We start from the raw sequence: 96330 nt of genomic DNA, 5'->3' as shown, positions 1-96330 counted from the left end.
CCCCCCCCCCCCCCCCCCCCCCCCCCCCCCCCCCCCCCCCCCCCCCCCCCCCCCCCCCCCCCCCCCCCCCCCCCCCCCCCCCCCCCCCCCCACCCGCCGGCGCTGCGCCCCTCCCACCGCGGTGCCATCCTGGAGGGGAGACACGGAGGTCGGGCGCCATGGGCTTCTACACCGAACGCATCGTGCCGCGGATCGTCAACGCCGCCTGCGGGGTCAAGACGACGCACCCGCTACGCCGGCGTGTCTGCGAGGGCCTGCGCGGCGAGATCCTTGAGATCGGCTTCGGCTCCGGGCACAACGTTCCCTTCTACCCGCCGGCCGTGACCGGCGTCGCCGCGGTCGAGCCGTCCGACCTCGGCTGGAAACTCGCCGGCGAGCGCATCGCGGCGTCCAGCGTCCCGGTGCGCCGCGCCGCGCTGGACGGGCAGTCCCTGCCCTTCGACGCCGACAGCTTCGACGCGGCCCTGTCCACCTGGACGCTGTGCACCATCCCCGACGCCGACGCCGCCCTGCGCGAGGTCCGCCGCGTCCTCAAACCCGGCGGCACCCTGCACTTCATCGAACACGGGCTGGCGCCCGAAGAGGACGAAACCGTGCGCCGCTGGCAACGCCGCCTGGAGCCGATGGAGAAACGGCTCTTCGACGGCTGCCACCTCACCCGGCCGATCGCCGACCTGGTGACGGGCGCGGGCTTCACGATCACCGAACTCGACGTGTTCTACGAGAAGGGCGCCCCGAAGCCCATGGGAGCCGACTCCCTCGGCACAGCCGTGGCCCCCTAGCCCGCCCGGCCTTCCCGGCCGTCGGAGCCGTCAGAGAGTGACGATCTTCTCCGCGTCGGCGTAGTGGTCGCCGGCCGGCGTGACGATGCTCGCGACGACCTTGACGTCCTCGCCCTTACGGAAGGAAGCCCCCGGCGCCGGGCGCAGGACGAGCCGCTCGACGTGCCGGTCCGCGTCGCACACCAGCTTGCCGTTGGCGAGGGTGGCACTGGCGGTGGCGGGACGGGTGGCGTCCGGCGAGTCGAGGTTCGTCGCGGTGGTGGCCACGTGCACATCCGAACCCGGGTCGCAGGAGTAGGTGATGACGGCCTTGATGACGGGCGCGTGCCGCGTGTCGAGGGTGACCTTGCCCAGCGCCATGGAGTTGGCCTTGGCGGCGGCCGGGGAGGCCGCGGCGACGGCGCCCGTGGTGAGCAGGAGGGCGGCGACGGCGGTGCCGGTGACACGGTGGCTGAGGCGAGACGGCTTCACTGGTGGGTTCCTCTGTTCTGGCTGGTGGGTTTCGGTCGCCGCGCCGCGCTGGGTGCGCTGTACGGCGCCGCGCTTGTTTTGATCGCGCCGGGCGCCGTCGGGTTGCCTCGTGGAGGACATCTGTCCGATTCCTCACAGGCTTTGCCGATAACCGCCGGTCCGGACCGTCACCCCGCCGATCCTTCCCCAGGGCGGGGAGGCGGACGAACGGGCGGCCACGGCACCCGCCGTGACCGCCCGTTCGCCGGATCAGGCGCCCGGCGGCACCCGCGACGGCCGCCCGGACCCGCGGGTGAGGCGGTAGCCCCCGATGCCGGCGAGAGCCGCGAGGACTCCGCCCGCCGCGGTCCAGATCCAGCGGTCGGACCAACGGCCCGACGACCACCCGCCCTCCGGCTCGCTCAGGGCCGCGGACCGCGGGGCGGAGGCGCTCGCCGAGGGCTCCGGCGTCGCGGTGGCGACGCCGGGCACCAGGGGAGCGGCGAGCGCGCCGTCCACCGCGTGGGCGCCGCCCGCGTCCGCCGCCGAGACCTCGACCGCGGCACGGATCGGCAGCCCCAGGTCGTCCTGCGGCAGGTCGGCGACCGTCAGGCGCAGGTAGTAGCTGCCCGGCAGCGGATCGTTCGACCAGGGCTCCGCCCAGGCCCGGACCGTCCGCAGGGTGCAGGACAGTTCGACCGAGCCGGCGTCCTTGGCCGCGGCCTTGGTCTGCGCGCCGTACACGCACGGCTGACGGCGGCGCAGCCCGTCGTAGACGTCGAGCCGCCAGGTCGCCGCACCGTGCCGGGCGGCCTCGGGCAGCGTCACCTCGGCCTTGACCGTGGCGCGTTGCCCCGCGTCCACGGGCAGCACCCAGTAGAGGTAGTCGCCGGTGGAGGCGCTCGCCGTGGCCCGCTGGTCGGGCTTGATGGCGGTCGCCGTACGGAACGAGGTGCCGGCTTCCGTCGGAGCGGCCGCCTCACCCTCGCCCTCCGCGGCGCTCGCGCTCGCACTCGGGTCCGGTGAAGGGCTGTCGGCGAACGCCGTTCCCGCCGCCACGCCGAAGAGGCCGGCGCTCAGCACAAGAGCGGTCGTCACCGCGCTTACGATCCGCATCAGTTGGTCCTCCAGACGGTGACACGCCAACGGGAAATCCAGCCCCACAGCAGACCGGCGACCAGTCCCGCGAGGACCAGCGCGCCCAGCAGCCACCCACCGCGGCCCAGACCGAAGGACGCCGCGTCGGAGGCGTCGTCGGGCCCGTCCACGACGTCGATGGTCAGCTCGACGGGCAGGCCCGGGTCGGTCTTGACGGAAGCGGGCGCCGAGAAGGAGTTGCTGACCCGCAGGCAGACGGTCTCGGCCGCCGGCTTGGCGTCCCCGTCCTCAGACGCCAGTTGTGCCTTGGGGTAGCGCAGCCCCGAGGAGATGACGTCGGTACGGCCGTCGCCGGCCTCCGAGCCACGGACGATCTCCCGGCCGTGCACGGTGGAGGCTTGCAGCAGAACCCCGTAGTCGTCGTTCACCGCCCGGTCGGCGGCGACGCTCACCGACGCGCGCAGCTCCTGGCCCGGCATGACCTCCACCCGGTACCAGCGGTGCTCGGCGAACTTCTCCCGGTCGCTGTAGAGACCGGCCTTCAGTGTCGGGGCGCCGGCGCACTCCTGTGCTCCCTTGGTCGCCACCGGAGTGACGACGGGATGCGCGGCCCGGTCCACCAACTGGTGGACACGGTCGCGCAGTTCGGCGGTGTGCTGGATGGAGGTGTAGGTGCCGCCGGTCGCCTCGGCGATGCAACTGAGCTGGTTACGTGTCTTGGCGTCCGGCAGCAGCCCGAGGGTGTCGACGGTGAGGTGGATGCCCTTCGCGGCGATGTCGCGGGCCACCTGGCAGGGGTCGAGCGGGGCGCAGGTGTCCTCGCCGTCCGTGATGAGCACGATCCGGCTGGGCGCGTCGCCGCCTTCGAGGTCGCGGGCCGCGCCCAGCAGTGCGGGGCCGATGGGCGTCCAGCCGGTGGGGGCGAGGGTCGCCACCGCCGTCTTCGCCTCCGTGCGGTTCAGCGGCCCCACCGGGTAGAGCTGGCGGGTGTCCTTGCAGCCGACCTTCCGGTCCTCGCCGCGGTAGTTGGCGCCCAGCGTGCGGATGCCGAGCTGGACCTCGTCCGGCACGGCGTCCAAAACCTCGTTGAACGCCTGCTTCGCCGCGGCCATCCGGCTCTTGCCGTCGATGTCGCGGGCCCGCATCGAGCCGCTGACGTCGAGCGTCAACTCGACCTTGGGAGCGGACCCGGTCTCTGGTTCATCGGCGGCGACGGGTGTGGGGAGCAGCCCGACACTCAGTGCGGCAAGCAGCCCGCACACCCCGGCCGCCAGCCGTTTTCTTATGATCATCGCCGGATCGTATTGAGATTTCCCCCGCGCTCCAAACGGGCCGTCAGTATCTCCCCGCCGGCGGCCCGGCGAACTGGCCGCCGGCCCGCCGGAACGGTCTTACGCCCACACCGTCCAGGCCGGCGCGGAGCCCCGCTCCACCCCGCTCTTCGCGACAACTTCGCCCACTGTCGGCCAATTACCGACCGGCGCACAACCGAGCCCTGAACCCGCCCGTCCTACCGCATACACCTGTACTTCACGCTTATTCGGAGGTATGTCATGCGACGGTTGGGAACCGCGGCCGCGGTGCTGGTACTGGCGGGGACCGGCGTGGCGGGTACGGCCGGAGCGGCCGGGGCCGCTACCGGGACGGCGGGCAAGGCCGCCACCGCCGCGGCCTGCTCGACGGTCTGGGGCAGCGGCGACAAGTCCGCCACGGACGCCGGCGCCAAGCCGCTGAAGACCATCAAGACCAGCCGGAACGCCTGTTACGACCGGATGGTCTTCGAGGTCGGTGGCGCGACCCGCGACGTCGGCTACCACGTCGGTTACGTCAGCACGTTCCACCAGGACGGCTCCGGTGAGCGCATACCGGTCAAGGGTGGCGCGATCCTGCAGATCTACGTGTCGGCGCCGAGCTACGACCCGGCGACCGGGAAGGCGACCTACACCGCGAAGGCCGGACAGTCGCTGCCCGGCGTGCGCCTGGCCGGCTACAAGACGTTCAAGGACACCAAGTTCGGGGCGAGCTTCGAGGGCCAGACCCAGGTCGGCCTGGGCGTACGCGCCAAGCTGCCGTTCCGGGTGCTGCGGTCGGGCCACCAGCTCATCGTGGACGTCGCGCACGTCTGGTGAGGCGCGCCACCGGCGGGCGGCGCGGCGGGCCGGGCACGGGTGACCGCGCCCGGCCCGGCTCGTGCCCGGCCCCCGGAGGGACGCTCAGGCGTCGATGATGACGGGGATGATCAGCGGCTTGCGCCGGTGGGTGCGGAACGCCCAGGCCGCCACGGCGCGGGCGATGAGCTGTTCGAGCTGGTGCGCGTCGCCGACGCCTTCCTCGGCCGCCGTCGCCAGCGTCTTCTCGATCACCGGAATGACCGGCTCGAAGGTCGTGTCGTCGTGGACGAACCCGCGGGCCAGGAAGTCCGGGGCCTCGGCCAGCGCGCCGGTGTCGGCGTCAACGATGGCCACCACCGTGATCACGCCTTCCTCGGCGAGCGTGAGACGGTCCTTGAGGGACGCCTCGGTGGCGCCGCCGACCGTCATGCCGTCCACGTAGACGTAGCCGGCGGGCACCTTGCCGGTGACGGAGGCGCGGCCGTCCACGAGGTCGACGACGACGCCGTCCTCGGCGATGACCACCCGGTCGGGGTCGACGCCGGTGCGGATCGCGAGATCGCCGTTGGCCCGCAGATGCCGGAACTCGCCGTGCACGGGCATCACGTGTCGGGGCTTGACGATGTTGTAGCAGTAGACGAGCTCACCGGCGCTGGCGTGTCCGGAGACATGCACCTTGGCGTTGCCCTTGTGGACGACGTTGGCGCCCCACCGGGTCAGTCCGTTGATCACCCGGTAGATGGCGTTCTCGTTGCCCGGGATGAGCGAGCTGGCGAGCAGGACGGTGTCGCCCTTGCCGATGCGGATCATGTGGTCGCGGTTGGCCATGCGGGACAACGCCGCCATCGGCTCGCCCTGGGACCCGGTGCACACCAGGGTGATCTTGTGGTCGGGCAGCTTCTCCAGTTCCTTCATGCCGACCACGAGCCCCTGCGGGACCTTCAGATAGCCCAGTTCGCGGGCGATACCCATGTTGCGGACCATCGACCGGCCCACGAAGGCGACCTTGCGGCCGTGCTGGTGGGCCGCGTCCAGGACTTGCTGGATGCGGTGCACATGGCTGGCGAAGCTGGAGACGATGACGCGCCGCGGCGCGGTCCGCAGGACCTGCTCGATCGCGGGGTTCAGCTCGCGTTCGGAGGTGGTGAAGCCGGGCACCTCGGCGTTGGTGGAGTCGGTGAGGAACACATCGACGCCCTCCTCGCCGAGCCGGGCGAAGGCGCGCAGGTCGGTGATGCGGTCGTCGAGAGGGAACTGGTCCATCTTGAAGTCACCGGTGTGCAGCACCATCCCGGCGCTGGTGCGGATCGCGACCGCGAGGCTGTCCGGGATGGAGTGGTTGACCGCCACGAATTCGCAGTCGAACGGCCCGAACCCGCGCCGGTCGCCCTCGCGCACCCGTGCCGTACGCGGCTTGATGCCGTGCTCCTTGAGCTTGGCCTCCAGGAAAGCCAGCGTCAGCTTCGAGCCGACGACGGGGATGTCCGCCCGCTCGCGCAGCAGGTACGGCATGGCGCCGATGTGGTCCTCGTGGCCGTGCGTCAGCACCACGGCGACGATGTCGTCCAGGCGGTCCCGGATCGAGGTGAAGTCCGGCAGGATCACGTCCACGCCGGGCTGGGTCTCTTCGGGGAACAGCACGCCGCAGTCGACGATCAGCAGCTTGCCGGCGTGCTCGAAGACGGTCATGTTGCGGCCGATCTCACCCAGGCCGCCGAGGGCGACGATCCTCAGCCCTCCAGGGGGCAGAGGTGGGGCGGCTTTCAGTTCTGGGTGTGGGTGACTCATACCTTGACGCTACCGGAGAGTCGCAGGGGTGATCCATCAACCACGCGATTGGCAGCGCGACGGGCCGCCCGGTCGCGCTGCGTCACCCGCGCCAGGAAGGCTTCCGCCCCCCGTACCGCATCGCCCGAGGTGAGGCGCCTGTCCCGCTTTCACTCAACTCTCGGTTAAGTCGATACGCGACACTATCCGTAAATGGGCTGGTGCGGCCCGTTCGTCACATGACAGGATGAGCGCGGCGATTGCGGTTGCCTTAACTGTTCGTTGGGCTTGATCGATAGGGGACGGCGGGTATGAGCGCGGGGGACGACAGCCGGTCCAAGGGGGCGGGCGGCGCGCTCGCGGAGCGGCTGAACCACCTCTTCGCGCACATGCACCCGCCCGGATCCCCGTACACCAACGCCTTCGTCGCCGAGGAGATCAGCGGCGGGGCGCAGGAGTACGGCGGGGTCACGGTCACCGAGCAGTATCTGTCGATGCTGCGCAACGGACGGCGTACGAACCCCAGCCCGGAACTGCTGCGCGCCCTGGCCAAGTTCTTCGCCGTGCCCGTCGGTTACCTGCTGGGCGACCTCCCGCAGCCCCAGGCCGCGCGGGTGGAGGAAGAGGTCCGCTTCCTCGCCGCCATGCGGGACCAGCGGGTGCGCGCCATCGCGCTGCGCTCGGTGGGGCTGCCGCCGGAGGTGCAGGACAGTCTGACGACCATCATCTCCCAGTTCCGGCAGCAGATGAACCTGCCGGACGGACCGCCCGAGCCGGGCGGTGAGCGGCCCGGTGAGTGACGCCACACGGACCGCTGAACGCGACGAGATCTTCGTCTTCTGGAAGCGGACCGGGTACGAGGACGGGACGAGCATGCGAGTGGGGCAGATACGCAGGCGGTGCAAGCGCCTCATCAAGGAGCTGGCACTGCCCGAGGCAACCGACCTGCGCGGGATGTGCGCCATCGTCGCCACCCGCGTGGCACGGCCCGTCCATCTGGTGCCGATGAGCCTGGACGGCGTGATCTCGGGCATGACGGCCGTCACCGACGACGGCTACTGGATCTTCTACGAACTCAAGACCTCCCCCTGGCACCAGGCCCACATCGTGCTCCACGAAGTGAGCCATCTGCTGCTCGGGCACGGCCAGGACCCGGCCGTCACCGAGGAAGCGCTGAAGGTCTGGACGCCCACCGTCGACGTGGCCACCGCCATGCGGCGCATGGGCCTGACCATGGGCTTCGCCCGGCACCACGGCTACGACAACCTCGCCGAGCGGGAGACCGAAGTCCTCGGCACGCTGTTGATGGAGCGGGTGGCGCCGTCCGCCGCCGAGAGCGAACTGCCCCTCGAGGAGCAGGCGGCCCAGCTTGCCGCGGCACTCGGCCCCGCGCTGCGCCACATCCGGCGGGCGCGGGAGACCTCGGCCGACGGCGACCCGGTGGGCGCGACGGAGGACGGAGAGCGACGTGTTTGACCTCGTCTACCTGTGCTTCGCGGCCGCCGCCTGGACCATCGTCGGATACAAGGCGGTCGCCTGGTTCCGCGACCGCGGCAACGCCGACCTCGGGCTCGCCTGCGTGATGACCGGCGGTGTGGCGACGGTGTTCCTCTTCTCCGCGCCCAGCCTCTACCGCGCCTTCGACCGCCTCGTGGGCGTGGCCAACCTCGCCATGGTCTTCCTCTACTCCTCCGTCGTGGTGTTCGCCGCGGGCGCCCTGGTGCTGCTGCTGCGCTGGACGGCCGGCGAGGGCGCGGCCGCCCGGGCCCGCGCCCGGGCACGTGCGCGCGCCACGGTCGGCGCGGTCGCCGCCCTGTGGGCGGTCGCGGTCACCGGCTTCGCCGTCGGCCGGCCGGACACCGTCGAACACCCCCGCGACTTCAGCACCGCCTACACCGGCTCCCCCGGAGTGATGCTGTTCCTGGTGCTGTATCTGGCCATCTTCGGATCGAGCCTGGCGGGCCTGGGCACGCTTTGCCCGCGCTACGCCGCCCAGTTGGGCACCACCTACCTGGCGCGCGGTCTGCGCGTGCTCGCCGCGGGGTGCTGGCTCGGCCTGCTCTACTGCGCCTGCAAGGTGACCGGCTTCGTCCTGTCCTGGACCGGCCACCCGGCGCCGTGGCTGTCCAACGGCGTGGCACCGCTCAGCGCCTCGGTCGCGGCGATCCTGGTCCTCGCCGGCTTCGCCCTCCCCGCGGCCGGCCCCCGGGTCGCCGCCTGGCGCCGGCTGCGCCGCCTCTCCCCGCTCTGGCGGGCCGTCACCGCCCAGGCCCCGGAGGTGACCATGGAAACCTCGGCCTGGGCAGGGCGATGGCCGTTCGCCGACCTGGAATGGCGGGCCAACCGCCAGATGGCCGAGATCCGGGACGTACAGCGCGGCATCCGCCGCCACGTCGAGTCCGACGCCCTCGATGTCGCCCGGGAACGGGCCCGCGCCCTCTCCCTGGACGACCGGCAGATGGCGGCCGTGACGGAGGCCGCCGCGCTGCGCCGGGGCCTGGAGAACCGCGCGGTGGGCCATGTCCCCGCCCACGCCGCCGACAGCGTGGTCGTCACCACCGGCACCGAACCGGCCGAACTCGCCGCCGAATACGAACACCTGGCACTGGTCGCGGACGTCTACCACTCGCCGCTGACCGAGACCGTGCTCGCCGAACTGCGCCAGCGCAGTTCCCTGGCGCGCGGTTGAGCACGACCACACAGACGGGGTGGCCCGGCACGGGGGTCCGGGCCGCCCGCGGCAAGGAGGTGGCACCGGTCCGTTCGGGCCGGTGCCGCCTCCTTGTTCGTCACCGGATGACGGGGCCGGCCGGGAAGTCGCCGGACGGGGCCGGGCGACCGGCGCCGATGTCCGTGCCCTCTACAGTCGAAGCCATGCAGAACACCGCCGAGACCGGCCCCGACGCCACCGTCGACGTGACCCCCCTCCTCGACGATCCCCACGCCGCCTACGCCGCGCTGCGCGAAGCCGGCCCGGTGCACAAGATCACCGGCGCCGACGGGCAGCCCGCCTGGCTGGTCACCCGCTACGACGACGTCCGGCGCGCACTCGCCGACCCGCGGCTCGCGCTGGACAAACGCCATGCCACTCCCGGCAGTTACCGCGGCTTCGCGCTGCCGCCCGCGCTGGACGCCAATCTGCTGAACATGGATCCGCCGGACCACACCCGCGTCCGCCGCCTGGTGGTCAAGGCGTTCACCCCCGGCCGCGTCGACGCGCTGCGCGTGCCCGTACGGCGGGTCGCCGACGAGCTGCTGGACGCGATGGAGGAGCGCGGCCGGGCCGACCTCATCGCGGACTACGCCGGCCCGCTGCCCATCACCGTGATCTGCGATCTGCTCGGCATCCCCCACCACGACCGCCGCGACTTCCTGGCCTGGTCGGACGCGCTGATCACGCCGGATCCGAGCCGCCCCCAGGCGATGAAGCAGGCCGTCGGCGCGATGCTGGAGTTCTACACCGGTCTGATCGCGGCCAAGCGGGCCGCACCGGGCGACGACCTGCTCTCGGACCTGATCGCCGTACGCGATGACGCGGACGTGGAGGACGGCGGCGACCGGCTCACCGAGGACGAGCTGACCTCGCTGGCCTTCCTCATCCTCTTCGCCGGCTACGAGAACACCGTCCACCTCATCGGCAACGCCGTCCTCACCCTCCTCGACCACCCCGACCTGCTCGACCAGTTGCGCGGCGACCCCGCGCAACTGCCCGCCGCCGTCGAGGAGTTCCTCCGCCACGACGGGCCCGCCCCGCTGGCGATCCGCCGCTTCCCCACCGAGGACCTCGACATCGGCGGCGTCCGCGTCCCGGCCGGGGAGAGTGTGCTGCTGTCGATCGCCTCCGCCAACCGCGACCCCGCCCGCTTCCCCGCCCCCGACACGCTCGACCACGGCCGGGACCTCTCCGGGCACCTCGCCCTGGGCCACGGCATCCACTACTGCCTCGGCGCCCCGTTGGCCCGCATGGAAACCGTCACCGCCCTCGACGCGCTCCTGGGCCGCTTCCCCGGTCTGCGGCTCGACGGCCCCCGCGAGGCCGTGCGGCACCGCCGTTCCCTGCGGTCACGTGGCCTGATCTCGCTCCCCGTCACCTGGTAGCGGGCAAACGAACACGTTTTTGAGGCGCTCCGCCGCGACATGCGGTAGAAACGTCGTGGGACCTGCCCGGTGTGCATCCCCCGTCGCACCGGGCAGGTCTTCCTGCGCGCGGTGCCGGTGGCTCACGCCCCCACGCAGTCGACGAACCGCACCCGGCCGCCCCCGCCCGCGGCGAAGTCCTTCTGGGCGTGGTTGCGCAGCAGGCACATGTCGTAGCGGGCGCGGGTACCGGCACCGGAGTCGGAGGAGTCGCGCCGGTAGACGTGCCGGCCGGAGAGCTGGCAGGAGTCGTAACGCACCAGCGGGCCGCGGGAGCCGAGGTCGTAGCGGTGGGGGCTGCTGTTCTTCGCGAACGGCCTGAAGGCGTGAGCGGTGTCGTCGCAGTCGTTGAAATGGACCGTGCCGCTGTCCCAGGCGCAGTCGATCACGAGCGTGTCCGGGCCGCGCACCTCGAAGCGGATGTCCTCGGCGTGGAAGCGCTGTACGGAGTCGTGGTGCGGTCCGCGCGGGAAACGGAAGAACGTGCTCGTGCGCCCGTAGGGCGCGGAGTTCTGCGGGCGGCGACCGGTGATGATGTAGGAGCCGCCGCGGCAGGTGAGCGAGCCGCCGTAGGGGAACTCCAGGAAGTTGCCCCACTCGTACTCGACCTTCATGTCGTTGAACCAGTAGTTGAGGAACTGGTCCTGCTGCTGCGGGTTCGGCGACTTCTGCGAGAGCCCGGAGTACAGGAACGCCTTGCGGTAGGCCCCGCCCACCCGGCAGGCGTCCCAGCGCATCTCCGAGTTGGTGTTGCTGCCGTCGAGGGCGAGTCCGTAGGTCCACTCACCGGTCCACTCGCAGTCGCTGAAGCGGTAGTCCTGCGCCTGGCCGGTCGAGTACGAGTAGCAGAACGACGCGCCGGGGGTGCCGGAGCGGAAGCCGATCTGCTCGAACACGAGGTTCGCCCAACTGTCCTCGTTGCGGCACAGGTAGGCGTCCTCGGCCTTGCGGGGAGCGAACACGATCTGCGTCATCCGCTTGCCCGCCCCCCGGAAGCGCAGACCGTTGGCCTTGAGCTTGCCTCCCGGGGCGTTGATCAGCGCGTTGGGCTCACGGACGAGGTAGATCCCGGCCGGTACGTCGATCACCGTCCGGCCGACGTGGTCCCATACCCGGCCGGCCGCGTAGGCGTAGGCGCGGGCGAAGGCCCGGCTGTCGTCGGTGCGGCCGTCGCCCTTGGCGCCGAAATCCACCATCACGTCGACGACATCCTTGCCCTTGGGCCTGCGGCCCGTCACCAGCGGCGCCTTCGCGTCGTCCCGCGCGCCCGGGGAGGAAGCGGAATCCTGCGCGTCACACCCGGTGAGACCGGCCGCCAGCGCGGCGGCCGCACCCGCCAGCACCGTCCTGCGCGCGGCACCGCCGGTTGACGGGGACAGCCTGCCTGCCATGATGTTGCTCCTTCGGGGGGTCCAGTCATCAGGTGGGGGACATGAGCCAGTTCGGATACGCGATCAGAGAACTCTCCGCGGCCCAGAAAACGGCGAAGGGCGTGTCCCTGTATTCGCGGTACGTCAACCGGCCGGCCGGCCGGATACTCGCCGCGGCGGGTTACACCGCAAAACTGACGCCCAATCAGATCACCCTCCTGAGCGCGGCGTTCTCCCTCGTGGGCATCGTCATGATCGCGACGCTCCGTCCCTCGCCCGCCGTGGCGTGCGGCGTGTTCGCGGCGCTGGTGCTCGGCTTCGCACTCGACTCGGCCGACGGGCAACTGGCCCGGCTGACCGGCACCGGCAGCCCCGCGGGGGAGTGGCTCGACCACGTGGTGGACTGCGGGAAGATGCTGGCCCTCCACATGGCTGTCCTGGTCTCGTTCTACCGCCATTTCGGCCTCTCCGACCCCGTGTACCTGCTCGTCCCCGTCGCGTTCCAGTTCACCGCGGTGATGGTGTTCTTCGGCGGCATCCTCACCGAACAGCTCAAGCGCGCCGAACGCCTCCGGCAGACGGCTAGCGGTCCGGCGGCGCCCGCGGCCCCCGCCTCCACGCTGCGCTCCGTCGCGCTGCTGCCCGTCGACTACGGCGTCTTCTGCGCGCTGTTCCTGGTGTTCGGCAGCCGCGACCTCTTCCTGACGCTGTACTGCCTGCTGCTCGCCGCCCACGTCCTGTTCATGGTGGCGTTCTACGTCAAGTGGTACCGCGAACTGTCCGCCCCCGGACGCTGAGGCCGGGGGCGGACAGTCCGCCGGATCACGCGGAGGCCGCGAGCCCGTCGAGCACCTTGCGCAACAGGGTGCTGGAGGTGTGCACGGTGTACGGGAAATACATCACGTCCACCCCCACTGTCGCGAAATCCCGTTCGAGTTTGGCGCCCTTTTCCGTCCCCCGCCAGTCGTCGCCCTTGAACAGGACGTCGAACCGGACCTGCTGCCACGTCTCCAGCTTGTCGGGCACGGTCTCGACGAAGGCCGCGTCCACGAACCGCACACTGCGCACGATCTCCAGCCGCTCGGTGAGCGGAATGACCGGTGCCCTTCCCTTGGCCTGCAAAGCCATTTCGTCCGACACCACACCCGCCACCAAATAGTCGCACTGACTCTTCGCGTGCCGGAGGATGTTCAGGTGCCCGACGTGGAACAGGTCGTAGACCCCGGGCGCGTAACCTACTCGGTGCGTCATTTACCCCCCACTGGGTGCGGTCAGCTCTTGGCGGTCACGTAGACCGGGCCGTTGCGCCCGGAGACGTTGGTGCCGTCGGTGACCTCCAGCGAATAGCGGTGCTGCGAACCGGGCTCCACGGTGTCGGTGAAGCTCATGTCGGGCCGGTTCCAGTACCGCGAATCCTGGTTGAGCGACGTCAGGTAGACGCCGTCGCGGTAGATGCGGTACGTCAGGACGCCGTCGTCCCGGTCCCACGACGCCTTCCAGTTCAGCGTCACCTTGCCCCGGTAGGCGCTGGAGCCGCCGAGGAGCGGCACCTGCGGCGCCCCGGTGTCCGGCGCGGCCGCGAACCGGGTCAGGCCCTGCTGCGGCTTCTCGTTGACGGTGGTGAACTCCCCGCCCGCCCACAGGATGCCGTCCGCCATGGTCAGCGCCCGCGGGCCGATCTGCTCGCCGATGCCGTCGTTGGTGTCCGGGAACCACGGCAGGATCGTCTTGTCGGAGATCGACTGCGCCAGGAAGTGCTGGCGGTTGCCGATATCGGGGAAGCCACCCGGGGTGGAGGAGCAGTTGTGCGCGTGCGAGCCGCTGTAGAGCACGCCCTTGTACGGCAGCACGGCCTGGGTGGCGCCCAGACAGGTGTCCTTCCAGACCTGGGCGCCGTCGGACAGCCGGCCCGTGGCGCGGCCGTCGAAGACCCCGCCGCCGGTGCCCTCCGCGCCGAGATAGAAATTGGTGCCGTCGTTGACCAGCGACTTGACCGCGGACCGGTTGGGAATCCAGCCGGTGAAGGAGTTGACGACCTTCCCCGTGGTCGCGTCCAGCCCGGCCAGCGCGTGCACGGTGAACAGACTCCCGTTCACCGACGTGAACCGGCCCCCGATGATGACCTTGTTGAGCTGGGGCGCGACCGTGATCGCGTTGACCGCGGGCGTCGGGTCGTTGGAGACCGACGAGCCGCGGATCGTGGCCTTGAACGGCAGCAGCGTGCCGTTCGGGCGCAGCGCGGCGATCCGCTCGCGGGTCTGCCCCTGGACCGTGCCGAAGCCGCCGCCCACGTAGACCGTGTCGGCGGTCACGTCGATGGCCCGCACGGTGGAGCTGACCGTCGGCTGCCAGGCCGAACCGATCGTGCAGTCGGCGGTGTTGAGGCTGGCGGTGTTGGACCGTCCGACCGGGCCGGCCTTGCCGAACGACCCGCCGATGTAGAGGAGCGAGCCGTCGGGCGAGGGCTTCATCGCCCGGATGGTGCCGGTGCCCCCCGTGAACGCCGGGGCGCACGGCAGGGGTTGGCCGGTCGCCGCGTCGAACGCCGCGAAGTTGGTGCGGGCCAGCTCACCGGTGCCGGGCGCCGCCCCGGGCGGCCGGATGTGATCGAAGGTGCCTCCCACGTAGACGACGCCCTTGGCGTAGGCCATGGCCCACACGACGCCGTCGGTCTGCCAGGTGCTCAGCGGATCGGCGGTCAGTGTGGGTTCTCCGGCGGCCTGAGCCGGGCCGGCGGCGAGCACCGTGGAAGCGGTACCGAGTACCGCGGCGGCGACGATGAGATTGACGTGTCTGCTTCTTTTGCGCACAGGTCCCCCCTGGAAGCACAGCGCGAGCGGAATTGTCGGGACGGGCAGCGGAACCGCGACGATTTCTGTGCGGAAATGGGCTCAGCGTTCATCGCGAGTTTCCCGAACTGCGCTTGCGCAGTGCTCCGAAGAACTCCCCGACCCCCAGCGGCAAACGATAGCGCCACACGGCGGCACCGAAAGCCATAATGGCCAAAACAATTCCCAAGAACGCACCGGGTGAAGTGTCCCCGAAAATCATCCGCATAGCGGACACCGGTGGCACCACTACCACCACGCCGACCAGCACCGCACACACATAACCGCGGTCGACGGTACGAAAGCCCAGGCGGTAGCGGGCCAGCAGGGCCGAGGCGACGTTGTCCACGACGATCGCCGCGCCCCACGACAGCGCCGCACCCAGCACCCCGTAGCGCGGCACCAGCCACACACCGGTGCCCAGTTGCACGACGAACGCCGCGCCCGCGACCGCCAGATTCCAGACACTCCGCCCCGCCATCAGGATCACGGTCTGCGCGTTGCCGACACCGACATTGATCACGCACGCCGCGCACAGGGCCACCAGCCCCGCCGCCCCGCCGCCGAACCCGGGCCCGAACAGCGACAGCACCGTACGGGGGAAGGCGGCCAGCACCACGAACACGGGCCAGGAGAACAGCGCGATCCACCGCGTCGAGACCCGGTGCAGGTGCTCGGCCCCGGACTTGTCGCCGCCCGCGAGCAGCCGGCTGATCTGCGGCGCGACCGCCAGCCTGAGCGCGAGTTGGAGAAGCGTCCCGGCGGTGACCAGACGGCCGATCGCGGTGTAGACACCGGCCTCGGCGCTCGTGCCCAGCACCGACAGCAAGATCACGCCGATCCACACGGCGGTGATGTCGAAGACCGAGGAGACCGCCCGCGGCCCGGCGAACGCCCAGAACTCCCGGGCCTGGGACGGCGGCCGCCGCCCGCCGGGACACACCCGGCGGGAGGTGCGCAACGACAGGCAGGCGGCGACCGCTCCCAGCACCGAGGGCGCCAGCCACGCCGCGGAGAGCCCGGCCACGCTCGGCGCGAGCAGCACCAGCGGCACGGCGAGCAGGACGCGGAGCACCGGCTTGCCGATCTGCTCCACCCCGACGAAGGGCACCACCGAGCCGTAGCCCCGGGTCGCGCCGAGCAGCACCAGCGAGACGGTGGCCACCGGCAGGAACACCGCGAACAGCCGCATCAGCAGCGTGGCCTGACTTGGCGCCAGGTCGGGAAGCAGCCATCCGGCGAGGCCGGGGGAGAAGAACATCACCGCCGCCCCCGCACCGCTCGCCAGCACCGTGGGAGGCACCGCCGTCCGCAGCAGCCCCGGCACCCCGGCGCCACCGGTCAGCTCCAGATCCCGGGAGACGAAGCGGACCAGGGCGGTGTCGGCCCCCAGCTTGAAGGCGTTGCTCAAGATGGTGAACGCCGCCACGCCCGTGAAGACCGCACCGGCCCCGCGCGCTCCGAGACCGTGGGTGACGACGGCCACCAGCGCGAACCCGAACAGGGCGTTCGCGGCCGACCCCGCGAAGCCGAACGCGCCCCCGCGCGCGGTCGTGCCGACCCCCCGCCGCCCGCCGTCCGCGGCGGGCACCGGTATGACCGGCCCGCCACCGTCCTCGCCGCTGCCGTGGGGGGCCGTCATCCGCGCAGCGAGGAGGCGTCGTCGACGGACGTGCCGTCCACCGGGGCACGGCCGGCCGGCGGCGCGTACGGGCCCGGAGCCGGCTGCGGCGTCGCGGGCGCCGCGGCCCGCGGGAGGCCCCGGCCGTGCTTGCGCTGCGTCGGGCCCCCGTCGGCGAGCCGCCGCAGCGGCCGCGGCCGACTGCCCTTGTCCAGCACCGCGCCCAGGACGTGGCCGCCGGCCCCGGTGATCAGCTCCCACACCCGGTCCAGGTCGTCCCGGCGCACCTCGTTGAGGTCGCAGACCACCACCACACCGGCCGCCCGCTTCGCGACGGCCAGACCGTCCGCGTGCGAGAGCAGCGGGCCGGTGACGACGAAGACGTATTCGTACGGGCCGGACGGCGCGCCCAGCAGCCGGGCGAAGCCGGGGGCGGACAGGGCGCGCGCCGGGTTCGGCACCTCCCGGCCGGGCAGCAGGTCGAAGCGCCCGTCGACGCCCGCGTCCACCGCCAGCCGCTCGCCGTCCGCCCAGCCGCCCGGCACCGGCCGGCCGTGGCCGGGGCGCAGCGGGAGCCGCCCGGCGAGTTCGGGTGTGCGCAGATTCGCCTCGACCAGCAGTATGTCGTTGCCGATCTCCGCGAACGCACCGGCCAGGTTGACGGCGACGGACACGGCTTCGGCGTTCTCGCGGGGGGAGACGATCAGCAGGCTGCCCCGCCCTGTGAAGCGCTGGTCGTGCACCAGCCGGAAGGCGATCGTCCGGTATGCCTCCGCCCGGTTGCCGCGACCGGCCCGCCCGACCTCCAGCAACTCCTCCCCGCCCCGCCGGCGCGGCAGGATGCCGAGCACCGGCGCGCGCAGGTTGTCCTGCACGTCCGCCACCGACCGCACACGCGGTTCCAGCACCGAGCGGATCCACGCCGCCAGCACGCCGAGAGCCAGGCCCACGACCGCGCCCGCGAGAAGGAGCACGGCGAGGCCCGGGCTGGAGGGGAAGGCCGGCGGGTCGCCCTTGCGCACCACGTCACCGGGCGTCGTGTCGAGGGACTTCAGGCTGGAGATCCGGCCCTGGAGATCCCCGATCTCCGAGATGATGTTGCTGCGTTCGGACTCGTCGGTGGCCTTGCTCAGCCCTCCGCCCGCGTTCGCGATCCGCCGGTCCAGCACCTTGCGCTGATCGAGCAGGGGCCGCAGTTCGTCGCGCAGCTTGCTGACGGTCGTGTCGATGCGCTGGGTCGCCGCGTTCTGCCGGTAGGCGAGATAGGAGTGCACGAAGGCGTTGACGAGCCGGGCCGCCCTCTCCGGGGAGTCCGCGCTGTACTCGAACATCAGCGTCTGGGTCTCGGGCGGGTTGCTCACCCGCAGATCCCGCTGGAGCGTGGCCGGCTCGGTGGTGACCTTGAGCGCCTTGGCGGCGCCGGCCGCGACCGACGCGCTCTGCGCGATCTGCCGTTCCGTGCCCATGCTGATCTGCTTGTCCACCGAGACGCCGCCCGCCTCGAAGGGAGCGGTGCTGATCGCGTGCACCACGACCTCGCCGGTCGCCGTGTAGGTCGCGCCGCCGAAGAAGAACACCGCGCCACCGCCCAGCACCCCCAGCAGCAGGCCGAGCAGCAGGAAGGCGCGGTAGCGGAAGAGCTGGCGCAGTTGGTCGCGGAGCTGGTCCGGCTCCTCCGTCGGCTCGTCGAAGACGCTCACGTACGGGCTCCTCCTGTGGGTGCGGGCAAAGCGTCGAGGCGTGCGTCGGCCGGGGCGGCGGCCGCGGCGGGCCGCTCCGGTGCGCGGGTGGTCCCGGGCTTGCGGGTGATCAGAAGCGGGATGAACAACAGGAGCGCGAGCGGGCCCACGATGGCCATGAGACTGCCGCGCAGCAGGACGAGTTGGTAGAAGCCGAACGCGGGCACGAGCAATGCCGCGAGTGTGCCACGCCGCCTGCGCAGCCGGTGCCGGATGTCGTCGATACGCCGGCCCACCGCGCCGATCAGCGCGAAGACGGCGATCACCGACGGGAATCCGGCCCACATGTACGTCTCGATCCACAGCGGCGCGGAGAGGTTCTCGAACCGGTACCCCGCGTGCCGCGCCAGCAGGATGCCCGCGTCGTCGGGCTTGGACGGCCACGCCGCGCGCGGCACGAAGAACAGCGGCGGGCCCAGGGCCGCGCTCGGGGTGAACCCGCGCGTGCGGACGTAGTCCATGCCCGTCTCGATCTGCTGGAAGGCGTCGTAGTCGCCGTTGGCGGTGAACTGCTCGGCGAGCGAGACGACCCGGACGGGCTCGCGCTTGTCGTAGCGGAAGTAGTCGCTGTAGGGGAAGACCACCAGCACCACGGCCGTCACGGCGGCCGCCCCGATCCGGAAGGCCCGCGGCCCCCTCAGCGCGGGGGCGCTGAAGACCAGCGCCAGCAGCACCGTCCCGGCCCAGAAACGCGGCTGGCTGATGGGGTTGTTGACCACCGCGTTCAGCGCGATGAGCAGCGGCAGCAGAATCCACCGCATGCCGCGCAGCGTACGGTCGCCCGCCTGGGAGCGGGGCACGTGCAGCAGCGCGACGAGCGCCCAGAACGCCGGCACCGAAAGCGCCCAGGCCGCCATCGCCCGGTCCGCCGACCCGGCCGGAGCCGCCTGCGCCGCCGCTTCGTTGGCCGCCTGCCGGCTGAGGAAGAACGCCGACAGCCCGCCCTGTCCGGGGACCAGCACGACCGCCAGCAGCAGCGCGAGCCCGCACAGCAGCAGTACCCGACCGGGCGCCGGCCGCCGGGCCAGAACCGGTTCGAGGAAGGTGGAGGCGCGGGCCGAGCGCCAGGAACCGATCGCCGAGCCCGCGCTGTAGGCGAGAAGCCCGGTCTCCACCACGACCGTCGACCAGAACGCGGTGGGCCCGTCCACCATGAAGCCCCGCGGATACGCGTCCGTGGCGAGCATGGCCAACGGGGCCAGGCCCAGCCACACGTAGGAGAACAGCCAGAAGCCCAGGGCGATCACCCGTCCCCGGACGTCGGTCAGCACCCGCGCCAGCGCCGTGCCCGTATGCGCCACCACCACACACTGCACGGCGAGCGCGGCCCCGAGACGGGTGTCGGTCGAATGCAGGATCAGCACCGGCAGCAGCGCCACGAACAGCAGCGTCCAGCAGCACAGCGCGGCGACGCCGCGTACGCGCGCGACACCGCGCGGCCCCCCTTCGGGCATGAGCGGCCACCCCCAACTCCCCACCAATATCCACAATCTAAGGGACGTCGGGTCACAAGGTCGTCTTCGGGACACAATCGCAATCCAATTCGCGACCGGCGCCGTCCACCGGCTCCTACGATGACCGCACAGCCGGAGGGGGCAGTCGTGGAAAACGCGTTAGCGGGCCGGTGCGTGCTGGTCGTCTCGACCAACTACGCACCCGAACACACGGGCATAGGCCCGTACTCGACACAGATCGCCGAGCACCTGGCCGCGGCCGGAGCCGACACGCACGTCCTGGCGGGCATGCCGCACTACCCGGCCTGGCGGGTGGCGGAGGGGTACGCCGGCCGGTGGCGGATGTGCGAGGTGCGCGGTGGGGTGACGGTGCACCGCCGGCGGCACACCGTGCCGCCGCGCCAAACGGCCGTGCGGCGGGCGCTGTTCGAGGCGAGCATCCTCGCCCACGGCACCCTGGCGCCGCCGCGCGTGCGTCCCGATGTGGTGCTCACCCAGATGCCCAGCCTGGCCGGGGGCGTGCTGGGCGGTCGGCTGGCGCGGCGGGCCGGCGTACCGCATGTCGTCGTCGTCCAGGATCTGATGGGCGCCGCCGCCGAGCAGAGCGGCATCCAGGGCGGCGGCAGGGTGGCCGCGCTGGCCGGGGGAGTGGAGGGCAGGGTGCTGCGGGGGGCCGCCGTCGTCGGGGTGGTGCACGAGTCGTTCGTGGACCGGGTCACCGCGATGGGCGTGCCGCGCGAACGCGTGCACGTGGTGCCCAACTGGGCGCACGTGAAGGGGCCGAGCGGCGACCGGGAGCTGACGCGGGCCCAACTGGGGTGGCCTGCGGGGGAGACGGTCGTGCTGCACGCCGGGAACATGGGCCTCAAGCAGGGTCTGGACGTCCTGGTCGAGACCGCCCGCCTCGCCGATCAGGAGGGCGCCGCCCTGCGCGTCGTGCTCATGGGGGACGGCAACCAGCGCGAGCGGCTCCAGCGGCTCGGCGCCGGCGTCCCCACCCTGTCGTTCCTGCCGCCGGCCGACGCCGACGACTTCCCCGAGGTGCTGGCCGCCGCTGACGTGCTCGCGGTGACCCAGAAGGCGTCCGTGCTGGACATGAGCCTTCCGTCCAAGCTGACGTCCTACTTTATGACGGGCCGGCCGGTGGTCGCGTCGGTGGCCGCCGAGGGGGGCACCGCCCAGGAGGTCCTGCGGTCGGGTGCCGGGGCGGTCGTCGCACCCGAGGACCCCAAGGCGCTGCTGGCGCGGATCCGTTCGCTGGCCGACGACCCGGCGGGCGCCGCCCGGCTGGGAGCCCGCGGCCCGGCGTACGCCGAGCGGTGCCTGAGCAGTGGGGCCGGCCTGGACCGGATCACCGAACTGCTGCACGTCGCGTGGCGCGGCCGCCGCACGGGCGACGCGTGAGGTGCCGGCGGCCGCGGGGCGAGCACCCGGCGGCCGCCGGCGGAACCGTCACCCGCGGGACCGGACGGCGAACCGGTACCACTCCTCCAACCGGTCGGCCACGGCCACCAGCGAGAACCGGGTGTCGACGGCGTCCCGGCCGGCGCGCGCGACGCGCCGGCGCAGCGGACGGTCCTCCAGCAGCCGCAGCACCGCGTCGGCCAGTCGCTCCGGTGATCCGTCGGTCACCAATGCCGCGTGCCGCCGCTGGAGTTCACCGGCGATGCCGCAGCTTTCGGTGCACACCACGGGCGTGCCCACCGCCAGCGCCTCCAGCACGCTCATCGGGAACGGCTCGTCGACGCTGGGCAGGACGTACACGGTGGCCCGGGCCGTCCGCTCCACCGCGGCGTCATGGTCCAGCGCGCCGCCGTACGTCACCACGTCGGCCAGGCCCTCGCTCGCGATCAGCCGCCGCACCTCGGCCAGCCGCCCCTCGTCCGACCCGTGCAGCGTGAACGAGGCATCGGGGCGTTTCGCGTGCACCAGCGCGGCCATCCGCACGAACGCCTCGGGGCGTTTGCGGGCCTGGAGCCGCGCGAGATAGAGCACGTCGGCCGGATCGCCCGCGCCGCTCTCCGGGCTTGCCGCGCCTTCCGGGCTGCTCGTGCCTTCCGGTCCTTGCGGGCTCTCCGGACGCGGGCGGACGCCGTTGGGCAGCCGCACCAGGCGCGGCCCGCGACCTCTCAGTACGCGCCGCAGTCCGGCCTCTTCCTCCTCCGTCAGCACCAGGACGGCGCGCGCCCGGCGCAGCAGCGGGACGTACACCCGGTCGAAGAGCGTGGCCACGGCCGACCGGCGGGGCTGGACCATGCCGTGCGTCTGCACCACGAAGGGCCGCCGCCGCAGTACGGCCACCGCGAGCGCCGTCAGCGACACCAGGTCACGTCCGGCGTGCAGGTGCCACACATCGGACCGGCCCGCCCGGCGCCACAGCGAGGTCAGCAGCGCGGGATGGAACAGGCCGAGGAACCCCTGCCCCGGAATCAGCGTGCGGGCCCGGTGGGCGCACAGCGGCACACCGTCCACCGCGCGCGGAGGTGCGGTCCGCCCGCGCCACAGCGAGACCAGCTCGACCTCGTGCCCGCGCGCGGCCAGTTCGCCCAGTTGCCCGGTGGCCACACTCACCGGCCCGCCGTACGCCCCGTCGTCGCTGACCAGCGTCACGACATGAGTGATCTTCACCCGCCACCTCCGGTGGTGAGGACCCGCCCGGCCGGCACGTCCTGATGCGCGACCGCTCCCGCGCCGACCACCGCGCCCGCCCCGACGGTGACACCGCGCAGGACCATGGCGCGCGCCGCGACCCAGGCACCGGCCTCCAGCCGGATCGGCGCGTTGTCGAACTCGAAGGTGGGCGAGCGCCGTTGGTGGCTGCCCGTGCACAGCACGGCGCCCTGGGAGACGCACACGTCCCCGGCGATGGTGATCGGTTCGAGGTTGATCAGCCAGGCGTCCTCGCCCACCCACACGTCGTCGCCGACGGTGAGCTTCCACGGCCACTGCACCCGCACCCGGTGGCGGATGAGCACCCGCTCCCCGACGCGGGCGCCGAAGGCGCGCAGCAGTGCGGGTCGCAGCCGCGGCGGGAACCACCACTTCACGAACAGCAGGTTCAGGGCGGCGAACCAGGCGGCCTGCGTCAGCAGACCGCGGCCCTTGTCGTAGCCGGCGCCGCTGAAGCCGCGCAGCCGACGGGCCGTTGCGGGAGTGGTCATCGGTCCACCCGCACCCGGTGACCGGCGAGTTCGTCCTCCAGCTCGCGCACATCCGACTCGACCATGATCCGGGCCAGCTCGTCGAACCGCACCTTCGCGGACCAGTCCAGCAGGCTCTTGGCCTTGGAGGCGTCGCCGATGAGCGCGTCCACCTCGGAGGGGCGCTCGTACTTCGGGTCGAAGCGCACACTGCGTTCCCAGTCCAGGCCGACCGCGTCGAACGCGGCCCCCAGGAAGTCCCGTACGGTCGCGGCCACTCCGGTCGCCACCACATAGTCGTCGGGCTCGTCACGCTGGAGCATCAGCCACATGGCCTCCACGTACTCCGGCGCGTACCCCCAGTCCCGGACGGCGTCGAGATTGCCGAGATACAGATGCTCCTGGAGCCCCGCCTGTATACGGGCCACCGCACGGGTGATCTTGCGGGTGACGAAGGTCTCGCCGCGCCGGGGGCTCTCGTGGTTGAAGAGGATGCCGTTGACGCCGTACAGCCCGTACGCCTCACGGTAGTTGACCGTCGACCAGTACGCCATGACCTTGGCGCAGCCGTACGGGCTGCGCGGGTGGAAGGGCGTCGACTCGTTCTGCGGCGGCGGGGTGGCCCCGAACATCTCCGAGGACGAGGCTTGGTAGAGCCGGGTCCGCACGCCGCTGGCCCGGATCGCCTCCAGCAGCCGCAGGGCGCCCAGCCCGGTCACGTCCCCGGTGTAGAGCGGGGCGTCGAAGGAGACCCGGACATGGGACTGCGCGCCGAGGTTGTAGACCTCGTCGGGCTGGACGTCGCGCAGGAGGTTGACCAGCGCGACCCCGTCGGAGAGATCGACGTGGTGCAGCACCAGCCGCCGGTCCGGGGTGTGCGGATCCTGGTAGATGTGGTCGATGCGCTCGGTGTTGAAACTGGACGAGCGTCTCATCAGCCCGTGCACGGTGTAGCCCTTACCCAGCAGAAATTCCGCGAGATACGAACCGTCCTGACCGGTGATACCGGTGATGACCGCGGTTTTTGACATGCGCTTCCCCCCACGAGAAGTGACGAGCCTTTGAACTGACGACGTACCGTGAAAACGGCGACGAGCCTTGGAATTGACGGGGCCGGTGAATTCCCCACCGGGTAAAGGGCTCGGGGCGTGGACGCTACCCGCTCGGTGCCCGGCGGTCGAGAGCGAACCGGGGCGGGAATTTCCTGAAATAGCCGGTGGGCGTATCGCGTTCACTGGCACAATCCGCCCCATGGATGACTTGCTGCCCACTCCCGCACGTGTTTTCGTCGCAGGCCACAGAGGGCTGGTGGGCTCCGCCGTGGCCCGGCGCCTGGCCCGCAGCGGCTACGACGTACTGACCCGCACCCGCGCCGAACTCGACCTGCGCGACGGCGAGGCCACCGCCGCCTACCTGCGGTCCGCCCGGCCCGACGCCGTCGTACTGGCCGCGGCGAAGGTCGGCGGCATCATGGCCAACAGCACCTCTCCGGTGCAGTTCCTGGAGGACAACCTGAGCATTCAGCTCAGCGTGATCGCCGGCGCCCACCACGCGGGAGTGCGCCGGCTGCTCTTCCTCGGATCGAGCTGCATCTATCCCAAGCACGCCGAACAGCCCATGACCGAGGACGCGTTGCTGAGCGGCCCGCTGGAGCCCACCAACGAGGCGTACGCCATCGCCAAGATCGCCGGCCTCGTCCAGATCCGCTCCTACCGCCGCCAGTACGGCGCCTCCTTCATCTCCGCCATGCCCACCAACCTCTACGGCCCCGGCGACAACTTCGACCTCGAAACCTCGCACGTCCTGCCGGCCCTCATCCGCCGATTCCACGAGGCGAAGGAGCAGAAGCAGGCCGAGCTCACGCTCTGGGGCACCGGAACACCCCGGCGTGAATTCCTGCACGTCGATGACCTGGCCGCGGCCTGCGAGCTGCTGCTGCGCCGCTACGACGGCGAGAGCACGGTCAACGTCGGATGCGGCGAGGACCTCACCATCGCCGAACTCGCCGCCCGCGTCGCCACCGCCGTGGGCTACGAGGGCCGCGTCTGCTTCGACCCCTCCCGCCCCGACGGCACCCCGCGCAAGCTCCTCGACATCAGCCGCATCCGCGAACTGGGCTGGTCCCCGACCATCCCGCTCGCCGAAGGCATCGCACAGACCTACCGCTCCTGGAGGTCGGAGCCGGCCCCGGTCTGACGCCGGGCCCGCGGCGTGCGGCCGGACTCCGCCCAGGGGCGGGGCGCCGGCCGCAGACCGCGGCCCACCGGACTCAGTACGCACCGCGCCCGTCCACCACGGCACGCAGGGTGCGCACCAGCACATCGATGTCGCGGGCGTAGGACCAGTTGTCGACGTAGCTCAGATCCAGGGAAACGGTCTCGTCCCACGACAGATCCGAGCGTCCGCTGACCTGCCACAGGCCGGTCATGCCGGGTTTGACGGCCAGCCTGCGGATCTCCGTCCGGTCGTACCGCTCCACTTCCTCGGGGAGCGGGGGCCGCGGGCCCACCAGCGACATATGGCCGATCAGGACGTTGTAGAGCTGCGGCAGCTCATCCAGGGAACAGCGGCGCAACAAGCGCCCCACCCCCGTCACCCGCGGATCCCGGCGCATTTTGAACATCGCCCCGTCGTGTTCGTTCGCCGCTTCCAGCGCGGGCCGCATCCGGTCGGCGGTGACGACCATGGTGCGGAACTTCCACATCCGGAACGGCATCCCGGCCCGGCCGACGCGCACCTGCCAGTAGAAGACCGGGCCGGCCGAGGAGAGCCGGATCGCCGCGGCCACCACGCCGAAGACGGGGGCGAGCAGCACCAGCAGGAGCAGCGCCCCCAACCGGTCGGTGACTTCCTTCAGCACCGCCGGCAGCCCCCGCCGCGCCGCCGGATCTATGTGCATCACCGTCAGGCCCGCCGCCTTGGCCAGTCTTATCCGGTGCTGCGAGACGTCGATCAGGCCGGGAAGAATGGCCAGATCCCGGCCCTCGTCATGCAACGCCCACGCCAGGCGACGGATCCGCTGTGCGGGGATCTGCCGCCCGGGCGCCACCAGGACCAGATCGGCGTCGAGTTCGGCCGCGCACCACAGGACGGTCTGCCCGTCCTCGGCCGCCTCCGGGGCGGCGCCGTCCCAGGCGAGCCGGGCCGGCACCGGCAGAGCCGAGTCCGTGGCGCCGTCCCCGACCAGGCAACTGCCGACGACGAGGTACTCATGGTCGGTGCGGTGCGCCAGCTCCGCGAGCACGGTGTCGACGGCGCCCGCCTCCCCGACGACGAGCACGCGGCGCAGCGCCTGCGCCTGGCGCCGTATGGCCAGCAGATACCGGTGCATGATCTTGCGGCGGACCGTGGTCACCGCCAGGCAGGGCAGCAGCGCGAGGACGCAGACCTCAGCGGCGGCCTCGACCCGTATCCCGACGCAGGCGACGGCGAAGACGCCCAGCATGGTGAGCCAGTCCCGCACGACCGGCAATACCGCACCGCTCTCCCCGAGTAAACCCCTGGCGTATCGATTCTTCGTAGCGGCTACGGCCAGCCATGCCGCGCCGGCCAGCGTGGCGGTGAGCAGCGTGTGCGGCTGACGCGTCGCACCGCAGAGCACGGCGACCGGCACCGAGGCCCCCAACGCGTCCACCGCCAGAGCCACCAGCAGCAACCCCGGAAACGCCGGCTTGTGCCCGCCCCTCTTCCTGTGTTCCCATACCCGATTCGGTTTCACTGTCCCGGCGGATGACTCGATCACCCGTGCCCCGGCAGCTTCGAACAACCCCATGGCCCCCCACTTGGTCGTCCCAGACTTCCGGTGCGGCCGCCGAAGAACCCCCACTGCGCGACCGCTCCGTACCGGCGTGAACGCTAGAGCACGACAGGCCGAACTGCTGCGGTTTACCTAATTTGAGTGTTCTTGTGTCCGGTTGTTTACATCTACGGCCAAACGTGATCCGGTCCGCGCAGCCGGCTCGACGGCGGTCGGCCCGGCCCGACGGCGGTCCCGGGCCTGCCGTGCCCGGCACGCGTCAGAGGCTCTCCACGCCGGTGCCCTCCGCCTTGAACCACGCGCCGGGTCCGTATACCGCGACCGTGCGCAGGCCCGGCGGGCGGGACGTTGTCTTGACCGCCTGGCACAGGACCGCGAGCGCACCGCCCGCACGCGTCTCGTAGGCGAACATCAGCGCGCCCTCGTCGTCGATCCGGGTGTCTTCCCAGGTCACGCCGGAGCGATGGCGGTCGGTGAACTCGATGACCACCGACATGGCTCTCACCTCACATGCGGGGACAACTCACGGTGATTGTTTTCCGGACCCCAGGTCTATCAGGACGCGGGCGCTCACGGCGTACGACGCCGCACAGGACGCCGAGAAGCCGGCGGGGCAATAGGGGGTTGCCCGCGGAAATTCCGGGCACATTCCCTGGCCCGAAGGCATCGACGGAAACGAGGTGAGCCCCTGTGATCAGCACAACGGTTCCGCGTACGCTTCTCCGGCCACCGGTTTGCGAAGTGGTTTTGGATTGCCGCCCCGAAGTGGCCGCGAAAGCGCGGGATATCGCCGGCGCATTCCTGGAGGGGATGACTCCGCGCCCGGACCGGGACGCGGCCGACGCGGTGGTGCTGGTCGTCTCGGAACTCGTGACGAACGCGGTCCGGCACGCGGGGGGTCCGTCCTGCTCGCTCACCCTGACGGCCCTGCCCGACGCCGTCGCCGTCGCGGTCGGCGATTCCAGCCCGGTCCCGCCCCGGCAGCGGGCACCGGACGCCGGCGGCGAGGGCGGTTTCGGCTGGCCCATGGTCTGCCGTCTCGCCACCACCACGTCCGTCACCGTGCGAGACGGGGGCAAGGTCGTGCGCGCACTCGTCGCCCGGCGCACCCCGGCGCTTATCCGGCCGTCCGGCCGAGACGGACGGCAAGCGCCAGAGTGTCGTCCGAATGCAGTATGACGGTGTGCATGTCCTCGGCGATGGCGCCGGGAATTTCGCCGACGGGGCGACGCATATGGCGTTGGGCGCTCTTGACGAGGCGGGCTTCTCCCTCGCGGGGATCTCTGCGGCTCTCCGTCAGGCCGTCGGTGTAGAGGATGAGCACGTCACCCTCCGCCAGCCGCGAACGCAGTACCTTTTCACTGCCCGGTAGCGGATAGCCGACGCCCCGGCCGCGCACTTCGAGATATTCGGGGGTGCCGTCCGCGCGCAGTACGAGCGCCGGCGGATGGCTGCCGTTGGCCAGTTCCAGCAAGCCGGTTTCCGGATGGAGCCGGGCCAGGAGCACCGTGGCCATCAACTCGGGGTCGAAGGGCGCGAGGATCTCGTGGGTGCGCCCGACGATGGAACGCAGCGGGTGGCCTTCGAGGGCGAGGGTGCGGACGGCATGCGTGACGTTCAGCGCGCTGCGCGTGCTGCGTACGCCGTGGCCCAGCGCGTCGACGACGGTGATGTGCGCGGTCCCGTCGGGCAGCAGGAACCAGTCGTAGAGGTCACCGCCGGTGGGCGCGTCGGTGCCCGCCGGGGCGTAGTGGACGGCGAGTTCCAGACCGTCGATGGCGATCGGCGGCGGGCGCAGGGCGTCTTCGAGCTCGCGCAGGATCTGGCCGTGTGCCGTGCGCAACCGCTCGTCGCGTTCTTCGAGCTGGACGTAGAGGGCGAGCACCCCGCTGTTGGTCTCGGCGAGTTCGTGCTTGAGGCGGCGGTGTTCCGCGGCGAGCGTGTCGACGCGCGCGAGCGCGGCCCGCAGCTCGTCCTCAAGGTGGTCACTCTCGCTCCCCGACGCCGCGACGAGCGGACGCTCACGCCCGTCGTCCCCGTCCCGCCGTGGCGGCTCCCTCAAGGCGCGGCCGGGAGCCTGCGCGGGTAGCGGTGGGTTCCGCCGCCCCGCGATGAGGTCTGCCGGTGCCGTGAAGGGGACGCGCCAGACGGTGGAGCCGTCGGGCGCGGTGTGGGCGGGCAGCGGCAGTTCGGCCGGGTTCGGCGGTGCCGGTGGCCGGGGTGTGCGCAGGGTGACGGCGAGGTGCGAGGCCCCCCGGTCCGCTCCGTGTTCCTGGGCGGCTTCCAGGGTGATGGGATGGCCGGCCCGGAACTGCCGGTCGGCCAGGGCGGTCACCGACAGCACGAGGCGGGCCCGGGTTTCCAGGGGCAGTCGGTGGGCGTCGCCGAGTCGGCGCACGGCGCGGCGCAGGGTGGGCAGCGTGTGGAAGGTACGGGGCGTCACGGGAGTCTCTTGTGGGGGGTGAGGGCGAGCACGGTCGCGTCGTCGCGGGTGAGCCGGTGGCTGTGGGCGAGGGCGACGGGGAGGAGGACGGGCGGCAGGCGCAGCAGGAAGGGGGTGGGCGCGTAGGCCCAGCGGTGGTCGATGCCGTCGGTGTGGAGGACGGCGGTGGAACCCGGTTCGAGGGGGAGGGTGCGGACCTGCGGCACCGGGATGTTCAGGCCCGCGACGCCGGGCTGGCCGGTGAGGCGGTGGTGGACGCCCTGGTGGGTGAGGGCGAGCGCGCGGACGTTGCCGATGCCGCAGTAGTCGGCGCGGTCGGGGTGCAGCCGCAGCAGGCCGACGGCTGCGCCGCGGGTGCGGCGCAGGGCGCGGTGAACGGTGTGCAGGAGATGGGGGAGCGGACCGTCCGGAGCGCGGTGGAAGGTCCGCAAGGCGCTCTGGGCGGCTTCGGCGGCCGGCGCCCCGTGGCCCAGGCCGTCGACGACGAGCGCGGTGCGGGTGGCGCCGGTGTCGAGGACGGCGCAGGCGTCACCGCTGGTCCGTTCCCGGTCGGCCGGCAGGCACAGCGCGCCGACGCCCCGCCCGCGGCCCGGCGGGGAGTGGGGCGGGCAGAGCCGCGCGCAGGCCAGTGTGCCGGTGGCGACCTCGCTGCGGAGGGTGAACTCCGTGGCCGTCCTGTCGACCGCGCCGAGGCCGGCACCGAGGGTGGCGGTGGTGGTGTAGCCGTCGGCGAGGCAGCGCCGGACGTCGCGCATACCCGGCCCGCGGTCGGCGGCGAGGATCTCCACACCGGATCCGAGGGGCAGCCGCTGGAGGAACAGGGCGCCGTCGGTGGCGTGCTTGGCGAGGTTGCCGGCCAGTTCGGAGGCGATGACCGCCGCCTGGTCCGGCAGGGCCGCGGGCAGGCCGCACCGCCGGGCGAGTGAGCGCGCCGCCCGCGCGGCCAGGTGCACCGCGCTGTAGTGGTCGATACGGATGTGGGTGGTCGGCGCGGTCAGGGGGGAGGTCACCGGCTCGCCCACCGGGTGGCGAGGACGGTGGTGCCCTCACCCGGGGCCGTACGCACCTCGAACTCGTCCATCAGCCGTCGGGCGCCGCCCAGGCCGTGCCCGAGCCCGGCGCCCGTGGTGAAGCCGTCGGTGAGCGCCGCCGCGACATCGGTGATGCCGGGCCCGTCGTCCTTGATGGTCAGCCGCAGTCCCTTGGCGCCCGACCGGACCAGGTGCTCGACGGTGAGGGTGCCGCCTCCGCCGTGGATGTAGGCGTTGCGCGCCAGTTCGCTGGCCGCGGTCACCACCCGCGTCTGGTCGACGATGCTGAATCCGGCCCGGAGGGTGGCCGCGCGGACGGCGTGGCGGACGGTCAGCAGGTCCTCCTCGGTGCGTACCGCGTGCAGGCTCAGGGCGAAGCCGGCCCGGTGGCGGCTCTCGGCGCCGCGGGCCAGGGCGGTTTCCAGTTCACCGGTGCGTGTCACGCGAGACCCCCTTCGGGCGGCCGCGGGCTCTGGTGCCAGCCCAGTGCCGCCAGGCCGTGTTCCGCGTTCAGTGCCGTTTCCACGCCGACGAGTTCCAGCCCGAGCTCGACCAGGGTGAGGGCCACGGGCGGCCGCATGCCGGCCACGATGACCCGGGCGCCTAAAAGACGCGCCGTCGTGGTGAGTTCCATCAGGGTGCGGGCGACGAAGGAATCGATGATGTCCAGCCGGGAGATGTCGATCAGTACGCCGCGCGCGCGATCGGCGCCGATGCGCGCGGTCAGCTCGTCGTTGAAGGCGAGCACCGACTTGTCGTCGAGCTCGTTGAGCAGCCCGGTCACCAGGACGTCCCCGAGGCGCAGGATCGGCACACAGGCCGAGGAGGAGCCGCTCATCGGCCCACCGGCTGCTGGGGGAGCGAGGGGACGGCGTCGGTGAGCTCGACGGCGGCCACCAGGGCGTCGGCGAGGGTGGCCCGGGTGAGGATGGTCGACAAATCGATGCCGAGCTGGGCGATGGTCTGGGCGATCGGCGGCCGGATCCCGCTGATGACACAGTCCGCGCCCATCAGCCGTACGGCGTTGACGGTCTGCATCAGGTGCTGGGCGACCGCGGTGTCCACGGTGGCCACGCCGGTGATGTCGATGATGGCGACCAGCGCCTCGTGGTCCTGGATCGCCTGGAGCAGGTTCTCCATCACCACCTGGGTGCGGGCGGTGTCCAGCGTGCCGATCAGAGGCACGGCCAGCACCTGGCGCCACAGGCGCACCACGGGCGTGGACAGCTCCAGCAGTTGGCGGCTCTGCCGGCGGATGATCTCCTCGCGCCCGTCGACGTACGTCTCGAAGGAGAGCGCGCCCGCGCTGTCCAGCAGCCGGTTGATCAGCACGGCCGAGCCGAACAGCGCGTCACTGTCGCGGGTCCGGCGCTGCACGGCCTCCAGCACGGCCTCCTTGAGCGACAGGATCGCGAGGGAGGTGTCCGTCGGGCTCGCGCCGCCGCGTGCCCGTCGCAGCGAGAAGTCGCAGACCGCGCGGTGCAGGTCGCGGTGGGCGCCGACGACGCGTTCCACCGGAACGCCGCTGTCGAGGCCGTTGAGCAGAGCGGCGATCAGCCCGTCGGCCTCCTCCCGCAGTTCGTTCTCGGCGATCCCCTCCCCCAAGGCCGCTCTCGCCGACTGCAACTGCACCCAGCGGTCCGCGATGTCATCAGCTTGTGCGCGCAGCACGCTGGTGACGCCCTCACGTGCGGCGGCCTCGGTCGAACTCAAACCCACAGTTCCTTCCTGGTCGGTGGCCGGCCGCGCCCCGGCGTCACGAGCCGTCGGGTGGGCGGCCTGCCGCGCCACGGACTTCTGTTGTCGCACGACAAATGTTAGCGAGCCGCGTCAAGGACCGGAAGCTTCCAACTCCGCGACGCCCTCCGCGGAGCCCCGCCCCCGTTTCCGTCGCGCGGGCTCAGCACCCCTGTCAACGCCGGGAGTTACCACCACACCGCCAGAATTCAGGCCGAACGCGTGGCAGTCCCGGGCGGCTCGTGCCGGGACGCGAGAGGGTCGGCCCGCACAGCAGTGCGGAAGCTCGTCAGCCCATCGGCGAGAGCCTGCCGCGCCGCCGGCGGCATCGCGGCGATGACCGACAGCAGGGCCTCCTCACGACGGGCGCGCAGACCGTGCAGATACGAGGCACCGGGCCCCGTCAGATGAAGTCGCAACTCCCGGCGGCTGGCGGGGCTGGGGACCCGGTCGAGGAATCCCAGCGCCTGGAGACGGTCGCACAGGCGGCTCACCGACGACGGCGCCGCGCCGAGTATCTCGCCCAGCGTACGGAGGTTGATGCCCTCATCGCGCTCCACCGCGTACAGCACACGCAACTGCGAAGCCGACACCGGCGCGGGGGAAACGGCATCCCTGCCACGCTCCCACAACACCTCCAGCAGCTCGATGACCTCGCACGCGGCAGACGCGGCGCCGTGAGATTCTCTGGGCAGGGCAAAGGGATTCACGTCCACCGGCAGCCCTCCCCATCCAAAACCTGTCAGGCCCGGATGCCTGACCGGTGCCTGCACTCCCGCATGCGTCCTTCGAGAAAGCGGTCCCAAAATGGCGGACAGAGCGGACAGTTTCGCGGCAGTGGAACGCGCCCTGCGGGGCGCGGCCCCGCACGAACTCCTCGATGCCGTCCGCACGGCGTTGACCGAACACTTCGCGGCGCTCACCGTCAACCTGTTGATGGCCGACTACGCCATGACCATACTGCAGCCCGTCGATATCCTTCCTTACACCGCCGAACCGGTCTCCGTCCACACCAGCGCGCCGGGAAGGGCGTTCGGCGCGCAGCAGCCCCAGCTCTCCCACGACTGCCCACCGGCCGTGACCGCACACCTGCCCGTCACCGTGCGCGGCGACCGTCTGGGAATCCTCTCCGTCACGCTCCCCGACGACCGGCTCACCCCGCAGGTCCTGGCCGTGTTGGCGGACGTCGCCGAGGTCCTCGGCCACGAGATCGTCGTCGCCGAACGCGACACCGACCTCTATCTCCAGGCGCGCCGCGCCGCCCGGCTGACCCTGGCTGCCGAAATGCAGTGGCAACTCCTGCCGGGCCGCGCGTGTTCCAGGCCCGAGTACGCGCTCGGCGGACAGTTGGAGCCCGCCTACGCCGTCCACGGCGACAACTTCGACTGGTCCGCGTCGGCCGACCACCTCACCCTCACCGCCACCAACGGCATGGGCGAAGGCATCGAGGCGGCCCTGCTCACCAACCTGGCCGTCAACGCCCTGCGCAACGCCCGCCGCGCCGGTCTCGGACTGGCGGACCAGGCATGCCTGGCCGACCAGGCCGTCTACGGCCAATACCGCGGCGCGGCACACCTGTCCACGCTCCTGCTGCGCTTCCATCTGACCGACGGGCAGGTGGACATCATCGACGCCGGCTCGCCCAAGATCTGGCGGCTGCGCGAAGGCGCGGTGGAGCCGATCGAACTGGAAGCCCAACTGCCGCTCGGCATGTTCGAGGACACCCTCTACACGGTGCAGCGGTTCCACGTCGTCCCCGGCGACCGGCTGCTGTTCGTCAGCGACGGCGTCTACGACGTCGCCTCGCCCGCCGGCGAACGCTACCGGGAGCGAGCCCTGGCCCGCGCCGTACGCGACACCCGGCTCCTGCCGCCCTCCCAGGTCCCCCGCGCGGTACTCCAGGCACTGGCGGGCCACCGCGGCCACTCACCCGTGGACGACGACGCCATGCTCATCTGCCTGGACTGGCACGGCCGCGCCCTCTGACCGTCCCGACACGCCCCGTATCTCCACCGCCGGCCTGGGAGGGCGGTTTGGCGACGTCGAATTCCGGTCAACGCAGGTGGGCTTTTACCGAGCTGGTCCGGGGGCGGCCGCGACAGGGCCATGACTCTTCGCAGAATTGTCGAGCCACTCGGGCCATTCCGCCGTCAGTCCCCGCACACGGAAATTTCCGCTGATGGGTGGAATGGAAAGGTAACCGATGTGTCGAGGTGAGGTAACGAATCGCGGACGTCGGAGCGAAAGGGGTGTGAAGTGGGTTTGGGTGAAGCGCTGCGGGCAAAGTTCCGGGCCATGAGTTATACCCCCGGCCGCATGGCGGAAAACGACCCATACAACGGCAATGCGTTCCCTCCGCACAATGCGGACCCACATGCTCCTTACGACTCCAACAGGCGCCCGGCGGGCGGTCGGCGGGGTGCCGGCGCGGACCGGACCGCCCTGGTCGTTCACACGCTGGCGGATATAGCCGCGGGTTTCCTCGGGCTGTGGATCGTGCTGTACCTGCTCGACGCGAATCAGGCGAACGTCTTCGTCGATTTCGTGCACGGCGTGGCCGGCTGGCTCGCCGGCTGGTCGCAGGACATTTTCACCATGGAGACGGAGGCGCTCCGCGTCCTCTTCAACTACGCGCTCCCCGCCGTGATCTACCTCGCGATCGGCCACGGCGCCGCCGCCTGGATACGCCGCCTCTGAACACCCCCCACCGGGCCGGGCCTTCCCTATGGGGACGGCCCGGCCCGGTGGCGTTGCCTGCCATCCCATGTAAAGGAACCTTGACACCATGTCGAGCATGCTTGACACTCCGGAGTGTCAAGCTTTCTTTACATGAGGAGCGCGAGTGGCAGTCGAAGAGAAACGCGCCTGGATCATGCTCCTGGTCGCGATCGCGTCGTACGCGGTCTACCTGGCCGTCGTTCTCGGGCGGCCCGGCGGAACGCCGCTCGATCAGGGGCCGTACGCCGCCGCCCTGCTCTGGACGGTCGGCGGCGCCATCGTGGCGTCCATCGTGCTCCACATCGCGGTCGCGGCCTTCTCGCCCGGGGACGCGAAGACCAAGGACCAGCGCGACCGGGAGATCCACCGCTTCGGCGAGTACATCGGGCACTCCTTCGTCGTCCTCGGCGGCGTGTCCGGGCTCGCCCTGGCGATGGCCGGTATCGACCAGTTCTGGATCGCCAACGCCATCTACCTGGCGTTCGTCCTGTCCTCCGTCCTGGGGAACACGGCGAAGATCGCCGCATACCGGCTGGGCTTCCACCCGTGGTGAGGCCGACCCGGGTCACCAACGCGATCCGCGCCCTGCGCTTCGCCCACGGCGAGATGACCCAGGCCGAACTCGCCCGCCGCATCGGCGTCACCCGCCAGACCGTCATCGCCATCGAGCAGGGCCGCTACTCGCCCTCCCTGGAGATGGCCTTCCAGATCGCCCGTGTGTTCGGCGTCCCGCTGGACGACGTGTTCCAGTACCCCGAAAACGACGGAGACGCCTCATGAAGGCCATCGTCCACGACACCTACGGCCCGCCCTCGGTGCTGCGACTCGAAGAGATCGACCGGCCGGTCCCGGGAAGCGGAGAGGTGCTCATACGGGTCCACGCGGCCGCCGTCGACCCGGGCGTGTGGCACCTCACGGCCGGCCGGCCGTACCTGATCCGCACGATGGGCTTCGGCCTCCGGGCACCCGGGACCCGCGTCCGGGGCCGGGACCTGGCCGGCCGCGTCGAAGCCGTCGGCGCGGACGTCACCCGCTTCCGGCCGGGCGACGAGGTGTACGGCGGCTGCGACGGGTCGTACGCCGAGTACGCCTGCGCCCGGCAGGACTCCCTCGCACACAAGCCGGGCAACCTCACCTTCGAGCAGGCGGCCGCCGTACCGGTTTCCGCGTGCACCGCCCTCCAGGCCCTGCGCGGCGGCGAACGCCTGCGGGGCGGCCGGAGCCTCCTCGTCATCGGCGCGGCGGGCGGTGTGGGCACCTTTGCCGTACAACTGGCCAAGTCCTTCGGAGCCCACGTCACCGGCGTCTGCGGCACCGCCGCGGCGGACCTCGTCCGCTCTCTCGGCGCGGACGAGGTCATCGACCACACACGCGAGGACCCCACCGACGGAACCCGCCGCTACGACCTCATCCTCGACCTGGCCGGCAACCGCCCCCTCTCCCGGCTCCGCCGTGCCCTGACCCCGCGCGGCACGCTCGTCATCGTCGGCGGCGAGGGCGGCGGCAAGTGGATCGGCGGCAGCGACCGGCAACTCCGGGCGGTCCTCCTCTCCCCGTTCGTCGGCCACCGGCTCCGCGGCCTCGCCGCCATGCACCAGCGGCACAGCGACCTCCGACTCCTCGCGGAGCTCATCGAGGCCGGCTCGGTCACTCCCGTCATCGACCGGACCTACCCGCTGGCCGAGGTCCCCGACGCCCTCCACCACCTGAAGGAGGGGCACCCGCGCGGCAAGATCGTGATCCGCGTGTGAGGGCCCGTCCGGACCGCCTATCACGCCCTCCCGAGCCGCTCGGGCCACCGAGTCACCCCGGCACCCCCCGGGCCACCGCACCGGCGAAGTTGGCGGCGAGGGTGCACATGTCCGGTTCCGACGGCCCCGTGCCGGTCCGGACGGCATGCACGAGGGCCTTTCCGAAGGACGTGGGCCACTGGACCACGCAGCCGGCGGCGTTCCCGCTGGCCGTCGCGGACGCTACGCCGGTCACCGATATCGGCGTCGGCTGCGGCGACACGGGCAGGTCGCCCCTCGCGTAGATGAGCCGGATCGTGGCGGACGCGACGGTCGAAGAGCCGGTCAGACTCCAACTGCACAACCGCAGCGGTGCCCCGCCGTTGTTCGAATACTGGGGCAGTCCCGTGCCCAGACCCCACTGCGCGGCCGTGGACGAGTCCAGCGCCGCGCACGGGTCGGACGCGGCCCCGGAATCAGTCGACCCGGTCGAGGTGGGATACGTCGCGGTCGGTGTCGGATAGGTCCCGGTCGGTGTGGGATACAGCCCGGTCGGCGTGCCGGACGGCGTGACGCCGTCCGACGCGCCCGGGTAATACGCGTCGTCGTCGCTGTCGTCGTGCGCCAACTGCCAGATACCGGTGCCCGCCCCGGCGGCTAACAGGACCACGGCGACCGCCACGATCAGCCAGCGTCTGCGCCGGCCCCCCGGCGGACCGTCCGGTCGCGAGGGTTCCGCCCAGTCCTGTCTGTCCTCGTCCCACTGCTCCACGTCCACTACCCCCGTACGCCTGATAATTGGGTGATCCGCCGCCCGACGGCCGTCGCCCAGCGGGGTTCCGTCGTTGTCACGACCGGTCACCCCCCTTTTCCAGCGTCGTCTCCGCCTGCTTCGCCGAAGCCCGCTCGCCCACCGCGACCGCGCTGCGGCTCATCTCCCCGATGAACACCCCGCCGCCGCTCACGTTGACGATGTACTGCTCGAAGTCGCCCGTCTCGTAGCCCTTCGTGCGCAACGCCTCCCTCACGCCGCTCGCGATCCGGTCCTGCAACGTCCGCACGTACCGGCTGATGTCCATCTCCTGGAGCAGGGAGACCTCCTTCGCACTCCCCAGTTCCCGCACCGACGCGGCCGGCCCGTCCGGCAGCGCGTACTGCGGGATCGTCAGCCAGGTACGGAAGACGGAGACGACCGTGCGCAGCAGGGAGACCCCGGCGGCGAAACCCGCCCCGGGGCTGGTGAGCAGGCCGCGCACGGCCTCGCGCAGGAGGCCGTCGTCGCCGCTCGCCGCGATCACGTCCACGGACTTGAACTCCGGGCGCACGGGCATCAGGACGTGCGGTACGACCTCCAGGACCAGCATCCCGCCCTGAGTGTGGACGCGGACCAGGAGGGACACCCCGATCTGCTCGTCCCAGGCGCCGACCCGGACGCGCAGGAAGTGCCGGCGTGCCTCGCCGCCCTCGTCGACGGCGCCGTCGAGGTGTTGCCGGACGATGGCGGGCTCGTACTTGACCTGGCCGCGCGCCAGTCCGACCGGCAGGTAGACCATTTCGTCGACCTGGAGGGAACGCAGGCGGTCGCGGCTGGTGGCCGCGGCCGACATGCGCAGGGCCTCCAGGCGGGGCTTGATCAGGTCGATGACCTCGCGCCCGGTGAGCGCACCGGTCTCCGCACCCGCCTCCGCACCCGCCTCCGGCCCGGCGTTCGCCTCGTCCTCCGGTCGCGGCAGCGGGTTGAGCCGCTTCCCCGGTTCCGGCCGCGTCAGGCGCTGCAACTCCATGACGAGCGACCACGGTTTGTACGGCTCGCCGGCGCCGACGAACGGCCTGAACGGATCGTAGATCGCCAGGCTCGCGTACTGTTCGCCGTCGATCGCCGCGCCGATACGCCGGTACGCGGCATTGTCCGGCAGAGTCTCACGGGGCGCCTTGGCGAAGGCGTCCCGGCTCAACCTCTGGCGCATGACGGAGACGACGTGCGCGCGGTACGCCCACACGGGCAGCACCAGCAGCGCCGGGAACACCACGGCGGACCAGGCGTCGCCGCCGCTGAACAGGACGAACAGCACCGCCGCCCAGTACGCGAACGCCACGGCGAACGGCAGGACCGGCAGCACCGCCTTCAGCCGGCCGCGCGTGGCCTCCTTCAGCACCGCGCGGCCGAGGGTGAAGACCGCGCCCCTGCCCCCGCGCACCGCCCAGGGCACGAGGCAGACCAGCCCGTACGCCATGAACCAGGGGATGGGTAACACCCTCTGCGCGTCGATCCCGGCCAGCTCGAACCCGATGAACGCCGCCCAGACGGCCAGCAGCCCGAGCGCGGTCTGCGCCTCCCGGCGGCGGGCGCGCAGCGCGTGCGCGAGGACCGGCAGCGCGTCGATGCCGAGCGACGGGGCGATCGGACGCTCCTCGTGCTCGACCAACTGCTCGATGACGCGGCGGCGGAACTCGCTGTCGAAGTAGACACCCGCGCACAGCAGCCGGGTGGCCTCGCTGCGGATGTGAGGTGGCGCGCCGCCGGGAGGCGACGCGGCAAGCTGCCCTGGCACGGTCATACATCCCCCGATGATCGAACTTTTCCCCGATGTACGGATGTGAGCGAGCTGCGATAGACGCAGTATGGTCGCCGACCCCCTGGCTCGGAAGGGAATGGGAAAACCGGCCCCAGCCATTCCTCTCGACCCTCCAGCTCCACACCGCAACGGTGGCCCGGTCCCGGATCAACGGGCAACCCCGGTACCAGCGCCGGGAACTGACCAGATGTCAGGAGCGACGATGTCGACGGACCGCCCCTGCGGATCAAGGATGTGGCCGAGCAGCTTCTCGTGCCGCAGGGTGACCACCCGCTCGGCGATGTCGAGGCTGGGGTGGGTGGTGACCAGGTGCGTTTCGAAGCGGAGGACGTCGGCGACCGAGTGCAGGCTCGCCTGGAGGACGAGGTTCTCCGTACCGCTGATCGCGGCACAGTTGCGGGTCTCGGGCAGGTGGATCAGGGCGTGGCCGATGTCGGGCAGATCGGGCGGCGGAACCCTGGCCCAGAAGGTGACAGCCACCGGCCAGCCGCCGAGCGGCCGCGCGAAGTCGCAGCGGAAGCGGAGCAGGCCGAGCCGGACGAGCTCGTCCGTGCGCCGCTTCACCGTGGACGCGCTGACGTCCAACGCCGCCGCCAGCGACTGGAAGGACGCTCTGCCCTCGCTCACCAGGTGGGCGAGGATCTCCCGGTCGGACGGGGTGATCTCCCGTGGGCCCCGCCCGCTCGGCGCGCGTTCGGTGTCCGCGGTGAGCCGGGCGCGTTGTCCGGGGGCGAGGGCGGCGATCCTCCAGCGCCCGCCCTCGGTGAACATGTGCGTCACGATCCGGGCCCGGACGGCGCTCACGCCCGGTACCGCCGGCAGGACGTCGAGGGTGTAGCGGGACATGGCGGGCAGGTCGCGGGTGGCCACCGTCGCGAGGAGGTCGTGGGCGCCGGCCGCGCGCTCGATGGTGAGCATGTGCGGGTGACGGCTCAGCGCGCGGGCCACCGCCGCCGGGTCGCCGAGCGCGCACTCGATCTCCAGGAACGCCGTGCAGACCTGCTCGAACAGCCGAGGGCCGGGCGAGAGACCCACCCACGCCGCACCGCGCGCGGAAAGCCGGCCCCAGCGCCTGGCCACGGTCACCGGGTCCACGCCGAGGGCGCGCCCGAGCTCCGTCCACGACGCCCGTGGGCGGAGCTGGAGGGCGTGGATGAGCGCCAGATCGTCCTCGCTCAGCTCCTTGACCGGATCCTGCATCTGGGTCTCTCTTCTGCGGGATTCCTGCAATCCGACGGCCGGTGCCGCCCGGTATCGCAACCTAGTCGGTGGGTACGCCGTGCCCCGCGGCGCCCGGTGAAGAGGAAGGAAGAGGTGTGCCGATGCGTCAGCCGTTCGGCTCCTATCAGGACGAGATATACCTCAACGGGCTCGGCGGTGTCGTACCGCGCTTCCCGATGACCTTCGCGGAGCTGGAGGCCCGAGCGGAGGCCGCGCTGCCCCCCTCCGTGTGGTCGTACGTGTGCGGTGGCGCCGGCGACGAGCGGACGCAGCGCGCCAACGTCGCCGCCTTCGACCGTTGGGGGATCGTCCCCCGGATGTGCGTCGGCGCCGCCGAACGGGACATGTCCGTCGAGCTGTTCGGGATGACGCTGCCCTCGCCGGTCCTCGCGGCGCCGATCGGCGTCATCGGCCTGTGCGCGCAGGACGGTCACGGCGATGTGGCCACCGCGCGGGCCGCCGCGCGCACCGGCGTGCCGATGGTCGCCTCCACGCTGTCCGCCGACCCGATGGAACAGGTCGCCGCCGAACTCGGCGATACCCCGGGCTTCTTCCAGCTCTACACCCCGACCGACCGGGAACTCGCGGCGAGCCTGGTGCGGCGGGCCGAGGAAGCCGGATTCAAGGGCATCGTGGTCACCCTGGACGCCTGGGTCACCGGCTGGCGCCCGCGCGACCTCTCGACCGGCAACTTCCCGCAACTGCGCGGCCACTGCCTGGCCAACTACACCTCGGACCCCGTCTTCCGGGCCGGCCTCACCCGCACACCGGAGGAAGACCCGCGAGCCGCCGTCCTGCGCTGGACCCAGATCTTCGGCAACCCGCTCACCTGGGCGGACCTGCCCTGGCTACGGTCCTTGACCGACCTGCCGCTGATCGTCAAGGGCATCTGCCACCCCGAGGACGTACGCCGGGCCAAGGACGGCGGCGTGGACGGCATCTACTGCTCCAACCACGGCGGCCGGCAGGCCAACGGCGGGCTGCCCGCGCTCGACACGCTGCCCGCGGTCGTCGAGGCCGCAGACGGGCTGCCCGTCCTGTTCGACTCCGGAATCCGCGGCGGAGCCGACATCCTGAAGGCCATCGCGCTGGGCGCCACCGCGGTAGGCATCGGCCGCCCCTACGCCTACGGTCTCGCCCTCGGCGGCACCGACGGCATCGTCCACGTACTCCGCTCACTCCTCGCCGAGGCGGACCTCATCATGGCCGTCGACGGATACCCCGCTCTCAGCCGGCTCACCCCCGAAGCGCTCCAGCGCGTCACCACCTGATCCGAGCCCGCTTCCCGTATACGCGCGCCTGTTCCGACTCCTCGGCGCGCGCCACGGGACTGCCCCGCCCTCGGCCCGGCCGGTGGCTCCCGGCCCCGCTCGGCCCGCCTCCGACGACCTCATCGAAGGAACCGCATGAACCGCTTGCCCTCCACCACCCCGAACACCACCGCCGGCACCGGCCCCCACACCACCTCGGACACCGCCGCGAACGTCCTCGCCATTGTCCCGCCCCACGTGGGCGGCCGCACCGCCGGAGCCGCGCTCGCCGCCGTCTTCCCCGAACGGGCCCGGGTCACGGTCGTGGAGACGGCCGACGAGGATCCCGCCGCCCTGCGCGCGGCCCACGTCATCATCACCGGCCTCGGACCCGTCACCGCCGACCACCTCGCGGCCGCCCCCGACGTGCGGCTCGTCCAGTGCGCCAGCCACGGATTCGAGTACGTCGACGTGGCCGCGGCCCGTGAACGGGGCGTCCTCGTCAGCACGATCGGCTCCAGCGGCGCGGAGCGGCAGAACGTCGCCGAACAGACCTTCGCCCTCATGCTCGCCCTCGCCAAACAGCTCATCCCGGCCCACACCGCCCTCGTCGACGCCGACTGGGCCCTGCCGCGCCTGCAGCAGTCCCTCACCGAACTGTCCGGCAAGACGCTGGGTGTGATCGGGCTCGGCCACATCGGCCTGGAAGTCGCCCGCCGCGCGATCGCCTTCGACATGAGCGTCGTCTACGCCGGGCCACGACCCGCGGGACCGGACACCGAAGCCCGTCTGGGCGGCGCCCGCCACCTGGAGCTCGATGATCTGCTGCGCACGTCCGACTACGTCACGCTCCACGCCCCGCTCACCGACGGCACCCGCCACCTCCTCGACGCCGAACGCCTGGCTCTCCTCAAGCCCACCGCCTTCGTCATCAACACCGCCCGGGGCGCCCTCATCGACCAAGAGGCCCTCGCGGACGCCCTGGAGTCGGGCGCACTCGCCGGCGCGGGCATCGACGTCTTCGACCCCGAGCCCCCCACCGCGTCCCTGCGCCTGCTCCGCGCGCCCAACGTCGTTCTCTCGCCGCACGTCGCGGGCGTCACCCGCGAAACGCTCGTCCGCATCGCACTGGCCGCCGTCCAGAACGCCGCGGACTTCCTCGACGGAAAGCCGCCGCGGGACGTCGTCTCGTAAACGAGGTCAGCAAAACGGCCAGGTCGCCCCGCCGCCGCACGGGCGGCAGGGCGACCTGGCCGGGAAGGTCACTGCTCCGGGACGATGTTCTCCGCCTGCGGGCCCTTCTGACCCTGCGTCACATCGAAGGACACCCGCTGGCCTTCCTGGAGCTCCCGGAAGCCCTGTGCGGCGATGTTGGAGTAGTGAGCGAAGACGTCGGGTCCGCCGCCATCCTGCGCGATGAAGCCGAAGCCCTTCTCACTGTTGAACCACTTCACCGTTCCGGTAGCCATATGGGCCTCCTGAAATCAAAGGGGGAGCGGGTACCGCACCGCGCGGCACCCGGAGATGATCGCCGGGCCCATCAAGAATCTGAACAGCGCGAACGCCCATGATCGCGATCACGGGCGAACAGTCTTCGGAACCACGACAGCTATGGCCCGACCGTACCCGGGCGGTAAGGGAGTCGCTACGCAGCGCGCCGTGGTCCGTACGGAACTGCCGGGAACCCACCCGGTCCGACCCCCTATAGTGCGAAGATCACGCAACGTGAAAAAGGGGGCCTGACCATGGCACTGTTCGGAAACGCGCACACCATAGACCCGGTGGCGGCCCAGCAGGACTACGCGCGCCTGCTGGGACAGGGGGAGCGGGTGCACGCCGCGTACCTGCTGATCCGCGACACCATGCTCTTCACCGACCGCCGGCTCATCCTCGTCGACAAGCAGGGGATCACCGGCAAGAAGGTCGAATACCACTCCATTCCGTATCGGAGCATCACGCACTTCGCGGTGGAGACGGCCGGCACCTTCGACCTCGACGCGGAACTCAAGATCTGGATCTCCGGCACTTCCCTGCCGATCGAGAAGACCTTCACCAAGGGCGTCGACATCTACGAGGTGCAGGCCATCCTGACGCAGTTCGTGGCGCACTAGAGGGTGTCCGACGGGTAAGGGGGCGCGCTCCGCGTCCCTCCAGGTAGGGGCCGGCCGTCAGTTGGGCGGGGTCAGTCGCTGTCCTCGCCAGTCCCTCCAGCGGCGAAACGGCGCGCGTCGCGTCGGCCGGCGTGGCGTTGCCTGCGGTTGCTGATCCTGTCCTCCTGCTGACGGTCCTTGGTGCAGTGGGGACGACCGCATCCCGAACAGCAGGTGTGGCCGAACAGCGGCATGCCGGGGTGTTCCCACCGGCAGCGGGTGTCGGTGTCCTCCCGCGTCGGATTCGGCGGCAGGTCGCAGGCGCCGTAGCGGTGATCGTGGACCGGCCGGGGGTTGTGCTCCGTGTGGCGCACCCACAAGGGCTTGGTCCTGTCCGTACGGGACATCTCGTTCCTTCCGGAACCGCCGCCCGGGCTCCCGGACTTTCCGGGCGGGCGGCTGGGTTCGCCATTTCATGGCGACACGCTCCTTCCTTTGTCTGCGCCGTGGCCGGCACTTCGGGGCGCTCTCACGGGAGTGGAAAGCCTTGCAGATTATTGGCGGCGTCGGCCGTACGCAAGAACGTCGAATCTCGAAGGTGTCGGCGTCGATGTCGGTGCGGCGGGGCCGCCGGAGCTGGAGGGACCGGCAGCGCGTCCGTCGTCGGGACGTGGGGCCCCAGGGCGGTGGCCAGTTGGCCGGCCGGGCGTCCCCCGGCGGCCCTTGCTTCCTCATCGCGGAAGGACCCCGGAGCTGGCCGCTCCGGGGTCCTGACCGGTCTTACCGGTCTTCACGTATATCGAGGGGGCGAGTGAGCCCCAGGCCGATAACGCCTGGCGTAAGAGTCGCCGTCAGTAAGCGGTGGTCTGCAGGCTGCCGAAGCCGGCGAGCTGCGAGGGCAGCCCGGCCACGGACGAGCCGGTGGCCTCCACGCCGCCGCCCAGGTTCACGGAGGCGCCGTGGCCGGCGATCTCCAGGCCGCCGCTGGCGAGACCGCCGGAAACGCCGTCCAGCGCGCTGTCGGAAATCTCGCGGGTCTCGACCTCAGGGGTGACGTTCTTGCGCATTGATATTCTACCTTTCTGCAATTCTCCGGGTTTTATTGCATTCTTAAGCGGTGGCCGATCGGGCTGACCCGCCAAAGCGAAATGCAGTCGGCTGAGCAGCCGACTGAGCAGCGGCTCGAACGCCCGTTAATCCAGTGAGCAGGATTACGGCTCCCGCATGCACGGAATGCAACCACGCCGACGGGGCGGCTAGCAACTTTACTGTCCGGTTTACTTCTCTCCCCGGTTGACGAATGCCTTTGCGTGGAATTTATTGGGTCAGATTCCGGGAAAAGCGTTGAGGGGGGAATGGAGGGGGTTGAGGGGCGGTATGGCGTGAGATGTCTTGATCAACTCGGCTTGTCGGCGGACAAGTCGAGAGAAAACAGCCCGGGGAATGCGCCGCTACTCCCAATGGCGCCTCCTTGGTGGCCCGCCCGGTCGACCTCGGGCAGCGTTGCCTCCATCACGTCCTGACCAACTGGGCCCGGCGAGGAGGGTCATGCAGGAAGTCCTTGCTCCCAGCCCGCTGCCGATCACCGCGTTCACGCGGCCCCACTGGCGGGCCTCGGGGCCACTCCCGTGGCTGTTGGCCGTCGCGCTGGCCTTCGCCGGCGCCCAACTGGCCCTCGTCGTACCGGGTTCGGGGCTCGCCTGGGACGAGACGGTCTACGTCAGCCAGGTCGGCGGCGACGCTCCGGCGGCGTTCTTCAGCGCGCCCCGAGCCCGCGGCATCTCCTACCTGGTCGCCCCGGCGGCGGCTCTGACGGATTCCCCCACGGTGCTGCGGATCTATCTCGCCCTGCTGTCCTCGGCAGCGCTCTTCGCCGCGTGGTGGATCTGGCGCAAGGTGGTGCCGGGATCCGTCCTGGTGTGCGCGGCCGCCTTGTTCGCCGGGCTGTGGCCCACCGTCTTCTACGGGCCCGCGGCGATGCCGAACCTCTGGTCTGCCCTGGGCGCCGTGGCGGCGGTCGGCTGGTTCCTGCGTGCGATCCGTGATGCCGACGACTTCGCGGCGACGGTGGGCGTCGGGGCCGCGGTCGCCTTCGTCGCGCTCATGCGCCCCGCCGACGGAATGGGGCTGACGCTGCCGCTGGTGCTCGCGGTGGTGTTGGTACCCGGATGGCGCCGGCCGGCGGTGTTCGCCCTGCTTGTGGTGGGGCTGCTGGTGGGCTGCGCGCCGTGGGTCATCGAAGCGTACGCGGATTACGGCGGCGTGGGGGCCCGGCTGCATCGCGCCAGTGAGATCCAGGGCGGCGCGGGCTGGCAACTGGTTTTCGATGATCAGGCGCGGGCGCTGGTCGGGCGGACTCTGTGCCGGCCGTGTTCGGTGCCGTGGAACCACGCGTACACCGCGGCATGGTGGTTCGTGCTCCCGGTGCTCGTGGCCGGCGGGGTCGTCGTCGCGGTACGGGCGGGCCGGGCCGGCGTCGTCCTGGTGGCGCTCGTGGGCGCGGTGACGCTCGCGTTTCCGTATCTGTTCATGATCGGATATGCCGCTCCACGGTTCCTCCTCCCCGCCTACGGGCTCCTGGCCCCACCCGTCGCCGAATGCGTGGTCCGTCTCTTCACGAGAGCGCGGCCCTTGGTGCGGTCGGCGACCGTCGTCGCGCTCGTCCTGGGGCTGACCGGGCACTTCGCCATCCAGTACATGGTGCTCAACCGCGTCGCGGCCAACAGCCGCGCCACGAGCGCGAACTACTCCGCGATCGCCGGGGCACTGCACCGGCTGGGGGTCCGCCCGCCCTGCCTGGTCAGCGGTGACCAGGCCGTCCCGATCGCCTACTACGCGGGATGTGCCTCACGACAGACCGGCGGCCACGACGCCAGCATCACCGCCGAAGGTCTGAAGGCGGCCGCACGCCGCACCCCGGCAGCGGTCCTCGTGCCGGCCGGCGCGAAGCCACCTGGATTCGCCCGCGATTGGCGGTCCGTGTCCTTGCCGCGCCTGCGGGGGCGGGCGCCGGGCGACCGGGTCTATGTGTCGCCGTCGGCGGGCGCTGGGCCGCACAAGGCGTAGCGCGAGGGTCGGCCCCGCGGCCGGGCGGGGCGGCTGAGGCTACGCGCGGGCACCCGCCGCGCGCAGGACGGCGGCGGTTTCCGGGTGGGGTTGGAAATCCTTCGTGGCCCAGGCGAGAGGGGTGTAGCCCGTTCCGCCGTCCTCGCGGAGGTTGGGGTCGGCTCCGTGGTCGAGCAGTATGCGCACGGTATCGGTGTGGCCCCAGGTGGCCGCCCCGCACAGGGGGGTCCCTTCCTGGCCGTGGCCGCTTTCCTTGTCAGGCGTGGCACCGGCGAGCAGCAGCGTGCGGACGATAGCCGTCGCCCCGTGTACGGAGGCCGCGTACAGCGGTGTGGTGCCTTCGCGGTTGGCGATGTTCGGGTCGGCGCCGGCCCGCAGCAGGGCCGTCACCTCGTCCACGCCACCGAACCTCGCGGCCGACACGAGCTGCCTGGTGAGTTTCTTCTGCCGTCCGCGCTTCACTTTCCCCGCACCTCACTTCTGATTTCCGCCATCCGGCCCCCACCTCGGTTTGTTGGCAGACCCGAGGTTAGCGGTGGGGGAGGGCCGCGGTAGTCAGACGGTGGTCGCATCCTTGGTCATCCTTCGGGCGGACCTGACCCTGAGCGGCTGTCAGGGTGATCGCCGCCCACACCCAGCTCCGGCTCGCCCGCCCGCTCGCCGTTGACCTGCGTCGGCCCTGGGAGAAGCCAACCGAGCCAAACAGGCTCACCCCGGCCCGGGTCCGCCGGGGGTTCCGGAACCTCCACGCGAAGACCCCTCTCCAGCGCGTGCACCGCAACCTCCCCGGCCCGCCCAGGACGCCCTCCCGGCTCGAAGAACCGCCGTTCGGCAACGCGTTACGACGTCGGGCGCGTCCTCGCCACGGGCGAGGCATACACACGCCCCGCCGACCACAAGAAGGGTACGAAACCACGCCGAAGCGGATAACCGACAGGCTCAGGCCACTTGGGCGGTGGCTGCGAGGACCAACTCGCGCAGAGTGACGCGCTGCGGCTGCTGGTACGCGAAACCGATCGCCGCAGCCACGTCTTCAGGGGCGAGCACCTCGATGGAGTCCTTGAATGCCTGGTAGTCGGCCTTCACCACCTCGTCGGTGGTGTGCGAGAGCAGCTCCGTCTCAACGGCTCCCGGGGCGATGGTGACGACGCGGACCCCGTGGCCCGCGACCTCCTCGCGCAGGCTCTCGGACATGCCGTGCACGGCGAACTTGCTGCCGCTGTAGACCGTGTGGTTGGCGTAGGTCCTGCGGCCCGCGACCGAGCTGATGTTGATCACCGTGCCGCGGCCGCGCTCGATCATGCCGGGCAGGACCGCACGTACCCCATGGAGCAGACCCCGCACATTGACGTCGAACATCCGTGCCCACTCGTCGGCCGACTGCCTGGCCACCTCGCCCAGCAGCATCACGCCCGCGTTGTTGACGATCAGGTCGGCGGGGCCGTACAGCGCCTCGGCCTCCCGGACGGCCCCGGCCACCGCCTCGGCGTCGGTGACATCGACGGACCGGGCGAGAGTGTCAGGGAGGCCGAGCGCCTCGATCCGCTCCACCCTACGGGCCAGCAGCAGGAGGGGGTGGCCGAGTGCGGAGAGAGTACGGGCGGTGGCGGCGCCGATGCCCGAGCTGGCTCCGGTGATGACGGCGAGGGGCTTGGCGGCGGTGTTCATGTCGGTGTTCATGTCCTCAACCTTGATCGTCCGGCGGCCCCCGAACAACAGCCGGTCGCGCAACAATCGATAACCTGACGGTTATGGAACGCCGAGACGTCGAGATCTTCCTGGCCCTCACCGAGGAGCTGCACTTCGGCCGCACCGCGCGGCGCCTGCACGTGTCGCAGGCCCGGGTCAGCCAGACCATCAAGCAACTGGAGCGGCGAATAGGCGCGGCGCTCTTCGAACGGACCAGCAGACGCGTGGAGTTGACGTCGATCGGGCGCCACCTCGCGGACGACATACGTCCCGGCTACCAGCAGATCAAAGACGGCGTCGAGCGGGCGGTCGCCGCGGGACGCGGTCTGGCCGAGCCGCTGCGCGTCGGGTTCAGCAGCCCGCTCGCCGGTGAACTCGTACTGTTCACCGCCTCCGCGTACCGCGAGCGGCACCCGGCGGCCGGTGAGGTCCTGCTGCACGAAACCCCGCTCTCCGACCCCTTCGGCCTGCTGCGCTCGGGCGAACTCGACCTGCTGCTCGCCCAGTTCCCCGTTGTCGAACCCGATCTGGCCACCGGCCCCGTACTGATCTCCGACACCCGCGTGCTGGCCGTCTCCACCCGGCACCCCTTCGCCAAGAGGCCCTCCGTCCGGGTCGACGACCTCGCCGCGGACAAGGTGCTCAGCCTCTCGGGGCCCGTACCGGACTACTGGCTCGACCATCTCCTGCCGCGCACGACTCCGGCGGGCCGTCCCGTCGAGCGCGGTGAGCGGGCGGCGACCCGGCAGGAGCTCCTCGCCCTGGTCGGGGCTGGGCGCGGGGTGCATCCGGCCGCCGCACACGAGGTCAGGTACTACGCCCGGCCGAATATCGCGTACGTCCCTTTCGACGACGCTCCTCCGCTGGAGTACGGCCTGGTGTGGCAGGCCGCGGCGGACACGGGCCGCATCCGCGCCTTCGCCGAGGCGGCGGTGGAGACGGTACGGCGGCAGGGCGGTCCGGGGGACGTCTGCGCAGAGTGCCGCTGATCCGGCCCTGGTGAGCGACCCAGTTCGAGGCACGTTTCGCCCTCGCCAGATGAACGCCAAGCTCAGGACTTGTACGGCAACTGCGGCACGGTGAAGCAGTTGCGCGTCATGTCTCCGCCCTGGGTGACCCAGCGGCCCGGCCGTCCGTCGGTGCCGTCCCGCCAGCGGGCGACGGACAGGCAGCTATGCCGGGTCTTCGGCGGCTCGGCCGACCGCCGGAACGTTACGGGCAGCAGCAGACCGCGGGCGGTGTACGGCTGCTCGCGGGTCAGGAAACGCTCGACGCAGCCGCGTGTGACCCGCGTGCCGCACGAGGTGGCCGCGTCCGTGAACCACATGGCGGCCGCCCAGCCCTCCAACTGCCATTGGGAGAGCGGCTGCCGCACCTTCTGTCGCGCCGCATAGCGCGCCATGCCGTCACGGAACGCGCGTACGGCGGGATGGCCGGTCTCGTCGTAGTTGCGGCTGGCGCCGGTGACCCACAGGGCGTTGCGGCAATGCGGCGCGTCCTTGTATTCCCCGGCCACCGCCGCCGACCAGTTCTGCACGTTGGTGACCTTCGCCGTGACGCGGGCCCCCTTCGCGTCCATCGCCTTGCACAGCTCGGCGTTGCCGTGCGTGTCCATGGCGTCGAAGACCAGATCCACGCGGCGGGCGCGCAGATCGGCGGCCACCGCCCGGAAGTTGGGCAGCGCGAAGTCCACCTGCTCGGTCAGCACCCGGTAGCCCTCCTCCTCCAGGCCGCGGGTGACGAGCCGGGCGTACGCGGCGGAGGCGGCCTGGTTGTAGGAGACGACGGCGGCGGTGCGGGCGCCCTCCTCGCGCCGGAAGTAACGGTAGACCTCGGTGCCGCCGTAGAGGGTGCCGCCCCAGCCTGGCTCGCGGCCGTCGCGCGGCGCTTCGCTGCCGTAGATGCCGTACAGATGCGGGTAGGTGTCGTAGGCGGGCCCGATCGGCTGGCCGCCGATGTCCGGCACGCCCGCGCGGCTGACCCGGGGCGCACCCGCGTAGTCCAGCGCGGTGGTCGCGACGAGCGCGAACACCCCTTCCCGCCGCACCAGCCGTTGCACGCACTCGTTGTTGCCGACGCCGCTGCCGCCGTCGTCGCAGGTGACCACCTGGACCGGCCGGCCCGCCACGCCGCCCTTCGCGTTGAGCGCGGCGAAGTACGCCTGCGCGCCGTCGCGCGGCCCAGTGAAGGCGGCTCCGCCGACGGGACTGGTGGCGCTGGTGATGATGCCCACCTTCAACGGCCGGCCGTGGGCCGGAGGCTGTGTGGTGGCCGGCGGCGAGCCGTCGCGGGCGCGCCCTTCGAAGGCGCTTTCCGGCAGCCGGCTGCCGCAGGCGGCGCAGAGCACGAGCAGCGCCGCCAGCAGCGTGCGTTCAGCAGCCCGGCAACCCCGACGCATTGCCGCTCAGCTTCACCAGCGCGCACAGCGTCTTCGCGGAGACCTTCCACGTCCCGTCGTGGTAGACGGCGGTGCCGGAGGCGTTCGGCAGGGCGGTGGCTTCCTTGACCACCAGGTCGTAGCTGACATCCGCCGCCGTGGCGGACGTGAACGTCACCTTCTTGACCTGTGCCTGGGAGGACTTGGCGCGCTGATCACCGTCGAACGCCTGGAGCAGCGGCCGGAGCCGGTCCCCGTTCTGGAGGAGTTCGGCCTTCTCGTCAAGGGGAGTGGCCGGGGAGAAGAACTTCTCCCAGTTCTTCGTCACCTGCGTGCGCGCCGCCTCGGGATCCGCCGGCCGGCTCGCGCTCTGCGAGGGCGTGGGGCTCGCGGAGGTCTTCCCGCCGCCTCCGTCGTCGTCCCCGCAGCCGACCATCGTGCCGCCCGCGAGGAGGACCGCGGCAGCGGCCCAGGCCGCCGTCCGCGTGTGCGTGCCAAGGGCCATCTGGCTCACCACCGGGTGTAGTCGATCCGGTACTGATCAATGGTTTCAGGGTGTGGCCCCATACGGCATAGTGCAACTCATCGGGACGAACCGGACCACGAGGGGGCCGGGATGCGGACAGTTCGCTCGCGTGCCGCAACCGCCTGGGCGGCCCTGGCCTCCTGGGCCCGGCACGCCACGTACTGGCTCGGCGGGGCGACACTCACCGCCGGTGCGGTGCTGTGCGCCATCGGCTGGTACGGAGTCTCGGGCGAGCGCTTCGCCGAGCGGCAGATCCCGTACCTGGCGTCCTGCACGGTGCCCGGCGCGGCCCTGATCGTGGCGGGCGCGGTCCTTCTCGGCCACCGCGGACAGGTGACGGCGGCGGCGCGGGTCGCGGAGCTGCATCGCTTGCTGGTGGCTTCCGGCGCTTCGGACGCTTCCGATGACGCGGAGCCCGGCGGGCCGCGACCCGGCTCCGGCCCGGCCGGACCTGCGCCCGGCGTCCCGTCCGAGGCCGCGGACACCACGCCGCTCGCCGTCCCCGGCGGGACGCTGGCGCACCGCCCCGACTGCCCGCTCGTCGCCGGCAAGCGCGACGCCTTCCCCGCGGATCAGGCCCGCCGACGGGAGCTGGGCCTCACTCCCTGCCCCCTGTGCGAGCCGGAGCTCGGGCCCCGGGCGCCGGAAGGATGACCATGGGCGGCCTGACCTATGAGCTGACACTGGCCGGGCTCGCCCTCGGCAGCGCCGCCGCGCTCACCGGCATCGGCCTGATCGTCACCTACCGGGCCACCGGCGTGCTCAACTTCGCGCAGGGCGCCATCGCCATGATCACGGCGTACGCGATGCGCCAGTTCGCCGTCGTCTGGCACTGGCCGCTCGCGCTCGCCGCCGCCCTCAGCCTTCTGGTCGTCGCCCCGGGCCTCGGCCTGCTGCTCGACCGCTGGGTGTTCCGGCCGCTCGCCCTCTCCCGCGACCCGGCCGGCCGCGGCGATCCGGCGCCGGCTCTGGTCGCCTCACTCGGCGTCTTCGTGCTCCTGGTCGGGACCGCGACGCTGGTGTGGGGGAGCGGGGCGCAGGCCGACGCGCCCGCGCTGTTGCCCGCCGATCCGTGGGTGCAGCTCGGTACGGCGGTGGCGCTCGCGGCGGCCGTCGGCGCGGTGACCCGGTGGACGCGCTTCGGGCGGGAGGTGCGGGCCGTGGTCGACAACCGGCAGCTCGCCGTCCTCAGCGGTGTCGACGCCGACCGGGTGGCCGCGGCGGGGTGGGCCTTCGGCGCGTTCACGGCCGGGCTGACGGGCGTGCTCCTGGCGCCCTACGTACGACTCGATCCGTACGGGCTGCCACTGCTCGTCATGGAGGTGATGGCGGTCGCGGTGGTCGCGGCCATGCGGAGCCTGCCGGTGACCGTACTCGTGGCCCTCGGGATCGGCGTGACCCAGGGCCAGCTCACCCGGTTCCACCCGGGTGGTTGGGCGGAACCGCTGCTCCAGGCCGTCGGCGCGAACCTCTTCGTCGTGGCGCTCCTCGTGGCGGCCCTGGCGCTGCCGGGCGTGGGCGCGACCGGGCCCACCCGCCTCGGCCCGGTGGCTCCGCCGGGACCCGGCCCGGCCGGCCGTATCGGGGTCCCCCCTCGCCCGGCTCACCCCGCGCGCGGCCGGGGCGGCCGTGCGCCGGCTCCGGGCCACGTCGCCGGGCCGGTCTGCGCGGTGTTGTTCCTGCTGCCGCTCGGCCTCGCGGGGTCCGACCTCCAGACGTCCCTCCAAGTGCCCGCCCTGGCGGTCGTGTTGCTGTCACTGGTCGTCGTGACCGGCCGGGGCGGGCAGATCTCCCTCGGCCAGGCGGCGTATGCCGGGCTCGGCGCGCTCTTCACCGCACTGCTGGCCGCCGGCCGCTTCCCCGGACTGCCCGCCCTCCCGGTGCTCCTCGCCCTGGCCGTCGCGGTGGTCCTCGTCGCCCCGCTCGGTCTGCTCACCGGCGGCCCCGCGATCCGGCGGCACGGTCTGGCCCTCGCCCTGGCCACGCTCGCCTTCGGCGTGGCCGTCAGCCGCTTCGTGTTCTCCCAGCCCTACGCCACGGCCGGCCTCCGGCTCGACCGCCCCCTCGCCCTCGCGGACGACCGCGCCTACTACCTCGTCGAGCTGGCGGTGCTGGCCTGCGCCCTGGCGGCTGTCGCGGCCCTGCGGCGAGGCCGCACCGGCCGGGCGCTGGCCGCGATGCGCGACCACGAGGAGGGCGCGGCCGCGGCCGGGGTGCCGGTGCCGGCGCTGAAACTCATGGCGTTCGTGGCGGGCGCGGCGCTCGCGGCGTTGGGCGGCGGGATGCTCGGCCTCGGGCTGCGGGCCTTCGACGCCGGGGCGTACGACCCGGTGCGCGCTCTGCTGTGGTTCGCCGCCGTCGTGGTGCTCGGTGCCGACAGTCTGCTGGGGGCGATGGCCGCGGCGGTGTTGTTGGTGGGGTTGGACGCGGGGGCGCGGGGCGGTGTGGCGGCGGCCGTCATCGGCGTACTGGCGGTGCTGGTGGGGCGGTTGCCGGGTGGCGTGGCCGGCGCGGTCCGCGCCCGCCTGACCCCGGAGCGCCGCCACCCGGAGGCGGGAGTACTGACCCCGCTGGGTGCCCGGGTGCGCGCTCGGCTGGCGGCGAGCGGCACCCCGCCGCGTCCCACCCCGCCGCGTCCCGGTCCTCCACCTCCCGCCCCACCGCCGTTTCGCCCCACCGTCCGAGCCCCGGCCCCACCACCGTCACCGCCCCCACCCCCGCTGCCGCCCCCACCACCGGCACCAGCCCCACTCCCCTCCGCACTCCTCACCGCCCGCCACGTCACAGTCACCTACGCCGGTTTCACCGCCCTCGACGGCGTCGATCTCGACGTCCTGCCAGGCAAGGTCACGGCCCTGATCGGTCCCAACGGCGCGGGCAAGAGCACCCTCTTCCACTGCCTGTCCGGCACCCTGCGCCCCCGGTCGGGGACCATCACCCTGGAGGGCCGGGACCTCACCCGCCGCCCCGCGCACGCCCGGACCCGCCTCGGTATCGCCCGGACCTTCCAGGAACTCGCGGTCTTCCCGTCCCTCACCGTCGCCGACAACGTCCGGATCGGGGCGGAACAGGGCCGGATCCGCGACCCCGCCGCCGTCGAACAGGCACTGCGACTGCTGGGCCTCGACGGCCCGATCCGCACCGCCCCGGCCGCCGGGCTGTCCACCGGAACCCTGCGCCAGGTGGAGCTCGGCCGCGCCCTCGCGGGCGGACCGCGTGTCCTGCTCCTGGACGAACCGGCGGCCGGACTGGACGCGGCCGAGACCGCCGCCCTGACACGCGTCCTGCGCGCGCTCGCCGCCGACGGCATGGCCGTGCTCATCGTCGAGCACGACCTGGGCCTGGTGGGCGACCTGGCCGACACGGTCTACGCCATGGCGGCGGGCAGAATCGTCGCCTTCGGCCCGGCCGACCGCGTACTCGCCGTACTCGCCGACGCGGCGGGGTGAGCGCCGTGGGCGTGGAGATGGCGCTACGCGGCGCACGGGTGCGCTACGGACCGCTGGAGGCCCTGCACGGTGTGGACCTCGCGGTGCCGACGGGCCGCGTCACGGTACTCCTGGGCCGCAACGGCGCAGGCCGGACCACCGCCTTGCGCGCCATGGCGGGCACGGTCCCGCTGTCCGACGGCCGCGTGGAGTGGCGCGGCAAGGACGTCACCCGCCTCCGAGCCCACGCCCGGGCCCGCCGCGGGCTGGCGTTCGTCCCCGACCGGGGCGCGGTCTTCCCCTCCCTCACCGTCATCGAGAACCTCGCACTCACCGCCGCGCACGGTGCCGTCGACGACGCGCTCACCGCCTACCCGGCGCTGCGCCCCCTCCTGAACCGCCGGGCGGGCACCCTCTCCGGCGGTGAGCAGCGCATGCTCGCGGTCGCCCGCGCGCTGCTCTCACCGGCCCGTCTCCTCCTGCTGGACGAGCCGACGCAGGGCATGGCACCCGCGACCACGGCTCGTACGTACGCACTGCTCGGCGAGGCGACCGACCGGACCGTCGTCGTAGCCGAACAGTCCCTGCCACCCGAGCTGCGAGCCGTGGCGACCGTGGTCTACCAACTCCGCCGCGGCGCCGTCGCGTTCGCCGGCGAACCGTCGGAGCGGGCTTGCCGGCCGTGTTGACCGGGTGACAGACCCCGCTCGCCGACGGCCCGAGAGAATGTCGCCTTTTCGTTCTGCCCGGCGCGTGCGGCACCTGACAGCATGGTCACCATGACGAGTAGTGGGCGCACGCCTGCCGGCACGCAAGAACCACTCACCGTGAGCCATCGCCGAAACCGGACCACCGCAGCGGGCACGACCCCTCTGACGGTGGGGGCGGAAGAGGAGTACCTGCTGGTCGATCCGGTGTCGCGGGCTCTGAGCGCGGAGGCCGAGAAGGTGGTCGCCGAAGCCGCGGGCGAGCTCGGGGACCGGATCACCACGGAGATAACGCGCTACCAGATCGAGGTGCGCACCGACCCGCACACCGACCTGGCCGACTTCGCCGAGCAGGTCCGCTCCACCCGGGCCGCGGTCGCACGGGCCGCCGCGCGCCAGGGCCTGCGCATCATCTCCAGCGGAACGCCCGTACTCGGCCACCCGACCCCGCCGGCCCTGACCGCGGGCCCCCGCTACGCCCGGAGCGTCGCGATGTTCCGTGCCCTGGACGACGAACAGAGCGCCTGCGCCTGCCACCTCCACGTCGGCGTCCCCGACCTGGCCACGGCGCTGGGGATCAGCAACCACCTGCGCCCCTGGCTTCCGGTCCTCATCGCCATCGCGGCCAACTCGCCGTACTGGGCGGGGCGGGATACCGGATACGCCAGTTGGCGTACGACGATCTGGGGGCGGTGGCCGGTGGCCGGGCCCCCGCCGTATTTCCGGTCCACCTCCCACTTCGAGGACCTCGTCGGCGGGCTCCTCGCCACCGGCACCGTCATGGACCGCGGCGGTCTGTACTGGGACATCAGGCCCTCCCACCACGTGCCCACGCTGGAAATCCGGGTCGCCGACGCGACCGCCACCGCCGACGACACCGTCCTGCTCACCGGCCTCGTCAAAGCGATGGCCGCCACCGCGCGGCAGGCCATCGACGCCGGGGAATCCCCTTTTCGTCCGCAGCCGGAAATGCTGCGCGCCGCCTGCTGGCGCGCCGCACGCGACGGCCTGACCGGCCAGGGCATCGACCTCACCACCGGCCGCCTGTCCCCCGCCACCACCCAGGTCGACCACCTCCTCGCCCATCTGCGACCCGCCCTGCGGGACCACGGCGACACCGAGCTCGTCCACGCCCTCTGGGCACGCCTGCGCGCCCACGGCAACGGTGCCGACCGCCAGCGCGCCGCCTACCAGCGCCGCACCAGCCTCCCCGACGTCGTCGACCACCTGATCGCCACGACCACACCGGCCGGCCGCGACGACAGCCGACCGATGTGAGTTCCCCACCCCGGCTGACCGACGGCACCGAGGACCGCGCACGCAGACGCCGCCTCCTCAGTCGCGGCCGCTTCAGACGCCACCTCGGTCCGAAGTCTCCGAAACCTCCGAAACCCGTGGGCACTTCGGCGAGGTAGCGGCCGCATGGATCGCGGTGAGGATCCGGCGGGCCCACTGGCTCGGGCTTTCCCCGTCGAGGAGGCCGGCGAGGCGCCTGGTGTGGGACCGCCGCTGCTCGGGCGTCATCGTCAGGGCGCGGTGCAGAGTGTCGGTGAGGTCCTGGCGTGAGCGGGGATCCGTGAGGAGAGCCGCGGCGCCGAGCTGGGAGGCGGCTCCGGCGTACTGGGACAGGACGAGGACGCCGTGCCGGCCGGTGGCGGCTTGCGCGGCGATGAATTCCTTGGCGGTGAGGTTCATGCCGTCGGCCAGCGAGGTCACCCAGAACACGTCGGCGGCGAGGTAGTGATCGACGACCTGAGGGAACGGCAGGGCGTGCGGGACGTACTCCACGGGTTCCCAACCCGGGGTGCGCCAGGTGTTGTTCAGCCGAGTGATGGCCTCTTCGAGGTCGCCGCGGGTGCTGTCGTAGGCGTGGATGCCGGGCTCCGGCGGCGGGCATACGAGGCGGAAACGCAGCCGCCCGCGCATTCCCGGCCACTGGTCGAGGAGGGCGCCAAGGGCGTGGACCTTGTGCAGAGGGGCTTTGGCGTAGTCCAGGCGTTCCACCGAGAGCACGAGCAGGGATCCGTCCGCGGCGGATCGCGGGGCCGGGCGTGAGCGGGCGAGAGAGGCGACGGCCTCGCGGTCGATCCCCAGGGGATGGACACCGGTGCGGGGGAGGTGGCCGATGTGCGGACCTTCGGCGAGCGTCCGCTCGAACTGTCGGGCGAAGTCGGCCGTGTGGAAACCGGCCCAGTCCAGACAGGCGAGAGAGGCACGTAGCTGTTCGGCGTGGGGGAGTCGGGCGAAGACGGCGGGCGGCGGAAAGGGGGTGTGGTGGAACAGCCCGAGGCGCAGGTCGGGCCGGGACGGGCGCAGGATGCCGGGTACGAGCCAGAGGTTGTAGTCGTGCAGCCAGACCGTCGCGCCCTGGTCGGCGTGGGTGCTGATGTGGGCGGCGAAGGCCGCGTTGACCGCCTCGTAGTGGCCCCAGGCCGCCGGGTCGTGACGCATGCGGCGAGGTTGGGACATCATCACCGGCCACAGCGTTTCCTTGCACGCCGTGTGGAAATAGCCCGCCCACTGAGCCGCCGGGATGGGCAGGAAAGCCAGCGGGAGTCCGGTGGAGGGCGCGTCCCGGTGGGGGAGGGGGACTCCGGTGTCGGCGAGGGCGGTGGCCCAGACCGCGTCGAGGTGTCCGGTGTCCGCACCGAACAGGCTGCACAGGGTGGGCAGGATCCCGTTGGGGCTCACGGGCGGCTGCCAGCGGCCGTCGGCCCATCGCACGGGCGGGCGGTGGTAGCCGATCACGACCGGTGCACGGCGTTCCACCCACCCCAGTCGCCCCAGGGCCTCCAGAATCGCGGCCGCCCCTTCGCGGTCGGACCGGTGGACTGCCGGGCGGTGCGGTAGCCGTTCGACGAGTGCGGGCTCGGCGTTGCCCATGAGCACGCCGTGGGTGCCCTGGTGGAAGAGCGACAGGTCGTTGAGGGAGTCGCCGGCCACCAGGATGGAGTTCATGGGCCACTGGAGCTTGCGGGCGAGCAGGGCCATGGCGTTGCCTTTGCTCGCCGGGGCGGGCAGGACATCGAAGTAGCGGTCGGCCGAGTACGTCCATCCGCAGCCCAGCCGGGCGACGGCGTCGGTGATGTCCGGTGTGAGCCGGTGGGGTTGGAGGTAGAACGAGCAGCGGCCGTCCTGGGCCACTTCCGCCTGGTGGACGAGCTGGGGAAAGCGGGCCAGGGCCTTACGGACCCGGTCCGCCCCCGGCCAGCCGGTGCGCAACTGGTTCTGCAGGACGTCGACGTGGCTCATGTCGGTGGCGTCGATGACGCTCGCACCGACGTCGGCGATGATCCACCGGGGCCGGGGAACGAGTGGGTCCTCGGCGAGAATCCGCCGGACGGAGGGAAGCCCGCGGCCGGTGGCGAAGACGAGGGTGATGTCCGGATGCCGCTCCAGCGCCTCGCGCAGCCGGTCCCGTTCGGGGTCCGAGCCGCCCAGCAGGGTGCCGTCCAGATCGGTCACCAGCACCCGGCCCTCAGGGTCCGTCACCGGCACCCGGCCCTCAGGGTCCGTCACCGGCACCCGGCCCTCAGGATCCGGCACCGGCACCGGTCGCTCGCCGCGGGCCGATATCCGTTCGTGCGAGCCCTGCGCGCGCCAGGCCATACGTCCCCCGATCGCTGTGGATTCCTCCGGCGGAAAGGCGACCGGCCAGTGCCGGAGACCCGTCAGGCCCTCGGCGCGGGCGGCGGGGAGAACCCCGCTTCCGGCGCCGAGAGAGGCGAAACGTCATCACCCGACCTCATGCGGTGACTGTAGAGCGAAGGGTCGACAAACTCCGGTCCCCTTCCAGGGGCTTGGCCGAAAGGCCGCCCGCTGTGGCCCGAAACGGCGACGCGCCTCGCGGGCCGGGCAGGGCTGACCGCCACCGGGTCGGCGGGACGTCAGCGTCACGACAGCGGAACGTCAGCGGTGGGCCCCAGACTCATGAACGTCAGCAAGTCAGGCGCGGCTCGCCGGAAGACCGGGCGTCCGCGCCGTCACCCACGGGGGATTTCCATGCGTACGTTCCGCAACCGCACCACCGTCCTCGCCGCCGCGGCCACCGCCGTGCTCGGCCTGTCCCTCACCGCCTGCGGTGGGGGCGAGTCGGACGCGAAGTCCGCCGGCCCGGCGGCTCACGGCTCCGCACCGGCTCCCTCGTCGGCGGACTCCGCCCAGAACGCCGACACGGGGAAGGGCACCGGCGGCGAGAAGAACGTCAGCGACAAGAACATCAGCGACAAGAGGGGCGCCGGCGCCGCGAAGGCTCCCGCCGGCCCGGCGGCCGCGGCCACGCCCGTCTGCACCACCAAGGACGTCACCATCAGCGCCGCCCGCCAGGACGGACCGCCCTACACCCACATCGTCCTGACGGCCAAGAACACCTCCGGCCGGAGCTGCCGGCTGAAGGGCTTCCCGGAGATCCAGTTCCTCGAAAGCCACCGGGAGAACGTGCCGGCGGTCGCCAAGAGCAAGCCCGCCGCGCCCGTCGTACTCACCGCCGGCGCCCCCGCCTACGCGCTGGTGAAGCTGTCGGACGGTGGCGTCGACGAGGACGTCGAGCCCGTGACGGCCTTCTCCGTCACGCTCCAGGGAAGCGGCGGCATGGCCACCGTCAAGGCTCCGGGCGCCGGTGGCATCGCCGTCGACCCGGCGAAGTGGGCGACCGGCTACTGGACGTACGAACTCCGCAACGGCGCGGACGACTTCTGAGCCGTCGCCCCGGCCGGTCCCGCAACTGGTTACTGCGTTGGTGTGGTTCGCCTTCGAATGGCCTTCACGGCATGACGGGTGGCTGACCAACTGCTGGTAACTGTTGTCCCATGCTTCCCCTCGCAACGAGCAAACAGTGCGCTGCCGCCGTCGTCACCGCGGCCCTCGCCTTCGGCCTGCTGGCCTCCACTCCGGCCATGGCGGACGAGGCACCTGCCGGTCCCGACCTGACGAACGCGGCATCGGTGCCGACCACGGTCTCCGCGTCTGGAATCGCGGAGGCCGTGGGACCGGCAGAAGAACGTCCCGCGTTGCGCAAGGAGGCTCGGGCCGCCGCCCTCAACGACGCCCAGGCCGAAGCCGAGCGGGATGCCCAAGTGCGCGGCCGTCGCTTGGGTCGGGTGGTCTCGGTCAAGGAGATCGCCTTCGAGAAGGCGGTGCCGTCGGCACCGGACCAGATCCGGGCACTGGCCAGCCTCAAGGTCGTCTACGAGCTGGACTGACGGGCTACGAGGCGGCATCCCGGGCCTTCCGGCGGTGCCACTGCGGCGGGCACAGAGGAATCCGGCGCATCCGCCGCCCCGCCCAGCGGCTCGCCCACCCGCGGGCCCCGAGTCCGTACGGCCTGCCGTGCCCGCGGCGCGGCAGGCCGCCTGACCGCCCGGACTTCAGTCGAGGCGGAAGCGGAGCCGGCAGATCACCGCGTCCGTGTCGCGGCGTACCGCATGGGCGACGACCGCGCCGCGCTGGTTCTGCAGCAGGCGCTGCCACACGTGTGCCGGCTCGGCCTCGGGGACCAGAACGGTGATCCGCGTGCCGGGTTCGGCCGCCGCGAGCCTCGCCACGTACGCGGCGATCGGGCGGCCCAGCGAGCGGCGCTCCGAGGCCACTCGTATCAACTCCACGCCCGGGCCCCACAGTTCCCAGTCGCGTTCAAGTGCCTCGGTCCGGGCGCGGTCCTCCGGGTCCGGGTGGCAGACGGTGACCGCCCGGACCTCGTCACCCAGTGACACCGCGGCGGTGAGTGCCTCGCTGGTGAGGCGGGTCAGGGAGGAGACGGGCACGACGACCAGCGACCGGAGGCGGTGCGGCGGTTCGGGGACGCGGCCCACGCCGAGGCGCTCGCCGATCTTCCCGTACGCGCGGTGGACCGCCTCGAAGGCGGCCACCAGCAGGGGAAGGGCCACCACGACCAGCCAGGCGCCGTCGTGGAACTTCGTGGCGGTGACGACGATCGCGCCGAGCCCGGTGAGCAGGGCCCCCAGGCCGTTCAGCCACGCCTTGCCCGCCCACATCGGTCCGCGCGCCCGCCGCCAGTGGATCACCATCCCGGTCTGGGCGAGGGTGAAGCCGACGAAGACGCCGATGGCGAAGAGCGGTACGAGCGTGTGGGTGTCGCCGCCGGAGAAGACCAGCAGCGGCGCGGAGACGCATGCCAGGGCGAGGACGCCGTGGCGGTGTACCTGGCGGTCGGCCTTCAGGCCGAAGACGTGCGGGAGGTAGTTGTCCCGGGCGAGCAGCCCCAGCAGGACGGGCAGGCCGCCGAACGACGTGTTCGCGGACAGGGCCAGCAGCACCGTCGTGGCGCACTGGAGGACGTAGAAGCCGAGACCGTGGCCGAGGGACGCGTCCGCGAGCTGGGCGAGCACGGTCACGCCCTCGGCCGGTTGGAGCCCGAAGCGCGAGATGAGGACGGACAGGCCGATCAGCATCACGCCCAGGAGCGCGCCCAGCGCCACCTCGGCGTGCTGGGCGCGGCGGACGGCCGGGGCACGGAACGCGGGCACGGCGTTGGCGATCGCCTCGACGCCGGTCAGGGCGGAGCAACCGGACGCGAACGCCTTGAGCAGGAGCAGCACACCGACCGTGGTGGCGTTGTCGCCGAGGACGGACGTATGGCCCGCGGCCGCTTCCGTCGACGCCGGCGCGTCCCGGAAGAGCCCGACGATGATCAGGACGAGGACGGCGCCGACGAACACGGCTGTCGGCAGGATGAAGGCCCGCGCGGAGTCGACGATCCCCCGCAGGTTCAGGGCCGTGATCAGGACGAGCACCGCGAGGCAGAGCGGTAGCCGGTCGTCGTACAGCGCGGGGAAAGCGGAGGTCAGGGCGGCGACACCGGCAGTGACGGCCACGGCGACGTTGAGGACGTAGTCCAGCACCAGGGAGGCGGCGGCCACCAGGCCGGTGCGCCGGCCCAGGTGCGACCGGGCGACGGCGTAACTGCCTCCGCCGTCCGGGAAGGCGGCGATGACCTGGCGGTACGAGGCGACCAGCAGGGCCAGGAGGGCGGCGATCAGGAGGGTGACGGGGACCGTGAAGCCGAGGCCGTGGCTCCCGGCCACCGCGAGGACGAGCACGATCGCCTCCGGGCCGTAGGCGACGGAGGCCATGGCGTCGAGGGACAGTGCGGCGAGCCCGGTGACGGCCGTGAGCTGGTGCCGTGCGCCGGGATCGGGAGGTTCCTCGACGCCGGGCTCCGCGCCGTTCTGCGAGGTCAGGGTGATCATGCGGATCAGCGTGCGGCCGCCCTCGGGGGCGGGGGAGTGGCGCTGGCGCCTTCTTGGCGCGAAACCGCGTCTTCTTCACGCGTCCTTGACGCCGCCCCGTGGGACGCGCCGCCGCCCCCTAGTCAGGGCGGGCGTCGGCCATCGGGAGGGTGATCTCGAAGCGGCAGCCGGCGCCGGCGTTGCGTACGGAGGTGTGGCCGGCGTGGGCCTCGACGATGCCGCGGACGATGGCGAGGCCGAGACCGGCGCCGGGGTCGCCGTGGCGGCGGTGGTCCTGGCCGCCGTGCGGGGTGTGGAGGAGGGGGGCGGGCCTCGGCTCCGCGCCAACCCGTGTCGAAGACCCGCGGGAGGTCCTGTTCGGGGATGCCGCCATCTCCAGGGCCACGGCGACCGTGCCGGCGGCCATCGCGACGACGGCGAGAGCGGGCCGACGGGTATCGGCCATGGCGTCATGCCTCCAGGAAACCCGCCCGAGCCGGCCCAAGGGGCGCCGGCGGGGGTCCCGTAAGACTCCGGTAACCAGCCCACGGCACGCGCCCGGCACGGGGGATACGCCCCGACCCGTCCGGCCGGCGCGGAGGCGGGCCGCGTCCCGGCTTCCGGATCCGCGTCATGCCCCCGACGAAGCGGCGTGGCTCGAAGAGGCTCCTGCGCCCTCCATAGCCCTGTGGCCACCGGCCACACTCCGCCACGCCACGGTAATCTGGCTCTTTCCCCCAGGAGGAGTTGCATCAGTGGAGTTCCGGCTGCTCGGAGCGGTTTCCGTCGCCACCGAGGCAGGCGAACTGCCACTCGGCCCCGCCAAGCGGCGCAGCCTGCTCGCCGCTCTGCTGCTGCGGCCCAACCGCCCCGTTCCGGTGGAGCAGTTGACGGACACGCTGTGGGATCACGAGCCGCCGCCACGCGCCCGTAGCGTCATCCAGGGCCATGTGTCGCGCCTGAGGGCCCTGCTCGCCGGGGCGGGCGCCGAGAACTTCGGTGTCGAACTGGTCACTCAGGGCACGGCGTACGTCCTGCGCATGCCGGAGAGCCTGCTGGACGCGCACCGCTTCGAGGAACTGGTGACGCTGGGCCGCGGCCAGCGGGCGCCGGCGGACGCCGTGGCGATGTATCAGGAGGCGCTGGCGCTGTGGCAGGGTCCCGCGCTGACCGGCGCCTACCCGAGCCCGCCGCTGCAGGCCGCCGCACACGCGCTGGAGGAACTCCGGCTGGCCTCCGTGGAGTTGCTGGCCGCGGGCTACGCGCGGCTGGGCGAGCACGCCCGGGCCGCGGCCGTGCTGCGCGCGGAGGCCGACGTCCATCCGCTGCGCGAATCGCTGTCCGCCGCGCTCATGACGGCGCTCCGGCGTGCGGGGCGCCGCTCGGAGGCGCTCGACTGGTTCCACCGCACCCGGCGGCTGCTCGCCGACGAGCTGGGGGTCGACCCGGGTCCGGAGCTGGCGGACGCCTACGCGGTGGCGCTCCGCGGAGAAGGCGGGGACGGTGGGGAAGGCGGCGGAGGCCGGGGAAGCGGAGGCGACGCCGCGGCCCAGCGCGGCCGGGCCCCCGGCCCGCCGCCCGGGACCGATACCCCGCACGAGTCGTCAACGGCCCCTCTGCCGAACATCGTTGACCTGCTGCCCCGCATGCCGCGCGGCTTCCACGGACGGACCGGCGAACTCCTCGCACTGTCCCGGTCCGCCGCCGGCGAAGCACCCGTCTGCCTGGTCACCGGCCCCGCCGGAGTGGGCAAGACGGCGCTCGTCGTGCACTGGGCGCACCGCAACCGCGCCGGGTTTCCCGGCGGCCTGCTCTACGCCGATCTGCGCGGCTTCAGCGACACGGGAGAGCCCTCCCACCTCGAAGTGCTGCGCGAGTTCCTCCTGGCGCTGGGTATCGCGCCGCGCCGTATACCGGAGTCGGCGAGCGGTGCGTCCGCGCTGTTCCGCTCCCTCGCCGCCGACCGCCGGCTCCTCGTCGTCCTCGACAACGCGCGCGGCTCCGAGCAGGTCAGGGAACTGCTGCCGGGCGGCGCCCGCTGCGTCACCGTGGTCACCAGCCGCTACCGGCTGCGCGGCCTGATCGCCTCCGACGCCGCCCGCCCCGTCCCCGTGGACGTACTCGAACCCGAGGACAGCACGGCCCTGCTCGCCGCGGTGCTCGGCAAGGAGCGGGTACTCGCGGAGGCGGACGCCGCCCGGCGGCTCGCGGAGTTGTGCGGCGGGCTTCCCCTCGCGCTGCGGGTGAGCGCCGCCCGACTCGCGTATCAGCCGGACTGGTCCCTGAGCGCGATGGTCGCCGAACTGTCCGACGAGTCACGCCGTCTGGGCCTGCTGGACGTGGAGGACACCGGCGTACGAGCGGCGCTGCGGCTCACCCTGCGCCGGCTGCCCGAAGACGCCGCGCACCTCTTCGCGCATCTCGGCCGTCACCCCGGCACGCACGTCGACCGGTACACGGCGGCCGCCCTGGCCGGCACGGACCCGGCCACCGCCGAGGCCGCGCTCGACAGGCTGAGCGCGGCGCACCTCGTCACCCGGGCCGCGCCGGGACGCTGGACCCTGCACGATCTCGTACGGCTCTACGCGCGTGGCCTGGACGCCGGGCCCGACGCCCTGATCCGGGTCCTCGACCACAGTGTGGCCACCGCCCTGGCCGCGGCCCACGCGGCCGAGCCCGGAGCCGAGTCGTGCTTCGAGCCGCCCGCGGACTTCCGCCGGCCGCGCGCGATCCGGAAGTTCGCGGACCGCGACCAGGCCATGGCCTGGTACGCGGCCGAACGCGACGACCTGGCCCTGGCGGTCGCCGCGGCGCACACCGCGGGACTGCACAACAGGACGTGGCGGATCGTCCTGGGCCTGTGGCCGCAGATGGTGTGGCGGGTGCGGGACGGCTGGGTCCCCCTGCTGGAGAAGGGACTTGAGGCGGCCCGGGCCGACGCCGACGCCCGCGCCGAATCCCGGGTCCTCGCCCTGCTCGGATGGGTGCTGACCGAAGAGGGGCGCACCGATGAGGCGCTGGTCCACCTGGAGGCCGCCCCGGCCCTCGCCGCCCGGGCCGGCGACCCGCGCGGCGAGGCGACCGCGCTGGTCAACCTGTCGCTCGCCCAAGCGGCGCTGGGCAGCCCGGAGGAGGCGGCCCGGGGATGCGTACGGGCGGCTCGGCTGGCACGCGCCGCCGACGACCGCAACACCGAGCGGCTGGCCCTCTACCACCTCGCCCGGCACCGACTGGACGCCGGCGAATGGCAGCCGGCCTTCGACACGTCGATGGCCGCACTGGACCTCCACAGCGCCTCGGAGGCATCCGAGGCGGCCCGGGTGCTGTTGTTCACGGTGGCCGGGGAGGCGCTGCTGGGAATGGGCGACGAGGCGGAGGGCGTCCGGCGGTTGGAGGACGCGGCGCGCGAGGCGGAGTCGTTCGGCTACGACGACGGTGCGGTCCGGGCACTGGGCGCGCTGCTGCGGGTCCAGGCGGATGCGGCGCTTCGGGCACGGTACGACGCGGCGGTGGCGCGGCTGAAGGCCCAGTCGTGAGCGCGACGAAAAAGTCCTCCCACAGCCGGCGGGAGGACGCGCCGGTCCACCCGCCCGCCACCCGGAGGGTGGGTGACGGACGGGCCGGGACCGAACCGATACAGCGTGATCAGTATGCATACGGAACCCGCCGCCGAGGCTGTGCGAGGCGGGCGCAGCGTGTCGCTTTCACCCGGGACGACTACGACGTCCCCGCCACCACCGCGGCACTGAACGCCCGGACCCGGGCGGTGTCGCGCCCAGCGTGGTGCACCAGGCCCAGCACGGAGTCCTGGAGGCCGGTGACGGGAACGAAGGCGAGGTCCCGGCGGCCGTGGTAGTCGGCGGTGGGGCGGCACAGCAGCATCCCGCCGCGGCCGGCGGCGGTGAGGGTGAGGGCTTCTTGCAGGGTGCGGACGGTGGGGCCGGCGGGTATCGGACGGCCGTCCGGGGTGGTGGTCGGCGCGTGGGCGCGGCGCCAGTAGCCGGGCGCGGGACCGTCCGGGGAGATCAGCGGGATGGTGGCGAGTTCCTCGGCGGTGAGGGTCGCGCGGGAGGCCAACGGGTGGCGTACGGACACCGCGAGGGTCTGCTGCTGCGCGGCGAAGACCGGACCGAGCGCGAGGTCGGGCTCGGCAACGGGAAGCAGGACGACGGCGACATCGACGGCACCGCTCCGGAGGGCGCCGAAGGGGTCGCAGAGCGGGATTTCGACGATTTCCGTGGCGCAGCCCGGATGGCGGGCCTGGAACGCGTCGATGGCCCTCATGACGCGGCCGTCCGCCGTGCCCTGGAAGCCGATGGACAGGCGGCCCTCGATACCGCGGGCGGCGGTGCGGGCGGTCTCGACGGTGGTGCGCAGCGCGTCGTAAGCGGGGCGCAAGGACGTACGGAACTCCTCGCCGAGCGGGGTGAGGCTGACGCGGCGGCTGGTGCGGTCCACGAGGCGGGCGCCGATACGGGATTCCAGTGCGCGCAACAACTGACTGACCCGGCTCTGCGAGACGTACAGGCGCTCGCCGGCGCGTCCGAAGTGCAACTCCTCGGAGAGGACGAGAAAGCATTCCAATTCGCGGAGATCGAGGCTGCCGGTATCCGTTGTGCTTCCGCAGGCCGGGCTCCTGCCACCGGCCATGCCCCTGCCGCCGTCGCTCGTCATGGGGGTCGTGCGGGTCATTCGCGTTCCTTCGGTGCGGTGGCGGGCCTGCGGTGGCGGTGACGGGGTGACGGTTCGATGAGTCCCGCTCATTGAAGGATGAGGACTTCGCCGTTGTTCCCGGGTGGGCGTGGGCGTTGGCTGGGGGCCATGACGAAGATCGATGACACGGCCCGGTTCGGCGTACTCGGCGCGGCGCGAGGTGGGTTGATGCGGATGAGACGGAGCGGGTGGCCCGGCGTCGGGGCGCTGGCGGCGGCGACGTTCACGGTGGTGACGTCGGAGATGCTGCCGGTGGGGCTGTTGACACCGATGGGACGAGACCTCGGTGTCTCGGACGGGACGATCGGTCTGACGCTGACCGTCACCGGTCTGGTGGCGGCCGTGTCGGCCCCATTGCTGATGTTGCTGGTGGGACGTGTGGACCGGCGAGCGGTGCTGGGCGCGTTGATGGTGGTGCTCGCGGCGGCGAACCTGCTCGCGGCGTACGCGCCGAACGTCGTGGTGCTGCTGGCGGCACGGGTACTGGTGGGCCTGGGGATGGGCGGGGTCTGGGCCATCGCGGCCGGGCTCGCGGTACGGCTGGTGCCGGAGCGGAGGGTGGCGGCGGCGACGTCCGTCGTCTTCAGCGGCGTGGCGGCGGCGTCGGTCCTCGGGGTCCCGGCGGGCACGTTCGTGGGCGGGTTGGGCGGCTGGCGGGCGGCGTTCGTGGCGATGGGGGCGGCCTGCGGGGCGGTGGCGTTCGCGCTGACGGTACTGCTGCCGCACTTGCCGGCGGCCGGGGCGGTGCGGCTCAGCGGGGTGGTGGGGCTGTTCCGCGGCACCGCCGTGCGGACCGGACTCCTGCTGGTGGCGCTGCTGGTGACGGGGCATTTCGCCGCGTACACCTATGTGCGGCCGGCGCTGGAGGAACTGGCCGGCGCCGGCCCGGGGCAGATCAGCACGCTGCTGCTGACGTTCGGCGTCGCGGGTCTCGTGGGGAATTTCGTGGCCGGCGCCGGAGCGGCACGCGCGTTGCGGAAGGTGTTGCTGGTGATCTGCGCGGGCCTGGCGGCCGCGGTGCTACTGGTGGCCGTGTGGGGTCGCGCGGCGGGCCAGCCGGGAGCGGCGCTCCTGCTGGCCGTATGGGGGCTGGCCTATGGGGGCGTTTCGGTCAGCACCCAGACGTGGTTGACGGCGGCCGCCCCGGATGAGCGCGAGGCGGCTTCTGCGCTGTTCGTCGCGGTCTTCAACGGAGCCATCGCGCTCGGTGCGCTGGCCGGTGGCCGCGCCGCGGACCGCTGGGGCACCGTCGGGGCGATGTGGCTGGGAGGCACGCTCGCGGTGGGAGCGCTGGTGGCGGTGGGAGTGGGGAGAGGGCCGAGGAGCGAGGGACGAACGGCGTAGGGAGCGCCTGATCGACTCGCGGGGAGGGGATGGCGGAGGCGGCCGGGGGAGGGCCCTGGTGTCGGCATGTGTCGTGGCGCCGGTGTCGCGCCGCGAACCCGGCCACCCCACTTGATCAGGCGGCGGCCGGCAGCCCGGTGATCAGGCAGCCGGGTCCGCGTTGCGGCGGATACGCAGGACGTCGTGCGCGTGGCTCATGACGTACGTGCCGTCCTGCCGGGCGAAGTGCTTTTCGACGTACGCGCCCAGGTCGGCCCTGGTGGGCAGGGCGTCGAGGTCGCGCAGGGCGGGCACGTTGACCGCGAACTCGGCCACATCCAGGGCATCGGCCGGTCGGTCCGTGCGGTAGCGGACGTCGAGCGTCTCGATGGACCAGCCGGACACCCGCTGCGCTTCCTGCTCATGAAGCCGGCGGGCGACGGGCCGCAGGTCGAAACGCGCACCGGTGAAGTGCTGAACCATCCGCATGCACGCGGTACCGGGGTTCTGCAGCAAGACGAGCAGCGTGCCGCCCGGCGCGACCCACCCCAGCACCCGCCGCAGCGTGGGCAGCCAGCGCTCCTTGGGCAGGTAATAGAGCACGTGCGAGAAGAGGACCAGGTCCGCCCGCTCCCCGGGCTCGGCCCGTTCGACGGGGTCGCTCATCACCACCGCGTCGGCGCAGGCCCGGCGCAGCCTCTCCCGCATCATCGCACTGGGCTCGACCGCCACCGTCCGCTCGAAGTACCGCCCCACGTACGCCGTGGTCACGCCCTCGCCCGCACCCACATCCAGGAACACCTGGCGCCGCCCGAGCCCGTTGACGAGGTCGGACAAGTAGGCGTGGGTGACGGCCTTCTCATCCGTACCGGCCAAGAACAACTCGAAGGCCCGCCGGTACGCGGCCCCCGACACCTCCAGCACCCGCACCGGACCGGAATCCGCAGAAAGCAACGACACCCGACACCAGCCCCTTCAACTCCAACAACGTTCGTGGCCCGTCCATGCCACCCCAGCAGGGGACAACGGGCCGGCAAAGACGTTCCTGCCCGCGTGTCGCCGGTCCCGTTCCCCTCCCGGACAGCCGCGCCCGCCCACCGACACGTCACGGAACGCCGTAGCCGTGCTCCGACAGGTCGAACCAGTTGCCTTCGGGGTCGATGGCGCGGTACTCGGCGAACGGCCGCGGGGAGGCTCGCAGCACGGGCTTCTCCACGTCCGCGTCGGCCAGGGACGCACAGGTGCCCTCGACGTCATCGACATGGAACCCGAAGTGATTCATCCCCGTGGGGGCTTCGCCTCCCATCTGAAGCTTCAGCAGGGCGAGGGTCAGGTAACCGTCGCTGAGAAAGTGGTTCCCGTCCGGGTCGCTGAGGATGAGGTCCATCCCGAAATGCTCGCGATAGAAATCCGCCAGCTCGTCCGGTCGGCGGGCGTAAAGCGCCAGGTGACGCAGTCTCGGCCTGGGCAAATGAGTTCTCCTTTGTCCTCGGCGAATCACGGAGGGAAGAGTCAGGTAGGAACAGGGTGATGGGGAGAATCGGACAGGACGGTGCCTGAGCTCGGAGACCGGTCTCAGCATCTGAACTCAGTGCGGTGGCGCGGGCCGCTGGTCGGGCTGCGGACTCAGCGGGACCATGTTCATGAAGGACACGATCTTCCAGCCCGTCGGCCGGTGCTCCAGAACCGCCTGCGCGTACATGCTGTTCCCAGGATTTCCGCCGAGCCCGCATGCGGCACTTCCGTCCGCGTGAAAGAGCGTGTTCTTCACATGGGCGATGGCGATGTCCGGCCTGGGCCGGCCGACCCGTTGGACCGTTGCCACGAGTCGGGTGCCCGCGTAGAGGGAGGCGAAGAGCCGCTTGTGCGCCGCGGCGATCTGCGCGCTTCCGCGGACATGGTCGCCCCGCACCGAGGTGAAGTCGGCGTCTTCGCAGAAAACCTGGGCGAATGCGTCTGCGTCGGCTCGTGCCCAGGCGGCCGTCAGAGCGGCGAATACGGTGGGTACATCCCGAGTGCTCACAACTCTCACTTTCCGCTGTCACGTGCATAACTGAATGTCGAGGGCCGGGCAGGTGCCCTCCGCGGCGGCGGAAGGCGGCGGCCCCCAAGCGCCCAGCCGGTAATGGAGGGTGCGACCCAGGCGCTCCACGTAACAGATCATGTTGACCGGCCACCCCGTACTGCCGAACATGTACGTGTCCATCGGGGTGGGCGCTTCGCTGATCCGCAACCCCCGCTCGCCGGGTGGTCCCAAACGGTGCCAGTCGGGATGCAGGTGGAGGGAGCCGATGATGTCCAACCCCCGCTCCTCGGCACGCCGATGAATCCGCAACAGATCCTTCGAATCGCACCAGAAGCCGCGGTGGACGTTGTCGTATGCCGCCCCGAAACGGGGCACGACCACCGTACGGAATTCCTCCTCCGCCGCCAGGTCCGTCGAACGGACACTGCGCCCCAATTCGATGTCCCGGATCACGGCACGCTCACCTTCGAGCGTGCCGACCAGAATCGCGAAACACGACGGAGGTTCACTGGGCGTGCACGCCTCATAGGCCGCGAACGCCGCAACAAGGAACGGTTCGAGCGTTCGACGACTCAGGACCGTGCTCAGGACCGCACTCCGGACCGCACTCAGGTCCCCGCTCACGACGGTGCTCGTGGACCGAACCAGCCCGTCTTCGACCGCTCGAACCATGGAATTCCCCCTTATCCGACCTGCGCTACTACAGCCGGACCTTGGTCCCCTCCCAGATCTCGCGGCCCCAGACGTCCCCGTACAGCCAGTTGCCCGGAGCCTCCGGATCCCGGCTGGTGTAGTACTCCCGGTAGGCGGACAGGATTTCCTCCACCGACAGCGACCCGTCGCCGTTCAAGTCGAGCCTGTCGAAGGCGATCTGCCGATTCTCCGGAGAGCTTCCGACCGCCTTCTGGAAGCAGAGGAACTCCTCCGCGTCGACGCGTCCGTCGCCGTCCCGGTCGCACAGTTGCCAAATCGCCGATGCCAGCGGCCGGAACACCTCGTCGAAAAGCGCCGGGTTCTCGCCGAACACGCCGATCATTCCCTTGCGCCACTGCTCCGGGCTGATCTGCCCGTCGCTGATCCCGAGTTCCTGGCCGATGTTCCGCACGAACTTCTGGAAGGCCCGGAACAGCGCCTGCGCGTCGGGGGCGTCGAACGGGACGTTCTGGTAGGCGATCATGCGCGCCGCCAGCGCCATGACATCCGCTTCCTCGAACACGCCGTCGCCGTCGACGTCCACGTGCCCGAAGCAGACATCGATCTTCCGCTCCAGCAGGTCGCTGACATCCTGAGGATTTGCCATAACGAGATCCCTCCCTTGAACACGTCCGCCATCTGGCGGGTTTGCGAGAGCAAGACTCCCCGTACCGTTCTTCACAAAAACACGGGATCGCAATTCCCGATTAAGAGCGATAATGTAAAGAATGATTATGTGACTGACCGAACGAAGAGTGCCGGAGAGCGGCTAAGAGGGCCCGGCTAAAGGCCGCTCGGCCGGCGGGCGGCCCCGGGGCGTTCGTCAGGCTGCGGCTCGGGTTCGGATGGGTTGCCAACGGACTGTGGCTGGGTAGGACGCTGCGGTGCTGTCCTTACCTGCGTACACCCATGTCCTGCGCGACCGCTTCGCCGCCAACGGATATCTCCCTCTGCCCTCGCTGGTGCCACCCGAGGTGTCGCGGGCGCTGGCGGAGGAGGTGGAGCGGCTCGAAAAGCTCGCCGTGCGCCGGGACTTCCTCATGGAGTCCATGAATCATTCGCCCCGGCACATGACCACCCTCGGCGGTCACCTCATCGCCCAGGAGTCGGAACTGATCCCGCGCCTGTATCGGAACGCCCCGCTTCTGGCTCTGATAGGCCGAATAGCGGGCCTTGAGGCCGTCGAGGTCGCGGATCCACTCGAACGGCACGTCATCAATATTCTCCACCAACAAGGCGACACCCATGGCGCCCATACCGACGACTACCCGCTCGCCCTGATCCTTTGCACCGAAGCGCCCGCCGCTTCCGACGGCGGGCTGCTGGAGTACGCCCCCCACGCCACCGGCCTGAACGACCTGGATAGCACCGGTAGTCGCCGCGCTCACCACGGGCCGGGTGACGGCTATCTGCTGCGCGCGGACACCACCGCACACCGCGTGACACCTCTGCGTCGAGCGGGCATGCGCCGCACCGTCGTCAATCTCGCCTACACCACACCGGACCGCCAACGAGCGGTCACGCCGTCCGCATCCCAGCTCTACTGACGAACCCAATGCCGGGCTATGCCTCCCTAGGGTCGCCGCGCCCCTGAATCGCGGATGGTGGATCCCGGATCCCGGATCGCGCATCGCCGCAGTCGAGGGTGTGCGGGCGCGGATGTTGAGCCTGTCGTGTGCGGGGAGCGGTGAGGATCGCGCTGAGGAATGCGCGCGTCGACGTCGGGATTGGCTTCGCGGTGACCGTACGCCTGCCAGGCGTCGGCCACCGCGTCGGTGCCTGGCCTGCGTTCCGAGGGGCCGCGCTGTGGCCCGAGGGACTGCCGTGCCGGAGCGCCCTTTAGGATGCGGGCATGAGGCAGCAGGCGTGGCATCCGGCCCGACCCCACGGGGTCCGGGCCTTCGTGCTGCTGGTGCTGGCCGTGCTGGCGGGTGTGGTGGCTATGCACGGTCTGGGACCCGCCGCAGTTCCGCCGCCTTCCCACACCATGTCGGACGCCCACCACGCGGTCACGGCCCCGGCCCCGGCGCATACGCATGCCGAGCGGTATGACACCTGTGTCCACGCCGATCATGACGACGGCGCCGCCGGCGGGCATGCCGCCCACGCGGACGGGACGTGCGCGGCCAGTGGCACGAGCGCGGCCCCCGCACTGCCCGCCCTGGCTCCGGCCGACGCGATCACCCGCGTCACCGCGGTCGCACCCGTACGCGTTCCGGCGGCATCCCTGGGCGGACGCGCCCCGCCGTCATTGAGTGAACTGCAACTCCTGCGCATATAGGCGGCCCCGAGGGCCCGGTCGCTTTCCCGGTGCCCTCCGCCAGAGCCATGCCTGAATTCAGCGCACACAGGAGTTCCTCACCATGACCGCACACCGTTCCCTGATCCGTCGCGCCGCCGCTGTGGCGGCCGTGGCCACCGCCGCCGTCGTACTCGCCGCCTGTGGCGGCACCGGCGACAGTCCGGCCGGCCACGACGGCCACGACAAGACCTCGGCCCCCTCCGCCTCGGCTGCCGGCAAGCGGGGCAACGCCGCCGATGTGGCTTTCGCGACGGGCATGATCCCGCACCACCGGCAGGCGCTGGAGATGGCCCGCCTCGCGGAGACGCGGGCGGAGTCGCCCGAGGTCAAGAAGCTGGCTGGGGAGATCAAGAAGGCGCAGGACCCGGAGATCAAGACGCTCTCCGGATGGCTGACCGCCTGGGGCGAGCAGGTCCCCAAGGAGGGCGAGGGCGGGGAGCACTCCGGACACTCCATGCCCGGTAAGTCCGGCATGCCCTCCATGTCGGGGATGATGACGTCCGAGGAGATGGGCGAGCTGGGGAAGTCCTCCGGCAAGGCGTTCGACACCGCGTTCCTCAAGATGATGGTCAAGCACCACGAAGGCGCGGTGGAGATGGCCAAGACCGAGCGGTCTGATGGCTCCTACCGGCCCGCCAAGGACATGGCCGGCGACATCATCAGCTCGCAGAGCGCCGAAATCGCCCGGATGAAGAAGCTGCTCGGCGAGAGCTGACGGCAGGAGTCGCGACGCGGGGCGGTCGCCGGTCGCCCCCGTCCGGCCCGTCCCCGTCCCCGCACCATCCGCCGATCCGGAGCGCGACGGTGTGCCGCAGCCGTACGGCAGGTGCACGGCAGGGTGCACGACAGCCCAAGGCGCTGCCGCAGCGAATCCCGTATGCACTTCCCGTATTCCCCGCGGCAGCGCGCCTCCGTCCCCCGCGTGGTTCCTTTCAGGCCACGAGGCGACGGGCGAAGGCCAGGGAGCGGGTGAAGATCTCCTCCACCTGGGAGTCGGGTAGTCCGTACCAGCCGTGGTCGGCGCCCGGCACCGTCCACAGCTCGGCCGTCGCCCCGGCCTTCTCCAGTGCCGCGGCGAGGGCTTCGCTGTGCGAGCAGTCCACCATGGTGTCCGCCTCGCCGTGGACGAGGAGGAACGGGGGCGCGCCGGCGCGGACTTGGGTGAGGGGGCTGGCCGCGCGGGCCCGCTCCGGGACGGCTGTGGGGGCGGCGCCGAGCATCAGTGCCTCGGGGGTGGCGGCGTCTTCGGGAGTGAACCAGCCCCGGGCGGCCGTCAGATCGCTCGGTCCGTACCAGATCACGGCACCGGCCGGTGAGGGGTCGTCGTGGGTCAGGGCGAGGAGCGAGGCGAGATGTCCGCCGGCGGACTCGCCCCAGACCACCGTCCGCTGGGTGTCGACGCCGAGTTCCGTGGAGCGCAGGGTGAGCCAGCGCAGTGCGGCGCGCAGATCATCGAGCGGCGCCGGGAAGGTGGCCTCGCCGCTGAGCCGGTAGTCGAGGCAGGCGACCGCGAAGCCCGCAGCCGCGATACGCGCGAAGGGCTTGGGAGCCCAGTGGCGCGTGCGCAGACCCATGTCGTCGCGCCGGCCCCGACGCCAGGCGCCGCCGTGCACGAACAGCACCAGTGGAAGGGGCCCCGCCTGGTTCGTCTCGGGCAACCAGAGGTCGAGTTCCAACGGCCGGCTGCCCTCGATCTCGCGGTAGGGCACGCCGCGTAGCTCGCGTATGCCGAGCTCGCTCAGGGGCGCGTGCGGCAGGGGAGCGTGGTCGGGGTGGGGCGCGGTGATCAGTTTCCGCAGCGGGGGTTCGGGTGTCGTCATCGGGTCCGCCACTGGTGATCGGGTAGGAAACAGACATCGTACTGCTGCGGCACGCTCGCGAACTTGTGGGGTTCCGGGATGACGGGCTCGTGCGGCAGCCCGAGCTGCTCCGCGGGCGCGCCGAGGTTTTCGAAGAACCGCTCGAAGGTACCTCCGGGACCGGCGGCGACGCCGACGACCTGGCTGTGGTGGCGTTCCATGCGGTAGGCGTGCGGGCAGTTCTTGGGTACGAAGCCGAAGTCGCCGGGGGTGAGCAGCTTCTCCTGCTGGTTGCCCTCGGTGTCCTCGACGAACAGCCGGACGGCGCCTTGGGTGATGTAGAAGACCTCGTGGGTGTCGGCGTGCAGGTGGGCGGGGATGAGATCGCCCTTGGGGCCTTCGACGGTGAAGAAGTTGAAGGTGTTCTCGGTTTGCTCGCCGCCCGCGTAGACGGTGATCAGGTCACCGAACAGGTGGGCGCGGTCCCCCTCGCCCTTCTCGATGAAGTAGGGCTTCCCCGGGTCGGCGGGAATGTGTGAGGCCCGCCGGTAGCGGGTGGCGTATTCGATGGTCATGTGGTCACTCCTTGGATCAACCGCGGCGAATGTCAGGTAGCCTGACATGAGTGCTGGCGGCAGGCAAGCCGCTGGGTGCGGGCATGGCCCCCTGACTTGCCGAACGGGGCTTCCAGGGATTTCAGTCTGCCGCCTGGCGGCAGTGGTTCGGGGACTCGTGCGTGATCCCGACTCGATCGGCGTGCTCATCTCCGGACGAGCGGACGCCGAGCTGTCTGTGGTGCTGTTCCGGGGCGGCTGGGCCGATGTGGACTTCGTCGCGGGCCTCGACGACGCGGGGACGCTGCCCGCGTAGGCCGGGATCCGGCGATACAACCACCCATGGCTGCCGTGGGGTTGGTGGCGCGCGGGAGTCGCGATTCAGGGAGGTCTTGGGCCCGTGACTGTGCGTTTCGCCGTCACGTGGGAAATGAGTTGACGGGCGACGACTCGGAGCATTGGTATTGCCGTCGGGCGACAACGATCGGTCCCGTCCCTCCACGTTGTCGTCGTCCCATGGCACGTGGTGGGATCGCCCGCTTCAGGAAGGTGCCCATGCGCGCTGGCAAGATGCATGCCGACGAGTCGGACATCGACGTAGCTCTCGTGCACCGGCTGATCACCGCTCAGTTTCCGCAGTGGGCAGGGCTTTCGGTCGAGCCGGTCGACTCTTCCGGCACCTCCAATGCCATGTATCGGCTCGGCGAGGACATGATCGTGCGGCTGCCCCGCATCGCAGGCGCCGCCGACGATGTGGAGAAGGAGCACGAGTGGCTGCCACGGCTCGCCCCGGCGCTTCCGGTCGCTATTCCCGTTCCGCTGGGCAAGGGCGTGCCCGCTGAGGGCTATCCCTGGCATTGGTCCGTCTACCGTTGGCTCGAAGGTGAGAATCCGGCCATCGGGTGTATCGCCGAGCCCGTCCAACTCGCAAAGGACATCGCGGAGTTCATCGCCTCGTTGCATCGGATCGGCCCCGCCGACGGGCCTCCCTCCTACCGCAGTGAGCCCTTGGCGACGCGGGACGCCACGACGCGCGCCGCGATCGCGGAGTTGCGCGGAATCGTCGACACCGGCGCGGCGACCGCAGCATGGGAGGCTGCCGTGCGAGCCCCCGCGTGGCCCGGCCCGCCAGTCTGGGTCCACGCGGACCTGCAACCGGGGAATCTGCTGATGGCCCATGGGCGGCTCAGCGCCGTCATCGACTTCGGGTGCCTGGGCGTGGGGGACCCCGCGGTCGATCTGATCGTGGCGTGGTACGTGCTGCCGGCCGACACGCGGGAGATCTTCCGGGCCGCTCTGGGAGTTGATGACGCGGCTTGGGCGCGAGGCCGTGGCTGGGCGCTGACGATCGCGCTCATGGAGCTGCGGTACTACCGGGAAACGAACCCGGTAATGGCGGCCATCGCACGACACGTCATCCAGGAGATTCTCGCCGATCACGGGCACGCCGCAGGACGGCCGCCCGGAGCGGTCCTACCCAGGCCAACCGGGCGGTCCGGGGCCGTTCGGCTCAGATGATCAAGTCGGCTGATCAGGTCGACCGGATCGGACGCGTGCGCGCTCAGGGGGACGGGATGTGCTCGGGGGCGAGTCCGGCTTGGCGGAGAAGGCCGCACAGGGCGGAGACGCCCCTACAGATCGGTCTCGGCCCCAGGACGCAGGGATCCGTCCGTCCTGGGGCAGGTGGTCCGGGCCGCCAGGTGCGGTCCGAGAGGTGACTGAGCCGTACGACTCGCCGCGGGCGCGCGCTTGGTGCGCCGTGCGCGTTACGTACGGGAACTGCCCCCCCCGGAGGGCAGCCGGCGCGGTTACTCGAAGCGTGTGGGGTCGCCGGCGCCTCGGCGTACGATTTCGGCTTCGCCGCCGGAGAAGTCGATGACTGTGGTCGGTTCGGTGCCACAGTCACCGGAGTCGACCACGGCGTCCACCACGTGGTCGAGCCGTTCCTTGATCTCCCAGCCCTGCGTCATCGGCTCCTCCTCGTCGGGCAGGAGCAAGGTGCTGGAGACCAGCGGCTCGCCGAGTTCGGCGAGCAGGGCCTGGGCGACGGCGTGGTCGGGAATCCGGACACCGACCGTTTTCTTCTTCGGGTGCAGCAGGCGGCGCGGCACCTCCTTCGTCGCGGGGAGGATGAAGGTGTAGCTGCCGGGCGTGGCCGCCTTGATCGCGCGGAACACGTCATTGTCGACCTGGACGAACTGACCCAGTTGTGCGAAGTTCTGGCACACAAGGGTGAAGTGGTGACGATCGTCCAGGTTCCGGATCGACCGGATCCGGTCGATGCCGTCGCGGCTGCCGAGCTGGCATCCCAGTGCGAAACAGGAGTCCGTCGGGTACGCGACGAGCGCGCCGGAGCGGATACTGTCGGCCACACTGCTGATGGTGCGCTGCTGAGGGTTCTCGGGGTGCACGTCGAAATACTTCGCCATCCGCCGACTGTACGTGATCAGGACGCCTGCGCTATGTCGGCAGCGGTGATGGTTGCGGCCGGCTGCACCCGACAGACGGCCGGGGTGGGGAGTGTCCGCCGCAACCGTGGTGGACCTGTGGGGGCGGTGTCACGCCGCGTCCGTCACGGCTGTCCCCTCCCGCCGCATGGCCACCGGTCGCAGGGTGAGCTCCGCGTCGACGGATCCGCGGGCGCCCGCCGCCCCTGCCCTTTCCCCGCGCGACTGTCAGACCCCCGCCCTAGGGTGGAGAAGTAGGGGCGTACAAGATCCAGATCCAGTGAGATCCAGGAGTCGATCATGACCGAGTTCCAGGAAGGCGCGCCCTGCTGGGCGGACGCCATGTTCAAGGACGTCGAGGGCGCCAAGAGTTTCTACGGCGAGGTGTTGGGCTGGACGTTCGGGGAGGCGGCGAGCGAGTTCGGTAACTACACGCAGGCGTATTCCGACGGCAAGGCGGTGGCCGCGGTGGTTCCGCCGATGCCCGGCGGCGAGGACGCGCCGTCGCAGTGGTGTCTGTATTTCGCGTCCACCGATGTGGCCGCCACCGCCGAAAAGATCAAGGCGGCGGGCGGCGCTCTGCTGATGGAGCCGATGCAGGTCGGTACGTTCGGCTCGATGGCCCTCGCCAAGGAGCCCAGTGGCGCGGTCTTCGGCGTCTGGCAGCCAGGCGATCACAAGGGGTTCGAGAAGGTCGGCGAGCGGGGCGCGTACTGCTGGGCCGAGGTGTTCACGCGCGACAAGGACAAGACCGACGCGTTCCTGCCGCAGGTCTTCTCGTACGGCTCGCAGTCGATGGACACGGGTGACGACCCTGCGGCGGCCGGGATGGACTACAAGGTCTTCAACATCGGCGGGCCCGAGAAGCCGGTCCTCGGCCGGATGGAGATGGGCAGCGACTTCCCGCCCGAGATGCCGTCCTACATCCAGCTCTACTTCAGCGTGGATGACTGCGACGAGGCGATCGCGAAGGCGCAGAAGCTCGGTGGGAAGCTCCACTTCGGGCCGATGGACAGCCCGTTCGGCCGCTTCGCCGCGCTCACCGACCAGCAGGGGGCGGCCTTCGCGGTCATCGACATGAGCACGACGGTCGGCGAGATGCCGAAGATGACCTGACCGCCGTCATGGCGCGGGCGGGCCGACGGAGAAGATGAGGCGGCGGCGTCGGCTGCTTCAGTCGGCCTGCCGGCGTCGTCCCTTCAGCTTCTCCCAGATGGTTTCCAGTGCCTGGATGTCGTCATCGTCGAGGAGCTCGCTGAAGACCTCCGAGAGGGCTTCCCTGCGGGTGGCGTCGGCGGCGGCGAAGGCTTCGTGGCCGGCCGGGGTGAGTGCGATCCGCACCGAGCGGGCGTCGCTGGGTGCGGTGTGGCGCTCGACCAGGCCGCGCGCCTGCAACGCGTCCGCGACCCGTGAGACCTGGCTGCGGCTGAGCAGGGTCTTCGCGCCGAGGTCGGAGGCGGCCACCGGTTCGCTCTGGCCGTGCAGCCACAGCATCACCTCGAACCAGGACAGCGGCAGATCGTGGGCACGCACGAGCGCGCGATCGACGCGCGCCGTGAGCGTGGTGCCGGCCCAGACCAGGCCGTAGAAGGCGTGGTCGCGGGCGCTCAGGTCTCCCAGAGTGATGTCAGCACGGGGCATGAGGCGATCCTAGCGTCTTGCGTGTGCGTGCACATAAACCTAAGGTGTGTGTGCACGCACACGATTGCCTCACGGGCAGTTCTCCTGACGGGCAGCTTCGCCCCTCCGGCAGAGACGAGACCTCTGATGACCCGCACCGCTCCCACCACCAAGACCGTCCTGATCACCGGGACCTCGTCCGGTATCGGCCTGGCCACCGCCGTGGCCGCGGCTCGGGCCGGCTGGCTGACCATCGCCACCATGCGCGACCCGGGTAAAGCCGACGCCCTGCGCGCGGCCGCCGCCGAAGCGGGAGTCGCCGACCGGATCCAGGTCAAACGCCTGGACGTGGTCGACAACGCCTCCGTAACCGCTTGCCTGGAAGAGGTGATCGCCGAACACGGCCGACTGGACGCGGTGGTCAACAACGCCGGAGCCGGGCAGGTGGGCACCATCGAGCAGAGCAGCCTCGCGGACGTCCGCGAGGCGATGGAGGTGAACTTCTTCGGCGTCGTCCAGGTCACCCGGGCCGCGTTGCCCCACCTGCGGGCGTCTCAGGGCCGGCTCATCACGGTCACCAGCGTCGGGGGTGTCGTCGGACAGCCGTTCAACGAGGCGTACTGCGCCGCCAAGTTCGCGGTCGAGGGCTTCATGGAGTCCCTCGCGCCGGTGGCCGCCACTGTGGGCGTCTCGGTGAGCGTCATCGAGCCGGGGGCTGTGGCCAGTGAGTTCGTCGCAAGCCAGGAGCTCGACATCCCGGAGCTGGTCGCCGCCGCCGGCCCGTACGGCACCGCACTTCAGGCGTACATCGACCGGACCCGCAAGTCCTTCGCCAACGCCCAGACCCCCGCCGAGGCGGCCGCGCCCGTCATCGAGGCGCTGGGCGCGGACCGGCCCGCCTTCCGCATCCAGACGTCCCCCTGGGCCCGCACCTTCGTCGGCACCAAGTTCACCGACCTTGACGGCTCCGCCGTTCAAGACCTCACCGGCACCTGGGTCGGCTGACCCGCCGCCTTGCCGTGCCCGCCACCGGCCCTGCTCCGTACGGCCTACGGCCCGGCCACACGCCACCTCGCCCCGGCCGGGTCGCTCTGCCGCCCCCCTACGGAGGGTGGGGTGGACGGGGAGTGGCGATCCGGCGTGTGGGGGGAGTGGGGGAGTGGCGATCCGGCGGTCGGGGAGCGGCGACCCGGCTCGGCGGACGACCGGGGAGAGTGGGCGGGCGTCGGGTCACATGGGCAGCGAGAGCACGCGAACCGGACCCGCGGGCCACGGTGCCCCGTCGTGCAGTGGCGTCCACATCGTCCGCAACGGCATGACCACGGGCCCCGAGGGTTGTTGGACCTCTACGTCCACGTCCTGCGCGAGCGCTCGCCACCCGAGTCGCTCATAGAGAGGCACGAGCTGCGGCCGGCAGAACAGCAGCCCGTGCCGCGGCCCCATCGTGCGCGCGTGGGCGCACGCGGCCGCGACGACCATCCGTGCCAGCCCGTGCCCCCGCATGTCCGGCGCGACGGCCACGCCGCCCACGCCCACCACCTGCATGTCGACCCCGCCGACCGAAAGGGGCAACGGCAGCAGCCCGGCGTGCGCCACAAGGCGGCCGTTCATCCTGACACCGAAATGCTCCCGCTTGGGCAGCCACGTCATGCCGACGTCCGCGACGCCGAACGGGTCGGCGACGTCGCCCAGGATCTCGCTCAGGTCTGTCTGCGTATACCGCTCCAGTCGCACCACGACCGGCGACGCGGAAGCCAGGTTCTCAGTCATCCCCGCATCATGATGTGCGGGGAGCCCGACGGCCAACCGCACCCCTCACAGCGGCAAGCCCTCGCTCAGCCACCCCAGGCCGCCGTCGGCGCTCCATCGGACGCGCCCCGTCCGTCGATCCAACTGTCGCGAGATACAGCGAGCGGCAGGCCGCACCCCAGGGAGCCGGTAGCTCACCGAGCGAGAGAATGGGTCAACGAGGCGACCATCTCCAGGAGTTCACCGTGCCCGAGACACACGAGTTCTTCGCGGCCTATGAGGCACTGCTCGCGCGCTGGCCCGCCGGGACCGTCGAGATCGACATCCCCACCCCCTACGGCACCACCCGTGTTCACGCCTACGGGCCCGCCGACGCCACTCCGCTGCTGCTCCTGCACGGGGGCGGTTCCACCGGTGTGGTCTGGTTCGCCAACGCCCAAGCGCTCGGCGTGGATCACCGCGTTCTCGCGGTCGACATCCTCGGTGACGCCGGGCGCAGCGTCCGTCAGGGGCGCCCCCTGCGCACCACCGCTGACCTGATGGCCTGGCTGGACGCGCTTCTCGATGGCCTCGGTGCGTCCCGCGTGCGGCTGTTGGGGCACTCCTACGGCGGCTGGATCGCACTGACATACGCCCTGCATGCCCCGCAGCGCGTCGACCGGCTGGTGCTGCTCGACCCGACCCAGTGTTTCGCCGGCTTCCGCCCCGGTTTCCTGCTGCGCTCACTCCCGGTGCTGATCCGGCCGACGGTGGCCCGCGCGCTCGCCTTCCTGGACCGCGAGACGGCGGACACGGACACCGACCCGGACTGGAAGCGCCTCTATGCCCTGGCGGTCTCGGGCTTCGCCAATCGGAAGCTGGTCGTCGGCCGCCGCCCGGACCCCACGCCGCTGCGCATCCCCGTCCTGGTCCTTCTCGCCGGCCGCAGTGCCGCCCACCACTCGGCGAAGGTCGCGGCCCGCGCCCGTAAGGCCCTGCCGCACGCCCGGATCGAAATCCTCGCCCGTCTCACGCACTTCGCGCTGCCCACCGCCGCGCCCGCAGAGACGAACCGCCACGTCATCCGCTTCCTCACGGCCGACTATGAGAGCCAAGCCGCCTCGGCTTCGGAAGAGGGGTCTGAGGAAGAGATCTGAGGAGACCTCCGCGTCGTCTTGGTGCCCGCCTGGTCGGGCGGCGAGCCGGCCGGACGACCGTACGGTTCCCCGTAGAGCACGCCACCTGGAGGAGTTATGTCGCAGCAGACCGCGGACGTTACGCACCGGCTGGTCTCCGCGCCCGCCGGCCGGATCCACCTGGTGGAGCGGGGAGCCGGGCCGCTGGTGTTGCTCGTGCACGGCTTTCCGGAGTCCTGGTACTCCTGGCGCCACCAGTTGCCGGTGCTGGCCGCGGCCGGATACCGCGTGGTCGCCATCGATGTCCGTGGCTACGGTCGTTCCTCCAAGCCCGCCGGCACGGACGCGTATCGGATGCTGGAGCTGGTGGCGGACAACGTCGCGGTGGTGCACGCCTTGGGCGAGCGGTCCGCGGTGATCGTGGGCCATGACTGGGGAGCGGCCATCGCCGCCAACTCCGCCCTGGTCAGGCCGGACGTCTTCCGCGCGGTGGGAATGCTCAGTGTTCCCTACGCTCCGCGCGGTGGACCGCGGCCCAGCGAGGTCTTCGCACGGATGGGCGGGGAGGAGGAGTTCTACGTCTCGTACTTCCAGGAGCCCGGCCGGGCCGAGGCCGAGATCGAGCCCGACGTGCGCGGCTGGCTGGCGGGCTTCTACGCCGCCCTGTCGGCCGACACGATGCCCGCCCCCGGCGCCCCGGACCCGCACTTCGTCGGCCGCGAGGGGGCGCTGAGGGACCGTTTTCCGACCGGTCGGCGGCCCGCCTGGCTCAGCGAGGACGACCTCGACGTCTATGCCGGGGAGTTCGAGCGGACCGGCATGAGCGGGGCGCTCAACCGCTACCGGAACATGGACCGGGATTGGGCAGACCTCGCCGGTTTCGACGGCGTCCCCCTCGTCCAGCCCTCCGTGTTCATCGGCGGTGGCCTGGACGCCTCCACGACGTGGATGGCCGAAGCGATCAAGGCATTCCCCACCACGCTGCCGGGCCTGGTCTCCTCCCACCTCCTCGATGACTGCGGCCACTGGATCCAGCAAGAACGCCCCGCTGAAACCAACCGGATTCTGAGCGACTGGCTCGCATCCCTCCGTGCTTGAAGTCGGCCTGGCCGACCCGGAGTTGAGCCCGCTCGCCCGATGAGTCGTTCGGGCGAGCGGGCTTCTGCGGCGGCGGGCGGATGCGGGCGGATGCGGGCGTGCGAGAAGGGCCGCGACCGCGTGCCGAAACGGGGGAGTGGGTTTCCGTTCGATCAGGCAGCCGTGAGTCGGACGATCTCGCGGGGGCGCGACTCGCGCTCGTCGTAGGCCAGGTCCACACCTGCCGCCTTCACGGCGGCGAACGATGTGGCGAACGCTTCCTCGGATTCCCACTCGACGATCGAGATCACCGCGTCCTCGGACGTCCAGCAGTCGGCTGAGAGGCAGCCGGGTGTCCGCCGGAATACCTCGGCGACTTCGTGGACGCGTGCGATGAACTCCTCGCGGTAGGCGGCGTGCGGGTAGTGGCTGGCAACCATGCCTGTCTTCATGACGCTCTCTCTTCTCTTCTCTTCGCGCTTTTCGATGGGGTGTCTTGTCGCGATGCTGTCCGCCCACCGGCCGAGGCGTAGGTGACGAAGCGCAAAGGAACCCCCCGCTGAAGCTTCTGTGTTGGCCAGCTTCTATGTCGGCCAGCATAGAATATTATGAGTAGCACAGAGGAGGTGGCGTGACAACGCGACGAGAGCAGACCAGTCACGAGAGCAGCGAGCGGATTCTCTTGGCGGCGGCGGAGTTGTTCGCCGAGAAGGGCTACCGGCAGACGACGTTCGCCGACGTGGCCGAGCGATCCGGAATCAGCAGGGGATCGATCCCCTGGCACTTCGGCAGCAAGGAGGGCCTGCTGCTGGCCGTGCTCGAACGCTCGATGCATCTCATCCGCGCCGGCCTCGTCGAGGAGCCGGAGAAGACGGAGGAGGTGGAGGCGGGGTTCGACCGCCTGATGGAGGGCGCCACCACCCTGTTCGCCCTGCCCACCACCAAGCTCTTCGTCACGCTCCTGGTGGAGGCCCTGGAGCCGGGCTCGCCGATCCACGGCCGCTACGTCGAGATCCACAACACCCTGCGCGACCACTGCGGGCGATGGCTGGAGCGGCTGCCGCTGGCGCCCGGCCTGTCCGCCGAGGCGCTGGCCGTCACGATCATCGGCGCCGTGATCGGCATCCACCAGCAGTGGCTGATGGCGCCCGACCGGGTCGACCACAAGAAGGCGATGGCCGCGCTGCGCACCCTGGTGGCCGGAGCGGTGCTGCCGGCCAGGGAGTGAGCGGGTTGTTGGAGGGGGCCGGTGGCCCGCTTCCGCGGGAGAGGGGGCATCTGCCTGACGCCGGAAAGGCCCAGAACGCTGCTGCCGTAGTGATGACGCTGCTGCCGTAGTGATGTGGGCTGATACGCCCTTATAGTGACGTGCCATCAGCCACGACCGGCAGCACGCAGGGGGCATGCGGTGGGGACCGTGTTTGTCGACCGAGTCGAGCACATCGGGGCGCTGGACACGTTCCTGCGAGGCGTGGTCCAGGGAAACGGCGGAGTGTTCGTCGTCCAGGGTGAGCAGGGCATCGGCAAGTCCGCCCTGCTCAGGGAGGCCGTCCGGCGGATCGAGGGGCGCGCGGACGTGGCGCGTTGCCGGATCGTCCAGGTGAGGTGCCTTGAGCAGATCGGAGCGGACAACGCCTACGGCCCCGTCATCGATGTCCTGACGTCGCTCCGGCCGCCGCGCCGGTCGCTGTTACGCCGCTTCGGCCGGTCCACCGTCCAGGCCGTCCCGGAGCTTGTGTCCCTGGTGCCCGCCCTGGGACCCGTGCTCAAGGCCGCAGCCCAGATCACGCAGACCACCCTGGACACCGCGTCCGCGCAGAGCGGCAGTCTGCTGCCCTATCGCCAGAGCGTGGCCCGTACCATCGCGACGGCTCTGGCCGACGCGGCGGCGCGCGGCGGCCCGACGGCGGTCGTCATCGACGACGCCCAGTGGCTGGATCCCAGCAGCCTGCTGGTCCTGGAGCAGTGGGTGGAGTCGCTGGAGCGCGGAGGGCAGGCGCTGGGGCTGATCCTCGGACACCGAAGCGATCCGGGGTCGGAGAACGAGAAGGTCTCCGACACCCTCGCTCGGTGGGAAATCCAAGGGTGGCTCGTCAGGCGCCGGCTCGGGGGCTTGCCCGAGGCCGCGGTCGCCGACCTGGTCAGGCTGCATCTCGCCGGGCCGGTCGCGGCTTCCCTCCCGGCCCGCTTGAGTGAACTGACGAACGGTCACCCCGTCTTCGTGACGCAGTGCCTGCGGCTGGTCGGCGCGGACGGCGCGCTACAGGGCCCGCTGCCCGAGTCGGTCGGGCCGCTGATCCGCGGTCGGCTGGCCGGGCTCGACCGCACGACGAGGGAACTGCTGGTGATCGGTGCGACCCAGGGCGAAACCTTCGAGACCGCGGTGGTGGCACGGGTGGCCGAGCAGCCGGCGGGCAAGGTCGTCCGACGCCTGCACGAACTGAGCCGACGGCACGGGCTGATTCAACCGGTGCCGGCACCCGACTGGGCCAAGGACGACCTGTCCGACCACTACCGCTTCGAGAACGCCCTGCTGCACCTCGCCGTGCGCGGCGAGCAGAGCCTCGCCCAGGCCCGGGAGCGACACGGCCGGATCGCCGCCGCACTGAGCGGGAACGAGACGGCGGAAGACTCCCTCCCCCTGCCCGTGCGACTGAACATCGCGCACCATTACGCCCTGGCGCGGCAGTGGGACGACGCCCAGCGGACGCAGTTCGCCCTGGCGCGGGCGCTGGCCGTCCACGGACTCTCGTTCCCCGAGGCCGAAGTCCTGTGCCGGCACGCGGTGGAAAGCGCCCGCCAACTGCCCCCATCGGCCGCCGACCGCGATGGCCGGCTGGCGCGGGCGATCGAGCTGCTCCTCTCCCTCACCGAGGTCCGCTGGCAGAACCGCCCGGCTACGGCCGACGGCCAGGACCTCGAAGCGCTCGCCCGCGAGGCCGAGGAGGCCGGCCGACGCAGCGGCGACCTTCCCCTGATCGCCCGGACCACGCTGCTGCACGGCAAAACGCTGCTCCGCACCCAAGGGGTGCGCCCCGCCCTCGACAAGCTGGAGGAAGCCGTCGGACTGGCCCGGGACTGCGACGACCCGGCCGCCCTGTTCGTGGCCATGGCCGAGTACGGAAGCCAACTGCCCAAGCGCGACCTCCCCGCCGGCTTGCGCGTGCTGCGCGACGCGGAGGAGGTGTACGAGCGAGCGAGCCTGCACAACAGCGGTGATCCGGTGGTGGACCACGTCCGCAACCTCGCCGAGATGCAGCTCGGCGTCAGCCTCTTCGACTCGGGGTACCTGGACCAGGCCAGGGACCGGTTGACCCGCTGCGTGCGGCGGCTGAGAACCGAGCCCGTGCACGCCGAACTGCCCATCGTGCTCAACTACTTGGGGCAGCTTTACCGGGCCATGGGGGCCCGGGAAGAGGCGTGCGACGCCCTGACGGAAGCCCTGGCGTTCGAGGAGGCGCGCGGCGAAGCCAGTGGCTGGCACGCCAACAACGCGGCCTTGCTCGCCCTGCTGCTCAGCGACGACCCCGGCGAGCACGTCCGGTGCAGGACCATGGTCGAGGCCGCCTGGCGGGAGACCGAACAGACCTGGCTGCTGGATCTGGCTCCCCTCGTCAGAAACCTCTACGCCGAAGTCCTGCTGAACCTGGCCGGCGAGGACCGCGCGGAGCTGATGACGGCCGACCGACTGGCCGAGGAGACCGTCCTGGAGACCCCTCGCACGGGGATGGTACGCAGCGGAGTGGCGGCGCTGATCCTGCGCAGCCGGATCCACCTCGGGCTGGCGGATCCCGCCGCCGCGGCCCGGTTCGCCCGTGAGGCGGTGGCGATCCTGGGCCGGGTCGGTGACATGCCGGCGCTGCGCACCGAGGAAGTGCTGCATCACGCGGCGCTCGCCGTCCGGGCGGCCGGGAACCCCCAGGAGGCGGACGCCCTCGCCCGGCGGGCCCGCACCGAGGTCCTTCGCAAGGCGGAGCTGATCGGTGGTGCGGTGGACCGCGACCGGTTCCTCCGGCAGGTCCGGCTCAACCGGTCGATTCTCGGGTGGTGGGGGCCGGAGGGGCCGCTGGACGGGCCGCTGGACGGGCCGTTGGAAGGGCGGGACGGACTGGAGGGGCTGGGAGGGCTTGTGCCGCTGGACGGCCCGGAACGGTGACGGCAACCGGGGATCGCGGGGCGCGCGGACGTCCCGCCCTGGCCGCGGCCGCCCCTACCCGCCCCCGTTGACGATCGCCCGCTCCACCGCCCCGTCCTCGACGGACCACTTCGTGAGGATCTTCCGGTACTCGCCGCTCCTGATGAGGCGGTCGAGGGCTTCCCGTACCGCGTCGCGCAGTGCCGTGTCGGTCTTGGCGACCGCTATGCCGTACGGAACGGGGTCGTGCTGTTCGCCGGTGAGTTGGAGGGCGTCGCCGTCCGCCTGAGTGGCGGCGGCGTGGGCGGCGACCGGGAAGTCGTCGAGGCAGGCCGCGGAGTGGGCCTTGACGACGTCCTCGTAGACCTCGGCCGGTGAGTCGAACTCCCGGATCTCCACCTTCTCGGGGAGTTTCCGGCTCAGCTCGTCCAGGTAATTCTGGGCGACCGTGCCGCGCTGGACGGCGACGGTCCTGCCGGACAGGTCCCGGGGCCGCTTGATGCCCTCCGGGTTTCCCTTGCGGACGACGAGCGTGAGCCCGGCCCTGAAGTAGTCGATCAGGTCGACGCCGCCACCGGTCTTCGTGCCGCCCGCGCGCCCCTCCTGACGGTCCTTGGTGTCGATCAGCGCCGACATGACCAGGTCGAAGCGGTTCGCGTCCAGGCCGGCGAGCAGGGCGTCGAAGGTGGCGTTCCGGAACTCGAAGCGCACGCCGAGCTCGCGGCCGAGGGCGTTCGCGAGGTCGACGTCGACACCGGCGGGCGCGCCGTCCCTGAGGAACTCCATCGGCGCGTAGCTGATGTCCGAGCCGACGGTGACGACGCCCTTGTCGCGTATCTCCTTCGGCAACCGGCCCGACGGTGTCCCGGCGGCCGGAGGGTTCCCCCTGGGCTTGGAGCCGCCGGAGGGGCTCCCGTCGGGTTTGTCGCCGGTGCCCGTGCCCCCGCTGCCGCCGTCTCCACCGTCCGGCCGCAGTGCCCAGGCCAGCGCCCCGCCGCCGGCCACGACCCCGATGCCGGACAGTGCGGCGAGCACACCGCGCCGGCTCGGGCCCGGGGACGCGGGCAGCGGCGGCGTCGCGTCGTGCGGCGGCCGGGGCGCGCCGTCCGCCGTCGTACGGGTCGGCAGCCGGTCCAAGGGGAGGTCGACGGGCCCCTCGGCAGGGGGGTGCGGCGCGGACCCGTCCGGGGATCTGGGGTCGCCGAGCCGGTCGGACAGACGGCGTAGCTCTACGGCGACGGGCTCCGGCAGCCAGTCGCCGTACGGACCCGGTGCACCCATCCGCGCGATGAGGGCGGGCAGAGCGGGCCGCCGCTCCGGGTCCTTCGCCAGACAGGCGGCCGCCAACTCCCGTAGAGCTTCCGGGAGTTCGTCGAGTCGAGGCTCCTCGTGCACCGTGCGGTACATCAGGACCTGCGGGTCGGCGCTCCCGTACGGGCCGCCGCCGGTCGCCGCGAACACGATCACCCCGCCGAGCGCGAACACGTCCGCCGCGCCCGTGACCTCGGGGCCCGTCATGACGAGCTGCTCGGGCGCCATGAACCCCGGGGTGCCCAGGGCGGTACCGGTTGTCGTCAGGGCGGTGTCCGCGGCGGAGTGCGCGATTCCGAAGTCGATGACGCGCGGGCCCTCGGCGGTGAGCAGGATGTTCGACGGCTTGAGGTCGCGGTGCACCAGGCCGTGCGCGTGCACCGCGGTCAGGGCGTGCAGCAGGCCCGCGGTCAGCAGCCGGACCGCCTGCTCGGGCAGTGGCCCGCCGTCGTGCACGGCGTCGGTCAGCGAGACGCCCGGCACGTAGTCGGTCGCCATCCAGGGCAGGTCGTCGTGCGGCGCGGCGTCGACCACCGGCGCCACGAACGGCCCGCCCACCCGCTGGGCGGCGGCCACCTCACGGGCGAATCGCTTCCGGAAGCTCCGGTCGTCGGCGAGTTCGGAGCGCGCGGTCTTCACCGCCACCGTCCGCCCGTCCGCCGCGCGGCCGAGATAGACCCGCCCCATGCCGCCGCCCCCGAGCAGCCCGATGATCCGGAACGGGCCGATCTGCTGCGGATCGTCCTTCGCCAGGGGTCGCACCAATCTCCCCACCCGTGCTGTCAGTTGTGTACGGCAGTATTCCGCACGCGAGCGGGTGAGCCTACGGAGGTCATGCGGTGGCGTCGCCGGGCGGAAAGGTCCTGCTCGGGGGCCGAGCCGGCGGAGCTGCCCGCGAGTGCGGACACCTTCGCGCGCGGCCATTCGCTCCCGGCCGTTCCCTCTCGGCCCTGCCTCGCCTCGGGTGAACGGACCGCCAGTGACCTCCTGGCCCGCAGACCGCAGACCGCACACCTCACCTCCGCCGATCCGGCGGACGTCGGCGCCCCGTCACCCCACCGGCCGCGAGTCGTGCACTCATTCGGTCTTGTGCGCCTGCGGCGCGGCCCAGGCCGGATGAGGCTGGGCACGGCGGGCCGGGATCCCGGTCCGGTACCCAGTCGCGTCCGCTTCCCGTCCAGGGGGAGCGCGCGCCGAGAGCAGGAGGAATGCCGATGAGCGACGACGTGACGCCGAACGGCCAGACGCCGCCCTATGACGGGTCGCCCTACGGCGACGCGGACTCCGAGGATCTGGAGACCGCGCGACAAGCCGTGCAGGAGATGGTCCGGGCCTACAAGGCGGGCAGCCACGAATCCGGGGGGAAGACCCATGCGCAGGCCGGCGACGTGCTGCGGGACCGTGAGGAGAAACCACCGGAAGACCAGCAGCCGTGGGACCTGCATGTGTGCATGGGTCTCAACGCCTGCCGCCACCAGGACGTCGATCACACGGCGCCGATGGCCGGAATGGGCAACTGCGCCACGGTGGAGCATGTCTGTCACGGCGAGGGCGCGTGTCGGGGCCGCGGCGGATGCGGCTACCACGGCAGCGATTTCCACCAGGCGCACCCCGGCGAACAGGCATGCCGCTGGAACGGTAGCTGCGCCAGTCCCATCAACATCAGCAGGGTCTTCGCGGCCGGCCCCTACAAGGGAAAGAGTGTGTGGAAGACGGCCCGCAAGCTGTTCGAGGGCCGGATGTACGAGGCGGGGATCGCGTTCGGTCCCTCACCGGGGGAGGGGTACCCGGACAACAAGGTGCCCGCGTACGACAGCGGGGGCAACCTCTGCGGTTTCAAGGGGGACGGGGCACCGTGACCTCTCCACCGAGGGCGGCGACAACCATGCCTGGCCCTGGCCGCGGTCCTGGCCCTGACCCTGATCCCCGCCGTGGGTGGTGGGAACGGGCCGGTTCCCGGCACCTGGGCCACGGCGTCGGCCTGCGCAACGCGCACCTGCCGTACGTCCGCACGCACTGGCCGGCGATGGACTTCTTCGAAGCGATCACCGAGAACTTCCTGGACTGCCGGGGCGGGCGCCGCCGCGCCCTGGACGAGATCGCCGACCGCTATCCGGTGCTGCTGCACGGCGTCTGCCTGTCCATCGGCAGCACCGATCCCCTGGATCTCGGCTATCTGGACCGGCTGAAGACGCTGGCCGACGACATCGGCGCCGTCTGGGTCTCGGACCACCTGTGCTGGACCGGCGTGGCCGGGGTGCGGACCCACGAACTGCTGCCGATGCCGTTCACCGAGGAAGCACTCGCCCACGTCGTACGGCGCGTCCGCACCGTGCAGGACGTGCTCGAACGCCCCCTCGTCCTGGAGAACCCGAGTACCTACACCGGTTTCACCGCGTCGGCCATGCCCGAGTGGGAGTTCCTCTCCCGCGTGGCCGAGGACGCCGACTGCGCCCTGCTGCTGGACGTCAACAACGTCCACGTCTCCTCCGTCAACCACGGCTTCGACCCCCGGACCTACCTCGACCAGATCCCGCACCACCGGGTGGCCTACATGCACTTGGCCGGGCACACCGACCACGGCACCCACATCGTCGACACCCACGACGGGCCGGTGGCTCCGCGCGTATGGGACCTGTACGCACACGCGGTGCGGCTGACCGGCGGGGTGTCCACCCTCATCGAGTGGGACGACCGGCTGCCCGCCTTCCCCGAGCTGGCGGCCGAGGCCGAGCTGGCCCGGACCAGGGCGGCGCGGGCGCTCGCTGAAGGCACGTTGACGCCGGCGGGAGAGCTCCGTGGCTGACACCGGCCGGCTGGCCGCGCTGCAGGACTGGTTCCAGTCCGCCCTGCTGCCCGCGCCATCCGACAGGTCCGTGGCGGGGCCGGCACCGGACGCCGACCTGCCGCTCGCCGCGCCGGCCCGCCTGACCGCGCGGCAGGCGCTCGATCTCTACCGCGACAGCTATCTGACGCGCCTGCTGGAGTGCATGCGTACGCTGCACCCGGCTCTGGTGCGGGTGCTCGGCCAGGAGACCTTCGACGCGTTCGCCGCCGCGTACCTGCAAGCATGTCCGCCGCGTTCGTACGCCCTGGCCACCCTCAACGCCGGTTTCGCCGACCATCTGGAGCGCCACCGGCCGGACGCCCACCACCCACCCGGCGCGCGCGAAAGCTGGATCGACCTCGTCGTGGACCTGGCCCGGCTGGAGCGGCTGTACGCCGAAGTCCTGGACGGCGACGGCCTGGAGGACCGCCCGCCCGACATCCCCGCGCTGCCCGGCACACCCCCTGCCGACCTGCTGGACACCGTTGAATTCCGCCCCGCGCCCTGTCTGCGGCTGCTGCGCACACGGGCCCTCGTACACCCCTACCTGGCCGCGACACTGGGCCGCGGCAGCGCTCCGCCGCGCCCGCAGTTCCGACCCACCTTCCTGGCCGTCAGCCGCCGCGACTACACCGTCGTCATCCGCGAGCTGGAGCCGCCCGCCCACGCCCTGCTGCGCGCGATCCGCCCCGGCCGCACGGTCCACGCCCTCGCGACGACCGGGACCGCACCACAGGTCTGGTCCGTACTGCGGGAGTGGACCACCGCCGGCCTGCTCACCGCGCACCACGCCGCCGCCCCTCACTGAACTCCGCGCACAGCGCCGTTTCCGTAGACGCGCACCGCACCGCGCCGTTTCCGTAAAGGAGATCCACCATGACCGTCACCGCCACCGCCTGGGAGGTTCCGGCCTACCAGGAGCCGGTCGCCTTCGAGCCCGTCAAAGAGATCAAGACCATCGAGCAGCTCGTGGCTCACCTGAAAGTCGCGGCCAAGGTGGAGATGTCCACCATCCCGCCGTACCTGTACGCCGCGTATTCCATCAAGACCCGGGGCTACTCCCAGTGGTCCCCGGGCATGGGCGCGCTGCGTACGCTCACCGGCATCGCGATCGAGGAGATGCTGCACCTGTGCCTGGTCCGCAACGTCCTGCTCGGCATCAACCATCCCGAGAGCATCAGATTCTGCGACCCGGCCTTCGTCCCGAAGTTCCCCAGCCCGTTGATCAGCCACTGTCCTGAGCTGCAACTGCACATCCAGCCGCTGTCCACCCGCGTGGTCCAAGACGTCTTTCTCCAGATCGAGAAGCCGGAGCAACAGGTGACCGCCACCGCGCTGTACGACGGAGGAACGATCGATGACGACGGCATCGTCTGGAGGGGCGACGAGGCCGTTCAGTACGCGACCATCGGCGAGCTGTACAAGAGGATCATCAAGGGGATCGAGTACCTCAACAGCTCCATCAAGTGGGACGCGGCCGCCCAGTGGAGGCCCTGCCAGTACAAGCGGGCCTTCTGGAACCAGAACGGCGGTGGCGGGCCGGTCGTCGTCACCTGCAAGGACGAGGCCATCGCGGCCCTCAAGCTGGTCATCGACCAAGGTGAGGGCGCCGACCCAAAGAAGGGCACGGTACCGCTCAACCCGGTCCGGCCCCGCGAGGGCCTGGAGGAGTACACCCACTACGTCCGCTTCCAGCGGATGGTCAAGCAGATCGAGGGCATCGGCATCGTCGACGGCACCCGCGAGAAGACCAGCGCCAACTGGGGCGAATGCAACATCGACTCCCCCCTGGCCATCCAGCAGAAGTTGGTCACCGACCCGCACATGCGCCAGTACAAGGGGACCCCGGTGTATCTGCTGATGGCGTTGTTCAACGCCTCCTTCACCTACATGCTGCGGCTACTCGACCAGCTCTACGCCACCCCGGCGAACGACATGGACCCCACCACCCGCCTCAGCCCCCGCTACCACCTGGAGCGCGTCTTCATCGCCCTGATGCAGGGCGTGCTGTACCCCATCGCGGAAGTGCTGGTGAACACGCCGGTCGACAACGGCAACGGTGAAATCACCTATGTCGGCCCCCCGTTCGAGTTCTACGAGTTCCGCCCCGGCTCGGACATGAAGGAACACCTGGCCCAGTTGTGCGACGACGCGCTGCCGAGCTTCCCGCAACTCGGTGGAGACGACGGCGTCCGCCGTCAGATCGACCTCCTCATCCCCGGCCTCAAGCCCTACGCGAGCTAGCGGGCCCGCACCGGCTGGACGCCGTACCGCGATCAGGCGTCCAGCCGCCCGGGCCCTGCGGAGATCACCGAGCCTTCTACCGCCGCCCGCCCCTCAGCGCCCCTCCTTCTTCAGCGCCCCTCCTTCTTCAGCGCCCCTCCGCCCCATGCAGTGCCCGGTGCCCGGCCGGCGCCCGGGGGGCGGTGACGGGGGGCAAGGCGGGGGTGGTGACCGGTTTGCCGGCCGGCTTGCGCAACAGGAGGAGGGCCGCGTCATCGTGCAGACGGCCACCCACGTGGGTGAGGAGTTCGCCGTGGAGTGACGTGAGGGTGCGGGCGGGATCGTCCCAGAGGTGGCGCGCCACGCGGTCGACGAGCGGGTAGAACTCGCCGTGGTGGTTGCGGGCCTCGGTGACTCCGTCGGTGTAGAGCAGCAACTGATCGCCGTCGCGGAAGGGGAGCACCTGGAGGCTCGGGGTCTCGCCGGTGAGGGCGCTCAGGCCGAGGGGCGGAGCGGGGTGAGTGGGTTCGACGGCCGTGACGTCGCGGGCGCGGACCAGCAGCGGAGGGGCGTGGCCGCAGTTGACCACCTCCATGCGGTCGTCCCCCGGGAACCCGGCGACCACGGCGGTGACGAAGTCGTCGTGCCCGAGGTTGCGGGCCAGGCTCCGCTCGATCCTGGCGACGACATCCAGAAGGTCCGGCTCGTCGTACGCGGCCTCGCGGAAGACGCCGAGCACCAGAGCGGCGGTGCCCACGGCGGGCAGCCCCTTGCCGCGCACATCGCCGACGATCAGCCGGATCCCGTACGGGGTGGGCAGCAGGGCGTAGAGGTCGCCGCCGATCCGGGCCTCCGCCGCGGCGGCGCTGTAGCGGACCGCGACCTGGAACCGGCCGACGGTGGCGGGTACGGGCTTGAGCAGGGCGTGCTGAGCGGCCTCGGCGACCGAGCGGACGGCGGCCAGTACCCGTTCGCGTCGCTCGCGCAGCGCGCCGGCCAGGCTGCTCGCCAGGGAGACGGCGACCAGTGCGGACAGGACGACGGCCTGATCGTGGCCCGGCGCGCCGGCCCGGATACCCAGGATGGTGCCCAGTGCCACGGCGAGAAGGCCGATACGGAGCACTCCCCACAGCCCGCAGGTCGCGGCGGCCAGCGCCGGCCCGACGGCGAGCAGCGGCACCCAGGTCATCCCGTCTCCGGTGGCCAGGGCGAGGAGCGCGACGGCGGCAACGATCAGTGCGGGCGCACCGGTGGCGAGAGGGGCGGCGGTGCGTGCGCGGTGCGCCGCCGCGGTCACGGAGGCGGTGGCGCGGTCCATCGGTCCGTCGGGACGGGCCGGTGGCCCCAAGCCGGCCGCGCGCCGTGCAAGCCTCCACGTCGGTCGGCGGTCCCGCCGGTGCTCTCGCGCCTCACTCATTGCCGTCCGCAACTCCCTGCCTGTCCTACAGATGCTTGAGCGTCCGTTTTGTCTAGGAAACAGGCGTGCGTACGGCGGCCACAAGAGCCGGAATTTCAGATAGTGAGCGAAAGGCCCCTGGTCACGCGGCTCGCCGCCGGGAGCAGGCGGGCGCGTACCTCGTCGACGCGGGAGAGCTGGCCGGCCCGGAGGGAGACACCGAGGGAGCCGAGGACGTTCCCGCTGTAGACGGGAACCGCGATGCAGACCGTCCCGAGCGCGTACTCCTCCATGTCCATCATGGCGGGAGCGTCCGGCGGCGTGTCGAGCCGTCGGAGCAGCTCCGCGCGCTGGGTGATGGTGCGGGGCGTGAGGTCGGCGAGGTCGTGGCGGGAGAGGTACTCCTCGCGCGCCTCAAGATCCAGTTCGCGCAGTACGCACTTGCCGAGCGCCGTGGCGTGCCCGGCGTCCTCGAATCCGACCCACAGGTCGACGCGGGGTGCCCGGGGGCCGTCGACGATGTCGGCGACCCGGATCTCGCCCTCCTCGTAGAAGGTCAGATACGCGGCGACGGACATCTCGTCCCGCAGGGCGGCGAGCGCGGGCCGGATCCGGCTGAGCAGTGCCTGTCCGCGGCTGGAGGTGTGCAGCGTGCGCAGCTTGTCGCCGATGATGAACCCGCCGTCGTCCAGTTTCCGCAGGTAGCCGTCGTGGGCCAGCGTCCGCAGCAGGTGGTAGGCGGTCGCCAGCGGCAGCCCGGCCTCGCGGGCGAGCTGCTTCGCCGGGGCGCCGCCCTCGTGCGCTCCCGCGGCTTCCAGCAGTCGGAAGGCCCGCTGGACGGACGTGATGAGCGTGGGGCCGCCCTGAGCACCACTCATGGGTCAAGCTTGCGCCCGAGACGGGGGAGGGGCAAGCCTCGGGGGCTGGGGGGGGGGGGGGGGGGGCGAGCACGCGACCCAGCCAAACGCCTCCGCTTTGGTTGGGGTGTTT

At 71.6% G+C, this 96330-nt stretch carries 91 protein-coding genes and 2 pseudogenes; 44 read left to right on the top strand and 49 right to left on the bottom strand.

Annotation, left to right across the window (positions count from 1 at the left end):
* The first annotated feature begins 158 nt into the window (after window positions 1-158).
* Window positions 159-782, top strand: a complete 624-nt coding sequence (locus ACZ45Z_RS09490) for a class I SAM-dependent methyltransferase (protein ID WP_468358690.1) — start codon at window positions 159-161, stop codon at window positions 780-782.
* Window positions 783-812: 30 nt separating this feature from the next.
* Here ACZ45Z_RS09490 and ACZ45Z_RS09485 read toward each other — a convergent pair whose 3' ends face one another.
* From ACZ45Z_RS09485 to ACZ45Z_RS09475, 3 genes are all read right to left on the bottom strand, one after another.
* On the bottom strand, window positions 813-1253 hold the full coding sequence (locus ACZ45Z_RS09485) for a hypothetical protein (RefSeq protein ID WP_468358687.1): 441 nt from the start codon (window positions 1251-1253) through the stop codon (window positions 813-815).
* 249 nt (window positions 1254-1502) lie between these two features.
* On the bottom strand, window positions 1503-2348 hold the full coding sequence (locus tag ACZ45Z_RS09480) for a hypothetical protein (protein ID WP_468358684.1): 846 nt from the start codon (window positions 2346-2348) through the stop codon (window positions 1503-1505).
* Window positions 2348-3622 carry a VWA domain-containing protein gene (locus ACZ45Z_RS09475; protein ID WP_468358681.1) on the bottom strand — a complete coding sequence of 425 codons (1275 nt, stop codon included), beginning with the start codon at window positions 3620-3622 and terminating at the stop codon, window positions 2348-2350. Before ACZ45Z_RS09475 ends, ACZ45Z_RS09480 begins: the two co-directional genes overlap by 1 nt.
* 261 nt (window positions 3623-3883) lie before the next feature.
* Between ACZ45Z_RS09475 and ACZ45Z_RS09470 the strand changes: the two genes are divergently transcribed.
* Complete coding sequence (locus ACZ45Z_RS09470) at window positions 3884-4459, top strand: AMIN-like domain-containing (lipo)protein (RefSeq protein WP_468358678.1); 576 nt, start codon at window positions 3884-3886, stop codon at window positions 4457-4459.
* Between the two features lie 84 nt (window positions 4460-4543).
* On the opposite strand, the gene ACZ45Z_RS09465 is transcribed toward ACZ45Z_RS09470, so the two are convergent.
* Window positions 4544-6229, bottom strand: coding sequence for a ribonuclease J (locus ACZ45Z_RS09465; RefSeq protein WP_468358676.1), 1686 nt, complete (start codon window positions 6227-6229; stop codon window positions 4544-4546).
* A gap of 290 nt (window positions 6230-6519) precedes the next feature.
* Here ACZ45Z_RS09465 and ACZ45Z_RS09460 point away from each other — a divergent pair, with 290 nt between their 5' ends.
* From ACZ45Z_RS09460 to ACZ45Z_RS09445, 4 genes are all read left to right on the top strand, one after another.
* A complete protein-coding gene (locus ACZ45Z_RS09460; protein ID WP_468358673.1) occupies window positions 6520-7008 on the top strand; it encodes a helix-turn-helix domain-containing protein in 489 nt (162 codons plus the stop codon).
* 79 nt (window positions 7009-7087) lie between these two features.
* Window positions 7088-7684, top strand: a complete 597-nt coding sequence (locus tag ACZ45Z_RS09455; RefSeq protein ID WP_468358765.1) for a hypothetical protein — start codon at window positions 7088-7090, stop codon at window positions 7682-7684.
* On the top strand, window positions 7677-8897 hold the full coding sequence (locus ACZ45Z_RS09450; RefSeq protein WP_468358670.1) for an MAB_1171c family putative transporter: 1221 nt from the start codon (window positions 7677-7679) through the stop codon (window positions 8895-8897). Before ACZ45Z_RS09455 ends, ACZ45Z_RS09450 begins: the two co-directional genes overlap by 8 nt.
* 185 nt (window positions 8898-9082) lie before the next feature.
* A complete protein-coding gene (locus ACZ45Z_RS09445) occupies window positions 9083-10306 on the top strand; it encodes a cytochrome P450 family protein (protein ID WP_468358667.1) in 1224 nt (407 codons plus the stop codon).
* 122 nt (window positions 10307-10428) lie between these two features.
* Here ACZ45Z_RS09445 and ACZ45Z_RS09440 read toward each other — a convergent pair whose 3' ends face one another.
* A complete protein-coding gene (locus ACZ45Z_RS09440; RefSeq protein WP_468358664.1) occupies window positions 10429-11736 on the bottom strand; it encodes a glycosyl hydrolase family 28-related protein in 1308 nt (435 codons plus the stop codon).
* Window positions 11737-11777: 41 nt separating this feature from the next.
* Here ACZ45Z_RS09440 and ACZ45Z_RS09435 point away from each other — a divergent pair, with 41 nt between their 5' ends.
* Window positions 11778-12512, top strand: a complete 735-nt coding sequence (locus tag ACZ45Z_RS09435) for a CDP-alcohol phosphatidyltransferase family protein (RefSeq protein WP_468358661.1) — start codon at window positions 11778-11780, stop codon at window positions 12510-12512.
* A 25-nt stretch (window positions 12513-12537) separates the two neighbouring features.
* On the opposite strand, the gene ACZ45Z_RS09430 is transcribed toward ACZ45Z_RS09435, so the two are convergent.
* The 5 genes from ACZ45Z_RS09430 to ACZ45Z_RS09410 form a co-directional block, all read right to left on the bottom strand.
* Entirely contained in the window at window positions 12538-12966 is a 429-nt protein-coding gene (locus ACZ45Z_RS09430) for an FAD synthase family protein (protein ID WP_468358658.1), read from the bottom strand.
* A gap of 20 nt (window positions 12967-12986) precedes the next feature.
* The gene (locus ACZ45Z_RS09425) at window positions 12987-14525 is read right to left on the bottom strand and encodes a fibronectin type III domain-containing protein (RefSeq protein WP_468358655.1); all 1539 of its coding nucleotides are present in this window, start codon (window positions 14523-14525) and stop codon (window positions 12987-12989) included.
* A gap of 88 nt (window positions 14526-14613) precedes the next feature.
* Window positions 14614-16185 carry an oligosaccharide flippase family protein gene (locus tag ACZ45Z_RS09420; RefSeq protein ID WP_468358653.1) on the bottom strand — a complete coding sequence of 524 codons (1572 nt, stop codon included), beginning with the start codon at window positions 16183-16185 and terminating at the stop codon, window positions 14614-14616.
* The gene (locus ACZ45Z_RS09415; RefSeq protein WP_468358650.1) at window positions 16182-17864 is read right to left on the bottom strand and encodes a polysaccharide biosynthesis tyrosine autokinase; all 1683 of its coding nucleotides are present in this window, start codon (window positions 17862-17864) and stop codon (window positions 16182-16184) included. The genes ACZ45Z_RS09420 and ACZ45Z_RS09415 overlap by 4 nt, the downstream gene beginning before the upstream one ends.
* Entirely contained in the window at window positions 17861-19357 is a 1497-nt protein-coding gene (locus ACZ45Z_RS09410) for a hypothetical protein (protein WP_468358647.1), read from the bottom strand. The genes ACZ45Z_RS09415 and ACZ45Z_RS09410 overlap by 4 nt, the downstream gene beginning before the upstream one ends.
* 120 nt (window positions 19358-19477) lie before the next feature.
* Here ACZ45Z_RS09410 and ACZ45Z_RS09405 point away from each other — a divergent pair, with 120 nt between their 5' ends.
* Window positions 19478-20761: a glycosyltransferase gene (locus tag ACZ45Z_RS09405; RefSeq protein ID WP_468358644.1), complete on the top strand. Its 1284-nt coding sequence runs from the start codon at window positions 19478-19480 to the stop codon at window positions 20759-20761.
* Window positions 20762-20809: 48 nt separating this feature from the next.
* Here the strand turns inward: ACZ45Z_RS09405 and ACZ45Z_RS09400 are convergent, their stop codons facing one another.
* The 3 genes from ACZ45Z_RS09400 to gmd are packed head-to-tail and all read right to left on the bottom strand — an operon-like array spanning window position 20810 to window position 23528.
* Entirely contained in the window at window positions 20810-21985 is a 1176-nt protein-coding gene (locus ACZ45Z_RS09400) for a glycosyltransferase (protein WP_468358641.1), read from the bottom strand.
* Window positions 21982-22518, bottom strand: coding sequence for an LbetaH domain-containing protein (locus tag ACZ45Z_RS09395; protein ID WP_468358638.1), 537 nt, complete (start codon window positions 22516-22518; stop codon window positions 21982-21984). Before ACZ45Z_RS09395 ends, ACZ45Z_RS09400 begins: the two co-directional genes overlap by 4 nt.
* Window positions 22515-23528, bottom strand: coding sequence for a GDP-mannose 4,6-dehydratase (gene gmd, locus ACZ45Z_RS09390; RefSeq protein ID WP_468358635.1), 1014 nt, complete (start codon window positions 23526-23528; stop codon window positions 22515-22517). The genes ACZ45Z_RS09395 and gmd overlap by 4 nt, the downstream gene beginning before the upstream one ends.
* 220 nt (window positions 23529-23748) lie before the next feature.
* On the opposite strand from gmd, the gene ACZ45Z_RS09385 reads away from it, so the two are divergent.
* The gene (locus ACZ45Z_RS09385; protein WP_468358632.1) at window positions 23749-24693 is read left to right on the top strand and encodes a GDP-L-fucose synthase family protein; all 945 of its coding nucleotides are present in this window, start codon (window positions 23749-23751) and stop codon (window positions 24691-24693) included.
* Between the two features lie 73 nt (window positions 24694-24766).
* Here ACZ45Z_RS09385 and ACZ45Z_RS09380 read toward each other — a convergent pair whose 3' ends face one another.
* Both ACZ45Z_RS09380 and ACZ45Z_RS09375 read right to left on the bottom strand, forming a co-directional pair.
* On the bottom strand, window positions 24767-26269 hold the full coding sequence (locus ACZ45Z_RS09380) for a sugar transferase (RefSeq protein WP_468358629.1): 1503 nt from the start codon (window positions 26267-26269) through the stop codon (window positions 24767-24769).
* Between the two features lie 244 nt (window positions 26270-26513).
* On the bottom strand, window positions 26514-26750 hold the full coding sequence (locus ACZ45Z_RS09375; protein WP_468358626.1) for a hypothetical protein: 237 nt from the start codon (window positions 26748-26750) through the stop codon (window positions 26514-26516).
* Between the two features lie 194 nt (window positions 26751-26944).
* On the opposite strand from ACZ45Z_RS09375, the gene ACZ45Z_RS09370 reads away from it, so the two are divergent.
* On the top strand, window positions 26945-27433 hold the full coding sequence (locus ACZ45Z_RS09370) for an ATP-binding protein (protein WP_468358623.1): 489 nt from the start codon (window positions 26945-26947) through the stop codon (window positions 27431-27433).
* Here ACZ45Z_RS09370 and ACZ45Z_RS09365 read toward each other — a convergent pair.
* The 6 genes from ACZ45Z_RS09365 to ACZ45Z_RS09340 form a co-directional block, all read right to left on the bottom strand.
* Window positions 27372-28697 carry a PP2C family protein-serine/threonine phosphatase gene (locus ACZ45Z_RS09365; protein WP_468358620.1) on the bottom strand — a complete coding sequence of 442 codons (1326 nt, stop codon included), beginning with the start codon at window positions 28695-28697 and terminating at the stop codon, window positions 27372-27374. The genes ACZ45Z_RS09370 and ACZ45Z_RS09365 overlap by 62 nt on opposite strands.
* A complete protein-coding gene (locus tag ACZ45Z_RS09360) occupies window positions 28694-29707 on the bottom strand; it encodes a SpoIIE family protein phosphatase (RefSeq protein WP_468358617.1) in 1014 nt (337 codons plus the stop codon). The genes ACZ45Z_RS09365 and ACZ45Z_RS09360 overlap by 4 nt, the downstream gene beginning before the upstream one ends.
* Window positions 29704-30141 (bottom strand): ATP-binding protein, encoded by a 438-nt coding sequence (locus tag ACZ45Z_RS09355; protein WP_468358762.1) that lies wholly within the window; start codon window positions 30139-30141, stop codon window positions 29704-29706. Before ACZ45Z_RS09355 ends, ACZ45Z_RS09360 begins: the two co-directional genes overlap by 4 nt.
* Before the next feature lie 26 nt (window positions 30142-30167).
* The gene (locus ACZ45Z_RS09350) at window positions 30168-30566 is read right to left on the bottom strand and encodes an STAS domain-containing protein (protein WP_468358614.1); all 399 of its coding nucleotides are present in this window, start codon (window positions 30564-30566) and stop codon (window positions 30168-30170) included.
* Entirely contained in the window at window positions 30563-31441 is an 879-nt protein-coding gene (locus tag ACZ45Z_RS09345; RefSeq protein WP_468358612.1) for an STAS domain-containing protein, read from the bottom strand. Before ACZ45Z_RS09345 ends, ACZ45Z_RS09350 begins: the two co-directional genes overlap by 4 nt.
* A gap of 233 nt (window positions 31442-31674) precedes the next feature.
* Window positions 31675-32181: a MarR family winged helix-turn-helix transcriptional regulator gene (locus ACZ45Z_RS09340; RefSeq protein ID WP_468358609.1), complete on the bottom strand. Its 507-nt coding sequence runs from the start codon at window positions 32179-32181 to the stop codon at window positions 31675-31677.
* A 91-nt stretch (window positions 32182-32272) separates the two neighbouring features.
* Here ACZ45Z_RS09340 and ACZ45Z_RS09335 point away from each other — a divergent pair, with 91 nt between their 5' ends.
* The 5 genes from ACZ45Z_RS09335 (at window position 32273) to ACZ45Z_RS09315 (ending at window position 35934) form a co-directional block, all read left to right on the top strand.
* Complete coding sequence (locus ACZ45Z_RS09335; RefSeq protein WP_468358606.1) at window positions 32273-33451, top strand: PP2C family protein-serine/threonine phosphatase; 1179 nt, start codon at window positions 32273-32275, stop codon at window positions 33449-33451.
* Between the two features lie 330 nt (window positions 33452-33781).
* The gene (locus tag ACZ45Z_RS09330; protein ID WP_468358603.1) at window positions 33782-34162 is read left to right on the top strand and encodes a hypothetical protein; all 381 of its coding nucleotides are present in this window, start codon (window positions 33782-33784) and stop codon (window positions 34160-34162) included.
* Window positions 34163-34307: 145 nt separating this feature from the next.
* Window positions 34308-34736 carry a hypothetical protein gene (locus tag ACZ45Z_RS09325; RefSeq protein ID WP_468358600.1) on the top strand — a complete coding sequence of 143 codons (429 nt, stop codon included), beginning with the start codon at window positions 34308-34310 and terminating at the stop codon, window positions 34734-34736.
* The gene (locus tag ACZ45Z_RS09320; RefSeq protein ID WP_468358597.1) at window positions 34730-34963 is read left to right on the top strand and encodes a helix-turn-helix transcriptional regulator; all 234 of its coding nucleotides are present in this window, start codon (window positions 34730-34732) and stop codon (window positions 34961-34963) included. The genes ACZ45Z_RS09325 and ACZ45Z_RS09320 overlap by 7 nt, the downstream gene beginning before the upstream one ends.
* On the top strand, window positions 34960-35934 hold the full coding sequence (locus tag ACZ45Z_RS09315) for an NAD(P)-dependent alcohol dehydrogenase (protein ID WP_468358594.1): 975 nt from the start codon (window positions 34960-34962) through the stop codon (window positions 35932-35934). Before ACZ45Z_RS09320 ends, ACZ45Z_RS09315 begins: the two co-directional genes overlap by 4 nt.
* Before the next feature lie 52 nt (window positions 35935-35986).
* On the opposite strand, the gene ACZ45Z_RS09310 is transcribed toward ACZ45Z_RS09315, so the two are convergent.
* The 3 genes from ACZ45Z_RS09310 to ACZ45Z_RS09300 form a co-directional block, all read right to left on the bottom strand.
* Complete coding sequence (locus tag ACZ45Z_RS09310) at window positions 35987-36691, bottom strand: DUF3558 family protein (protein WP_468358591.1); 705 nt, start codon at window positions 36689-36691, stop codon at window positions 35987-35989.
* 70 nt (window positions 36692-36761) lie between these two features.
* Entirely contained in the window at window positions 36762-38471 is a 1710-nt protein-coding gene (locus ACZ45Z_RS09305; RefSeq protein WP_468358588.1) for a hypothetical protein, read from the bottom strand.
* Between the two features lie 165 nt (window positions 38472-38636).
* The gene (locus ACZ45Z_RS09300) at window positions 38637-39689 is read right to left on the bottom strand and encodes an Lrp/AsnC family transcriptional regulator (RefSeq protein WP_468358585.1); all 1053 of its coding nucleotides are present in this window, start codon (window positions 39687-39689) and stop codon (window positions 38637-38639) included.
* A 122-nt stretch (window positions 39690-39811) separates the two neighbouring features.
* On the opposite strand from ACZ45Z_RS09300, the gene ACZ45Z_RS09295 reads away from it, so the two are divergent.
* Both ACZ45Z_RS09295 and ACZ45Z_RS09290 read left to right on the top strand, forming a co-directional pair.
* Window positions 39812-40981, top strand: a complete 1170-nt coding sequence (locus ACZ45Z_RS09295) for an alpha-hydroxy-acid oxidizing protein (RefSeq protein WP_468358759.1) — start codon at window positions 39812-39814, stop codon at window positions 40979-40981.
* Between the two features lie 135 nt (window positions 40982-41116).
* Window positions 41117-42154 carry a 2-hydroxyacid dehydrogenase gene (locus ACZ45Z_RS09290; protein WP_468358582.1) on the top strand — a complete coding sequence of 346 codons (1038 nt, stop codon included), beginning with the start codon at window positions 41117-41119 and terminating at the stop codon, window positions 42152-42154.
* 68 nt (window positions 42155-42222) lie between these two features.
* On the opposite strand, the gene ACZ45Z_RS09285 is transcribed toward ACZ45Z_RS09290, so the two are convergent.
* Entirely contained in the window at window positions 42223-42429 is a 207-nt protein-coding gene (locus tag ACZ45Z_RS09285; protein ID WP_468358579.1) for a cold-shock protein, read from the bottom strand.
* A gap of 276 nt (window positions 42430-42705) precedes the next feature.
* Here ACZ45Z_RS09285 and ACZ45Z_RS09280 point away from each other — a divergent pair, with 276 nt between their 5' ends.
* On the top strand, window positions 42706-43071 hold the full coding sequence (locus tag ACZ45Z_RS09280; protein ID WP_468358576.1) for a PH domain-containing protein: 366 nt from the start codon (window positions 42706-42708) through the stop codon (window positions 43069-43071).
* Window positions 43072-43142: 71 nt separating this feature from the next.
* Here ACZ45Z_RS09280 and ACZ45Z_RS09275 read toward each other — a convergent pair whose 3' ends face one another.
* On the bottom strand, window positions 43143-43457 hold the full coding sequence (locus tag ACZ45Z_RS09275; RefSeq protein ID WP_468358573.1) for a hypothetical protein: 315 nt from the start codon (window positions 43455-43457) through the stop codon (window positions 43143-43145).
* Window positions 43458-43901: 444 nt separating this feature from the next.
* Entirely contained in the window at window positions 43902-44117 is a 216-nt protein-coding gene (locus tag ACZ45Z_RS09270) for a hypothetical protein (protein WP_468358570.1), read from the bottom strand.
* A 481-nt stretch (window positions 44118-44598) separates the two neighbouring features.
* Between ACZ45Z_RS09270 and ACZ45Z_RS09265 the strand changes: the two genes are divergently transcribed.
* Window positions 44599-46116 carry a hypothetical protein gene (locus ACZ45Z_RS09265; protein ID WP_468358567.1) on the top strand — a complete coding sequence of 506 codons (1518 nt, stop codon included), beginning with the start codon at window positions 44599-44601 and terminating at the stop codon, window positions 46114-46116.
* Between the two features lie 39 nt (window positions 46117-46155).
* Here the strand turns inward: ACZ45Z_RS09265 and ACZ45Z_RS09260 are convergent, their stop codons facing one another.
* Window positions 46156-46578: an ankyrin repeat domain-containing protein gene (locus ACZ45Z_RS09260; RefSeq protein ID WP_468358564.1), complete on the bottom strand. Its 423-nt coding sequence runs from the start codon at window positions 46576-46578 to the stop codon at window positions 46156-46158.
* A gap of 155 nt (window positions 46579-46733) precedes the next feature.
* Here ACZ45Z_RS09260 and ACZ45Z_RS09255 point away from each other — a divergent pair.
* Window positions 46734-47046: pseudogene (locus ACZ45Z_RS09255) on the top strand (NF041680 family putative transposase); the annotation flags it as partial.
* Between the two features lie 9 nt (window positions 47047-47055).
* On the opposite strand, the gene ACZ45Z_RS09250 reads toward ACZ45Z_RS09255, so the two are convergent.
* Entirely contained in the window at window positions 47056-47796 is a 741-nt protein-coding gene (locus ACZ45Z_RS09250; RefSeq protein ID WP_468358561.1) for an SDR family oxidoreductase, read from the bottom strand.
* Window positions 47797-47867: 71 nt separating this feature from the next.
* On the opposite strand from ACZ45Z_RS09250, the gene ACZ45Z_RS09245 reads away from it, so the two are divergent.
* On the top strand, window positions 47868-48794 hold the full coding sequence (locus tag ACZ45Z_RS09245; protein WP_468358558.1) for a LysR family transcriptional regulator: 927 nt from the start codon (window positions 47868-47870) through the stop codon (window positions 48792-48794).
* A 62-nt stretch (window positions 48795-48856) separates the two neighbouring features.
* On the opposite strand, the gene ACZ45Z_RS09240 is transcribed toward ACZ45Z_RS09245, so the two are convergent.
* The gene (locus tag ACZ45Z_RS09240) at window positions 48857-50203 is read right to left on the bottom strand and encodes an ABC transporter substrate-binding protein (RefSeq protein ID WP_468358555.1); all 1347 of its coding nucleotides are present in this window, start codon (window positions 50201-50203) and stop codon (window positions 48857-48859) included.
* Entirely contained in the window at window positions 50178-50687 is a 510-nt protein-coding gene (locus tag ACZ45Z_RS09235) for an MTB12 C-terminal domain-containing protein (protein ID WP_468358553.1), read from the bottom strand. Before ACZ45Z_RS09235 ends, ACZ45Z_RS09240 begins: the two co-directional genes overlap by 26 nt.
* A gap of 111 nt (window positions 50688-50798) precedes the next feature.
* On the opposite strand from ACZ45Z_RS09235, the gene ACZ45Z_RS09230 reads away from it, so the two are divergent.
* The 4 genes from ACZ45Z_RS09230 to ACZ45Z_RS09215 all read left to right on the top strand — a co-directional run bounded on the left by ACZ45Z_RS09230 (window position 50799) and on the right by ACZ45Z_RS09215 (window position 56121).
* Window positions 50799-51362: a hypothetical protein gene (locus ACZ45Z_RS09230; protein ID WP_468358550.1), complete on the top strand. Its 564-nt coding sequence runs from the start codon at window positions 50799-50801 to the stop codon at window positions 51360-51362.
* Window positions 51363-51364: 2 nt separating this feature from the next.
* Complete coding sequence (locus ACZ45Z_RS09225; protein ID WP_468358547.1) at window positions 51365-54157, top strand: ABC transporter permease subunit; 2793 nt, start codon at window positions 51365-51367, stop codon at window positions 54155-54157.
* 5 nt (window positions 54158-54162) lie between these two features.
* Complete coding sequence (locus ACZ45Z_RS09220) at window positions 54163-54825, top strand: ATP-binding cassette domain-containing protein (RefSeq protein WP_468358544.1); 663 nt, start codon at window positions 54163-54165, stop codon at window positions 54823-54825.
* Between the two features lie 138 nt (window positions 54826-54963).
* The gene (locus tag ACZ45Z_RS09215; protein ID WP_468358541.1) at window positions 54964-56121 is read left to right on the top strand and encodes a carboxylate-amine ligase; all 1158 of its coding nucleotides are present in this window, start codon (window positions 54964-54966) and stop codon (window positions 56119-56121) included.
* A gap of 72 nt (window positions 56122-56193) precedes the next feature.
* On the opposite strand, the gene ACZ45Z_RS09210 is transcribed toward ACZ45Z_RS09215, so the two are convergent.
* On the bottom strand, window positions 56194-58452 hold the full coding sequence (locus ACZ45Z_RS09210; protein ID WP_468358537.1) for an HAD-IIB family hydrolase: 2259 nt from the start codon (window positions 58450-58452) through the stop codon (window positions 56194-56196).
* A 393-nt stretch (window positions 58453-58845) separates the two neighbouring features.
* Here ACZ45Z_RS09210 and ACZ45Z_RS09205 point away from each other — a divergent pair, with 393 nt between their 5' ends.
* On the top strand, window positions 58846-59541 hold the full coding sequence (locus ACZ45Z_RS09205; protein WP_468358534.1) for a DUF4232 domain-containing protein: 696 nt from the start codon (window positions 58846-58848) through the stop codon (window positions 59539-59541).
* A 110-nt stretch (window positions 59542-59651) separates the two neighbouring features.
* Complete coding sequence (locus ACZ45Z_RS09200; protein ID WP_468358531.1) at window positions 59652-60044, top strand: SIMPL domain-containing protein; 393 nt, start codon at window positions 59652-59654, stop codon at window positions 60042-60044.
* 165 nt (window positions 60045-60209) lie between these two features.
* Here the strand turns inward: ACZ45Z_RS09200 and ACZ45Z_RS09195 are convergent, their stop codons facing one another.
* Window positions 60210-62051 (bottom strand): APC family permease, encoded by a 1842-nt coding sequence (locus ACZ45Z_RS09195; RefSeq protein WP_468358528.1) that lies wholly within the window; start codon window positions 62049-62051, stop codon window positions 60210-60212.
* Between the two features lie 118 nt (window positions 62052-62169).
* Window positions 62170-62428 (bottom strand): annotated as a pseudogene (locus ACZ45Z_RS09190) (ATP-binding protein); the annotation flags it as partial.
* Between the two features lie 357 nt (window positions 62429-62785).
* On the opposite strand from ACZ45Z_RS09190, the gene ACZ45Z_RS09185 reads away from it, so the two are divergent.
* The gene (locus ACZ45Z_RS09185) at window positions 62786-65566 is read left to right on the top strand and encodes an AfsR/SARP family transcriptional regulator (protein ID WP_468358525.1); all 2781 of its coding nucleotides are present in this window, start codon (window positions 62786-62788) and stop codon (window positions 65564-65566) included.
* 181 nt (window positions 65567-65747) lie between these two features.
* Here ACZ45Z_RS09185 and ACZ45Z_RS09180 read toward each other — a convergent pair whose 3' ends face one another.
* On the bottom strand, window positions 65748-66680 hold the full coding sequence (locus ACZ45Z_RS09180; protein WP_468358756.1) for a LysR family transcriptional regulator: 933 nt from the start codon (window positions 66678-66680) through the stop codon (window positions 65748-65750).
* 171 nt (window positions 66681-66851) lie between these two features.
* Here ACZ45Z_RS09180 and ACZ45Z_RS09175 point away from each other — a divergent pair, with 171 nt between their 5' ends.
* On the top strand, window positions 66852-68087 hold the full coding sequence (locus ACZ45Z_RS09175; protein ID WP_468358522.1) for an MFS transporter: 1236 nt from the start codon (window positions 66852-66854) through the stop codon (window positions 68085-68087).
* A gap of 141 nt (window positions 68088-68228) precedes the next feature.
* Here ACZ45Z_RS09175 and ACZ45Z_RS09170 read toward each other — a convergent pair whose 3' ends face one another.
* From ACZ45Z_RS09170 to ACZ45Z_RS09150, 5 genes are all read right to left on the bottom strand, one after another.
* Window positions 68229-69026: a class I SAM-dependent methyltransferase gene (locus ACZ45Z_RS09170; protein WP_468358519.1), complete on the bottom strand. Its 798-nt coding sequence runs from the start codon at window positions 69024-69026 to the stop codon at window positions 68229-68231.
* A 145-nt stretch (window positions 69027-69171) separates the two neighbouring features.
* Window positions 69172-69537 (bottom strand): VOC family protein, encoded by a 366-nt coding sequence (locus ACZ45Z_RS09165; RefSeq protein WP_468358516.1) that lies wholly within the window; start codon window positions 69535-69537, stop codon window positions 69172-69174.
* Window positions 69538-69654: 117 nt separating this feature from the next.
* On the bottom strand, window positions 69655-70089 hold the full coding sequence (locus ACZ45Z_RS09160; RefSeq protein ID WP_468358513.1) for an SgcJ/EcaC family oxidoreductase: 435 nt from the start codon (window positions 70087-70089) through the stop codon (window positions 69655-69657).
* Window positions 70090-70107: 18 nt separating this feature from the next.
* Window positions 70108-70764, bottom strand: coding sequence for a hypothetical protein (locus tag ACZ45Z_RS09155; RefSeq protein ID WP_468358510.1), 657 nt, complete (start codon window positions 70762-70764; stop codon window positions 70108-70110).
* Window positions 70765-70792: 28 nt separating this feature from the next.
* Entirely contained in the window at window positions 70793-71392 is a 600-nt protein-coding gene (locus ACZ45Z_RS09150) for an EF-hand domain-containing protein (RefSeq protein WP_468358507.1), read from the bottom strand.
* A gap of 277 nt (window positions 71393-71669) precedes the next feature.
* Between ACZ45Z_RS09150 and ACZ45Z_RS09145 the strand changes: the two genes are divergently transcribed.
* From ACZ45Z_RS09145 to ACZ45Z_RS09135, 3 genes are all read left to right on the top strand, one after another.
* Entirely contained in the window at window positions 71670-72332 is a 663-nt protein-coding gene (locus ACZ45Z_RS09145) for a HalD/BesD family halogenase (RefSeq protein WP_468358504.1), read from the top strand.
* 305 nt (window positions 72333-72637) lie between these two features.
* Window positions 72638-73066, top strand: a complete 429-nt coding sequence (locus ACZ45Z_RS09140; protein ID WP_468358501.1) for a DUF6153 family protein — start codon at window positions 72638-72640, stop codon at window positions 73064-73066.
* An 82-nt stretch (window positions 73067-73148) separates the two neighbouring features.
* Entirely contained in the window at window positions 73149-73802 is a 654-nt protein-coding gene (locus ACZ45Z_RS09135) for a DUF305 domain-containing protein (protein ID WP_468358498.1), read from the top strand.
* Window positions 73803-74019: 217 nt separating this feature from the next.
* On the opposite strand, the gene ACZ45Z_RS09130 is transcribed toward ACZ45Z_RS09135, so the two are convergent.
* Window positions 74020-74907, bottom strand: a complete 888-nt coding sequence (locus tag ACZ45Z_RS09130) for an alpha/beta fold hydrolase (protein ID WP_468358495.1) — start codon at window positions 74905-74907, stop codon at window positions 74020-74022.
* On the bottom strand, window positions 74904-75461 hold the full coding sequence (locus ACZ45Z_RS09125) for a quercetin 2,3-dioxygenase (protein ID WP_468358492.1): 558 nt from the start codon (window positions 75459-75461) through the stop codon (window positions 74904-74906). Before ACZ45Z_RS09125 ends, ACZ45Z_RS09130 begins: the two co-directional genes overlap by 4 nt.
* Window positions 75462-75618: 157 nt before the next feature.
* On the opposite strand from ACZ45Z_RS09125, the gene ACZ45Z_RS09120 reads away from it, so the two are divergent.
* Together ACZ45Z_RS09120 and ACZ45Z_RS09115 are read left to right on the top strand one after the other, a co-directional pair.
* Window positions 75619-75756 (top strand): hypothetical protein, encoded by a 138-nt coding sequence (locus ACZ45Z_RS09120; RefSeq protein WP_468358489.1) that lies wholly within the window; start codon window positions 75619-75621, stop codon window positions 75754-75756.
* Window positions 75757-75995: 239 nt separating this feature from the next.
* A complete protein-coding gene (locus ACZ45Z_RS09115; RefSeq protein ID WP_468358486.1) occupies window positions 75996-76958 on the top strand; it encodes an aminoglycoside phosphotransferase family protein in 963 nt (320 codons plus the stop codon).
* A 290-nt stretch (window positions 76959-77248) separates the two neighbouring features.
* Here ACZ45Z_RS09115 and ACZ45Z_RS09110 read toward each other — a convergent pair whose 3' ends face one another.
* Entirely contained in the window at window positions 77249-77869 is a 621-nt protein-coding gene (locus ACZ45Z_RS09110) for an L-threonylcarbamoyladenylate synthase (RefSeq protein ID WP_468358483.1), read from the bottom strand.
* A 318-nt stretch (window positions 77870-78187) separates the two neighbouring features.
* Here ACZ45Z_RS09110 and ACZ45Z_RS09105 point away from each other — a divergent pair, with 318 nt between their 5' ends.
* A complete protein-coding gene (locus tag ACZ45Z_RS09105; RefSeq protein ID WP_468358480.1) occupies window positions 78188-79003 on the top strand; it encodes a VOC family protein in 816 nt (271 codons plus the stop codon).
* A 57-nt stretch (window positions 79004-79060) separates the two neighbouring features.
* Here ACZ45Z_RS09105 and ACZ45Z_RS09100 read toward each other — a convergent pair whose 3' ends face one another.
* Window positions 79061-79528, bottom strand: coding sequence for a MarR family winged helix-turn-helix transcriptional regulator (locus tag ACZ45Z_RS09100; RefSeq protein WP_468358477.1), 468 nt, complete (start codon window positions 79526-79528; stop codon window positions 79061-79063).
* Between the two features lie 126 nt (window positions 79529-79654).
* Between ACZ45Z_RS09100 and ACZ45Z_RS09095 the strand changes: the two genes are divergently transcribed.
* Entirely contained in the window at window positions 79655-80512 is an 858-nt protein-coding gene (locus ACZ45Z_RS09095; RefSeq protein WP_468358474.1) for an SDR family NAD(P)-dependent oxidoreductase, read from the top strand.
* A 225-nt stretch (window positions 80513-80737) separates the two neighbouring features.
* Here ACZ45Z_RS09095 and ACZ45Z_RS09090 read toward each other — a convergent pair whose 3' ends face one another.
* Complete coding sequence (locus tag ACZ45Z_RS09090) at window positions 80738-81277, bottom strand: GNAT family N-acetyltransferase (RefSeq protein WP_468358471.1); 540 nt, start codon at window positions 81275-81277, stop codon at window positions 80738-80740.
* 188 nt (window positions 81278-81465) lie between these two features.
* Here ACZ45Z_RS09090 and ACZ45Z_RS09085 point away from each other — a divergent pair, with 188 nt between their 5' ends.
* Entirely contained in the window at window positions 81466-82392 is a 927-nt protein-coding gene (locus ACZ45Z_RS09085) for an alpha/beta fold hydrolase (protein WP_468358468.1), read from the top strand.
* A 96-nt stretch (window positions 82393-82488) separates the two neighbouring features.
* Complete coding sequence (locus ACZ45Z_RS09080) at window positions 82489-83469, top strand: alpha/beta fold hydrolase (protein WP_468358465.1); 981 nt, start codon at window positions 82489-82491, stop codon at window positions 83467-83469.
* A 152-nt stretch (window positions 83470-83621) separates the two neighbouring features.
* Here ACZ45Z_RS09080 and ACZ45Z_RS09075 read toward each other — a convergent pair whose 3' ends face one another.
* Window positions 83622-83900 (bottom strand): antibiotic biosynthesis monooxygenase family protein, encoded by a 279-nt coding sequence (locus ACZ45Z_RS09075; RefSeq protein ID WP_468358462.1) that lies wholly within the window; start codon window positions 83898-83900, stop codon window positions 83622-83624.
* Between the two features lie 179 nt (window positions 83901-84079).
* On the opposite strand from ACZ45Z_RS09075, the gene ACZ45Z_RS09070 reads away from it, so the two are divergent.
* On the top strand, window positions 84080-84676 hold the full coding sequence (locus ACZ45Z_RS09070; protein WP_468358459.1) for a TetR/AcrR family transcriptional regulator: 597 nt from the start codon (window positions 84080-84082) through the stop codon (window positions 84674-84676).
* Between the two features lie 189 nt (window positions 84677-84865).
* On the top strand, window positions 84866-87604 hold the full coding sequence (locus ACZ45Z_RS09065) for an ATP-binding protein (RefSeq protein ID WP_468358456.1): 2739 nt from the start codon (window positions 84866-84868) through the stop codon (window positions 87602-87604).
* A 54-nt stretch (window positions 87605-87658) separates the two neighbouring features.
* On the opposite strand, the gene ACZ45Z_RS09060 is transcribed toward ACZ45Z_RS09065, so the two are convergent.
* A complete protein-coding gene (locus ACZ45Z_RS09060; protein WP_468358453.1) occupies window positions 87659-89656 on the bottom strand; it encodes a bifunctional serine/threonine-protein kinase/transporter substrate-binding domain-containing protein in 1998 nt (665 codons plus the stop codon).
* A gap of 452 nt (window positions 89657-90108) precedes the next feature.
* Between ACZ45Z_RS09060 and ACZ45Z_RS09055 the strand changes: the two genes are divergently transcribed.
* The 4 genes from ACZ45Z_RS09055 to ACZ45Z_RS09040 all read left to right on the top strand — a co-directional run bounded on the left by ACZ45Z_RS09055 (window position 90109) and on the right by ACZ45Z_RS09040 (window position 93965).
* Window positions 90109-90753 (top strand): hypothetical protein, encoded by a 645-nt coding sequence (locus ACZ45Z_RS09055; RefSeq protein ID WP_468358450.1) that lies wholly within the window; start codon window positions 90109-90111, stop codon window positions 90751-90753.
* Window positions 90754-90779: 26 nt separating this feature from the next.
* Window positions 90780-91700, top strand: coding sequence for an MNIO family bufferin maturase (gene bufB, locus ACZ45Z_RS09050; protein WP_468358447.1), 921 nt, complete (start codon window positions 90780-90782; stop codon window positions 91698-91700).
* Window positions 91693-92529 (top strand): HvfC/BufC N-terminal domain-containing protein, encoded by an 837-nt coding sequence (locus tag ACZ45Z_RS09045; protein ID WP_468358444.1) that lies wholly within the window; start codon window positions 91693-91695, stop codon window positions 92527-92529. The genes bufB and ACZ45Z_RS09045 overlap by 8 nt, the downstream gene beginning before the upstream one ends.
* 68 nt (window positions 92530-92597) lie before the next feature.
* Window positions 92598-93965, top strand: a complete 1368-nt coding sequence (locus tag ACZ45Z_RS09040; protein ID WP_468358441.1) for a ferritin-like domain-containing protein — start codon at window positions 92598-92600, stop codon at window positions 93963-93965.
* 127 nt (window positions 93966-94092) lie between these two features.
* Here the strand turns inward: ACZ45Z_RS09040 and ACZ45Z_RS09035 are convergent, their stop codons facing one another.
* A complete protein-coding gene (locus tag ACZ45Z_RS09035) occupies window positions 94093-95262 on the bottom strand; it encodes a PP2C family protein-serine/threonine phosphatase (protein WP_468358438.1) in 1170 nt (389 codons plus the stop codon).
* Between the two features lie 194 nt (window positions 95263-95456).
* Window positions 95457-96218, bottom strand: a complete 762-nt coding sequence (locus ACZ45Z_RS09030) for an IclR family transcriptional regulator (protein WP_468358435.1) — start codon at window positions 96216-96218, stop codon at window positions 95457-95459.
* Window positions 96219-96330 lie beyond the last annotated feature (112 nt).

Source organism: Streptomyces sp. NPDC031210 (genome assembly GCF_055570395.1).
This window is presented reverse-complemented; position numbering and strand designations above follow the sequence as displayed.

Excerpts from the sequence above, each read along its gene's own strand:
- ACZ45Z_RS09490 (WP_468358690.1), top strand. The coding sequence starts at position 159 with ATGGGCTTCTACACCGAACGCATCGTGCCGCGGATCGTCAACGCCGCC.
- ACZ45Z_RS09480 (WP_468358684.1), bottom strand. The coding sequence starts at position 2,348 with ATGCGGATCGTAAGCGCGGTGACGACCGCTCTTGTGCTGAGCGCCGGC.
- ACZ45Z_RS09475 (WP_468358681.1), bottom strand. The coding sequence starts at position 3,622 with ATGATCATAAGAAAACGGCTGGCGGCCGGGGTGTGCGGGCTGCTTGCC.
- ACZ45Z_RS09470 (WP_468358678.1), top strand. The coding sequence starts at position 3,884 with ATGCGACGGTTGGGAACCGCGGCCGCGGTGCTGGTACTGGCGGGGACC.
- ACZ45Z_RS09465 (WP_468358676.1), bottom strand. The coding sequence starts at position 6,229 with ATGAGTCACCCACACCCAGAACTGAAAGCCGCCCCACCTCTGCCCCCT.
- ACZ45Z_RS09460 (WP_468358673.1), top strand. The coding sequence starts at position 6,520 with ATGAGCGCGGGGGACGACAGCCGGTCCAAGGGGGCGGGCGGCGCGCTC.
- ACZ45Z_RS09445 (WP_468358667.1), top strand. The coding sequence starts at position 9,083 with ATGCAGAACACCGCCGAGACCGGCCCCGACGCCACCGTCGACGTGACC.
- ACZ45Z_RS09440 (WP_468358664.1), bottom strand. The coding sequence starts at position 11,736 with ATGGCAGGCAGGCTGTCCCCGTCAACCGGCGGTGCCGCGCGCAGGACG.
- ACZ45Z_RS09435 (WP_468358661.1), top strand. The coding sequence starts at position 11,778 with ATGAGCCAGTTCGGATACGCGATCAGAGAACTCTCCGCGGCCCAGAAA.
- ACZ45Z_RS09430 (WP_468358658.1), bottom strand. The coding sequence starts at position 12,966 with ATGACGCACCGAGTAGGTTACGCGCCCGGGGTCTACGACCTGTTCCAC.
- ACZ45Z_RS09420 (WP_468358653.1), bottom strand. The coding sequence starts at position 16,185 with ATGACGGCCCCCCACGGCAGCGGCGAGGACGGTGGCGGGCCGGTCATA.
- ACZ45Z_RS09410 (WP_468358647.1), bottom strand. The coding sequence starts at position 19,357 with ATGCCCGAAGGGGGGCCGCGCGGTGTCGCGCGCGTACGCGGCGTCGCC.
- ACZ45Z_RS09405 (WP_468358644.1), top strand. The coding sequence starts at position 19,478 with ATGACCGCACAGCCGGAGGGGGCAGTCGTGGAAAACGCGTTAGCGGGC.
- ACZ45Z_RS09395 (WP_468358638.1), bottom strand. The coding sequence starts at position 22,518 with ATGACCACTCCCGCAACGGCCCGTCGGCTGCGCGGCTTCAGCGGCGCC.
- gmd (WP_468358635.1), bottom strand. The coding sequence starts at position 23,528 with ATGTCAAAAACCGCGGTCATCACCGGTATCACCGGTCAGGACGGTTCG.
- ACZ45Z_RS09385 (WP_468358632.1), top strand. The coding sequence starts at position 23,749 with ATGGATGACTTGCTGCCCACTCCCGCACGTGTTTTCGTCGCAGGCCAC.
- ACZ45Z_RS09380 (WP_468358629.1), bottom strand. The coding sequence starts at position 26,269 with ATGGGGTTGTTCGAAGCTGCCGGGGCACGGGTGATCGAGTCATCCGCC.
- ACZ45Z_RS09375 (WP_468358626.1), bottom strand. The coding sequence starts at position 26,750 with ATGTCGGTGGTCATCGAGTTCACCGACCGCCATCGCTCCGGCGTGACC.
- ACZ45Z_RS09350 (WP_468358614.1), bottom strand. The coding sequence starts at position 30,566 with ATGAGCGGCTCCTCCTCGGCCTGTGTGCCGATCCTGCGCCTCGGGGAC.
- ACZ45Z_RS09335 (WP_468358606.1), top strand. The coding sequence starts at position 32,273 with ATGGCGGACAGAGCGGACAGTTTCGCGGCAGTGGAACGCGCCCTGCGG.
- ACZ45Z_RS09330 (WP_468358603.1), top strand. The coding sequence starts at position 33,782 with ATGGCGGAAAACGACCCATACAACGGCAATGCGTTCCCTCCGCACAAT.
- ACZ45Z_RS09315 (WP_468358594.1), top strand. The coding sequence starts at position 34,960 with ATGAAGGCCATCGTCCACGACACCTACGGCCCGCCCTCGGTGCTGCGA.
- ACZ45Z_RS09305 (WP_468358588.1), bottom strand. The coding sequence starts at position 38,471 with ATGACCGTGCCAGGGCAGCTTGCCGCGTCGCCTCCCGGCGGCGCGCCA.
- ACZ45Z_RS09300 (WP_468358585.1), bottom strand. The coding sequence starts at position 39,689 with ATGCAGGATCCGGTCAAGGAGCTGAGCGAGGACGATCTGGCGCTCATC.
- ACZ45Z_RS09295 (WP_468358759.1), top strand. The coding sequence starts at position 39,812 with ATGCGTCAGCCGTTCGGCTCCTATCAGGACGAGATATACCTCAACGGG.
- ACZ45Z_RS09290 (WP_468358582.1), top strand. The coding sequence starts at position 41,117 with ATGAACCGCTTGCCCTCCACCACCCCGAACACCACCGCCGGCACCGGC.
- ACZ45Z_RS09285 (WP_468358579.1), bottom strand. The coding sequence starts at position 42,429 with ATGGCTACCGGAACGGTGAAGTGGTTCAACAGTGAGAAGGGCTTCGGC.
- ACZ45Z_RS09280 (WP_468358576.1), top strand. The coding sequence starts at position 42,706 with ATGGCACTGTTCGGAAACGCGCACACCATAGACCCGGTGGCGGCCCAG.
- ACZ45Z_RS09275 (WP_468358573.1), bottom strand. The coding sequence starts at position 43,457 with ATGTCCCGTACGGACAGGACCAAGCCCTTGTGGGTGCGCCACACGGAG.
- ACZ45Z_RS09270 (WP_468358570.1), bottom strand. The coding sequence starts at position 44,117 with ATGCGCAAGAACGTCACCCCTGAGGTCGAGACCCGCGAGATTTCCGAC.
- ACZ45Z_RS09265 (WP_468358567.1), top strand. The coding sequence starts at position 44,599 with ATGCAGGAAGTCCTTGCTCCCAGCCCGCTGCCGATCACCGCGTTCACG.
- ACZ45Z_RS09250 (WP_468358561.1), bottom strand. The coding sequence starts at position 47,796 with ATGAACACCGACATGAACACCGCCGCCAAGCCCCTCGCCGTCATCACC.
- ACZ45Z_RS09245 (WP_468358558.1), top strand. The coding sequence starts at position 47,868 with ATGGAACGCCGAGACGTCGAGATCTTCCTGGCCCTCACCGAGGAGCTG.
- ACZ45Z_RS09240 (WP_468358555.1), bottom strand. The coding sequence starts at position 50,203 with ATGCGTCGGGGTTGCCGGGCTGCTGAACGCACGCTGCTGGCGGCGCTG.
- ACZ45Z_RS09235 (WP_468358553.1), bottom strand. The coding sequence starts at position 50,687 with ATGGCCCTTGGCACGCACACGCGGACGGCGGCCTGGGCCGCTGCCGCG.
- ACZ45Z_RS09230 (WP_468358550.1), top strand. The coding sequence starts at position 50,799 with ATGCGGACAGTTCGCTCGCGTGCCGCAACCGCCTGGGCGGCCCTGGCC.
- ACZ45Z_RS09225 (WP_468358547.1), top strand. The coding sequence starts at position 51,365 with ATGGGCGGCCTGACCTATGAGCTGACACTGGCCGGGCTCGCCCTCGGC.
- ACZ45Z_RS09210 (WP_468358537.1), bottom strand. The coding sequence starts at position 58,452 with ATGGCCTGGCGCGCGCAGGGCTCGCACGAACGGATATCGGCCCGCGGC.
- ACZ45Z_RS09205 (WP_468358534.1), top strand. The coding sequence starts at position 58,846 with ATGCGTACGTTCCGCAACCGCACCACCGTCCTCGCCGCCGCGGCCACC.
- ACZ45Z_RS09200 (WP_468358531.1), top strand. The coding sequence starts at position 59,652 with ATGCTTCCCCTCGCAACGAGCAAACAGTGCGCTGCCGCCGTCGTCACC.
- ACZ45Z_RS09195 (WP_468358528.1), bottom strand. The coding sequence starts at position 62,051 with ATGATCACCCTGACCTCGCAGAACGGCGCGGAGCCCGGCGTCGAGGAA.
- ACZ45Z_RS09180 (WP_468358756.1), bottom strand. The coding sequence starts at position 66,680 with ATGGCCGGTGGCAGGAGCCCGGCCTGCGGAAGCACAACGGATACCGGC.
- ACZ45Z_RS09175 (WP_468358522.1), top strand. The coding sequence starts at position 66,852 with ATGACGAAGATCGATGACACGGCCCGGTTCGGCGTACTCGGCGCGGCG.
- ACZ45Z_RS09155 (WP_468358510.1), bottom strand. The coding sequence starts at position 70,764 with ATGGTTCGAGCGGTCGAAGACGGGCTGGTTCGGTCCACGAGCACCGTC.
- ACZ45Z_RS09150 (WP_468358507.1), bottom strand. The coding sequence starts at position 71,392 with ATGGCAAATCCTCAGGATGTCAGCGACCTGCTGGAGCGGAAGATCGAT.
- ACZ45Z_RS09140 (WP_468358501.1), top strand. The coding sequence starts at position 72,638 with ATGAGGCAGCAGGCGTGGCATCCGGCCCGACCCCACGGGGTCCGGGCC.
- ACZ45Z_RS09135 (WP_468358498.1), top strand. The coding sequence starts at position 73,149 with ATGACCGCACACCGTTCCCTGATCCGTCGCGCCGCCGCTGTGGCGGCC.
- ACZ45Z_RS09130 (WP_468358495.1), bottom strand. The coding sequence starts at position 74,907 with ATGACGACACCCGAACCCCCGCTGCGGAAACTGATCACCGCGCCCCAC.
- ACZ45Z_RS09125 (WP_468358492.1), bottom strand. The coding sequence starts at position 75,461 with ATGACCATCGAATACGCCACCCGCTACCGGCGGGCCTCACACATTCCC.
- ACZ45Z_RS09115 (WP_468358486.1), top strand. The coding sequence starts at position 75,996 with ATGCGCGCTGGCAAGATGCATGCCGACGAGTCGGACATCGACGTAGCT.
- ACZ45Z_RS09110 (WP_468358483.1), bottom strand. The coding sequence starts at position 77,869 with ATGGCGAAGTATTTCGACGTGCACCCCGAGAACCCTCAGCAGCGCACC.
- ACZ45Z_RS09105 (WP_468358480.1), top strand. The coding sequence starts at position 78,188 with ATGACCGAGTTCCAGGAAGGCGCGCCCTGCTGGGCGGACGCCATGTTC.
- ACZ45Z_RS09100 (WP_468358477.1), bottom strand. The coding sequence starts at position 79,528 with ATGCCCCGTGCTGACATCACTCTGGGAGACCTGAGCGCCCGCGACCAC.
- ACZ45Z_RS09095 (WP_468358474.1), top strand. The coding sequence starts at position 79,655 with ATGACCCGCACCGCTCCCACCACCAAGACCGTCCTGATCACCGGGACC.
- ACZ45Z_RS09090 (WP_468358471.1), bottom strand. The coding sequence starts at position 81,277 with ATGACTGAGAACCTGGCTTCCGCGTCGCCGGTCGTGGTGCGACTGGAG.
- ACZ45Z_RS09085 (WP_468358468.1), top strand. The coding sequence starts at position 81,466 with ATGGGTCAACGAGGCGACCATCTCCAGGAGTTCACCGTGCCCGAGACA.
- ACZ45Z_RS09080 (WP_468358465.1), top strand. The coding sequence starts at position 82,489 with ATGTCGCAGCAGACCGCGGACGTTACGCACCGGCTGGTCTCCGCGCCC.
- ACZ45Z_RS09075 (WP_468358462.1), bottom strand. The coding sequence starts at position 83,900 with ATGAAGACAGGCATGGTTGCCAGCCACTACCCGCACGCCGCCTACCGC.
- ACZ45Z_RS09055 (WP_468358450.1), top strand. The coding sequence starts at position 90,109 with ATGAGCGACGACGTGACGCCGAACGGCCAGACGCCGCCCTATGACGGG.
- bufB (WP_468358447.1), top strand. The coding sequence starts at position 90,780 with ATGCCTGGCCCTGGCCGCGGTCCTGGCCCTGACCCTGATCCCCGCCGT.
- ACZ45Z_RS09040 (WP_468358441.1), top strand. The coding sequence starts at position 92,598 with ATGACCGTCACCGCCACCGCCTGGGAGGTTCCGGCCTACCAGGAGCCG.
- ACZ45Z_RS09035 (WP_468358438.1), bottom strand. The coding sequence starts at position 95,262 with ATGGACCGCGCCACCGCCTCCGTGACCGCGGCGGCGCACCGCGCACGC.
- ACZ45Z_RS09030 (WP_468358435.1), bottom strand. The coding sequence starts at position 96,218 with ATGAGTGGTGCTCAGGGCGGCCCCACGCTCATCACGTCCGTCCAGCGG.